Source organism: Paenibacillus endoradicis, from assembly GCF_024721975.1.
In genome coordinates this window covers 865072-980414 of record NZ_JANQBB010000002.1, presented here as the reverse complement: position 1 = coordinate 980414, position 115343 = coordinate 865072, and the positions used below count along the sequence as shown (strand labels likewise).

106 protein-coding genes, 4 tRNA genes, 1 pseudogene and 2 riboswitches (2 of these 113 only partly in view) are annotated in these 115343 nt (G+C 37.3%); of the genes and pseudogenes, 97 read left to right on the top strand and 14 right to left on the bottom strand.

The window, feature by feature from the left end:
• From NV377_RS10330 to NV377_RS10240, 20 genes and pseudogenes are all read left to right on the top strand, one after another.
• Positions 1 to 168, top strand: the end of a protein-coding gene (locus NV377_RS10330; RefSeq protein ID WP_258201112.1) for a helix-turn-helix domain-containing protein. 1395 nt of this gene lie to the left of the window's left edge; 168 of the gene's 1563 nt are visible here — the last part of the coding sequence; the start codon falls outside the window, past its left edge; it ends in the stop codon at positions 166 to 168.
• The gene (locus NV377_RS10325) at positions 161 to 1891 is read left to right on the top strand and encodes a sensor histidine kinase (protein WP_258201111.1); all 1731 of its coding nucleotides are present in this window, start codon (positions 161 to 163) and stop codon (positions 1889 to 1891) included. The genes NV377_RS10330 and NV377_RS10325 overlap by 8 nt, the downstream gene beginning before the upstream one ends.
• A gap of 100 nt (positions 1892 to 1991) precedes the next feature.
• A complete protein-coding gene (locus NV377_RS10320; protein WP_258201110.1) occupies positions 1992 to 3701 on the top strand; it encodes an extracellular solute-binding protein in 1710 nt (569 codons plus the stop codon).
• A 166-nt stretch (positions 3702 to 3867) separates the two neighbouring features.
• Positions 3868 to 4062, top strand: a complete 195-nt coding sequence (locus NV377_RS10315; protein ID WP_258201109.1) for a hypothetical protein — start codon at positions 3868 to 3870, stop codon at positions 4060 to 4062.
• Between the two features lie 85 nt (positions 4063 to 4147).
• Positions 4148 to 4282 carry a discoidin/SUN/FTP domain-containing protein gene (locus NV377_RS10310; RefSeq protein WP_258201108.1) on the top strand — a complete coding sequence of 45 codons (135 nt, stop codon included), beginning with the start codon at positions 4148 to 4150 and terminating at the stop codon, positions 4280 to 4282.
• 167 nt (positions 4283 to 4449) lie between these two features.
• Positions 4450 to 4872 (top strand): annotated as a pseudogene (locus NV377_RS25925) (discoidin domain-containing protein).
• Positions 4873 to 5124: 252 nt separating this feature from the next.
• A tRNA-Gly gene (locus NV377_RS10305) sits at positions 5125 to 5199 on the top strand.
• 7 nt (positions 5200 to 5206) lie between these two features.
• A tRNA-Arg gene (locus NV377_RS10300) sits at positions 5207 to 5283 on the top strand.
• 21 nt (positions 5284 to 5304) lie between these two features.
• Positions 5305 to 5381 (top strand) — tRNA-Pro (locus tag NV377_RS10295).
• Between the two features lie 9 nt (positions 5382 to 5390).
• Positions 5391 to 5464 (top strand) — tRNA-Gly (locus NV377_RS10290).
• Positions 5465 to 6034: 570 nt separating this feature from the next.
• Positions 6035 to 8839, top strand: coding sequence for a phosphoenolpyruvate carboxylase (gene ppc / locus NV377_RS10285; RefSeq protein ID WP_258201107.1), 2805 nt, complete (start codon positions 6035 to 6037; stop codon positions 8837 to 8839).
• A gap of 183 nt (positions 8840 to 9022) precedes the next feature.
• Positions 9023 to 10069 carry a S1C family serine protease gene (locus NV377_RS10280; protein WP_258201106.1) on the top strand — a complete coding sequence of 349 codons (1047 nt, stop codon included), beginning with the start codon at positions 9023 to 9025 and terminating at the stop codon, positions 10067 to 10069.
• Positions 10070 to 10195: 126 nt separating this feature from the next.
• Positions 10196 to 10762, top strand: a complete 567-nt coding sequence (gene sigW / locus NV377_RS10275) for an RNA polymerase sigma factor SigW (RefSeq protein ID WP_258201105.1) — start codon at positions 10196 to 10198, stop codon at positions 10760 to 10762.
• Between the two features lie 117 nt (positions 10763 to 10879).
• On the top strand, positions 10880 to 11530 hold the full coding sequence (locus tag NV377_RS10270; protein WP_258201104.1) for a zf-HC2 domain-containing protein: 651 nt from the start codon (positions 10880 to 10882) through the stop codon (positions 11528 to 11530).
• A gap of 125 nt (positions 11531 to 11655) precedes the next feature.
• Positions 11656 to 12498, top strand: a complete 843-nt coding sequence (cdaA, locus tag NV377_RS10265) for a diadenylate cyclase CdaA (RefSeq protein ID WP_258201103.1) — start codon at positions 11656 to 11658, stop codon at positions 12496 to 12498.
• Positions 12491 to 13903 carry a CdaR family protein gene (locus NV377_RS10260; protein WP_258201102.1) on the top strand — a complete coding sequence of 471 codons (1413 nt, stop codon included), beginning with the start codon at positions 12491 to 12493 and terminating at the stop codon, positions 13901 to 13903. Before cdaA ends, NV377_RS10260 begins: the two co-directional genes overlap by 8 nt.
• Positions 13904 to 13992: 89 nt before the next feature.
• The gene (gene glmM / locus NV377_RS10255; protein WP_258201101.1) at positions 13993 to 15333 is read left to right on the top strand and encodes a phosphoglucosamine mutase; all 1341 of its coding nucleotides are present in this window, start codon (positions 13993 to 13995) and stop codon (positions 15331 to 15333) included.
• A gap of 855 nt (positions 15334 to 16188) precedes the next feature.
• Entirely contained in the window at positions 16189 to 18024 is a 1836-nt protein-coding gene (gene glmS, locus NV377_RS10250) for a glutamine--fructose-6-phosphate transaminase (isomerizing) (RefSeq protein WP_258201100.1), read from the top strand.
• Between the two features lie 1110 nt (positions 18025 to 19134).
• Positions 19135 to 25467, top strand: a complete 6333-nt coding sequence (locus NV377_RS10245; protein WP_258201099.1) for an S-layer homology domain-containing protein — start codon at positions 19135 to 19137, stop codon at positions 25465 to 25467.
• A 199-nt stretch (positions 25468 to 25666) separates the two neighbouring features.
• Positions 25667 to 26026, top strand: coding sequence for an MmcQ/YjbR family DNA-binding protein (locus NV377_RS10240; protein WP_258201098.1), 360 nt, complete (start codon positions 25667 to 25669; stop codon positions 26024 to 26026).
• Here NV377_RS10240 and NV377_RS10235 read toward each other — a convergent pair.
• The gene (locus NV377_RS10235) at positions 26023 to 26190 is read right to left on the bottom strand and encodes an alpha/beta fold hydrolase (protein WP_258201097.1); all 168 of its coding nucleotides are present in this window, start codon (positions 26188 to 26190) and stop codon (positions 26023 to 26025) included. The genes NV377_RS10240 and NV377_RS10235 overlap by 4 nt on opposite strands.
• An 81-nt stretch (positions 26191 to 26271) precedes the next feature.
• Here NV377_RS10235 and NV377_RS10230 point away from each other — a divergent pair, with 81 nt between their 5' ends.
• Positions 26272 to 26487 (top strand): hypothetical protein, encoded by a 216-nt coding sequence (locus NV377_RS10230; protein ID WP_373425814.1) that lies wholly within the window; start codon positions 26272 to 26274, stop codon positions 26485 to 26487.
• 149 nt (positions 26488 to 26636) lie between these two features.
• On the opposite strand, the gene NV377_RS10225 is transcribed toward NV377_RS10230, so the two are convergent.
• Positions 26637 to 29213 carry a cellulose binding domain-containing protein gene (locus NV377_RS10225; RefSeq protein WP_258201168.1) on the bottom strand — a complete coding sequence of 859 codons (2577 nt, stop codon included), beginning with the start codon at positions 29211 to 29213 and terminating at the stop codon, positions 26637 to 26639.
• 497 nt (positions 29214 to 29710) lie between these two features.
• Here NV377_RS10225 and NV377_RS10220 point away from each other — a divergent pair, with 497 nt between their 5' ends.
• The 12 genes from NV377_RS10220 to NV377_RS10165 all read left to right on the top strand — a co-directional run bounded on the left by NV377_RS10220 (position 29711) and on the right by NV377_RS10165 (position 40650).
• The gene (locus NV377_RS10220; protein WP_258201096.1) at positions 29711 to 31279 is read left to right on the top strand and encodes a hypothetical protein; all 1569 of its coding nucleotides are present in this window, start codon (positions 29711 to 29713) and stop codon (positions 31277 to 31279) included.
• Between the two features lie 36 nt (positions 31280 to 31315).
• On the top strand, positions 31316 to 31684 hold the full coding sequence (locus NV377_RS10215) for an iron chaperone (RefSeq protein ID WP_258201095.1): 369 nt from the start codon (positions 31316 to 31318) through the stop codon (positions 31682 to 31684).
• A gap of 403 nt (positions 31685 to 32087) precedes the next feature.
• Entirely contained in the window at positions 32088 to 32909 is an 822-nt protein-coding gene (locus tag NV377_RS10210) for an alpha/beta fold hydrolase (protein WP_258201094.1), read from the top strand.
• Positions 32910 to 33030: 121 nt separating this feature from the next.
• On the top strand, positions 33031 to 33465 hold the full coding sequence (locus tag NV377_RS10205; protein ID WP_258201093.1) for a YciI family protein: 435 nt from the start codon (positions 33031 to 33033) through the stop codon (positions 33463 to 33465).
• Positions 33462 to 34727, top strand: coding sequence for an RNA polymerase sigma factor (locus NV377_RS10200; RefSeq protein ID WP_258201092.1), 1266 nt, complete (start codon positions 33462 to 33464; stop codon positions 34725 to 34727). Before NV377_RS10205 ends, NV377_RS10200 begins: the two co-directional genes overlap by 4 nt.
• Positions 34728 to 34840: 113 nt before the next feature.
• Positions 34841 to 35275 (top strand): YciI family protein, encoded by a 435-nt coding sequence (locus NV377_RS10195; protein WP_258201091.1) that lies wholly within the window; start codon positions 34841 to 34843, stop codon positions 35273 to 35275.
• 43 nt (positions 35276 to 35318) lie between these two features.
• Complete coding sequence (locus tag NV377_RS10190) at positions 35319 to 35660, top strand: DUF1801 domain-containing protein (RefSeq protein WP_258201090.1); 342 nt, start codon at positions 35319 to 35321, stop codon at positions 35658 to 35660.
• 372 nt (positions 35661 to 36032) lie between these two features.
• Positions 36033 to 37226, top strand: coding sequence for a YhgE/Pip domain-containing protein (locus NV377_RS10185; protein WP_258201089.1), 1194 nt, complete (start codon positions 36033 to 36035; stop codon positions 37224 to 37226).
• Positions 37227 to 37287: 61 nt separating this feature from the next.
• Positions 37288 to 37845 (top strand): PadR family transcriptional regulator, encoded by a 558-nt coding sequence (locus NV377_RS10180; protein WP_258201088.1) that lies wholly within the window; start codon positions 37288 to 37290, stop codon positions 37843 to 37845.
• A 201-nt stretch (positions 37846 to 38046) separates the two neighbouring features.
• Complete coding sequence (locus NV377_RS10175; protein ID WP_258201087.1) at positions 38047 to 38976, top strand: ABC transporter ATP-binding protein; 930 nt, start codon at positions 38047 to 38049, stop codon at positions 38974 to 38976.
• Positions 38976 to 39872 (top strand): ABC transporter ATP-binding protein, encoded by an 897-nt coding sequence (locus tag NV377_RS10170; protein WP_258201086.1) that lies wholly within the window; start codon positions 38976 to 38978, stop codon positions 39870 to 39872. Before NV377_RS10175 ends, NV377_RS10170 begins: the two co-directional genes overlap by 1 nt.
• Positions 39865 to 40650 carry an ABC transporter permease subunit gene (locus tag NV377_RS10165; protein WP_258201085.1) on the top strand — a complete coding sequence of 262 codons (786 nt, stop codon included), beginning with the start codon at positions 39865 to 39867 and terminating at the stop codon, positions 40648 to 40650. Before NV377_RS10170 ends, NV377_RS10165 begins: the two co-directional genes overlap by 8 nt.
• Positions 40651 to 40745: 95 nt before the next feature.
• Here NV377_RS10165 and NV377_RS10160 read toward each other — a convergent pair whose 3' ends face one another.
• Positions 40746 to 41504, bottom strand: coding sequence for an SDR family oxidoreductase (locus NV377_RS10160; protein WP_258201084.1), 759 nt, complete (start codon positions 41502 to 41504; stop codon positions 40746 to 40748).
• A gap of 217 nt (positions 41505 to 41721) precedes the next feature.
• On the opposite strand from NV377_RS10160, the gene NV377_RS10155 reads away from it, so the two are divergent.
• Together NV377_RS10155 and NV377_RS10150 are read left to right on the top strand one after the other, a co-directional pair.
• Positions 41722 to 42279: a TetR/AcrR family transcriptional regulator gene (locus NV377_RS10155; RefSeq protein ID WP_258201083.1), complete on the top strand. Its 558-nt coding sequence runs from the start codon at positions 41722 to 41724 to the stop codon at positions 42277 to 42279.
• Positions 42280 to 42522: 243 nt separating this feature from the next.
• The gene (locus tag NV377_RS10150) at positions 42523 to 43209 is read left to right on the top strand and encodes a YjjG family noncanonical pyrimidine nucleotidase (protein ID WP_258201082.1); all 687 of its coding nucleotides are present in this window, start codon (positions 42523 to 42525) and stop codon (positions 43207 to 43209) included.
• 196 nt (positions 43210 to 43405) lie between these two features.
• Here NV377_RS10150 and NV377_RS10145 read toward each other — a convergent pair whose 3' ends face one another.
• Together NV377_RS10145 and NV377_RS10140 are read right to left on the bottom strand one after the other, a co-directional pair.
• Entirely contained in the window at positions 43406 to 44305 is a 900-nt protein-coding gene (locus NV377_RS10145; RefSeq protein WP_258201081.1) for an AraC family transcriptional regulator, read from the bottom strand.
• Positions 44306 to 44372: 67 nt separating this feature from the next.
• Entirely contained in the window at positions 44373 to 44729 is a 357-nt protein-coding gene (locus tag NV377_RS10140; RefSeq protein WP_258201080.1) for a winged helix-turn-helix transcriptional regulator, read from the bottom strand.
• A 301-nt stretch (positions 44730 to 45030) separates the two neighbouring features.
• Here NV377_RS10140 and NV377_RS10135 point away from each other — a divergent pair, with 301 nt between their 5' ends.
• From NV377_RS10135 to NV377_RS10030, 22 genes are all read left to right on the top strand, one after another.
• Positions 45031 to 45384, top strand: coding sequence for a DoxX family protein (locus NV377_RS10135; protein ID WP_258201079.1), 354 nt, complete (start codon positions 45031 to 45033; stop codon positions 45382 to 45384).
• A 434-nt stretch (positions 45385 to 45818) separates the two neighbouring features.
• A complete protein-coding gene (locus tag NV377_RS10130; RefSeq protein WP_258201078.1) occupies positions 45819 to 47351 on the top strand; it encodes an eCIS core domain-containing protein in 1533 nt (510 codons plus the stop codon).
• A gap of 269 nt (positions 47352 to 47620) precedes the next feature.
• The gene (locus tag NV377_RS10125; RefSeq protein WP_258201077.1) at positions 47621 to 48226 is read left to right on the top strand and encodes a TetR/AcrR family transcriptional regulator; all 606 of its coding nucleotides are present in this window, start codon (positions 47621 to 47623) and stop codon (positions 48224 to 48226) included.
• A gap of 145 nt (positions 48227 to 48371) precedes the next feature.
• A complete protein-coding gene (locus tag NV377_RS10120) occupies positions 48372 to 49391 on the top strand; it encodes a zinc-dependent alcohol dehydrogenase (RefSeq protein ID WP_258201076.1) in 1020 nt (339 codons plus the stop codon).
• A 272-nt stretch (positions 49392 to 49663) separates the two neighbouring features.
• Positions 49664 to 51412 (top strand): sensor histidine kinase, encoded by a 1749-nt coding sequence (locus NV377_RS10115; protein ID WP_258201075.1) that lies wholly within the window; start codon positions 49664 to 49666, stop codon positions 51410 to 51412.
• 2 nt (positions 51413 to 51414) lie between these two features.
• A complete protein-coding gene (locus NV377_RS10110; protein WP_258201074.1) occupies positions 51415 to 52968 on the top strand; it encodes a response regulator transcription factor in 1554 nt (517 codons plus the stop codon).
• A gap of 210 nt (positions 52969 to 53178) precedes the next feature.
• A complete protein-coding gene (locus NV377_RS10105; protein WP_258201167.1) occupies positions 53179 to 54075 on the top strand; it encodes an ABC transporter permease in 897 nt (298 codons plus the stop codon).
• 10 nt (positions 54076 to 54085) lie between these two features.
• Positions 54086 to 54973: a carbohydrate ABC transporter permease gene (locus NV377_RS10100; protein WP_258201073.1), complete on the top strand. Its 888-nt coding sequence runs from the start codon at positions 54086 to 54088 to the stop codon at positions 54971 to 54973.
• Between the two features lie 58 nt (positions 54974 to 55031).
• The gene (locus NV377_RS10095; protein ID WP_258201072.1) at positions 55032 to 56588 is read left to right on the top strand and encodes an ABC transporter substrate-binding protein; all 1557 of its coding nucleotides are present in this window, start codon (positions 55032 to 55034) and stop codon (positions 56586 to 56588) included.
• Between the two features lie 24 nt (positions 56589 to 56612).
• A complete protein-coding gene (locus NV377_RS10090; protein WP_258201071.1) occupies positions 56613 to 57476 on the top strand; it encodes a sugar phosphate isomerase/epimerase family protein in 864 nt (287 codons plus the stop codon).
• 50 nt (positions 57477 to 57526) lie between these two features.
• Positions 57527 to 58702 carry a Gfo/Idh/MocA family protein gene (locus NV377_RS10085; RefSeq protein WP_258201070.1) on the top strand — a complete coding sequence of 392 codons (1176 nt, stop codon included), beginning with the start codon at positions 57527 to 57529 and terminating at the stop codon, positions 58700 to 58702.
• A gap of 227 nt (positions 58703 to 58929) precedes the next feature.
• Entirely contained in the window at positions 58930 to 59598 is a 669-nt protein-coding gene (locus NV377_RS10080) for a response regulator transcription factor (protein WP_258201069.1), read from the top strand.
• On the top strand, positions 59595 to 60959 hold the full coding sequence (locus tag NV377_RS10075; RefSeq protein ID WP_258201068.1) for a HAMP domain-containing sensor histidine kinase: 1365 nt from the start codon (positions 59595 to 59597) through the stop codon (positions 60957 to 60959). Before NV377_RS10080 ends, NV377_RS10075 begins: the two co-directional genes overlap by 4 nt.
• A gap of 145 nt (positions 60960 to 61104) precedes the next feature.
• Positions 61105 to 61533 carry an SRPBCC family protein gene (locus NV377_RS10070; RefSeq protein WP_258201067.1) on the top strand — a complete coding sequence of 143 codons (429 nt, stop codon included), beginning with the start codon at positions 61105 to 61107 and terminating at the stop codon, positions 61531 to 61533.
• A 208-nt stretch (positions 61534 to 61741) separates the two neighbouring features.
• Positions 61742 to 62653, top strand: coding sequence for an ABC transporter ATP-binding protein (locus NV377_RS10065; protein ID WP_258201066.1), 912 nt, complete (start codon positions 61742 to 61744; stop codon positions 62651 to 62653).
• Positions 62650 to 63360 carry an ABC transporter permease gene (locus tag NV377_RS10060; RefSeq protein ID WP_258201065.1) on the top strand — a complete coding sequence of 237 codons (711 nt, stop codon included), beginning with the start codon at positions 62650 to 62652 and terminating at the stop codon, positions 63358 to 63360. The genes NV377_RS10065 and NV377_RS10060 overlap by 4 nt, the downstream gene beginning before the upstream one ends.
• The gene (locus tag NV377_RS10055; protein ID WP_258201064.1) at positions 63361 to 64092 is read left to right on the top strand and encodes an ABC transporter permease; all 732 of its coding nucleotides are present in this window, start codon (positions 63361 to 63363) and stop codon (positions 64090 to 64092) included. It begins immediately after the preceding gene.
• Positions 64093 to 64922: 830 nt separating this feature from the next.
• On the top strand, positions 64923 to 65675 hold the full coding sequence (locus tag NV377_RS10050; protein ID WP_258201063.1) for a GNAT family N-acetyltransferase: 753 nt from the start codon (positions 64923 to 64925) through the stop codon (positions 65673 to 65675).
• A gap of 124 nt (positions 65676 to 65799) precedes the next feature.
• Complete coding sequence (locus NV377_RS10045) at positions 65800 to 66417, top strand: acetate uptake transporter (protein ID WP_258201062.1); 618 nt, start codon at positions 65800 to 65802, stop codon at positions 66415 to 66417.
• Between the two features lie 269 nt (positions 66418 to 66686).
• Positions 66687 to 67421 carry a glucose 1-dehydrogenase gene (locus tag NV377_RS10040; RefSeq protein ID WP_258201166.1) on the top strand — a complete coding sequence of 245 codons (735 nt, stop codon included), beginning with the start codon at positions 66687 to 66689 and terminating at the stop codon, positions 67419 to 67421.
• 422 nt (positions 67422 to 67843) lie between these two features.
• Positions 67844 to 68911 (top strand): ribosome small subunit-dependent GTPase A, encoded by a 1068-nt coding sequence (gene rsgA / locus NV377_RS10035; RefSeq protein ID WP_258201061.1) that lies wholly within the window; start codon positions 67844 to 67846, stop codon positions 68909 to 68911.
• 29 nt (positions 68912 to 68940) lie between these two features.
• Positions 68941 to 69102: a hypothetical protein gene (locus NV377_RS10030; protein ID WP_258201060.1), complete on the top strand. Its 162-nt coding sequence runs from the start codon at positions 68941 to 68943 to the stop codon at positions 69100 to 69102.
• Between the two features lie 86 nt (positions 69103 to 69188).
• On the opposite strand, the gene NV377_RS10025 is transcribed toward NV377_RS10030, so the two are convergent.
• The 3 genes from NV377_RS10025 to NV377_RS10015 are packed head-to-tail and all read right to left on the bottom strand — an operon-like array spanning position 69189 to position 72663.
• On the bottom strand, positions 69189 to 70223 hold the full coding sequence (locus NV377_RS10025) for a sensor histidine kinase (protein WP_258201059.1): 1035 nt from the start codon (positions 70221 to 70223) through the stop codon (positions 69189 to 69191).
• Positions 70220 to 70894 (bottom strand): response regulator transcription factor, encoded by a 675-nt coding sequence (locus NV377_RS10020; protein ID WP_258201058.1) that lies wholly within the window; start codon positions 70892 to 70894, stop codon positions 70220 to 70222. Before NV377_RS10020 ends, NV377_RS10025 begins: the two co-directional genes overlap by 4 nt.
• A 23-nt stretch (positions 70895 to 70917) precedes the next feature.
• Positions 70918 to 72663 carry an ABC transporter ATP-binding protein gene (locus NV377_RS10015; RefSeq protein ID WP_258201057.1) on the bottom strand — a complete coding sequence of 582 codons (1746 nt, stop codon included), beginning with the start codon at positions 72661 to 72663 and terminating at the stop codon, positions 70918 to 70920.
• A gap of 244 nt (positions 72664 to 72907) precedes the next feature.
• Positions 72908 to 73006: riboswitch (guanidine-I (ykkC/yxkD leader) on the top strand.
• Positions 73007 to 73074: 68 nt separating this feature from the next.
• Between NV377_RS10015 and NV377_RS10010 the strand changes: the two genes are divergently transcribed.
• The 7 genes from NV377_RS10010 to NV377_RS09980 all read left to right on the top strand — a co-directional run bounded on the left by NV377_RS10010 (position 73075) and on the right by NV377_RS09980 (position 77096).
• Positions 73075 to 73416 carry a DMT family transporter gene (locus NV377_RS10010; protein WP_258201056.1) on the top strand — a complete coding sequence of 114 codons (342 nt, stop codon included), beginning with the start codon at positions 73075 to 73077 and terminating at the stop codon, positions 73414 to 73416.
• Positions 73416 to 73730, top strand: coding sequence for a DMT family transporter (locus tag NV377_RS10005; RefSeq protein ID WP_258201055.1), 315 nt, complete (start codon positions 73416 to 73418; stop codon positions 73728 to 73730). Before NV377_RS10010 ends, NV377_RS10005 begins: the two co-directional genes overlap by 1 nt.
• 86 nt (positions 73731 to 73816) lie before the next feature.
• Positions 73817 to 74944: a DNA alkylation repair protein gene (locus NV377_RS10000; RefSeq protein WP_258201054.1), complete on the top strand. Its 1128-nt coding sequence runs from the start codon at positions 73817 to 73819 to the stop codon at positions 74942 to 74944.
• A gap of 93 nt (positions 74945 to 75037) precedes the next feature.
• Entirely contained in the window at positions 75038 to 75214 is a 177-nt protein-coding gene (locus tag NV377_RS09995) for a hypothetical protein (RefSeq protein ID WP_258201053.1), read from the top strand.
• 28 nt (positions 75215 to 75242) lie between these two features.
• Positions 75243 to 75398: a small acid-soluble spore protein P gene (locus tag NV377_RS09990; protein ID WP_258201052.1), complete on the top strand. Its 156-nt coding sequence runs from the start codon at positions 75243 to 75245 to the stop codon at positions 75396 to 75398.
• A gap of 131 nt (positions 75399 to 75529) precedes the next feature.
• Positions 75530 to 76099 (top strand): TetR/AcrR family transcriptional regulator, encoded by a 570-nt coding sequence (locus NV377_RS09985; RefSeq protein WP_258201051.1) that lies wholly within the window; start codon positions 75530 to 75532, stop codon positions 76097 to 76099.
• Between the two features lie 64 nt (positions 76100 to 76163).
• Positions 76164 to 77096: an SDR family NAD(P)-dependent oxidoreductase gene (locus NV377_RS09980; protein WP_258201050.1), complete on the top strand. Its 933-nt coding sequence runs from the start codon at positions 76164 to 76166 to the stop codon at positions 77094 to 77096.
• Between the two features lie 10 nt (positions 77097 to 77106).
• On the opposite strand, the gene NV377_RS09975 is transcribed toward NV377_RS09980, so the two are convergent.
• Positions 77107 to 77535 (bottom strand): hypothetical protein, encoded by a 429-nt coding sequence (locus NV377_RS09975; RefSeq protein ID WP_258201049.1) that lies wholly within the window; start codon positions 77533 to 77535, stop codon positions 77107 to 77109.
• 82 nt (positions 77536 to 77617) lie between these two features.
• Between NV377_RS09975 and NV377_RS09970 the strand changes: the two genes are divergently transcribed.
• The 9 genes from NV377_RS09970 to NV377_RS09930 all read left to right on the top strand — a co-directional run bounded on the left by NV377_RS09970 (position 77618) and on the right by NV377_RS09930 (position 85784).
• A complete protein-coding gene (locus NV377_RS09970) occupies positions 77618 to 78052 on the top strand; it encodes a GNAT family N-acetyltransferase (RefSeq protein WP_258201048.1) in 435 nt (144 codons plus the stop codon).
• A 58-nt stretch (positions 78053 to 78110) separates the two neighbouring features.
• Positions 78111 to 78815, top strand: coding sequence for an AAA family ATPase (locus NV377_RS09965; protein WP_258201047.1), 705 nt, complete (start codon positions 78111 to 78113; stop codon positions 78813 to 78815).
• 111 nt (positions 78816 to 78926) lie between these two features.
• Positions 78927 to 79778, top strand: coding sequence for an SDR family NAD(P)-dependent oxidoreductase (locus tag NV377_RS09960; RefSeq protein WP_258201046.1), 852 nt, complete (start codon positions 78927 to 78929; stop codon positions 79776 to 79778).
• Positions 79775 to 81307, top strand: coding sequence for an AMP-binding protein (locus NV377_RS09955; RefSeq protein WP_258201045.1), 1533 nt, complete (start codon positions 79775 to 79777; stop codon positions 81305 to 81307). The genes NV377_RS09960 and NV377_RS09955 overlap by 4 nt, the downstream gene beginning before the upstream one ends.
• 262 nt (positions 81308 to 81569) lie before the next feature.
• Complete coding sequence (locus NV377_RS09950) at positions 81570 to 82499, top strand: CPBP family intramembrane glutamic endopeptidase (RefSeq protein ID WP_258201044.1); 930 nt, start codon at positions 81570 to 81572, stop codon at positions 82497 to 82499.
• A gap of 198 nt (positions 82500 to 82697) precedes the next feature.
• A complete protein-coding gene (locus NV377_RS09945) occupies positions 82698 to 83804 on the top strand; it encodes a helix-turn-helix domain-containing protein (RefSeq protein ID WP_258201043.1) in 1107 nt (368 codons plus the stop codon).
• 111 nt (positions 83805 to 83915) lie between these two features.
• A complete protein-coding gene (locus NV377_RS09940; RefSeq protein WP_258201042.1) occupies positions 83916 to 84116 on the top strand; it encodes a PLDc N-terminal domain-containing protein in 201 nt (66 codons plus the stop codon).
• Positions 84113 to 85015, top strand: coding sequence for an ABC transporter ATP-binding protein (locus tag NV377_RS09935; protein ID WP_258201041.1), 903 nt, complete (start codon positions 84113 to 84115; stop codon positions 85013 to 85015). The genes NV377_RS09940 and NV377_RS09935 overlap by 4 nt, the downstream gene beginning before the upstream one ends.
• Positions 85002 to 85784, top strand: a complete 783-nt coding sequence (locus tag NV377_RS09930) for an ABC transporter permease (RefSeq protein WP_258201040.1) — start codon at positions 85002 to 85004, stop codon at positions 85782 to 85784. The genes NV377_RS09935 and NV377_RS09930 overlap by 14 nt, the downstream gene beginning before the upstream one ends.
• Before the next feature lie 155 nt (positions 85785 to 85939).
• Here the strand turns inward: NV377_RS09930 and NV377_RS09925 are convergent, their stop codons facing one another.
• The gene (locus NV377_RS09925) at positions 85940 to 86497 is read right to left on the bottom strand and encodes a GbsR/MarR family transcriptional regulator (RefSeq protein ID WP_258201039.1); all 558 of its coding nucleotides are present in this window, start codon (positions 86495 to 86497) and stop codon (positions 85940 to 85942) included.
• Between the two features lie 261 nt (positions 86498 to 86758).
• On the opposite strand from NV377_RS09925, the gene NV377_RS09920 reads away from it, so the two are divergent.
• The 11 genes from NV377_RS09920 to NV377_RS09870 all read left to right on the top strand — a co-directional run bounded on the left by NV377_RS09920 (position 86759) and on the right by NV377_RS09870 (position 97505).
• Positions 86759 to 87958 carry a quaternary amine ABC transporter ATP-binding protein gene (locus NV377_RS09920; RefSeq protein ID WP_258201038.1) on the top strand — a complete coding sequence of 400 codons (1200 nt, stop codon included), beginning with the start codon at positions 86759 to 86761 and terminating at the stop codon, positions 87956 to 87958.
• A complete protein-coding gene (locus tag NV377_RS09915; RefSeq protein ID WP_258201037.1) occupies positions 87955 to 88788 on the top strand; it encodes an ABC transporter permease in 834 nt (277 codons plus the stop codon). Before NV377_RS09920 ends, NV377_RS09915 begins: the two co-directional genes overlap by 4 nt.
• Before the next feature lie 29 nt (positions 88789 to 88817).
• Positions 88818 to 89696: a glycine betaine ABC transporter substrate-binding protein gene (locus NV377_RS09910; protein ID WP_258201036.1), complete on the top strand. Its 879-nt coding sequence runs from the start codon at positions 88818 to 88820 to the stop codon at positions 89694 to 89696.
• A 153-nt stretch (positions 89697 to 89849) separates the two neighbouring features.
• Positions 89850 to 90383, top strand: a complete 534-nt coding sequence (locus NV377_RS09905; protein WP_258201035.1) for a sigma-70 family RNA polymerase sigma factor — start codon at positions 89850 to 89852, stop codon at positions 90381 to 90383.
• Positions 90367 to 91371: an anti-sigma factor gene (locus tag NV377_RS09900; RefSeq protein ID WP_258201034.1), complete on the top strand. Its 1005-nt coding sequence runs from the start codon at positions 90367 to 90369 to the stop codon at positions 91369 to 91371. The genes NV377_RS09905 and NV377_RS09900 overlap by 17 nt, the downstream gene beginning before the upstream one ends.
• Before the next feature lie 92 nt (positions 91372 to 91463).
• A complete protein-coding gene (locus NV377_RS09895) occupies positions 91464 to 92462 on the top strand; it encodes a M15 family metallopeptidase (protein WP_258201033.1) in 999 nt (332 codons plus the stop codon).
• Between the two features lie 61 nt (positions 92463 to 92523).
• The gene (locus NV377_RS09890) at positions 92524 to 92862 is read left to right on the top strand and encodes a hypothetical protein (protein ID WP_258201032.1); all 339 of its coding nucleotides are present in this window, start codon (positions 92524 to 92526) and stop codon (positions 92860 to 92862) included.
• A 403-nt stretch (positions 92863 to 93265) separates the two neighbouring features.
• Positions 93266 to 93739 carry a hypothetical protein gene (locus NV377_RS09885; RefSeq protein ID WP_258201031.1) on the top strand — a complete coding sequence of 158 codons (474 nt, stop codon included), beginning with the start codon at positions 93266 to 93268 and terminating at the stop codon, positions 93737 to 93739.
• An 87-nt stretch (positions 93740 to 93826) separates the two neighbouring features.
• Positions 93827 to 94024, top strand: a riboswitch (cobalamin riboswitch).
• 141 nt (positions 94025 to 94165) lie between these two features.
• Positions 94166 to 95059 (top strand): energy-coupling factor transporter transmembrane component T, encoded by an 894-nt coding sequence (locus tag NV377_RS09880; RefSeq protein WP_258201030.1) that lies wholly within the window; start codon positions 94166 to 94168, stop codon positions 95057 to 95059.
• Positions 95032 to 96747 carry an ABC transporter ATP-binding protein gene (locus NV377_RS09875; protein WP_258201029.1) on the top strand — a complete coding sequence of 572 codons (1716 nt, stop codon included), beginning with the start codon at positions 95032 to 95034 and terminating at the stop codon, positions 96745 to 96747. The genes NV377_RS09880 and NV377_RS09875 overlap by 28 nt, the downstream gene beginning before the upstream one ends.
• Positions 96729 to 97505, top strand: coding sequence for an ECF transporter S component (locus NV377_RS09870; protein WP_258201028.1), 777 nt, complete (start codon positions 96729 to 96731; stop codon positions 97503 to 97505). Before NV377_RS09875 ends, NV377_RS09870 begins: the two co-directional genes overlap by 19 nt.
• Positions 97506 to 97535: 30 nt before the next feature.
• On the opposite strand, the gene NV377_RS09865 is transcribed toward NV377_RS09870, so the two are convergent.
• Positions 97536 to 97889 carry a winged helix-turn-helix transcriptional regulator gene (locus NV377_RS09865; protein ID WP_258201027.1) on the bottom strand — a complete coding sequence of 118 codons (354 nt, stop codon included), beginning with the start codon at positions 97887 to 97889 and terminating at the stop codon, positions 97536 to 97538.
• Positions 97890 to 98082: 193 nt separating this feature from the next.
• Here NV377_RS09865 and NV377_RS09860 point away from each other — a divergent pair, with 193 nt between their 5' ends.
• From NV377_RS09860 to NV377_RS09830, 7 genes are all read left to right on the top strand, one after another.
• Complete coding sequence (locus tag NV377_RS09860; RefSeq protein ID WP_258201026.1) at positions 98083 to 99138, top strand: LLM class flavin-dependent oxidoreductase; 1056 nt, start codon at positions 98083 to 98085, stop codon at positions 99136 to 99138.
• A gap of 33 nt (positions 99139 to 99171) precedes the next feature.
• Complete coding sequence (locus NV377_RS09855; protein ID WP_258201025.1) at positions 99172 to 99738, top strand: NADPH-dependent FMN reductase; 567 nt, start codon at positions 99172 to 99174, stop codon at positions 99736 to 99738.
• A gap of 144 nt (positions 99739 to 99882) precedes the next feature.
• Positions 99883 to 100239, top strand: a complete 357-nt coding sequence (locus NV377_RS09850; protein WP_258201024.1) for an MmcQ/YjbR family DNA-binding protein — start codon at positions 99883 to 99885, stop codon at positions 100237 to 100239.
• A gap of 179 nt (positions 100240 to 100418) precedes the next feature.
• Positions 100419 to 100952: an LLM class flavin-dependent oxidoreductase gene (locus NV377_RS09845; protein WP_258201023.1), complete on the top strand. Its 534-nt coding sequence runs from the start codon at positions 100419 to 100421 to the stop codon at positions 100950 to 100952.
• A gap of 102 nt (positions 100953 to 101054) precedes the next feature.
• Positions 101055 to 101759, top strand: coding sequence for a YwaF family protein (locus NV377_RS09840; RefSeq protein WP_258201022.1), 705 nt, complete (start codon positions 101055 to 101057; stop codon positions 101757 to 101759).
• Between the two features lie 398 nt (positions 101760 to 102157).
• Positions 102158 to 103486: a hemolysin family protein gene (locus NV377_RS09835; RefSeq protein ID WP_258201021.1), complete on the top strand. Its 1329-nt coding sequence runs from the start codon at positions 102158 to 102160 to the stop codon at positions 103484 to 103486.
• A 567-nt stretch (positions 103487 to 104053) separates the two neighbouring features.
• The gene (locus NV377_RS09830; protein ID WP_258201020.1) at positions 104054 to 104542 is read left to right on the top strand and encodes a hypothetical protein; all 489 of its coding nucleotides are present in this window, start codon (positions 104054 to 104056) and stop codon (positions 104540 to 104542) included.
• 495 nt (positions 104543 to 105037) lie between these two features.
• Here the strand turns inward: NV377_RS09830 and NV377_RS09825 are convergent, their stop codons facing one another.
• The 3 genes from NV377_RS09825 to NV377_RS09815 form a co-directional block, all read right to left on the bottom strand.
• The gene (locus NV377_RS09825; protein WP_258201019.1) at positions 105038 to 106099 is read right to left on the bottom strand and encodes an LLM class flavin-dependent oxidoreductase; all 1062 of its coding nucleotides are present in this window, start codon (positions 106097 to 106099) and stop codon (positions 105038 to 105040) included.
• A gap of 80 nt (positions 106100 to 106179) precedes the next feature.
• Complete coding sequence (locus NV377_RS09820; RefSeq protein WP_258201018.1) at positions 106180 to 107124, bottom strand: ring-cleaving dioxygenase; 945 nt, start codon at positions 107122 to 107124, stop codon at positions 106180 to 106182.
• 119 nt (positions 107125 to 107243) lie between these two features.
• Positions 107244 to 107687, bottom strand: coding sequence for a MarR family winged helix-turn-helix transcriptional regulator (locus NV377_RS09815; protein WP_258201017.1), 444 nt, complete (start codon positions 107685 to 107687; stop codon positions 107244 to 107246).
• A gap of 378 nt (positions 107688 to 108065) precedes the next feature.
• Between NV377_RS09815 and NV377_RS09810 the strand changes: the two genes are divergently transcribed.
• The 6 genes from NV377_RS09810 to NV377_RS09785 all read left to right on the top strand — a co-directional run.
• Complete coding sequence (locus tag NV377_RS09810; protein WP_258201016.1) at positions 108066 to 108626, top strand: hypothetical protein; 561 nt, start codon at positions 108066 to 108068, stop codon at positions 108624 to 108626.
• A 22-nt stretch (positions 108627 to 108648) separates the two neighbouring features.
• Positions 108649 to 110130, top strand: a complete 1482-nt coding sequence (locus tag NV377_RS09805; RefSeq protein WP_258201015.1) for a methyl-accepting chemotaxis protein — start codon at positions 108649 to 108651, stop codon at positions 110128 to 110130.
• 328 nt (positions 110131 to 110458) lie between these two features.
• Positions 110459 to 111508, top strand: coding sequence for a 2,3-butanediol dehydrogenase (locus tag NV377_RS09800; protein WP_258201014.1), 1050 nt, complete (start codon positions 110459 to 110461; stop codon positions 111506 to 111508).
• Positions 111509 to 111869: 361 nt separating this feature from the next.
• Entirely contained in the window at positions 111870 to 114206 is a 2337-nt protein-coding gene (locus NV377_RS09795) for an ABC transporter permease (RefSeq protein WP_258201013.1), read from the top strand.
• Positions 114207 to 114256: 50 nt separating this feature from the next.
• Positions 114257 to 115036: an ABC transporter ATP-binding protein gene (locus NV377_RS09790; RefSeq protein WP_258201012.1), complete on the top strand. Its 780-nt coding sequence runs from the start codon at positions 114257 to 114259 to the stop codon at positions 115034 to 115036.
• Positions 115037 to 115113: 77 nt separating this feature from the next.
• Positions 115114 to 115343: the start of a TetR/AcrR family transcriptional regulator gene (locus NV377_RS09785; protein ID WP_258201011.1), read on the top strand. 415 nt of this gene lie beyond the right edge of the window; 230 of the gene's 645 nt are visible here — the first part of the coding sequence; it begins with the start codon at positions 115114 to 115116; its stop codon lies off the right edge, out of view.

The window sequence follows — 115343 nt, the reverse complement described above, 5'->3', positions numbered from 1 at the left end:
GTACTTATGCGACGCATGGAAGTAGCGAAAGAGCTGCTTCGCAATCATAAGTTGAAAGTATATGAAGTTGCCGATCAGATTGGTTACAAAAGTCTAACTCATTTTAGTAGAACATTTCGTGAGGCAATCGGAATGACGCCAGGCGAATTTAGAAAGAAGAGTGGTTAATATATATAGCTCTAGAAAACTATACATACCACTTCGGACGAAGCTACTTACTTCATATATTTTGCTGGTTCTATTTCCTATTATCGTGATTGGTAGCTATACATATTATAAGACGGCCCATTCCGCTGAACAGGAGATGCGCAATAGTTTAGCGGTTACGCTTACACAATATGGCACACAAGTAGAGTATAGAGTGAATGATATTATTCGAAGCTCCGACGCCATTTTCGACGATCAAGTGCTCTCGCGAAATTTAGCGGGGTATTATCTTGGTGGGGAACGGCATCGGATTATGACGGAATATATTTTACCAAAAATGGAATCAGCTATTTTACTTCCTAATACACAAGTTATGATCAGTCTATATATAGATAAACCAACCATAGGAGAGTTTTATTATGAGGAGCGGGAAGAGTATTTACGAGATGGCAGTAGACTATACGGCATAATGTATACGGATCGGATTAAGGACGAGGAATGGTATAAGAAGCTTGATTTGACATACGATGAGCAATTATGGGAACAGGTAGGTAAAGACAAGCAGTATGATAATATATCTTTATTGCGTAATGTAATAGATTATGAAATTCTTCAAAAGATAGGATTATTAAAGATAACTGTGAAAATGCGTGATATATTTGAAGACTTTGATCTTAGTAATTTGGGAGAAGGAACGAAACTCGTAGTTGTTGATCATAACCAACAATACTTATATTCAAGTAATATGACCAAAGAGGAGTATGATCCTAGCTTACTACAATCTTCCAAGCAATATTTACAGATGACAGAAGTAGTAGATAGCATGCCTATTCAAGTTATTGCACTTGTACCAAAAAAGTCTTTAAAGGAAGGCTCCTTACAGGTACGAAACATTACGATTCTAATCTGTTTTATTTCATTAATCATTGCTGTTTTCATTAGTTTTGTCATTTCTAAATTTTTCACACTGCGTTTTTCAAAACTAGTATATTCATTGCAAGCATTTACGGAAGGTGATTTCAACAAGCGGATATATTACAGCGGACATGATGAGTTCCGTCAAATATCAGAAGCATTTAACGAGATGGCATCTACCATTCAGACGCAAATAGATGAAATTTATATTAGTAAACTAGAAACAAAAGAAGCGGAATTGCAAATTTTGCATGCTCAAATTAATCCACACTTCCTATACAATACCTTTTCTTCGATTAGTCGAATGGCAAAATTAGGCGAAGTAGACAAATTGAACGATATGATTCTGAAATTAGCTAAGTTTTATCGGTTAACGCTCAATAAAGGTGAAATGATCATCCCTATCTCTAAGGAAATAGAAATTATTAAAGCATATTTAGACATTCAAAATTTAAAATATGGAGATCGTATAGTAGTTACTTATGAGATTGATGATTCTTTATTACAGCAGGAAACTGTGAAATTTATATTGCAGCCATTTGTTGAAAATGTATTAGAGCATGCATGGTATGACGATCAGATTCATATTCGATTAGTGATTAGTCATAAAGAAGATAGAATCATTTTAGCTATTGAAGATAATGGCCTAGGTATGACTGAACATACGATTAAAGGAATTATTGGAACGAGTGAGTCTGCTATTGGTTATGGAATAAGGAATGTGGATCAACGGATTAAACTCCATTATGGGACAGAGTATGGCGTACATATTGAAAGTATAGTGGGGGAAGGAACTGTGATCAAATTGATGATTCCATATGCTCATTGATTTAGTACACTTTTCGTTGATTGCTATGATTTTTTTGAAAATCAAATCCATCTATACTTTGTTTAGTAACAGATAACTGTATAGAGAGGGGTAAAATGATATGAAAAACAAAAGAGTAACGAAAGTAACAATGCTAGTCCTTCTTACATTTACTTTATTACTTGGAGCATGTAGCAATAATAGCGGTAACAAAAATACAACTCCAACTCCAACACCTCAGAACACACAAACTGCAACTAATACAGGTGAAGGTGATCAGACAGAAACACCTACTGATCCTAGATCCAAAGTTATTCCAGTAACATTCACTCAATTCGTTAACTATGATTGGTTTACAGCTCCAACTTGGGAGGAGCGTCCACATGGCGCTTGGATTACAGAAAACCTTAAAGTAACTGTTGTTCCAGAGCAATCAAATGGAGCAGCAGCACAAAAGCTTAACGGAATGATTGTATCTGATACTTTACCAGATGCTATCGTACTTGATAAAGGTAAAGATGTAGAACGACTAGTAAGCGCAGGCAAATTAGTTGCACTTGATCCATACTTAGAAAAATACCCAGAGTTTGTAGAAACGGTTGGGGAAGAAACATTAAATATGCTACGTAGTGAAGATGGTAAACTATACCAAATTCCTAACTGGTACATTAGTGGTGATAATGGTAACGGTAATGCGGCATATCTTGTTAACAAAAAGATTTATAAAGAGTTAGGTTCTCCTAATCTTGAAACTTGGACTGAGCTAGAAGCTTACTTGAAACTTGTAAAAGAAAAATATCCTGATATCGTGCCTCTTGATGCGGGTGAAGTTCGTGATGGAGCAGAATTACAATTGCTAGGAATGCTTTACAGTGGTGCAGCAGACGGTAATTCACCAACATTTATTTCCCCTGGTGCTGGTAGTGTATTCGGTGTTCCACAAGGTAATAAACTCGTTTCAATTTATGAAGATAAAGGGTTTGCGGATGCAGTATTGTACTTAAATCGCTTATTCCGTCAAAATCTAGTTACGCAAGATTTATTCACTCAAACTCGTGACCAAATTAATGAGAAATTAAGAGCTGGTAAAATTGCTGTATTTGCAGCTTATGATTCTGTAGTTGAAGGTATTGGTCGTGAAGCAAACAATACACTTAAAGCACTTGATCCAGAAGCAGGTTATGAAGTAATTTGGCCTGTTCACAATGATGGCGTAGATAAAAATAAGGTTTATCCATCTGGATATAACACTTTAGGTTGGAATGTTAACGTAATTACTACAAATGCAAAAGATCCGGAAGCAATCTTCTCATTTATGAACTGGGCTACTAGTGAAGAAGGACAACGTATCATCTTCTTCGGACCAGAAGGTCTATACTACGATAAAGTCGAAGATGGCGTACCAATTCCAAATGATGCTTACATTAATCGTGATCTTAAGAAATATGATGAGCTGAAAATCGGTGAGTTCAACTGGTATGGTAATACAAGTTATATTGATGGAGTTAAAGGTCAACGTGAAAAATTATTACCTGAAGAAGCACAGGATTGGACAACAATTGCACAAACAACTGTATCTTTCCTAACATCTCGTAATATTACTGAATTCTCTAACCTAGATCCGCTTCCTGATTCTGATGAAGGTATTATTCTTCAACGTTTGAAAGATTACTATAAGCAAGCAATTCCAAAAATGATCTATGCGAAATCTGATGATGAAGTTGCTGCATTGCTGAAACAAGCAGCAGAAGAAACAAAAGGACTTGGTTATCAGACAGTACTAGATTGGAAAACAGTTAAATGGCAAGAAAATCTTAACATGATGAAATAAGATTGATTAAATAATCCCCTCTTGATTGCAGTTAGGAACTAGATATGGCGTAAGCTAATCTTCCTGATCGTTAAGAGGGGATTTTATTAAGGAGAGATGAGCAAGCTCAACGCTAGCTCGGGATATTAATATTGCGGTTGAAATTGATGGAGGGTATCCACAGTATATGCTTCGAACGGTAGCCTTTAACGATACGCTAACGCAGTATACGATTGATTTCACGATGGAAGCGATGAGTAGAAATAATGGCAAACTCAACTTTATACTAGGTAGAATAGCAGCAGCGGTTGGTGCACATCAGCTTGTATTCGATGATATTATGCTAGCTGAGACGAGAGAAAATGTACCAAGCATTGACTAATGCTGTGCAAAACATTGCACTAACGGGATTATAATCAGCTGAATTGGGAAGGAGCATATGGTAAAGGATATTTATTGAAACTTCATTGGATGGATCGAACTGGACACCTATTTTCAGTACATCAGATGGCGATGGCGGAGTGGATGAGATCTACTTTACACCTAATGAAGCAAGATATGTTCGACTTACAGGGCTGGAGCGTAGTACACCGTACGGATAATCATTGTATGAGTTTACGATCTATCCGTATGATGCAACGTATATGCAGGACGATTTAGCGGCTCCTGAACTACAAACTGATTCGACAGATGGCATTCGTGAAGCAACCGATCACGATTAGCTTTGCTGATGATGAACGCTATCGGAATAGTATATTGTCAGTGACGAATTTCAGATGCTAGTGATCCACAATCGATCACTACAGATCTTGGAAAAAGCTTCGAGATTGGTCGAATAATACTTTATTGGGAAGGGGTATGTGGCAGGTCTTACACCATTGAGGGATCTATAAATGGCAATGTGTGGACTTCATTGTTCTCTACAGCGCAAGGAGATGGCTGAGAAGATGAAATATTATTTGGAGCAACACAAGCGAGATATGTACGCCTTGGAGCAGCTAGAGCATCGAAGTATACTGTAGAATTATCAATAGATGGAGTAGAATGGTATCAAGTAGCTCAGATCAATAGCTATAACGGATTACAGGATACGATTAACTTTACTAGCACGACAACAAAGTATATTCGTATTACTGGCACTGAGCGTGCGTTCCCTTATGGATATTCGATCTTCGAAGTGCAAGCTTATTGATAGTAGGGAGTAAAGACTGAAGCATTGATAGACTTAATACAGAGCCGTTCCTCTGTAGATTTGCAATCTGCTGAGGAATATTTGATTATCATCGAATATGCCCATAAATATGCAGAACTGAAAGGGATTATATGAAGAAAAACTTTTTTTTATATTTTCGTAATAAACACTTGCATTTCAAATTCAAAGGTGATATATTATTACTTGTCGCCGCGATAACACATCGCGAAACACAACAAGTAATTAAGTCGTGCGGAAGTGGCTCAGCGGTAGAGCATCGCCTTGCCAAGGCGAGGGTCGCGGGTTCGATTCCCGTCTTCCGCTCCAACACATTGCGCCCTTAGCTCAGCTGGATAGAGCGTTTGACTACGAATCAAAAGGCCAGGAGTTCGAATCTCTTAGGGCGCGCCATTTTAATTACTTTCATCATTACGGGATGTAGCTCAGCTTGGTAGAGCACCTGGTTTGGGACCAGGGGGTCGCATGTTCAAATCGTGTCATCCCGACCAGTTTAATAAGCGGGCGTAGTTCAATGGTAGAACTTTAGCCTTCCAAGCTAATAGCGTGGGTTCGATTCCCATCGCCCGCTCCATACCATAACAGACAGACTTTGAGAAATCAAAGTCTTTTTTTGTGTTTTTCTACATGTGTTTATGAAATTCTATTGAAAATTGTGTAAAACAAAATTGACGGTAAATTTTGTATAATCATTTATAATTATTAACTACTGTTCATTAAATGCTATAGTTAAAAGTAAGATATAAAAATGAAATATAGGCATAGTTGAGATGAACATCGTTTTGTTGGATTTCTACTACAACATCAAGTAACATAAGTGAATTTGTTTTGCAATACTACAACTATTGCCGAAAATAGAAGAGTAATTTGTGAATTGAACACAATAAGAGAATGATAAATTTCTTTGTACTTATTGACATGTTCCAGTGTTCGGTATTTAAGCGTTTTCTATATCGAATATAGGTTAAAACAAGCTTTTTTTTAGATTAATTATGTCATAAAGGCTTCAATGTAGTTGCATTTTGATGTATAATAAAAATAATGTTTTTGTAATTAACTGAGAGTAATCTTACGAATATAATGTATAGATAATTTATTAAGCATGGTTTGTGAGTTTGCTGTACAGATCTGTAGGAGGAAGAGTATGTCGGATCAAACTGTAACATCAACAGCGACTAATCGGACGCAATCTAATAATTTGCTTAGACGTGATGTCCGTTATTTAGGCAATATACTCGGTGAAGTACTTGTTCATCAAGGCGGACGTGAGCTATTAGAGCTTGTGGAGCAAATTCGAGAACAAAGTAAATCACTTCGTGCTCATTTTGACCCTGAGTTGTTTGGACAAGTGAAGGCGACTATTTCGTCCTTAAGTTCAGAGAAGCGTCATCAGGTAATTCGTGCTTTCGCAATTTATTTCCAATTAGTCAACATCGCTGAGCAAAACCACCGTATTCGTAGAAAGCGTGACTATGAGTTTCTAGCAGGTGAAGAAGTTCAAAATGGATCTATTGAAAGTGCAATTAAAGTACTTAAGGATCGCAATGCTTCTACAGCTGATGTTGAAGAAATGTTAGCGGGTATTTCCTTAGAACTTGTCATGACTGCACATCCAACAGAAGCAACTCGTCGTGCTGTACTTGATATTCATAAGCGTATTGCTGATGATGTCATGGAGCTTGACAACCCTACTTTAACTTATCGTGAACGTGAAAAACTTACTGAGAAACTATTGAATGAAGTGCTAATTCTATGGCAAACAGATGAGCTTCGCGATCGTAAACCAACTGTACTTGATGAAGTTAAAAACGGATTATTCTATTTCGATGAAACACTATTTGACGTACTTCCTAGCGTATATGAAGAGCTAGAAAGATGTCTTGTTAAATATTATCCAGAACAAAAATGGCATGTACCTAGTTACTTGCGTTTTGGTTCATGGATTGGTGGAGACCGCGATGGTAATCCATCTGTAACATCTGATGTAACTTTGCAAGCACTGAATCTTCATCGTTCACTTGCTGTTCGCAAATACGAAGAGCAAATTCGTGGCATGATGGAAATGTTGAGCTTTAGCACAAATCTTGTTCAAGTAACAGATGAGCTTCTTGCATCTATTGCAAAAGATCAAGAGCAAGTTGAACTTACACGTGTTGATCCATGGAGAAATCCAACAGAACCTTACCGTGTGAAAATTGGTTATATGTTAGAGAAACTAGGAAATACAGTTGATCCTGATGAAGCTGAACCTAATTCCTACTATGTAACACCTGATGAGTTGATGGCCGATCTACTAATTATTGATCGTAGTTTGCGTAGTCATTATGCGGATTACTTCGCTGATACTTACCTTGCGAAATTACGTCGTCAAGTTGAGTTGTTCGGCTTCCATCTAATGACGCTTGATATTCGTCAACATAGTCAAGAACATGAAAATGCAATGACTGAAGTGTTGGCTAAATTAGGTATTGTGGCAGACTATAGTTCATTATCCGAAGAAGAGAAAATAACATTACTTGTGAAGTTGTTAGAGGATCAACGTCCATTAACATCTCAACACCAGGAATATTCTGCTTCGACTCGTGAATGTTTGAATGTTTATGAAGTTGTCGCTAAAGCTCAGAAGGAATTCGGTAAAAAATGTATTAATAGTTACTTGATTAGTATGGCTGAGGCAGCTAGTGATATGCTAGAAGTTATGGTATTTGCCAAAGAAGTTGGTCTGTACCGCGTGGAAGATGATGGCACAACGGTATGTTCGATTCAAGCTGTTCCATTGTTTGAGACGATTGACGATCTTCATGCAGCACCTGGCATCATGAAGCAATTATTTGAAATCCCATTGTACCGTAAAGCTGTTGAAGCTTGTGGTAACATGCACGAAATTATGCTTGGTTACTCTGATAGTAACAAAGATGGTGGTGCGGTTACTGCAAACTGGGAGCTTCGTGTAGCTCTTAACAACATTACTGCTACTGGTAATGAATATGATGTTAAGTTGAAATTCTTCCATGGACGTGGCGGTGCGCTTGGACGTGGTGGTATGCCACTTAACCGTAGTATTCTTGCTCAGCCACCACACACAGTGGGTGCTGGCATTAAGATTACTGAACAAGGTGAAGTGCTATCTTCACGTTACTCCTTACAAGGTATTGCATACCGTAGCTTAGAACAAGCGACTTGGGCGCTTATTACAGCTGCTCGTCTTGCAAAATACCCAGAGCAAGCTCCACAAGTGGAAAAAGAGTGGGAAGAAATTGCTGCTTCGATTTCTGAAACGGCATTGAATAAGTATCAGGACCTTATCTTTAGAGACCCTGACTTCTTGACATTCTTCAAAGAATCAACTCCGCTTAATGAGGTTGGTGAACTGAACATCGGTTCTCGTCCATCTAAGCGTAAAAATAGTGATCGTTTTGAAGATTTGCGTGCGATTCCTTGGGTATTCTCTTGGACGCAAAGTCGTTATCTGCTTCCTGCGTGGTATGCAGCAGGTACTGCTATCGCTGAGTATCTTGGCGATGACGAGAATAAACTAGATACATTGAAAACAATGTACGAGAAATTCCCGTTCTTCCGCAGTCTAATCGACAATTTGCAAATGGCACTTGCGAAAGCAGATATGTCTATCGCTAAGCTATACGCTAGTATGATTACTGATGACACCATTCGTGATCGTATCTTCACTCAAGTTGAGCAGGAGTACAAATTGACTTCTGATCTAATCTTGAAAATTACGAATCAAACAGAAATTTTAGATAATGTTCCAGTTATTCAAGAATCTATTCGTTTGCGTAATCCGTATGTTGATCCACTTAGCTACTTACAAGTGCAATTACTTGCTGAGCTTCGTGCAATCCGTGCTGAAGACGGAGACGATCAAGAGTTACTTCGTGAAGTATTACTTACGATTAACGGAATTGCAGCTGGTCTTCGTAATACTGGTTAATAGTATATCTTATATAAATGCAAGGGGATGTCCTAAAAGTCATTGCAAAAATGACAAAGGGATGATCCCCTTTTTTTATGCTCCTTTATAGTTAAGTTAAGATTACTTTAAGGTGAATCCCTCACAATAAAAGTATCCAATCAAGAGAAATAATAGATTACGGATATAGGAGGAGCATTCATTATGGATAACAATCAATTTGAAGCTTATTATAAAGAGGTTGATCAATTACCACAGATCGTAGAGAAAAAGAAAAAGAATAGTAAAGGCGTTAAGGTTTATGTATCTGCGTTCCTTGCAGGTGCATTAATGATCGGAGGTTTAACCTACACTGCTGATCGTATGAATCTATTCACTGGTGGCAATGTCAATAATGTTGCTTATTACACGAATACAGGTGGTACAAGCTTCGGTGATGCTGGATTAGTTACGGCATCTCAGTCAGTGGCAAGCAATAGCACATCAGATGTATACGCAGCGACTTCACCTTCGGTAGTGAAGATAGAGAATTATACAGAACCAGAGGTGTCTAGTATGTTCGACGATCCGCGCATGTGGCAATATTTCGGTGGGATGTCAGGTGATCAGAATTCACAAGGCAGAGAAGGTCAGAGCTCGCCGAATGAAAGAGGAGATAATTCCGGGTCAGAGTCTCAACCAGAAGATGAGACCTATGATGAAGCTAGCTTACAATTAAGTGGTTCTGGGACAGGATTTATCGTGGACGCTTCAGGATACATAGTGACCAATGAGCATGTTGTATCTGGTGCCAAGCTAGTCAAAGTAACGATTGATGGTTACGACGAGCCACTGAATGCGAAAGTTGTCGGTAGTAGTACTGATCTTGATATCGCAGTTTTGAAAATCGAGACACCCGATGGAGCTGCTCTTCCGGCATTGCCATTAGCAAATTCTGATGAGCTAGCCATTGGACAATGGGTTCTAGCTATCGGCAATCCGCTTGGTCTAGACTCCACATTGACGATGGGGATCATTAGTGCCAAAGAAAGACCGATTACGATTCAGAATGAAGCAGGAGAATCTCAAGTATATGAGCATATGCTGCAGACCGATGCTTCTATTAACCCAGGCAACTCTGGTGGACCATTATTGAATGAAGCGGGACAAGTGATTGGGATGAATACAGCAGTCAATTCTGAGGCACAAGGAATAGGTTTTGCGATCCCATCTAACATCATTGCAGAGTACGTAAATGGGCTTGGAATATAGTATTAACAGCCTTTCTTAATAAATAATTACGATTCGAGCAGAGAATGCTCGAATCTTTTCATGTTTTAGGATAAAATAGTAAGGAAAAGAGCAGACGTACCAAGAGACGTTTGGAGGAAAAGTGGAGTGAATCTATTAGAGAGTCAGCTCGTTAAGCTGGCATTAAAGGGCGATCAGGCTGCTTTTGCTGAGCTTGTAGAGCTGTATCAAGAGAAGTTATATCATATGGCATATCGTATGTTGAACAATCGCCAAGAGGCCGAGGATGTCGTTCAGGATACTTTTCTTCGTGTATACAATAACCTTGAACGTTATGATACTACGATGAAGTTTTCAACTTGGATTTATCGCATTGCAACTAATTTAAGTATTGATCGGTTAAGAAAACGTAAGCCGGTATACTCTTTGGATGCAGAATCTTCTGATTATGAAGGTTTGGATGGTTATTCTATGATTCCTAGCGACAATCGCACGCCAGAATCAGAATTGCTAATTTCCGAAACACAACAAATCATTCATCAAGCGATTGATACGTTGCCGCCCAAATATAAGTCGGTTATGATACTTCGCTATATTCATGAGCTCTCCTTGCAAGAAGTAGGAGATATATTGGACATGCCTGTTACGACAATCAAAACTAGGGTCCATCGAGGCCGTGAGTTTCTCCGTAAAAAGTTGGAGCACAAATTATAACTCATAAGAATAAATAGGTAATATTCTTTTGAAACGTTAATTTTGATGAAACGTATGTCTAATAGAACGTAGTGGAAGACATTATCGAAAGAAACAAAGAAAGTAGGGCTGGCTGCTATGGAATGTAAAGTTGCGATTCAAGCTATTCATCTATACTTAGACGGTGAGCTTGACATAGATCAATTTAGACAATTAGAAGCTCACATGAATAACTGTGAGAGCTGTAAGCAACAATATGAACAGCTTGAGAAAACGGATGCAATGACGCAGTTTGCTATGCATGCACCGGTAATGAATACAGTAAGAAGTGAACGTGATATAACAGATCTGAAATCAGCTATTCTCTCACAACTACCGAAGAAACAACAAACAAGATCCAATGCAAGATTCGTCCGTTGGTTATACCGGTACCCTGGGTTAACTGCTGCTGCAATGTTTATAGTAGTAATGTTTATTAGTGTCTTTGCATCATGGGATCATGATAACAAACTCGTTATTTCGGGCTCGCAAGAAGATTTACAGTACATTGTCATTAACGGAAATACAGTAATTGTACCAGAAGGTAGTCAGTTGACTGGAGATTTGGTGGTCGAAAATGGTATAGTTGAGGTGAAGGGTGCTGTAGATGGAAATGTTACCGTAATCGATGGGAAAATGGTGCTTGCCTCAACCGGTCATATTGCCGGTCAAAGTAAAATCATTGACCAAGCTCTAGATTGGATATGGTACAAAGTAACCTCATCAATTTCTGAGGCAATTCCGCAATAATCTACAAAAAGCTTCCCTTTTCGAGGGAAGCATTTTTATTTACCCGACAAAAAGGATTTTATATTGTCAATATAGAAACCTTACATGAAGTGAAATAGGATGTTGTGGCAGTTGGGGGTTGAAAAATGAGTTATTTTACAGATTCCTCTTGGCAGGACTGGTTGAAGGATATTATTGATGTTGGGATCGTAGCCTTTATCATATATAAAGTGATGATACTTGTTCGTGGTACGAGAGCTGTTCAGTTATTGAAGGGTGTTTTTGTACTTGTTGCTACATGGGCAATTAGTTCATGGTTCAATTTATTTACGCTTAAATGGCTAATGGGTCAAATGTTTAACTGGGGTATCGTAATGGTGCTCATTCTATTCCAACCAGAGTTAAGACGGGCGCTCGAGCAATTAGGACGAGGTAAGTTTTTCTCTCGCGGCTCGTCATTAGATGCTGCTGATCTTAGTGATCAAATCGAAGAGATCATAAGAGCAGTTCGTTCAATGGCAAAGCGAAAAGTGGGGGCACTAATCGTATTTGAACGAAAAACAGGCGTTTCGGAAATGATTGAATCAGGTATTGCGATGGAGTCTAGAATTTCATCAGAATTGCTTATGAATATATTTACACCTAACTCCCCATTGCATGACGGTGCTGTAATTGTACGTGGCAATCAGATTATGGCGGCAGGTTGTTATCTACCGTTATCCGAGAACCCATTTATAAGTAAAGAATTAGGTACACGACATCGTGCGGGAATCGGCGTAAGTGAAGTTAGTGATGCGATTTCATTGATTGTGTCTGAAGAGACTGGTCAAATTTCGTTATCGCTTAATGGGCTTATTGTGCGCGATATTAATGAAGAATCACTTATTTCTAAATTGCACGAGGAATTATCACAACGTGCAGATGGATTGAAGAAGGAGAGTTCCATATTAGCTTTCTTCAAGAAGATAAAGGGGGATCAGCATGGATAAATGGTTAAACCATCCTACTTCCTTGAAAGTTTTATCTTTAATACTCGCAATATTAATCTGGGCGATCGTACATATTGATCCTGAAACCTCTCCGCAGTCTGTAACGTCTAATACAGATACGAAGATTATTGAAGCAGCGACAATTGTGCCGATTGGTCTAGATACAGATAAGTATGTCTTAACAGGTTTGGAACCAACGGTAGTTCGCGTCGTTGTTGAAGGTAGAATTTCTAACTTACGTACAGCGACTAATGATGATTATGTCGTACAACTCGATTTGAATGGCGTTGGGCCCGGTATTCAGGACCTTCCGTTAAAAGTACAAATGCCTGCCGGGATTAAAGAGGTAGAAATTTCTCCGAGTCATGTTACTGTGCAAATCGAAGAACTTGAGACGCAAACACTTGAAGTTCAAGTCCTTACTGAAGGCGAGCCTGCTGCAGGCTATATCGTAGGAGAATCTTCTATTATTGGAGATACTGGCAACGTCGTTGAAGTTACAATGCCGAAGGATGATTATGCACGACTAGGAATGCTTGCTGTTACGGTAGATATTACAGGTGCAAGTGCGAATGTAACGAATAAGAAGGCTAAAGTTGTTGCGTACGATACGCAAGGAGTTCTCATTCCTAACGTTTCCGTTAAGCCTGATACATTAAGTGCAGAGACGATCATTTCCTTACCATCGAAAGAGTTACCGGTGCAATTAAGATATACGGGTAATCTTCCTGAAGGGTATAGTCTTGTCTCTATTAATTCATCAACGACGAGTGTAACAGTCAACGCGACACAGACAATTCTAGATGAGATGAATCTATATGATGGCTTCGTATTAGATTTAGCGAAGGTGAAGGAATCAGGTGAAGTACTAGTTAAGGCTGAGAAGTCGGAAAATGGCTTGACCGTAACGCCAGGGGAGATTCCTGTCATTGTTGAGATTGAAGCGACAGCAACTCGAACGATGAGCGGAATTCCTGTCACGATTACTGGTCTTGTGGATGATACGAAAGCTACGATTTCTGAAAGTAAGAATGGACGCATCGATGTATTACTTGCTGGAGCAGAAACTTTATTACAAAAGATAAAAAATTCTGAAGTTAAGTTGTCGCTTGATGTGACTGGTCTTGCGATAGGCACACATCAGTTAACCGTTGCTGCAGAATTACCAGCGTATATTCATGCTACAGAGTCCGAGAGTTTCACACTTAACGTCACAGTTGTCATTGCTAGTACGAAGGAAGTAGATGCTAGTGGTGAAAATGATGGAGTGGACAATGTAATTCCTGATTTACCAACTAGCGGGCCTGATAATGGTAATGATTCTACCGATCCTGAGCCCAGTACTGATGTTAATGAGGAGCCTACAGAGTCCCCAGCTTCAAGCGGTAATGGACAAGTAGAATAAATAAATGGTTATACGTCGTCTCTTCAAGATGCATGAAACAAACTAAAATAAACTAAATATTAACATTAAACATTTGAGGGAGAACAGTTATGGGGAAATATTTTGGAACAGATGGTGTACGAGGAGTAGCTAATACCGAACTAACACCTGAATTAGCATATAAAATCGGTCGTTGTGGAGGATATGTACTTACTCGTGCAGCACATAAGCCAAAAGTTATTATTGGACGTGATACGCGTATCTCTGGCAATATGCTTGAGGCTGCGCTAACTGCAGGATTACTATCAATTGGTGCAGATGTAATCTCCGTAGGAGTATTGTCTACTCCTGCAGTTGCATACCTTACGCGTGAGTTGGAAGCAGATGCGGGTGTTATGATCTCAGCATCCCATAATCCTGTTCAAGATAATGGAATTAAGTTTTTTGCAGGGGATGGTTTCAAGCTATCTGATGAAACTGAGCTAGAAATCGAAGCGTTAATTGATGCAGAAGTTGATGAATTACCTCGTCCAGTAGGGGGAGATGTTGGTTCAGTAGTAAGTGCACACCATTTAGCGGATAAATACTCAGCTTACTTGAAAACAACGATTACAGGCCATTTTTCTGGCTTGAAATTAGTACTAGATTGTGCGCATGGAGCAGCATATGAATTAGCTCCGCAAATCTTCAAAGAGCTAGGTGCAGAAGTTATTACGGTAGGTGCAGAACCAGATGGTAAAAACATCAACGAAGGTGTAGGTTCTACACATCCTGAATATGTGAGTGAGCAAGTACTTGCTCACGGTGCAGATGTTGGACTATCTTTCGATGGTGACGCAGACCGTCTTATTGCAATTGATGAGAATGGTGAAGAAGTGGATGGCGACTTCATCCTATGTATTATTGGTGATCGTATGAAGCGTGAAGGTAAGTTGAAACATGATACGGTTGTTACAACAGTAATGGCTAACATCGGATTCTTCAAAGGTACTGAGAAGATTGGGTTGAATACTGCTCAAACTGCAGTTGGTGATCGTTATGTTATGGAAGAAATGCGTCGCGGCGGTTACAATCTTGGTGGAGAGCAATCTGGTCATGTTATCTTCTTAGATCACATTACAACAGGTGACGGCATTATGACTGCCCTGCAGCTTGTTGAGACGATGCAATTATCAGGCAAGAAGCTAAGCGAGTTAAAAGGTCTTATGCGTAAATATCCGCAAAAGCTTGTTAACGTGCGTGTTGCTGATAAGAGTCTTTATGAAGGCAACGAAGCTATTCTACAAGCGGTACACGAAGTTGAGACTGAGCTTGGTGATAATGGTCGTGTACTTGTGCGCCCATCCGGTACAGAATCGTTGATTCGTGTTATGGCTGAAGGACCAGAGAAAGAACTAGTCGATGCTTATGTTGATCGTATTGCTGCTGTTGTTAAGAAACAGCTTGGTTAAAAGTTGACGTGTTCATATTAGTTACTTCATAATGAGATTATTACTGAATGATGGATAACAAGGACAGATTGTTACAGTCTGTCCTTATTCTTTGTAAAGAGGCATTTATACAAGAATTATAAATGTTTATCCAATTGGATGTAATAAGTTGTTGCGTACTAGCCTGAAAATGAATATGATAGGTAGTATGACTCAAGAAGAGAGAGAGGGTAGGGGTTACAAAAAAACAAGCGCCAGAGCTTAATGAGGTAAAGGTAAGTTCAAAACAGTCACTTGTGATCATGATGACTATGCTAACGTAGCTTAGTCGGCGGCGAATATACCGCCCCATCGAAAGCCTGTGTGTGCTCACGTACACAAAACGTACGCTGTGCTACTCGTTTTCGCTGTGGGTCATCTTCTTGATGCTGACAAGCAAATGTTTTGAACGTTCATTGTAAGAGGTAGTTCAAAAAATGGACTTACTTTTAACTATTAAGCTGACGAGGTAAAGGTGTTCGAAATTTCGGCGGGGACCTTTCGGTAACTACAGACAACCGTAAGCTAATTTGCAAACCAATTGGGCGACTGATTGAACAAACGAATTGCTGTCTGACTATAATCAAGTGATCGTTTCACAGTTCTTATACTGTTGTCGCTATGGAGAGCGAGCAGGATAAGTATGCGGATCGCTAGCAAATCATATTGCTGATGGAATAATTCCATGGGTTAGCTTGCTATCGCCCTTATGAAACGAAGGAGCCAGTTAGTTATATGGATATTTGCTATGCATTCCGCGCAGATTAACAGTATCGTCATAGTCATAAGTAGATGAGGCACTGCCTGTAAACGATACACAACGCGGAGGTTTATACTATGTGTGGTATTGTTGGATATATTGGTAATGGGGAAACACAACAGATTTTGCTTGAAGGATTGAAAAAGTTAGAATATCGCGGATATGATTCTGCTGGTATAGCAGTATTTACAGAACAAGGACTTGAGGTTACAAAATCTAAAGGTCGTATTGCTAATCTTGAAGAGAAGCTTGAAGGTACACCTCTTCTTGGATCAGTTGGTATTGGTCATACTCGTTGGGCTACTCATGGTAAGCCTTCTGATGTGAACTCTCACCCACATACAGATAATTCTCACCAATTCTCTGTCGTGCATAACGGGATTATCGAGAACTATCTTGATCTTAAAGAAGAATTGATTGCTAAAGGACATGTGTTTGTGTCTGAAACAGATACGGAAGTTGTTTCTCATCTTATCGCTGAAGAATACGATGGTAACCTTGTTGAAGCAGTACAACGTGCTGTGAAGCATATGAGAGGTGCATACGCGCTAGGCGTACTAACTTCTCATGAGCCTGACAAATTGGTAGCAGTACGTTATGCAAGTCCATTAGTTATCGGTATCGGCGAAGGTGAAAACTTTATCGGATCTGATATTCCAGCAATTCTTGAATATACGCGTAATGTATATATTCTTGATGATGGCGATATGGCAGTATTAACTCATGATGGGGTAGAACTATTCAACCTTGAAGGCAAGAGCATTGCTAAAGATATCGTGCATATTGATTGGGACCTAGTGACAGCTGAGAAAGCTGGTTTTGATCATTTTATGTTGAAAGAAATCTATGAACAACCGAAAGCATACCGTGAAACGATGCTTGGTCGCGTATCAGAAGACGGTAAATCAGTTGACCTTAGCAAAGAGCTCGAAATGAACGATGAGTATATTCGTTCAATCTCTAAAGTTCACATCGTTGCATGTGGTACAGCATACCATGCAGGCTTAGTTGGTAAATCAGTCATCGAATCATTGGCTCGCATTCCAGTTGAAACAGATGTAGCTTCTGAGTATCGTTACCGTTCACCAATTATTACACCTGATACACTAGTAATTGTAGTAAGCCAATCTGGTGAAACTGCGGATACACTAGCAGCTATGCGTGAAGCACAGCGTAATGGCGCTCGTGTACTTGCAATTACTAACGTTGTAGGTAGCTCTGTAGCACGTGAAGCGAACGATGTAATAGCAACATGGGCTGGACCTGAGATTGCAGTTGCTTCTACAAAAGCATACTCTTCTCAATTAATTGCATTCTATTTGCTTGGTCTTCATCTTGCACGCGTACTTGGTACGAAAGAAGAAGCAGAGCTTACTCATATTATCGAAGGATTAACAGCACTTCCAGAGCAAGTTGAGAGCATTTTGGAGCAAGCTTCTGTATTGAAGCAAGTGGCTGAATCTATGTCTCATCATACAAGTCTATTCTTCATCGGACGTGGAGTAGATTATGCAGTTGCACAAGAGGGATCATTGAAATTGAAAGAGATCTCTTATATTCACTCTGAAGCTTATGCGGCAGGTGAATTGAAACATGGTACTCTTGCATTGATTGAAGATGACATTCCAGTTATTGCTTTGGTTACTCAAGAAGGTCTATTTGAGAAAACATTGAGCAATATTACAGAAGTAAAAGCACGCGGCGCACATGTGTTTGCAGTAACGAACCAAGGCTTCGAAGCAGAAGTTGCGAAATCAGTAGATGAAGTTTTCGCAATTCCAAAAACATTGCCTGTTCTTACTCCAGCATTAGCTGTAGTGCCGTTGCAATTGATCTCTTACTACGCATCTCTTGCACTAGGTCATGATGTGGATAAACCACGTAACCTTGCGAAGAGCGTTACTGTAGAGTAGGTTAGAGGGGCTTGGGTGACATTTGTCTACATCTAACAAACTCTAACGCTCACCATTAAAACCTTGCACGAAGCTAATAAAGTTTAACGGCAAGCCGAGTGAATTCAGGTATTTCCTCCTGAATTCACTCGGCTTTTTCTTTTCATTCTTAATTATTTCCTCGATCTTTTCCTTAAACAATATCGGCCCAATTCTGTCTACATCCAACAAACTATGATGCCCACCATTAAAACCTTGCTTAAAGCTAATAAAGTTTAACGACAAGCCGAGCTGATTTCAGGTATTTCATCCTGATTTCACTCGGCTTTTTCTTTTCCATTTCAATTCTTTTCCTCAATCAAAATCCTCGTAATCCCTTGCCTCCACTGTCTTTATCTCCATTTAACCTCTCATTATTTCCTGCTTTTTCTGCCCCCTTTCAAACCTAATCTCCATGTTTTCCCCTGCTTTTACTCCTGCTCTTCCGTCACACTTTTACGGTTCAATTCATGTTTTTGACAGGTGGTTTTCTCAGGTGTTTTGCTCGGTTTTCAATCGTACTTATTTAAAAAACGGATTTTTTTTGGAAGGTATCGTGAAGAGGGGAAGCCTTGTGGGAGTAAGGTGGAGCGGGATTATTGGGGGTGGGTGGTGCAGTCAGGGTTTATTAGCTGTTAACAGATGCTATTGGTTAGAAAATATATAATATGGAACAATTAAAAGAACGAAATGGACTGTGAATTGATGAATACACTGTTTAGAACAATGAGAAATTACATAATAGGTAGCTCCTCTTTTAGCAGAATGCTCAACTAATCTTCAATACAAATTCGAATAAAATACCAATAACTAAAAATTAAGTTTTATTATTATGAATTTTTATCAATAATTTTCATTTTTTTATGAAAAGAACGCTAACCTTTAATAATTCTTAATATAAATCGACATTCCAGTTAACTTTTGACCTGTAGACTACATGATGTAGGAGAGAAAAGCTAAATAATTCTTTTAATAGGAGGGAAGTAGGTAACTACAGATTCCATCTAAGAGAAGCATGAAGCCAACAGCTATGAATGATAATTTTAGCTGGAAATGAAGGATTAAAAAAAATGAAAGTGGAGAGGTGCAAAAATGTCTTTTTCGAAAAACGTTAACAAAAAATGGATTAGTTTGATGTTAATTATTGCAATTGTAATCACTACATATCTTCCTGCTGGCTTGCTACCAAAAGCTGCAGCTGCAAAGGATTCAGTAGCGGAATGGATTTTTACATCCAACGATAATCTAAAGGCTACAGAAGGTAGTGATGCAAATAAGGAAATTAGCTTACTTTCAATCAGCAATAATAGAACACTTTCCTATACAGCTTCAAACAAAACATTGTATACAAATGGTTGGGATAAATCAGATGGTTACTGGCAAGTTAAAATTGATACTACAGATTTTACAGATCTAGATTTAACATATAAAGCTTTTGGGACAAGTACTTCCCCAAAAGAATTTCAAATTCAATATAGCTTAACAGGTGATGACGACGATTTTCATCCTATAGCTAATGTAGAGCTTACAGCTGCTATCGCACCTTACGGACCTTTTGCTTTACCAGAAGAGGTTGAAAATCAGAGCTCTGTTTATATTCGTTGGTTAAATACTTCTAATACTTCCATTAATGGACCACCAGCAACTGTGCAAACTGGAGGAAACAGCAGAATTGCAGATATTCAAATTCAAGGGATTTCACAAGCTGCTCCTGCAGTAGCAAAGGTTGAAGCTAGTCCTGCTTCCAATGCTTGGCCTGCTGGCACAGAAATTAATTTGATCTCAGCAACTACTGGAGCTTCAATTTATTATGCTTTTGATAGTGAAGCAAATCCAGTTTCACTTTACTCAGAACCAATAGTATTAACAAATGATGTTTCAATTTATAGTTACGCAAGCTTTGATGGATTGGCTAATAGTGTAGGCTCAATATTTGATTACACTTTATTAGAGAAAACAGATATCTCAGAAGCACGTTTAGTCCCTAAAAATCAAAATGTATGGACAGAAGGTATTATTTCTCATATCGATGGTGCAAAAACATACATTCAAGATGAAACAGGCGGTATCGTTTTATATGGAATGAATATTCCAGATGCTAGTCTTGGTGACAAGGTTAGTGTACAGGGAGTTATGGAAATTTACAGTGGTTTACAAGAATTGAAACCACAAAATGGACTAACTTCTGAGGTTTCAGAGAAAAATGCAGGGGTACCTGAAGCAAAATTAGTTACAGCAAGCGATTTAACACCTGCAAATGGTAAGCAGCATGAAGCACAGCTCGTTTATATAGAAAATGTAACGATTGGTCGTAAATCAGGAACAGTATTTAAAGCAACGCAAGAAGGTATAGCAGCGGAATTCGATATTTATTCCAGCTTAGCTAGTCTACAAGAAGGTAAAACATTCGAAAAGATAATTGGTGTTATTGAGGAATATAACGGTAATTTTCAACTCATCCCGTTAAGCAGCAGTTCATTAATCGAGAATAAGTTTTCTGTTCAGGCAAGTCCTGATGCAGGAACGATAGCTATCGGTAATGGAGTTACACTTTCAACTCCAGATAATGAAGCGGTTATTTACTATACAACAGATGGTTCTACACCAACTGTAAATAGCTTTAAATATACTGCGCCAATCGTAGTGAATGAAGATACAACGATTAAAGCTATTGTAGTTAAAGACAATGTGTTTAGTATCGCATATGTATTTGAATATAAGGCAGTCAAAGCTAATCCGAGAATTCGTGATATTCAAGGTGCAGCTCATATATCTCCATATGTAAATCAAACCGTTAAGGATGTAGAAGGTGTAGTTACACAGCTGTCATATCAATTTGCTACAGGTGCTTATCGTGGTTTTTATATTCAAGATATAGAACCAGATAATGATGATAAAACATCAGAAGCTGTTTATGTGTATTCAACAAATGAAGTAATTAAGCCTAAGGTTGGAGACCTAGTATCTATTTCAGGTAAAGTAGAAGAGTATAATGAAGGTCTAGCTACGAACTTAACAACAACGCAATTAACAAATATAAAAATTGATGTATTATCTTCTGATAATGATCTTCCTGAGCCAATTTTACTTGGTAAGGGCGGAAGAGCAATTCCAACGTCCACTATTGATAGTGATGGAATGACTACGTTTAATCCAGATAAAGATGCGATTGATTTTTATGAATCGATTGAAGGTATGCGTGTAAAGTTATCAAAACCAACGATTATTAGTCCATATTGGACAAGCGGTTTTGGCAATTCTATGCTTCATAATATTCCAACACGAGTAGAAAATGAAGAAGAGGATGTACTGACACCAGCAGGAGGTTTAATTCTGAAAGAGGATTTAAACTACAATCCTCAAAGATTAATTATTGCTTACGGAGACCCTGGAAAAGAAGTCGGAACAGGTGATGTATTTACCGATGATGTTAATGGTATTGTAGGCTACAATAACGGAAATTTCAAAATCATTCCAAGTCAAGGCAGTTTGCCAGAGATTCAAGATAGTACATTTGAAAGACAAACAACTGAACTGGAAATTGATCCTGATAAGTTAACGATTGCAAGCTACAACGTTGAGAATTTTCATCCTGGTACTCCACAAGAGAAAATCAACAAGATTGGTGATTCGATTGTAATTAATTTAAAATCACCTGATATTATCGCATTGCTTGAAATTCAGGATAACAACGGTCCAGTTGATAACGGAGTTGTTGCAGCAGATAAAACTTATGAAACGATTATTAATGCTGTAATTGCTGCAGGAGGACCAGCTTATAAATATACTGATATTTCTCCACAGGATAAGAAGGATGGCGGCGAACCAGGTGGAAATATTCGAGTTGCGTTCTTATACAATCCTGATCGTGTGAAAATAACGGATAGTGTGTCAGGACAAGCAGGAACAGCTACTACAGCAGTTAGTTATAATGCTGAAAATGATAAGCTAAGTGTTAATCCTGGACGTATTGACCCAACTAACACAGCTTTTAATGCTTCTCGAAAACCATTAGTAGCGCAATTTGAATTTAACGGAGAAAAGGTTATTGCCATTGTTAATCATTTTAACTCCAAAGGTGGAGATAATGGACCGTTTGGTAACATCCAGCCTCCTGTACTTTCAAGCGAAGTGCAACGTCATAAGATTGCTAATGTTGTAAACGACTTTGTAAAGGATATTGTAACAAAAAATAGTGATGCAAATGTTGTTGTAATGGGAGATTTAAACGACTTCCAATTTACAGATACATTGAAAATTCTTAAAGGAAATGAAATGATCAACTTGATCGATACGCTTCCGATTAATGATCGCTATTCTTACACCTATGATGGAAACTCTCAAACGTTAGACCATATATTAGTAAGTAATAACCTAGCCTCTGCAAGTAAAGTAGATGTTGTTCATATTAATGCAGACTTCCCTCTTTCTAGAGGACGTGCTTCAGACCATGATCCATTAATGGCTCAAATCGATCTTAAAGGTCAAGAAGTACCAAGTGAAGACGACTTCCAATTACGAGTATTGCATACAAATGATACACATGCACGACTAGATAGTGTAGCGAAGCGTGTAACAGCAATTAATGCGAATAAAAATGACCATAGTATTCTACTTGATGCAGGTGATGTATTCTCAGGTACATTATACTTCACGAAGTATGAAGGACTTGCTGATTTAGAGTTTATGAACATGGTTGGTTATGATGCTATGGTTACAGGTAATCATGAATTCGATAAAGGCCCAGTAGGCTTGGAGCGTTTCATTAAGGAAGCACAATTCCCAATCCTAAGCTCCAACATTGACTACAGTGGAAATGAAGGGCTAAGCAAGCTATTCAAAAATGAAATTGGTGGCTTAAATCATCCCATTGAAAACGCACATATTTATCCATCTATCGTGCTTGATGTAAATGGTGAGCAAGTTGGTGTGTTCGGTTTAACAACAGAAGAAACCGTAGGTATTTCTTCACCTGGTAACACGCTTGTGTTCCAAGATTACATTGCGCGTGCCAAAGCAACCGTAGCTTCCTTACAGGAACAAGGTATTAACAAAATTGTTGCCCTAACGCACCTAGGCTACAGCTTCGACTTAACTTTAGCTGATGAAGTTGAAGGTATTGATATTATCGTAGGTGGACACAGTCATACGCTTCTTCCAAAACCAGTCGTGAAGCATGTGAATGGTGAGCCAACAATTATCGTACAAACGGGTGAGTATGGCGAAAAGCTTGGTGTTATTGATGCAACATTCGATGATAAAGGTGTACTGAAAACATGGAACGGAAATCTACTAAATGTAGCAGACTATGCGGAAGATGCAGCAGCGAAAGAAAAGCTGCAAGGCTACAAAGCAAGTTTAGATGAAATGATGGCTGAAGTTGTTGGACACTCTGTAGTGGAATTAGATTATAATGCTATGATTGATGGCAAAATGCAGCGCGCAGTACGTCGTCAAGAAACAAACCTAGGTAACTTGATTACAGATGGTATGGCTGCAGCGATGAAGGAGAAAATTACATCTCTACTTCCTAGCTCAGAGCTAGCTGAAATTAAAGGATACATCGCTTTGCAAAATGGTGGTGGTATCCGTGAGGGAATTTCATCGGGTGACATTACACTAGGGGAAGTAAGAACAGTATTACCATTTGATAACAGCATCGTAGCGGTGAAGGTAACAGGCAAGGAGTTAATTGCAGCGCTAGAAAATGGTGTATCTGGTGCACCAGCAGAATATGGTGGCTTTGCACATGTGTCTGGAATGAAATATATCTATGATTCAACAAAAGCGAAGCAAACCATTGATACACAAACAGAAAAGATTACTTTTAACGGTAGCCGTATCGTTGAGGTACAGATTAAAAATGAAAAAGGAACGTACTCTAAGCTTGATCCGAATGCATACTATATGCTAGCAACAAACTCCTTTACAGCTAGTGGTGGAGATTTCTACTACGCATTAAGAGATGCAAGACAAGACGGAAGAATCTATGAGCTATTCATGCCAGACTATGAAGTGTTTCTAGCTCATTTAGACAGAGTAGGAACTATAGATATTGGTCTAGAAGGACGTATTACTGATCTTAAAGGTAAACCATTACCAGGGTCAGGTGGTAGCGGTGGAAACTCTGATGGAAATAATCCTACACCTGAAACAAAACCTGGAGAGTCTAATCAAGGTGATGTTGTTACAGTAATAGTGCCGTCTGAAAACATTAGCAAAGAAACGAATGCACAAGGCAAGACAGTAACTACTGTATCTGTACAAGCAGATGCATTAAAAGAAGCGATTAAGCAGGCCGAAGTTGCTGGCGCAGCTACGAAAAAAATTCAAGTGAATATTGCGAATGTGACTGATGGAATGATTACAATTCAGCTTCCAGCAGCAGCTCTAATCGATGCTAACAAGGACACAGTCATTTCTGTAAATGCAGGTAATTACAGCTATGATTTACCAGTAAGTATTTTGGCATTGGAAAAGCTAGCAAAAGATCTTGGAGTTAAAATGGATGAATTAATCATTTCAATCAATATTGAAGTAATGGCGCAAGGTAATGCAGACAAGCTAACTCAGAAAGTAGAAGAGGCTAATGGTAAGCTACTACATGCACCAATTGAATTTACCATTATGGCTCAAGCAAATGGAAAATCTCAAGAAGTTAATGGGTTTGGTAATACATTTGTAGAAAGAAGTATTACAATTGGAAGCTTAGTTAATTCTTCTACTGCAACTGTAGTATCATATGATCCTGTAACAGACCAACTTACATTTGTACCAGCAATATTTGAAACAGTAAATGGAAAAACGTTTGTTACAATTAAGCGTAATAGCAACAGTCAGTACGCAGTTGTATCTTTCACAAAATCATTTGAAGATATGACTAAGCATTGGGCAAAGGCTGATGTAGAGCTATTAGCTTCTAAATTTATTGTTCAAGGAAAGTCTGCAACAAACTTTGCTCCAGATCAAAGTGTCACTAGAGCTGAATTTGCAGCATTACTTGTCCGTTCACTAGGATTGAAGGAAGACAGCTCTGGACTAGCATTTAACGATGTAGATGCTAATGCATGGTATGCAGGTGTTGTAGGAGCAGCAGTAAAAGCAAAATTAATCGAGGGCTTTGAAGATGGTTCATTCCGTCCAGAAGCACAAATTACTCGTGAGCAAGTAGCTGTTATGATAGCTAGAGCTCTTGCAATGACGGGCAAGCTAGAAAAAGCAGGTAAATTAGATGCAACTGCTAAATTTGAGGATGGAGCATCCATCCAAACATGGGCAAAAGATGCGGTTGGAATTAGTGCTTCAGCTGGTATTGTTCAAGGTAACGCAAATCAAATGTTTGCACCTGCAAAAAATGCTACAAGAGCAGAAGCAACAGCAATTTTGAAAAGATTCTTAAGCTTTGTTGAGTTTATCAATCAATAGTACTTATGAATTGACAAAATAATTATGCTCCAAACGCAAGCTTTACTCTTCTTGATTGAATAGTTTACTGCTATATTTGAAGTAAGACTCAGACTGTAGACAAACTCGAATCCAAGTTTGTCTACAGTCTTATTCATTTATAATAATGATATACTAGCTATAAAGAAATTGTTGTTGTCGGAGAAGGAGAGATACTGATTTGAACAATAATATCATTGAATACTGTTTAAAGAAGAACGGAGCGACTAAGAGTTACCCTTTCGGACCCGAACCAATAGTGATTAAAATTGCAGGCAAAATGTTTGCGCTTATTTTTGAGAACAAAGGGGATTATTCTTATATAAATTTAAAATGTGACCCGATGATCGCAGAAAATTTGAGAGAGCAACATGAGAACGTATGTCCAGGATATCATATGAACAAAAAACATTGGAATACAATTACAATGGATGACTCCTTACAAGAGTCGGATATTTTTGCAATGATTGATCACTCTTATGATTTGGTTGTCAATAAACTTCCTAGGAAACTTCGAGAATCTATACTGGGAATGAACTAACGTGATAAAACGCTTTGTGATAAGAAATCAATAACTGCTTGATTGAATTCATGCGGAACCTCGATAAATGGGAGGTGACCGCAGCCTTTCATCATTATTTTGGATGATAATCCTATACTTTTATGTAAAGTTTCTGCAGTTTCTATACTTATTAGCTTCTTCATCACATCACCCTCTTCATCTTTCCATATTTATATTTTACAGTCAATTTATGCTACCTTAATCAAATGTCTATAACTGGTGAAATGAAGTCAGAGAGATTGGTTCAAGCCGAAGAAATGCTAGAAAATATGCAAAGTGAAGAAATCGAATTTGGTAAATGGTTTGTACAGCAATTAAAGAATTTGAAGCATATTTTATTATTTTTCCCAAGTATTAATAGTGTAATTACAGGTGATGCCCCTGTTCATGAGAATGATGAATTGGTCATTGCTAATCGACACTTTTGTATCACTTTATAAAACAAAAACACCTTCAAGTTGTAATCATATTAAAATATGATTACAACTTGAAGGTGTTTTGATTTGTCTCACATTTAGGTGTCAGTCCCTAGTGTACGTTTCACGTTATAGGTCACTCTCTCCCGATCCACCCCTTTTTCATTATCTTCTTACGGTTCAATCCCCCATACAAGCTGACCGTTCATGTACCCAGTCACTTGTTCGTTGTTTGCGAATTGAGTGCTAGATGCCTTAAAAGAGTAATCGTTAGACTGGCTGTAATTGGACCAGTTGGTTTTGGAGAAACGTGCTTGAACTTCTGCGCTTTGACCAGGATTAAGCGATCCAGCCGAACTTGTGAAGCCGATTTCCAGATAATAATCGGCTCCAGTAACCGAAGTCGCCAGTTTTACGAAATTGCTAGTAACGTTCGCCCCTCCGATACTAGACCAGTCGCACCAGAAATTCTGTGCGTTTTCTCCGTCAATCGTATAGTAATAACGGAGTTTTACATCACTAAGTTGAATTGCTGATGTGCCATTGTTAATTATTTTGAATTTAGGGGAAATTCCGTTGGTGGAAGCACTAGTGTTGCCGTTAAAGGCTTGGATCGTCAAGTTTCCTGTTGTCGGTATAGGAACAGTGCTATCCACTACATTTACTGTAAGAACAGCGTTATTTCCTCCGCTGAAATGAAAGGTTATCGCATTCTGACCTAACGGCAGCGTGGATAGATAGGACTTGCTTAGAACGACAGATGTGCTTGATGCCGTATAATCCTGTCCCAATTGAAGCGTATAATTTCCTTTTGTTATATTTGATAGTTGCTTTCCGTTTAAGGTCAATGATACAGAAATATTATGTTGCAAATTCGTCGCTTTATCAAATGTTACACTTACGGGCGAAATTGTAGCGCCCGGTGTTGAATCGACAACTTTGACTTTTAATACAGGATCTTGTCCTTGATTAAAATCAAAGATAATCGAATGCTCGCCAACCGGTAGTCCTGCAAGATATTCTTTTTTCAGTACTAGCGTATTTCCATTTAAAGTATAATCCTGAGTCGCGGTCAATGCATTAGCGCCTACTCGAAGTGCAGATAATGTATTGCCGTTAAAATTCACAGTAATCGTTTTGTCAGTTTGATTGGATGCATATTTATCAAATTCAACGTTGGTAGGTGTGATGGACGAGTTTGGAATTGGATTGTTAACTTTTAAATTAGGTAGCTCATCTAATGTGATTACATAATTACTTTGATAAAGCGTGGTGAGGGTGGCTGGATAATTGAAGGAAGAACTTAACAAATGCTCGCCGTACCAAGGGCAGAAGTAGAGCCATCCAGATTTTTCATCTATCAGATTCTGAACGCTTGGGATGGTGTCGTTCTCGGTCATGGCTACCATTTTTGTGCCATCTGTTAGATCAACTAGTTGATAGAAAATTGAAGTAATGGCATCCTCATTAGGTACGCCGGACAAACCGTCATAGCGGTTGTAGACCGTATTGTATTTATCATATCCGACAATATCTACTTGATCATCACCAGGATACCATGCTGGAGAAGTGCTGTACACGTAACTGTTGTAGGTCCATATCAAGTTATGCAAGTCGTAAGTCTCAGTAAGTTCGGTATAGAGCAGATCCCACAGCTGCTTGTACACTTCCGCACCTGCCGAAGCCCACCAGAACCATGCGCCTTCACCATTCAACCCGCCGTTGCCTTCGGCTTCATGATATGGACGGAAAAGAACTGGCACATTGTTATCTTGCAAAATGAGCAGTTGTTCTGCCAAATCCTCAATAGTCATCATCAAATATTGATATTCTTTAGTACCGGGTACTACTGCATTGGCTGTATTAAAATTGGTTTCGGTCGGCTTGTAGGTGGCTTGTTTCCAATCGACAAACTCTCCAAGCTGATATGTGGTGAAATTTCGAGGGACATTAATATGCCAGGCAGCAGTTGCGATTCCGTCACGGTCATTCACCCAATCGATCATTCGATCGGTTGTGCCGTCTTCCCAACCGTACAACGGATTATAGTTCATAAAGTCAAAGCCACGGATTGCAGGATACTTTCCGGTTAAGTTGTAAATCCACTCAAACTCCAATTCAGTATCGCCGTCATTTCCGCCTCCGTAAATCTCCTGCTGACCGGAAATAATATTGTTGCCATAAACTTCGGTCAAATAATTCATCAAAAGTTGAGTTTCCGGAGTAGCTTGAGGATCGGTGAGAGTAGGCTGCACATCCAATGGATCAAGATCTGCGTAATCAACAGTGAAGGTGTCAAAATAAGCGAATCCCCAACCTGCCTTCAGTTGAACCGTGTTGCTTCCTTGGTTTAGCTTATAAAAGCCAAAATCAAAATCCTTCCATTCGGTCGTGTAAGGCAGCATAAACGTACTCTTGGTAACGCCGTTAATTGATAAATGTTGTTGCCTGCCGTCAGCACTCAACTCTTGCATATAGCGGGTGGAGATCGAATACATGCCGGTTTCTGGGACGGTTACTGTGAAGGATATTGTGCCGGAATTCTGCATCCAGACAAATCCACTACCGGAGAATCCGGGCTTAGGTTGTCCGTAAATGGAAGTAACTACTTGAAGATCGGAGGTAAGCTGTGCGTTTTCGCTTTCAATTGTGAAAAGTGCGGAGTCTGCATGAACGGGGGCTGTCATCAATCCAAGCAGCAGAGTAAATGCTAGTAAAATAGTGCTTGTCTTTTTGAACAATTTTTTCATTTCCATCTTTCCTTCCCATGTACAAAAATGATAAATAATTTATCGATCTATCACATCATGGTAGCGCTTTCACATAAAAGATATCATATATACCAATTTTTGTAAATAGTTCAATTTTAACAAGGTCTGAACTTCGTTTCCCCACAATCCCTACGTCCTTTTACTCTCTTATTTCACTTACCATAACTAATTAGCAAGAATGGTCGGGCTTTATTCATTTATAATAATGATATACTAGCCATAAGGAAATTGTTGTTATCGGAGAAGGCGAGATACTGATTTTGAATAATAATATCATTGAATACTGTATAAAGAAAAAAGGAGCGACTAAGGATTATCCTTTTGGACCCAATCCGTTGGTAATCAGAATTATATGATTACAATGGATGGCTCCTTACCAGATTCGGATAGATCCGACGAGATAAATAACATTGATAGAATTATATAATATTGATAATATATCCATATATTATCTAAGTTATCGGGAGTTGAGTGATATGAAGAACGGAATAAGATTATTTTTATTAATTATTACTGTGTTCAGTATATTGCTTAGTGAGAAACAATTCACATCTGCAGAGAGCAAGCGAGTTATAGTTACAGATGTAAGTGTTGATTATGAATTTGATAAGACTACAGGAAATGCTATTCCGTATATGTACGTTAGTTATGCCGACGTTGCTAATGGAAATACGATGTGGAAAGAAAAGTATTTATTTCCTGAGTTAGCGGTTAAAAAACCGAGTAAGGGAAAGTTAGATATGGGTAATATCACCAATGCTAATGAAATATTCATCATGGGTGACAAGATTTATTGGGACAGTTTACTTAATGTTCAATCTGACTCAATAAAATATATGAACCATTTATATGAGTTTGATAGTGTCAATAAAACAATGAAAATACTGAAAGAAGCGAGTGGAACAACGCGTCAAGATAGAATACGTGTGTTCGAAAATTTTAGCGGATATATACTTTATCCAGACGCAAATACCTTTTTAGATAATGAAATTGAGGTTTATTCTTTGTTCTCCAATAAGCTAGTACGAAAAGTTAAACGTGTTGATTATTATGGTCATAGTGCCTTAGAGCAATGGGGGTACACTCAAGCTCAAGATCTCAAAAAACTCATCGTATTGGTAGTAGAAAAGACTAAAGTTGAGCCTACTTCAAACTGGGAGGGGTCCTTTTATAAAAATTATTACTATATCGAGAAGCACTATGAGCTGACGCTTGATGGTAGCCTGAAATTGATGACGAAGAAATCTGAAACGGGTACTGTAAAATGGGAGAAAAAGATTGGAAATATTACTTACGCCCATTATTATGATTCAAAGCAAAAGCAGTGGTTTGTTGGATATAAGGAAAGCGGTAAAAGTTCGTATAAGGCTTATACACGTACTAAGACAGTTTCTGATTCGTACCTTTCTCCGAATAGTAAATATTTACTTATTTCAGAGTATAAATTAGACGAAAAGACAGGTAAGCGAGGAAACGATTACTTGACCATTATTGTAGATGTATCAACGGGTAAAGTAAGAAAAGAGCTTTCTCCTTACAATAGAACGTATAAAGGGAAGTTTCCAGAACATACTTATTTATGGGATTATGGTGACGAAATTGTTAAAGTATACTTTTATAAACCTGCTCGTAACGGGTATCTAAATCTTTCATCAGGTATTTTTACAAGTGAGTATAATCTTGCACCAGACCCGTTATTATTAGGAAATTATGATGGAGTATTATCCCCGGAAAAGAGTCCTCGTATGTGGTTTAACGACAAGGTTGATATTCAACTTCCCGGGGGAGCGACTTTCTTATCAGAAAATTATGTGTGGTACGTTGGGCTTAGAGATTTCGCAACAGCAATAGATGCTACGATTTCTAAACAAGATACTAGATGGGCAATTAGCTTAGGTAACAAGAAATATACGATTAAATCAGAATCAATCATCACATATAAAAATAAAACCTATGTGCCTTTTGGTGAATTAAGGAACGGACTCGATTTGAAAATTCAAATTAATGCAGAAGAAGAAGTTAAAATTCTAGGACATAGAGAATAAATGGATTCAGTAAAAATAGTGTAGGGGGAGAACGGAATGGAAGTTTTTGCAGAGTATTTAGATAAAATTGATAGCCCGCAACATCGGGAACGAATGGAAGAAATTTTCACTTGGGTAACAAATGCATTTCCAGATTTAAAACCGAAGATTGCATGGAATCAGCCTATGTTTACCGATCACGACACATTTATTATTGGCTTTAGTATATCTAAAAATCATATGTCCATTGCACCTGAAATTCCAGGAATTAATCAATTCTCAGACGAAATTGTACAGGCAGGTTATGATCATACTAAAAATTTGTTCCGTATCAAGTGGGGAAGTCCAGTTGATTACACATTACTTGAGAAGATGATCGAGTTTAATATTGCGGATAAGGCAGATTGTACAACGTTTTGGCGCTAAAAATACACCTTAGAAAACTCATGCTAAATTATACGAGAAACTTTTGCGGCCGGATAGCGGATGACTCTACCGGCTCTTTTTTTGTTTAATCCTTTCTATATTTCATTACTGTCCATCTTTTCGTGTCAAAAGTAAAATGATACAATAGGTAAAAAATGTATTATACACTTGGAAGTCATCACTTCTTAGATATATGAACATCGAGAGCTACCCCTGTAATTATATTAGTAATTACAGGGGTGTTTTTGTTTTCTAGCGCTGCTAAATTAGGGGGCAATATTGTTTATCTGTTGACTTAAAAATTTTTTTGAGTAGATGTCGATTTGGTTGTTTGTCATTCGTTGTCTTAATATAGGTTGATAAAATCTATATCATTTGTAAAAACGGTGAAGGAGGCTTTCATATGTTCAAAGTAACTTCAAAAGATGGTACTCAGATTGCTTATGACAAAGTTGGTCAAGGACCAGTACTAATACTTGTAGCGGGAGCGTTTAGTTATCGTAAATTCCCAGGTCAGGTGCAGCTAGCTAGTCTGTTGTCTGAACAGTTTACGGTCTACAATTACGACCGCCGTGGTCGTGGTGATAGTGGAGACGCGTTGGTATATGCCATAGAACGTGAGATTGAAGATTTGCAGGCAATTATTGCTGAAGCTGGTGGCTCGGCATATGTATGGGGATTGTCTTCAGGTGCAGTTCTTGCTCTTCAAGCTGCGGCAAGCGGGTTAAATATCACGAAATTAGCACTGCATGAGCCACCGTTCGTAGTCGATGTTGCGGATCATAAGACACCCGCTAATTTTAGGGAGCAAGTTACTGATCTTATTACTATTGATCGTCGTGCTGATGCTATTAAGTACTTCATGACCAAAGGAATGGGCGCACCCTCATTCATTGTAAGCTTGATGCGGATGATGCCAACGGTATGGTCTAGACTTATGGCAGTTGCTCACACGCTTCCTTATGATGCAGCTTTGTTGGATGGATATATGGACGGAAAGTCTCTTCCTACTGACATGTGGAGCACAGTCACGATGCCAACGCTTATTCTCGAAGGCACAGAGAGCCCAGCTTCGCTACGTCATGGTGCCAAAGCTTTAGCGGATGTCCTCCCTAATGTGAGATTACTGAGTAAAAAGGGTCTAGGACATACGAAAAAACTTAATGCTAAGATGATATCAATGGAGCTTTCTGCCTTCTTTACAGGGAAGTTAAACAAAGATTAAGAAAATAAATTTATTAGTTGTCGATTCAGTTGAAGTTCGTTCGTTGTATATATAGAAGCGGATTTCCTAAATTGTTTCTACAACATTACGAAGCTTCACTAAATAAGAGGAGGTTATATTTATGAGATTTATGATGATTGTTAAAGCGACAACGGATTCAGAGGCAGGGGTTTTACCTAGTCAAGAGCTTATCGATGCGATGCAGAAGTATCACGAAGAATTATTAAAGGCTGGTGTATTACTTGGCGGTGATGGACTACAACCGAGTTCCAAAGGAATTCGGATTTCCTATCCAGAGCCTGGAGGAAAGGCGAAAGTCATAGATGGTCCATTTACTGAAACGAAAGAAATGATCGCGGGTTATACGCTAATTGAAGTGACATCTAGAGAAGAAGCAATTGAATGGGCTATGCGCATGCCTGATCCTCACGGTTTTGGACAGGGAGAGATTGAACTTAGACAAGTGTTTGAGGCAGAAGATTTAACGGATAATGAAGAACTATTGGAGAAAGAAGCAGCACTTCTCAAGCGGTTACAGGAGCAGAACAAGGCATGACAATCTCCCGTACACATCGAACCATAGATGCAATATGGCGAATTGAATCAGGAAAGCTGATTGCAGGATTGACGAGAATGGTTCGGGATGTGGGCCTAGCAGAAGATTTGGCACAGGATGCTTTAGTCATTGCGCTAGAAAGATGGCCGGAGAATGGCATTCCAGACAATCCGGGTGCTTGGCTGATGACGACTGCGAAGCGACGCGCAATTGATCTTTTACGCAGAACTAAGGTTCGAGATCAGAAGTATGTAGAGATTGCGCATAGTATGCAATTATATACAGAGGATGACGTTAATCAAGCTTTGGATGGGGAGATCGGTGACGATCTCCTTCGTTTGATCTTTATGACCTGCCATCCGGTATTGTCCAAGGATGCGAGAGTTGCCTTAACATTGCGCCTGTTATGCGGACTTACCACAGATGAAATCGCTCGGTCTTTCCTTACCTCCGAATCTACAATTGCCCAGCGGATTGTTCGAGCGAAGAGAACGCTGAGTGCAGAGAAGGTTCCTTTCGAAATTCCAGCGGGGAAGGAACTTAAAGAACGACTAGCCACAGTGCTTGAGGTAGTTTACCTTATGTTTAATGAAGGCTACTCGGCAACTTCTGGAGAACACTGGATTCGACCATTACTATGTCAGGAAGCACTTAGACTGGGACGTGTGTTAGCTGAGATCGCACCACAAGAACCTGAAGTTCATGGGTTGGTTGCTTTAATGGAGTTTCAGTCTTCACGATTAAAAACCCGTGTTAACTCTCAAGGTGAGCCCATTCTTCTTATGGATCAGAACAGGGTACAGTGGGATCAGCTGCTTATTCGACGTGGTTTGGCGGCACTTGAGCGTAGCCAAAAGCTTGGTCGTCCGCTAGGTCCATACTCATTACAGGCGGCAATTTCTGCATGTCATGCCCAGGCAACTGACCCAGAAGAAACCAATTGGATTCGAATTGCAGCTTTATATGAAGGGTTGGCTCGAGCAAATCCATCCCCGATCGTGGAATTAAATCGAGCGATCGCCATCTCGATGGCGTTTGGTCCATCCTTCGGGCTACAAATTGTTGATGAGTTAATGTCTGAACCTTCCCTCAAACAATACCATTTGCTACCGAGCGTTCGTGGTGATCTACTCATGAAGCTAGGACGACTAGATGAAGCAGCAATTGAATTTGAAAGGGCAGCCTCACTGACTAGAAATGCTCGTGAGCAGGAACTTTTAAGTAAACGAGCCGAAGAATGCAGGTCTAACGAGAAGCAATAATTATTTTAGAGCACTTGTCGATTATGGAGCTTTCCATTCGTCATCAGAGTAGGGAAGCATATTAGCTGTATGGTGCTGAGTCAATTTACCTTCCCTTAAGGAGGGAAACAAAAATGCGGTTTATGTTAATGGTTAAAGCAACAGAATACTCGGAAGCGGGTATAAAGCCTAGTCTGGAATACAAGACGGAGTTGAATGAGTATAATCAATCTCTAGCGAGAGCGGGTGTACTTGTAGTTGCAGAAGAGCTACAGCCTAGCGTAATTGGGATGCGAATTGTATATCCATTGCACGGAGTTGAACCTACTGTGCAGGTTGGTCCTTTCTCAAATGATCAAGAAACAATTGCAGGTTACACGCTAATCGATGTTGTTTCAGAAATTGAGGCATCGGATTGGGCTATGAGAATGCCAGTTCCAAAAGGATATGGAATATTTGAAATCGAGATGCGGAAGTTCGAAGATTATCCTGAATTGAAGCGGGTTGCGAGAACATTGGGTATGGAAGCAGATTTGCAGGATCACCTTAACTTTTATAGAAAGCAATAAAAGTAAATTTAATGTTATGTTAATGAAGAGGGGGAACTAACGAATGAACCAGGAAGTAACGGATTTTATAGAAGCTTTAGAACCGTGGCAGGGTGCGTTGTCTGCTAATCTTCGTGATGTTGTCATTGAAGCGATACCAGATGTACAAGAACGTATGCAATATAAGAAGCCTCACTTTTTGAAAAACGGAAAATATGCAGCTGTTATTTCGACATCTAAGGATGAGGTCAGCTTTACGATTTTCAATGCAACAGAACTGAATCTTCCAGAAGATATGTTTAATGGTCCAGTGGAAAGGAAGACATTTAAGCTGCGCAAAGGAGACACGTTTGATGGTTCGCAGTTAGTGTCTTGGGTTAGAACAGCATCTGGCTCACTTGCATGATTATGTTCTTATTGAAATATCTTAAAGTTTAAGTAAATTAGAGATAAGCTCTCCCAGTTAATATTGGTGAGGAGCTTATTTTTTTATGCTATCGCTATCGGATGATGTGTTAACAGTAACTTGTTAATATGATTAAACAGCAGAGACCACCAAACGGTGGTCTCTGCTGTTTTTTCAACAATCCTAATATGACAACCCAATTGTTTCCTTTTGAACTTAGACAAAAATTCTTTACAAAAAGGTTACACTAATGATTTTTTATTTGATATTAAAAATTAAATAATATAAAATAATGTAATCCAATCAAACTAGTTTAATTGAAGTAGTTTGATTAAACTTTAAGTATACTGAAAAAGAGAAGGGGAACAATACATGAAATTTACACAGTTCTTAAAAACAAAAGGTGCTATTGGATCAATCTTTATGGGGATATTCTATGCGATCGCAATGTTAGGTATTTTCTTACCAGGTTACACTGCGATACCAGGCAATGTCGATAAATTACCAATTGCGATTATTAATGATGATAAAGGTGAATACGGTAAAATGATTGCCCAACAGTTACAAGAAAATTTACCGTTTCAAGAAATAAGTACGGATGTATCGAATAAAGAAGCGTTAAAACAATTAGAGAAAAATGATTTAGCTTTAGTGGTACACATTCCTGAAACATTTTCTGCAGATATGCAAAATGGTGAAATATCATCAAGCATTGACTTCACAGTGAATGAAGCAGGCGCAACAGTTGTTTCATCAACAATGACATCCGTTGTTACTGAAATCAACAATCAATTAAGCTCACAGTTCTCGAAGCAAACAGCTCAAGGCGTCTTAATGAACCTTAACGTGCCAGAAGCTCAAGCTGCTGAAATGGCAGAGATGATCGAATCTTCGTATGTCGGTAACTTAGTGAGCATTAATGAAATTCCTGATGGTATGCATAATAATATGCTACCAATGTTTTTAACAATGGCGGGTTATGTAGGAGCAATGATTGCAGCACTGCAATTAGTAGCGGCATTTAAGGAGAGTCGTGGTAAAGCAAGCAGAAAACGGTTATTCCTTTACGTACAATTAACAGCATTAATAATCGCTGTGTTATCCTCATTAGCAGCGATGGGTATCGCATATCTTGTAAATCAACCAAGCGGTGATCTTTTCCTTAGTATGTTTGGTCAACAAATCTTAAACTATATAGTTGCGTTTAACTTCACTGCGATGTTTGTTTTCTTAATCGGTGAAGGTGGAATGATACTAAATATTCCAGTGTTATTAATGCAAACACTTGCGAATGGTGCAACAATCTCACGTGATATGATGTACGCACCATACGAGTGGATGAGTTATATTTCACCAATGTACTATTCAGTACAAGCTTACTTTGCGAACTTATATGGTAGTAATAGTGCATCACCATATCTTTGGGGGATGGTAGCTGTCGGATTAGGTGCAATGCTAATTAATGCTCTCGTAGTAGCATTTTTACACAAATCAGTGCCAGTGGTGAATGCAGAAACAAAGAATGAAACAGAGAAAGCGAAGAATACTACTGAAGTAATAGCTTAGTTTTGCTACAATGAAGGTAATACTTACCGTGAGGTAATAATTTACCGAAGGAGCGTAAACCATGGCAATTCAAATTTTTATATTAAGCAAGCTGATGAAGGGTAACAATTATCCTTATAAAATAAAAAAACAGCTTTCAGAGACCATTCCAGTATCTCAACTTGGTGGATTAACAGAAAGCAAACTATATTATAATTTTGAATCGTTAGTTAAACAGGGGCTAATCGAGCCAGTCGAAATTATTAAAGAAGAACATCGACCAGACAAACAGGTATTTGCGATTACGACAAAAGGTCGTGAAGCAATACCAGAAAAAATATATAAGTTGTTTGAGAAGGCAGATTTAATTAGTGAAATGGTCGTTGGATTAGTTAACATCAATTATGTGGATCGGGACAAAGTGGTAGAAATACTTGAACGTAAATTGCAACATCTCAAAGAGCGCTGGGAGAGTATTGCTAAATTAGATATACTAACACCGGTAGATGAAGAAAAAGCAATGTATTTAGACTTTGTTGGAGAATATGCAGCAAGTAGATCAGATCATACAATTCATTGGCTAGAAAAGCTAATAATACTGCTTAAACAAAATTCGAATAATTACGTTCCGGATAAGTGAATAATATTCCAGAAGAAGGAGCTGTCTAATAAAGGTCGAACATGACTTCTATTAGATAGCTCCTTTTAATGTTATAACAGTCTTATACCAAGTCGTGTTTATAAGATATACGTAAGTGTTCTATCTTCAGAAATAGAACGTATGCTTTCTTTAGATTACACAAAGTACAAAATGAGTGAAATAGGAGAGGCGGCTTGTGATATGGCGGTTATAGAAATCGATCATTTGACGAAAGATTATGGCCATAATCGAGGTGTTTTTGATGTCACATTCCAAGTAGAAAAAGGCGAGGTTTATGGATTTTTAGGACCAAATGGAGCCGGCAAAACTACAGCGATTCGTCATATTATGGGCTTTTCCAAACCTCAAAAAGGAAATACAACGGTAAATGGACTTAATAGTTGGCAAAATGCGAGTGACATTCTAAGAGGCTTGGGATACTTGCCTGGGGAAATTGCTTTACCAGAATATTTATCAGGCACACAGTTTATTGACATGATGGCTAAGCTTAGAGGAATTAAGGATATGAGCTATACTCATCAGCTTGTGAAACAATTTGAACTTGAACCCACTGGAAATTTAAAGCGTATGTCACTGGGGATGAAACGGAAGTTGGCCATTGTGACAGCCTTCATGCATGATCCAGATGTTATAGTATTGGATGAGCCAACAAGTGGACTTGATCCGATCATGCAGCACCAGTTTATCGAATTTATAAAGGTTGAAAAAACACGGGGTAAGACCATTTTACTTTCTAGTCACATTTTCAAGGAAATCGATGCGACGTGTGATAGAATTTCAATAATCAAAGAGGGACGATTAATGTCCACTTTTATTGCTGAGGATCTACGGAATTTAAGCGTGAAAACGTATAAGATAGAGCTAAAACATGAAGAACAGTTTAATCGTTTTCAGCTGGAACTTAATCATAATACATGTATTAACGTACAGAAAGTAGACATACATAAAAAACAAGTAGTTATTCAAGTGGACAACCGAGCAATGAATGAGCTCATTACATTGCTCGCAAATTATGATATTAATTTTTTTACAGAGATTAAATTCACTCTAGAAGATTATTTTATGAAGTTTTACGATCGTCATGTTTCTGGAGCTGGAGGTATATCTTAATGAGCTATATCGATGTTACTCATCTAACGAAAGATTATGGCGCTGGAAGAGGAATTTATGATGTGAATCTGGCTATAAATAAAGGCGAAGTATTCGGTTTTGTCGGTACTAACGGAGCCGGTAAAACAACAATCGTTCGTCACTTAATGGGTTTTCTAAAACCGCAGCAGGGTGTATTGAGGATCGATGATATGGATTGCTGGTTTCAGGCAAATGAAATCAAACAACTCGTAGGTTATCTTCCTGGGGAGATCGCTTTTCCTGATGCACCAACTGGGCTATCTTTTTTGAAGCAACAAGCAGAGCTATTGGGATTGAAAGATTTTTCATATGCAAACAAACTCATTGAGAAACTACAGCTGGACCCTACTGCTAACTTAAAGCGCATGTCTAAAGGAATGAAACAAAAAACAGCAATTGTTGCTGCACTCATGTCTAATCCTGCAATATTAATTTTAGATGAACCAACAACGGGCTTGGACCCTCTAATGCGTATGGAATTCATTGAAATTCTAAAGGATGAAAAGAAAAAGGGTAAAACAATTTTCATGTCGAGCCATATGTTTGAAGAAGTCGAAGAAATATGTGATAAAGTGGCGATGATAAAAGATGGTAAAATTATTTCACTAACTTCACAAGTAAAATATAGCGAAAATAAAATATATCAAATCGCCTTCAATGTAAAAGAGGATTTTGATCGTTTTTGTGGAGAGCCATTCGAATGTATAGCTCAAGAACTTTCGAATCAAGAAGTGACCATTAAATTGCATGACAACCAAATCAATCTATTGTTTGGTATGTTAACTACATATGATGTGAAATATATAACGGAAACCAAATACACGCTAGAAAAATATTTTACTAATATATATGAGGGAGCTACCTATCATGTTTAGTAAAACAATATTTAAACAAACTGTAAAATCGAATATTAAATTATGGCTTATTTTTACTAGTATTATCTGTGTTCTCAACGTTGTTTTAATCTCAATTTTTGACGACAGCACGATTAATAGTATGTCTGAGATGGTGAAAGGTACTCCACTTGAAAGCTTCTTAGAAAAAACAACGTTTCTTGGAATGCTTGCACAGACATTTTACTCTTTGCATGGTGTCATTTTACCGATTATTTTTATCGTGATGACAGCGAATAGTTTAATTGCAGCTCAAGTAGATAGAGGTTCTATGGCATATTTACTCTCGACGCCTATTAAACGCAGCACGATTGTTATGACACAAGCATGTTATCTTATATTAGCCGTTTTAATAATGTGCTTATTAGCAACGAGTGTTGGGATAACAGCTATTCATATTTTCCAAGCCGACTTAGTTTTTAATATGAATGATTATTTAATGTTAAATTTAGGGTTATTTCTATTAATGTTCACTATTAGTAGTATTTCATTTTTCTTCTCATGTCTATTCAACTTATCAAAAAACTCACTTGCACTAGGCTCTGGAATTCCGTTAGTGTTCTTTCTATTTCAACTAATGAGCACGGTTGATAGTAGTCTAGAGAATTTGAAATATATTACGATAAATGCTTTATTTGATACCAACGCCATCTTGGAAGGAAAGGGATATGCCCTACAATTTTTCATACTACCTATCGTGGGAATTGTACTTTATACAGTGAGTATTAAGGTGTTTAAGGAAAAAGATTTACCATTATAAGCTCACCGTTAGAAATGAAAGGGACACTTGAAGACAAATTGTCTTTAAGTGTCCCTTTCATCTTTAAGAACGAGTGTAATTTTGAAAATCCACTATTAGTATGCAGTCCAACCTGCATCAGCAGCAATAACTTGACCATTTACGAAGCTTGACTCATCAGAGCCAAGGAAAAGTGCTAGTTGTGCAATTTCATCTGGTTGACCAACGCGAGGCATTGTACCATTACCAGTCATTTGGCGACCAGCACCAAATTGAGATACACCAGTCATAGAAGATTGAATATTTGTCATTACGCCACCTGGAGCAATACCGTTACAACGGATGCCAGAATTAGCATACATATAAGCTGTATTTTTTGTTAAACCAGTAACGGCATGTTTAGATGCAGTATACGCTGCACCTGCACGAGCACCACGCAAACCACCTGCAGAAATGTTGTTTACGATAACGCCATGACCTTGCTCTAAGAAAATATTCGTAGCGATACGCATTGCACGCATAACCCCAGTCGTATTTACAGCAAATACGCGATCCCATTTCTCATCACTAATTTCACCAACAGGCTCCATACCGTCCATAATTCCAGCGTTGTTTACAAGAATATCTAGTTTACCAAATGCTTCTTGTGTTTCTGCAAACATACGCTCTAAGTCTGCTAATTCAGCAACATTCGATTGGTTAGCTATTGCAGAACCGCCATTAGCATTAATTGCTTCAGCTACTGCTTTTGCACCTTCAAAATTATAGTCAGAGACAACAACTTTAGCTCCTTCTTTTGCATAAAGCTCTGCGATAGCTTTACCCATACCTGATGCTGCACCTGTTACGATAGCTACTTTGTCTTGTAATCTCATAATATAATCCTCCTAAATTTTTTGTAGTTTCCGTGGATAACCTCGTAGAACCAAAAAGTTAATTCGAAAGCATAAACTAAAATGTAGTGTATGTTATTGTACATCTGTATAATAAAATTATAGTACATTATAGTAAGCGTATTCAATACACAAAACTTCCTCAAATTGTATGATATCCAACAAAATGATCTAAAATGTTCGATAAAGGAGTGAGTATATGAATAAAAATGATTTACGTATTGTAAAAACAAAAATTAATATACATCAAGCATTGCTTAACTTACTAAAAAACAAATCGTTATCTCAAATAAAAGTAACTGAGCTTTGTAAGGAGGCAAGCATTAATCGAGGTACTTTTTATTTTCATTATGAAGAAATAGGAGATGTCTTTAAGGAACTATTTGAGAAAATCATGTTAGATTTGAAAGACTCTTATAATGAACCTTATCGACATATCACTGTTCTAGATATAGAAAAGCTAGATCCCAAAACAGTAGGTATTTTTCATCATGTGAAAAAACATGAGCAATTTTACAGAATCGTATTATCTCGTGAAGTATCCACTACGTACTATTACATGCTATTTGATGAAATTCGATCAAATTTTATGTCAGATAAAAATACGCAAGTTCGTGGAGACATTAATGGGTATTTTTATTCCTATACTGCCAATGCTTTTATCGGACTTATTATCGAGTGGTATCGTCGTGATTTCAAGGAATCAGTTGATGAAATGAATGTGCAGTTACTTAATATTGTTAATTTAAAAATATAGAATCATTCTTAACTGTAGGCATAATGATTACGGATACTGTGAGCAGGTACAAGAACATGTATGAGGATAAACAAAGAAAGAATAACTGGGAGTTTACTTATCGTTCGTAATTAGTTTTGGAATTTGTATATGATTTGAACTGTCTTCCTATTGTATTACATAAATAGGAAGGCAGTTTTTGTTGAATTAAACGGGAACATTATGTAAGTTAAAATTAACAATCAGTAAGTAATGGAGGAAGCTATGAAATACGATATTATTATGTTTGATGCTGACGATACACTGTTCGATTTTAGTATATCGCAGAAAAATGCACTACATAACACGTTTACCCAGTTCGACCTACCTACGGGATTGGTTGACTATGAAGCTGACTATAAAGAGATTAGTAGCGTATTATGGAGAGAACTAGAACAAGGATTTATTACGACATTAGAACTCGGAGTAGAGAGATTTAGAAGGTTGTTCCTGCAGCATGAACTTGCCTTTGATGCACAAAGGTTCAGCGATGATTATCTTATAAATTTGGGTAAAGAATCTCATCTTATAGAGGGGGCTGAACAACTATGTACCCAGCTAGCCGGTTGTCGTCTAGTCATAATAACGAATGGATTTACAGCTGTGCAGCAATCAAGAATTGCTAATTCTCCGCTCTGCAATACATTTGAGTATATTATTACTTCTGAGGAAGCGGGATATCAGAAGCCTAATGAAAGAATTTTCGATTATGTATTTTCTAAGCTACAGATTACAAATAAATCTAGCGTATTAATCGTCGGTGATTCTTTAACCTCCGATATTCAAGGGGGATTCAACTATGGAATTGATACGTGTTGGTACAATCCGAATGGCAAGGAAAACAATCTAGCAATTAAGCCGACACATGAAATTCGTGAGCTTATGGAACTTGTGGAGATTGTTGAAGGTTGAGCGGGTAGTGAATAGAGAGGGAGCATTAGGTATCGCTAGATTGGTATGATATCCAGAATTAAAATTTACAATTGACCATAAAGCAGCATATGATTTAAACTAACCGTTCAAATACGAAAAGTATCTATTGAAGACTCTTGTTTGTCGAGTCTCCAATAGATGCTTTTTTTTCGGTTAATATAATTAATTCTATTGATCAATCGATCTTTCTTACGGCGAACCATAGTTCAACGTAGTTAAGCTCATCTTTGCCACCATAGATTTCGAATTCCATGCCATTAACTTGTTCATATCCTGCCGTTGGTAGCCATTCTGAGTAAAATCTTCGATACAACGTCTCGATGGCGGTGTCAAAAGTATCCCAAGTGAATGGATCAGAAGGGAATATTGCCCAAGTATGAGCAGGGATATTAACTGTAGTATATCCTTCTGTGTTACTAAACGGATGATTGAAGGCACAAAGCATATACGGGAAAGTATCATCTTCAGTTTTTCTGTAACTACAGACGGCATGCACCTTATATAAATCTTGACTTACAAATGCAGGTAAGTCACCTGAATTGGCATATAGTCTCTCAACTTCACCATTTGCATGACTTTGCTGCCAAAACTGCGCTGGCGTGTCTATTGCTTCATTACCTCCATTTGTTTGAAACACTCTTTCTATGCCAAATACTTGAAAAGACTCCTTTGTCTCGATACGATAATTCATCGCTTCTGCTCCTTTAATCGTAATAAGGAAGGAGAGTCGAGGATAAGCTTTGAGCGCAATTCCATCTTGGCGGGCCTTTGAAGGAGTGATTCCATGGACTAATTGAAATGCTCGCGCGAAAGAAACTGGCGATTCATAGCCATACTTCATAGCTATATCGATTACTTTGCTATCGTCGCTATTTTGGAATTCAAGTGCGGCTAGTGTAAGACGTCTACGCCGAATATATTCCGCAAGCGTCACATTGGTAATGAAAGAGAACATTCTTTGGAACTCATGCGACGAACAGCAAGCTTTATGAGCTACTTCCGCAAGTTCAATCTCTCCACATAAATTCATCTCGATATAATCCATCGCCCGATTCATTCTCGTAAGCCAATCCATCTGATCCCCTCCTCTTAATGAGAGTATAAAGAAGTTAAAGCATCGTCTCGCAACTAATTGTGCACAACTAAGTTGTTATCGATTCTACCGTTCTATTGTCGCCATATAATTTGTTTAAATGGTCCACATGATTGACTCCCCATTCATGGATTGCCTGTAAAGCAGTGCTCATACTGTTTCCGTATTCCGTAATTGAATATTCAACCTTTGGCGGGATTTGGCGATATACTTCGCGATGAATGATGTCGTGATATTCTAACTCCCTTAATTGTTGGGTAAGCATCTTTTTCGAAATGTCAGGAATTGCTCTTTGCAATTCACTGAATCTCATCGTGCCATTTGAAAAAAGTTGATATAAAATAACAGGCTTCCACTTACCAACAAGTATTTCTAAGGCGGTTTCAACTTTACAAGTATCCGACATTATATATCCTCCTACAATTTTTCTAAGTATACTAGTTAAGCTTCCTCGTAGAAAATACGTCGGAAGCATAAATCTAGGAAATGAATGGTTCTCCAAAAAGTAGGTTACTTTTTGGAGACTAGGTTAATTTAAAGTGCCTACTTACAATAAATAAACTTTAAGATTATTATAATACCGTAAGGAAGATTAATACAAGAGAACACCTAGTATATAGATCCAATGCATTTATTTAGAAATTATATAAGAAATATGTTCTATTAACGTGAAACAATAATAACATCAAAAAAAGGAGGAATTATGTATGAATATCGCATTATGGATTGTACAAGGACTTTTAGCATTAATGTTTATTGGGGCGGGTTCGACGAAAGCTTTTCAGTATGAAAAAGCAAAAACTTCTTTGCCTTGGGTAAAAGATTATTCAAGAGGTTATGTCGCATTTATAGGGATTTCAGAAGTGCTAGGTGGAATAGGTTTGATCGTACCTTATGCTACAGGAATAGCGCCTGTATTAACCTCGATTGCAGCAATTGCACTAGCAGTTGTTATGGTTTTTGCAGCAGTGTTCCATGCAAAGCGAAAAGAATATTCAGGATTGGTTATGAATATTATATTACTTGCATTAGCCGTGTTTGTAGCGATTGGTCGCTTTTAATTAGACGATTCAAATTGCTTTAGTGTTTATACAACACCTAATTTGATTGGTTGAAAGTCTGGTGAGAAGTGGGAGTTATTCCTACGGCTTACCAGGCTTTTTGTTGTGATGTGATCGTAATGCATAATGTGATTTCGATAAAATCTATTTTAATGTAGAAATAGATAAAAATTACAGGTGATTAGGCTGTTTATGTAGAATAAAATACTAGAAAATATTAACATACTGGTAACACTTAGAATGAAGGATCTGTTCGAAAGGTGTTACATCGTGCGTTTCAGGTGAAGGAAGAAATGTCTACTTTGATTAGTGACTTGACCTATTTCCAGGTGGGGAAGCACTGTAATTATGTTTGTTTACTCATTGATTTTTAGATTGAGCTTGAGTAAGCGGATAGACAAAGCAATCCAATATTCAGGAGGTGCAATTAACCTATGCATGAAGAGGTAAAGGGAACTAAACAAAATGTTAGTCATTCTACTTTCTCTCAAATTACACCAGCAACCATGAAAAATTATACAAACTCGATGGCATCGATGCAGCAAAATACACGGAAAGAACAAACGTTTCCCCCTACAGCTGCCACTACGCTGCAACGCATGGTCGGCAATCGCCAGCTTGGTAAAATAATTCAAGCCATGCATAATCAATCAGTAAAACACCCCTCTTCTATTCCTTCTGAACAGAATGGCTCCTCTCAACACGATAGAAATTTCCAACATGCTCAATCACCTCAACATTATGATGCAACTTCCAACGGTATTATTGTTCAACGGGCAAGCGTTCCTAATAATACTGAATTGCCAGAACAATTGAAGACGGGAATCGAGGCGCTGTCAGGCATGGCAATGGATGATGTAAAAGTACATTATAATTCCGCCCAGCCCAAGCAACTTGATGCCCTTGCCTATGCACAGGGCAACGATATTCATCTTGGGCCAGGACAAGAGCAGCATCTGCCGCATGAAGCTTGGCATGTTGTCCAGCAGCGACAAGGAAGAGTTAAGCCGACACTCCAGTTAAAGGGAATTGATGTTAATGATAATGAACAGCTGGAGAAAGAAGCTACCGTATACGGTAATCGTGCATTGCGTTTAAGTATAGGGGACGCTGTTGCAGCTCAACCTGCTACAGGCTCTATGCCATTAGCGGTGGCTCAGCTTATGCTAATTAAAGTTAAAACGAAAAAAGGACAGACAGGACGTCTAATTTCCTCAGTAGAATTTGAAGGGAGAGTGCCTACAACCGCTAAAGGAGGGCAGGGTGATCATACTGTTGCTGATTTTTTGCCAAAGCTGATGCTGGAGCAAATGTTGTGTGGGTTGACTCACCAGGAGGCTGGAGGAATAATTGGGACTGTATTTAATCTTGTTGATGAGAAAACGCAAACCTCATTTAAGAATGATGACTCAAAAATGGTTAAGCTTGACTTTACAGAAGTGAATGAACAGCTCCAAAAATACCGGGAAATGAGTGAGGATACTTCGATGGAGGGTGAGGATCTAAATTCAACGCTTGAAAATTTGTTGGACGCTTATTTAAGATTGTGGAACAAGCGGACGGGTGCAGCATACAGTCGCGAGGATGGCAAGACAGATGGCGGAGGAGGCGGTATGAAAGAGAAAGAAGCGAAGAAACAGATTATGATGCTAGGAGAACGTGCTCGGGATATTGGTGGAGACGAGGAAATCGCTATGGATACCGTACCTAGTTTACTGGATTCTATCGATTTCTTAGTATCACCAGGTACAATAAAGGAAGCAAGCGATCATATTAGTATGGCATTGGAATTAATGCTGCATTCATATCCTGAGTTAGAGTATAACGGGAGTGATGTTATGTATAAGCTTGTCGGTGCCTATTCAGAAAAAATGAATCTGAAAGAAGCGGAAGCACAGGAGTTATTTACTTACTGCTACAAGTCATATTACGGAGAAAGTGACGACTTTGACATGAATGAGCGATAAGCTACTAATGTCAAGATCAGACATATAAGCATCATCAAATGCAATTTAAGAGTCTAAATTGAAGTTTTTTCTTTAGTGCTCCTGTAGCTGTATAATAACTTATTTTTGATTATTGTAATGAAAATTGAATATTACGTTGCACTCACAAGTTGAAAGCTTTGAATCTAAGCGGAATAAAGAAAGGAGTGAAACTCTTAAATTAGGGATCTCATGTAAATCAACATTCTGTAGTATAATTTACAGTATGTAAATGATGTACAAGGGGTGACATGATGTCTAATGAAGTGAAAGTAGATTTACGTGTGCAAAGAACAAAAAAGCTAATTCGCAATGCATTTGTAGAGTTGCTTGAAGAAAAAGAATTGAACAAAATCACGATCAATGCGATTACAACTAAAGCAGAAATTAATCGAGTGACCTTTTACTTGCATTACAAGGATATTAATGACTTGATTGATAGTATGTTGAATGAGCTAATTGCTGAACTTGAAAAAGTATTATTGGATAAATTAGATAGAGCATACAAGACTGGCGATGAGTTATCGTCCTTAATCTTACTATTAGAACATATCGCAGAAAACTCTCGTATCTATAAAGTGTTACTTGTTACTAAAAACATTCCTTACTTTACACCGAGATTAATGGATATACTCTCTGCGTTAATTATCAATAATACAGAGAAGAAATCAATTAAAGATCCAGAAGATTTTTTGAAGATGAATATCCCGTCAGATATAGCTGCTTGGTATGGCACATCTGCAATGATTGGTACCATATCGATGTGGGTAGGTAATGACATGCCATATACACCTAAATTTTTAGCAGAGAAAATAATCGAGTTGAATCCTTTCAAACCTGAAAAAAATAATAAGTAGTAAAAGTGTTTATTATAAAAAAGTTATACAACACATTTTTCGTATATGTAGTTTTATTTACAGTATGTGGATTATTGTAGATTGCCGACCTCATTAAAAACTATTAACATTAAAGAGTACTCATAATGTTAAAGGGGTGTTGAAAATGATGAAAGTTGGTATTTATCATGGTCAAAATAATGTTGGTGTAGAAGAGCGCCCTATTCCAAAAGTAGGTCCTAATGATGCACTAGTTCGAATTTTAACTGGTGGTATATGTGGAACAGATATTAATATTGTTAAAGCAGGATCTGAAATGGGGATTCGCTTTGGTTCAGAATTCGGTCACGAAATGTTCGGTGAAATCGTTGAGATAGGTTCTGATGCAGACAAACAATTAAAAGTAGGTATGCGTGTAGGTGTGAATCCAATTACTGCAAAACGCGCAGGTCGTCGTTATTCCCTAGAAGTAGGAGCATTTTCACAATATGTGCTAATTGAAGATGCTGCGTTAGACTATAATTTATATGAATTTGCTGACTCTGTAACAGCAGAAGAAGCGGCTTTAATGGAGCCAATGAGCGTAGGTTTCCATGGTGCGTTCAGTGTAAGCCCTCAGCTTGGCGAGAAAATTGTTGTGCTTGGAGCTGGACCGATAGGCTTATCTGCTGCAGCAGGTTTAATTGGCGAAGGAATTAAAGATGTTTGTGTTGTGGATGTTGATGACTGGCGGTTAGCGAAAGCTAAAGAATTAGGTGCGTTAACAGTTAATACGATGAATGAATCTTTAGCAGAAGGCTTAGCGAAGCATTTTGGTGAAGTAAATGTTTATGGTGTTAATGTTCCGGCCGTTGATGCTTTCGTAGATGCAGCAGGAGCTTCTGTATTAATTGAGCAGGTAATGAAGATTGCAAAGCCGAATGTACGTATTGCGATTATCGCTGTTTATAAACATGAAGTACCAGTAAGTCTTAGTCAAGTAATGAGTAAAGAAATTAAAATTATTGGTGCAAGTGGTTATACACACGAAGATATCGTCAAAGTCATTAATCACATTAACAATAAGAAAACGAATATATCTACAATCGTAACTCATACCTTCAAATTAGATGATATCCAAGCAGCATTTGATCATGCGATCGCTGCAAAAGAAACGATTAAAGTTATTGTTGATTTAACTAAATAATGAATAACATTGTAATTGTTATGATAGAGCAAGAGTTCATGTTGAGATAGTTTTCAGCATGGGCTCTTTTTTTTCTCGAATTTAAGCTTCTAACTTTACTATGAACAATTATATAGATGAAATAAATGCACTTATTTTAATTAATATTTTTGAAATAGTGCTTTTTTTATGTTTTTAAAAATAGAATTAAGTGATAGCTTGTATTAACCCTATGTAGAAAAATAAGTGGAGGTATTAGTGAGAGAAGACATATTTAAATAAAGGAGGCTTAGATGAAAACGAAATTATTCAATAGCTCATTTTTCAAGTCGATTCAAACGAAAATTATCGTTGGATTAATTGTAATCGTACTGCCTTTATTAATATATCTTATTTATAATAACTTGAACTCAATTTCAATCGTGCGCAATCAAGTAACTCAGTCAAATATTAATTTGCTTCATCTTTATATGGGGTTAATTGACAAAGATTTAGAAAGTATTGATAATTATTTATTTCAAGTTTCCTCTTTTAATATGGGCTTAAATTATTTAAGTCGTCCATCTACAGAAGATATTGATTTATATACTCTTGCTAAATATCAATTATTTAGAGAAATGTACGATAATAATAGCTCCTACCATTCACTTGAATCATTTTTATTCTACTCTATTCCCAATCAAGATCTAGTAATAGCACCAAACGATACTTTATCTAATAGCGAAAAAATTTCACAATTTCAATCAGATCTGAAACATATATTCACGAGTTCGGAGAGGATAAGTAACTATCCCTTTGATAGTTGGGTGACCGTAAAGTTAAGCGGCGAAGCTTATCTTATACATATTATTAAAAGCGGTAATGTCTATATCGGTGCAATAGTGAATATTAAAACGCAGATGAAATCTTTAGACTTACTAGATCTTGGTGCAAAAGGTCAAGCTTTGCTTGTCGATTCACAAAAAGCTCCATTACAAAATGAATCACAGATTATAGAAAATCATATTAATTTAGATTATGTTCCCAATACATATCAACTAACGGGGAAAAAGAATGAGTATTTAGTTATAGGTGAACAATCTGAAAAAGGTGATTTCAGTATTATTACCATTTTACATGATGACGATATTTTAGAAAATTTACCCCACAATCAGAAAATAATTATGATGATAAACAGTGGGTTAGTAATCATCGTTATTATTGCTTTTTTCTTTCTCAGAAAAGTAATAGTGGCTCCCATCAAACGAATTATATTAGCAATGAGAAAGATCCATAATGGACATATGTCTACAAGAATTGTAGATTTACCAACCTCCTATGAGTTTCAAATTTTGAATGAGAATTTTAATAGAATGATCTCAGAGATTGAAAACTTGAAAATTAATATTTACGAGGAACAAATTATTAGTAAACAAGCAGAGTTAAAGTATTATCAACTGCAAGTTAATCCTCATTTTTATTTAAACTCATTAAATATTATTTATTACTTAGCTGAAGATGAAAATTACCCTCTTATTCAGGACCTATCTATGTCATTAATTGAATATTTCCGGTTTATGTTCCGAAGTTATTCTGATTTTGTTCTTCTGCAAGATGAAATACAACATATTCACAATTATATGAGAATCCAGCAATTCAGATTTGTTGGTAACTTGCACTATCGTGTTGTTGTTCCTGAACATTTGACTCATTGCTATGTTCCCCCGTTAATCATTCAAACCTTTGTAGAAAATTCAATCAAATACGCGATTAATATGGACGAGCCTATTGAAATTATTATTCTAGTTGAGGATATTGCTACGTCATCTAATGGACAAATGAAGCTGCAAATTCGTGATACTGGCAAAGGATTTTCAGATGAAATATTAAGCCAATTACAGAATAAGATCAAACCCAATGTTACTTCTGGTGGGCATATTGGAATATGGAATGTGATGAGTAGATTATCTCTGTTATATCACGGTAAGGCCAATATTAGCTTTTGTAATGATCATGGCGCTGTTATTGAAATTGAATTGCCAATTGAGCGCGAGAAAGAGTGATAATGATGTACTCCTTACTAATTGTAGATGATGAGATTTTTATTGCGAACAAAATTAAAGCGAGTGTCGATTGGATCAATATAGGCATTGATAAAGTTTTTGTTGCTCATAATATTCGACAAGCTAAGGAACTGTTTGAGCAGCAGATTATTGATATTATGATTTGCGACATTGAGATGCCTCAAGGCAATGGAATTGAACTATTGAGTTGGGTAAAGGAATGTAAATATAAGACCGAGACGATATTTTTAACTTGTCATGTTGATTTTGAATATACGAAAAAGGCAATTCAACTAGGCAGTTTAGATTATTTACTAAAGCCGGTTCAATCTTCCGAGCTAGAGGAGACGGTTTGCAAGGCAATTCATAAGCTTAATATAGATCGGCCTATATCGATTGAAAGATTTTGGCTAGATATTCTTAATCAAGCAGTACCTTCTAAGTTAGACTCGTTAATGGATATCGTTGTTAGTGAAAGTATTCCTTACACAAAAGATATGAAGTTTTTACCTATCTTAATTAGCATTCAATATTGGAAGAAGACACTGACTAGACGCGAAGAATATATGATGGAATATGCATTAAGTAAAACAGCAGAGGAAATTATTGTTTTCAAAGCCGGTGGACAAGTCATTCGATTTCAGAAAGGGAAATTACTATTAATTATTCCTTATGATGTTTCCGTTACTGCAGTTCGTGACGATTTGTATAAGTTGTTAGAAAGTTATATCGAATCGTGTAATCAATTTTTTTATTGCGAACTTTCCTGTTATGTGGGGATGCCTGTTTATATGAATAATATGATGAACATGGCTGAAAACTTAATAGTTGCGCAGCAAAACAACGTATCCCGTAGCAACCAGGTTATCTATTATGAAGAGCCGACGAAAGTAGAGCATTCAATTCCCTTACCTTCCATGCATGTATGGTCTGAAATGTTGAAGCAAGGAAAAGAAGCACAATTAATTGCAGAAGTTTTAACGGTTTTAGATTCATGGAGACAGTTAGATGGAGTAGATGCGAGTACGATACAGCGATTCTATCAAAGCTTTCTACATATGTTAGTGTACACTCTTCGCCAAAATGGATTTAGCGGAAGTGATAGATATTATTATTTATTATCTCCAGAGCGTTCCATCATAGCGACGAGATCAATTATGGAATTGCAAATGTGGATCAAAGACTTACTAGAGGTAGTTTTTAATGTCATGCAGCAGGAACAAACGAGTGAATCCATTGTAGTTAAAATACAGCGATACATTTCGCACCATATTGATGAAGCATTATCGAGACAGTATATTGCAGACTATATAGGACTGAGTCCCGATTATGTTGTGAAATTATTTAAGAAGGAGACAGGAATATCAATTTCCGACTACATCGTACAGGAAAGAATGCGAATAGCTAAGGAATTATTAGCAAAGTCAGATTTGCCAATCAGTAGTATAGCTCTTACTATTGGGTATTCTAACTTTGCTTACTTTTCCACCACATTTAAAAAGGAAGAAATGATGACCCCACAAGAGTATCGAAGGGATCATTCAGTCAAGAGTTAGAACATTACCAAACGTCCTAATATATTCGGACGTTTTTTTGTGAAATGACGGAAATTCAAAAGTGGGAGAATGGAATATTGGTAGAGGACTATTTTGGTTTTTTATATTATTAAATCAAGAAAGGACGTGATGAGCTTGGGAAAACAAGCAGCCATTTCTGCCGCAGATAATAATATTCAATTACCCATTAAACGATCTAAGTTGAAGCAGATGAAAAAGTATCGTGCATTAATGATTATGGCTATCCCTGGTATTGTGTATTTATTAATCAATAATTATTTACCTTTATTCGGAACGATCATAGCCTTTAAGGATGTTAACTTTGCGAAAGGTATATTAGGTAGCGATTGGGTTGGCTTCAAAAACTTTGAGTATCTATTCAAAACAAGTGATGCCTTTATTATTACGAGAAATACGTTGCTTTACAACATAGTTTTTATCGTGATAGGCACAACATTCTCGATAGCGTTAGCTATTATGCTGAATGAAATTAGAAGTCGATTTTTATCAAGATTTTATCAAAGTGTAATTTTATTACCATATTTAATTTCTATGGTTATTGTTGGATATCTCGTACTTGCATTATTGGATGGAAGCAGTGGTTTCATTAATAAAACGATATTACCAATGTTAGGTTTAGAGCAAATTGCCTGGTACTCAGAAACAAAGTTTTGGCCGTATATCCTAACCATTGTTCATACTTGGAAGGGCGTAGGATACATTTGTGTCATTTACTTAGCAGCTATTATCGGGATTGATCAAGAATATTATGAAGCGGCTACTATTGATGGAGCGAGTCGCTGGAGACAGATTTGGTCGATTACCATTCCGTTAATTGTTCCTATTATTACGATCATGACTCTATTAGCAATTGGAAGAATTTTCTATTCAGACTTTGGGTTGTTCTATCAGGTTCCACTTAATTCAGGCATATTAATGCCAGTGACACAAACGATTGATACGTATGTATACCGTGCACTAATTAATCTAGGCGATATTGGAATGTCGTCAGCAGCAGGCATGTATCAAGCAATCGTTGGTTTTGTATTGGTTGTTGTATCAAATGCTATCGTGAAAAAATTTAACAAAGAGAACGCATTATTTTAGAAAGGAGCAGATGCAGATGATTTCTAGCAGAGGGTATCAATTAGGGCTCAATGTGTTCATGGCACTGTTAGCACTAGCGACTGTGTTTCCTTTCATACTGTTAGTATCAGGTTCTTTAACCTCAGACACTGAGCTTTTGCAAACAGGTTATGCCATCATTCCAAAGGAAATAAATTTTACAGCATACGAGTTTTTGTGGAATGATGCGGCTGATATTGGTCGCGCTTATGGGATTACGATTCTAGTTACCTTAATCGGGACAGCAGTTGGACTTACCATTATTGCATTGCTAGCCTATCCATTATCTCGTCAAGAAATGCCTTTTCGTAATTTTCTTGCCTTCTTCGTATTCTTTACGATGCTTTTTAATGGTGGTCTCGTTCCTACTTACCTCGTCTATACTAATTTATTTGATGTGAAAAACTCGTTATGGGCATTAATTGTACCTGGTCTACTTGTAAATGCGTTTTATGTCATCATTATGCGAACATTTTTTGCCACGTCTATACCAGGAGCAATTATTGAATCCGCCTACATGGACGGAGCAAAGGAATTCAGAATATTTATTAGTATCGTGCTTCCATTATCGACGCCAGTATTAGCAACAGTTGGATTATTTCAAACGATTCATTATTGGAACGATTGGTTTAACGGATTAATTTATATTACAGATAGTCGCTTCTACAGTTTGCAAAATATGCTGAATAGAATTTTACTGGATGTTCAGTTTTTACAAACAAGTCAAGATAATGTAGCCTCATCTATTACATCAGATATACCACTAAAATCAATGCGTATGGCAATGGCAGCAATAGGTGTTATTCCAATCATCATCGCATATCCGTTCTTTCAAAAATATTTCATCAAAGGGATAACGATAGGTGCGGTTAAGGGGTAGGCTAAATCTGGCATTGACCCGTTTAGTATACAGAATGAATATGCATTGGGGGGATATTATGAAAACGCTATCTATTCAATTGAAGTTAGTAATGGTAATGATATTGGTGCTTAGCTTTATCGTCGCAGGTTGTGGATCCAATAATTCAGCTCCACCCAGCACAATAAATAACTCGAATAATTTACCTGACAGTAATGCTAATGGTAAGGAAGCAACTGGTGAACTTGAGCCGTATGAGCTAGTTGTCGTAATGCCAGCTAATAGTGAATCTAAAGATTTTGCAGAAATTGAAGCTGCTATTAATGTCATTACAAAGGAAAAAATTAATGCCAGTGTGAAATTCATCCCAATTTCATTTGGCGCATGGACACAGCAAACGACGTTAATGTTATCAGGCAATGAAAAGATAGATGTTATTGTAAGTGGTCTTGGAACTTATAGTCAGCAGGTAGCAAAAGGTCAGCTATTACCAATTAGCGATTATATTGATCAATACACTCCTGGTGCAAAAAAAGCTTTAGATGATCTTGATCCACTGTTCCTTCAGGCAGCAAGCATTAGCGGAGATATATATGGTATTCCAAGTATTCATGATCTAGCTGCAGATGTAGGTTTTACAATTCGTAAAGATCTTGTAGAAAAATATAATATTGATCTAAATTCTATAAAAACATTAGATGATTTAGATGCGATATTCCAAGTTATTAAAGATAATGAGCCAGAAATGATACCAACGACTAAGTATGGAAATTCTATTATTGATACGTATTCGATTGGTTATTTAGATGCTCTTGGAGATGGTCTTGGCGTGTTGCCTAATTTTGATAACGGGATGAAGGTTGTTAACTGGTATGAAACAGAAGACTATAAGCAATTATTAAATACCGTTAGACGATGGTATCTAGCAGGTTATATTAGCAAAGATATTGTAACAAGTACTGAAACTGCACAGAGTCTAGCTAAGGCTGGAAAGGCTGCTTCATGGCTTTCTCATATGAAACCAGGCATTGAACAGCAGGAATCAAGAAACTCTGGTGTTGAAATGGTTTCTGTACACATGAAGCCAGCTGTGTCAACAACTGGTAAAATTCAAACCTGGCTATGGAGTGTACCGACAAAAGCGAAAAACGTAGAAAGATCGATGATGTTGATTGAGCTATTATTTACAGATCCAGAGATCGTTAATTTATATAACTGGGGGATTGAAGGTAAGCATTATGTGAAAACCGATGTGGAAAATATGATCTATTATCCAGCAGGTGTAGATGCTAAATCAACAGGATATAGCCCCGGGCTCGGCTTTATGTTTGGTAACCAGTTCCTATCCTATGTATGGAAGGGCGATAGTATAGATATTTGGAAAGAAATGGAGCGTTTTAACAAGGAGGCTATTAAATCTAAAGCTTTAGGTTTTACGTTTGATGCTGAATTAGTGAAAACAGAAATTGCAGCAGTAATGAATGTACAGAATCAATATAAAAACGCACTGGAAACAGGTTCTATTGATCCAGAGAAAAACTTGCCGGAATTTATTAAGCAGCTAAAAACAGCCGGTATAGACAAAATTATTGAAGAGAAGCAACAACAACTGGATGAATGGGCAAATCAGCAATAAATATATGATGAGGAGGGAATTGGAATGGCTATTGCAAAATTCGGAGTACAAATGATGATGCTTAAAGGAAAAATTGAAGAGCTTGGTGTTTATGAAACGATGCGTCATATTGCTGAGCTTGGATATTATAGTGTGGAGGTTTCACAGCTTCCTATGACAGAAGAAAATGTGGTACAGCTACGAAGAGCTAGTCAAGATTTCAACATTGAAATCGCTGCACTTTCAGCAGCACTTGAGCCAATGATGGCTAATATGCCAGGTGAATCTTTAGCAACTCATTTCGATAAAATAGTTAAGGATTGCAAGACGTTAGATTGTAATCATCTGCGGATAGGGATGCTTCCTTTCACGCTAATGGGAAGTAAGGAGAAGACGCTTGAATTTATTGCTAGAGCAGAGGAGTGTGCTACGAAGCTAGCTGAGCATAATATTAAGCTCTATTATCATAATCACCATAATGAATTTGTGAAGTTCGACGGAGTTTATTTACTAGATATGATTAGAGAAGGTACGACACATTTAGGCTTTGAACTAGATGTACACTGGATTCAACGCGGAGGAGCTAACCCAGTTGAAGTCATTAAGCGGTTTAAGGATCGGATTGCCCTATTACACCTCAAAGATTATCGGATTGGTATGATTGACTTAAAAATATTAGAGGGCGGATTGGATTTTGTCAAGATTCAAAGCGCCTTTGCTAATATTGTTCAATTTGCTGAGCTCGGTGAAGGGAATTTAGATATAAAAGCCATTATTGAAGCTGGAGTTGAAAGTGGCGCACAATATTTACTTGTCGAACAGGATGATTTGTATGGTAAGGATGCATTCGACTGCTTACAGATTTCTGCAAATCATCTGAAGAAATTAGGTTATTCTGATTGGTTCTAATCACTGGTATCATTGCAATTCCTATCAAACGAATTGAGGAGTGAATGATAATGACAAAGGTAAGATTAGGAATTATTGGGCTTGGTGCAGAGGGCAGTATGTATGCCAAACACATTGCATCAGGTCAAGTTACGAACATGGAAATTGGTGCTTTTTCTGATCCAGCTCCAGGAAAAAGAGAATTTGCAACGGAAAATTACCCGGGAATCCCGTTTTATGAGAATTATATCGAAATGCTTGATAGTGGAGATGTAGATGCTATTGTTACTTGTGTTCCGCATTATTTTCATACAGAAATGGGGATTGAAGCGTTAAATCGTGACATACATGCTTTGCTTGAAAAGCCAGCTGGTGTTTATACAAAGCAAGTACGAGAGCTCAATGAATTAGCTGCGACAAAGCCAGAACTGACTTATGGTATTTTCTTCAACCAGCGTATGAATCCACTTTATAAAAAGCTGAAAGAGATTGTAGCTGATATCGGAGAAATTCGAAGAACAAATTGGATCATTACGACATGGTGGAGACCGCAAGGATATTATGATCAAAGTGCTTGGAGAGCAACTTGGGCTGGTGAAGGTGGTGGAGTACTTGTCAATCAAGCTCCACATCAGTTAGATTTGCTGCAATGGATTTGTGGTATGCCTAAGAAGATCTATTCAAATGTGAAGTATGGTTATCAAAGAAATATAGCGGTTGATGATGATGCTACCGTTATTCTAGATTACGGTAATGGTGCGACAGGAGTATTTGTTACATGTACACATGATATTATTGGAACAGATCGATTCGAAATTTTAGGTGATAAAGGCAAAATAGTTGTAGACGGTAGTAAAAAAATTACGATTAAACGTCTGCATCAATCAGAGCCAGAATTAAATTCTACAATGAATATGATGGATATCGCAAAGCTGTTTATGGGTGGAAACATGGGTGATCTATATAGTGAAGAAATCATTGAATTTGATTTTGGAGCGAACTGGGGAGCGCAGCATATCTCAATTCTCGAAAACTTTGCTGCCAATATATTAGATGGTACTCCACTTATTGCACCAGGCAGTGATGGTATTCATGGTGTCGCTTTAGCTAATGCCATTCACTTATCTAGTTGGTTAGGGAAAGAAGTAGAGTTTCCATTAGATGAGGAATTATTTTTATTAGAGCTGAATAAACGGATTGAAGAAGAAAAGGCTAGTGCAGAGCAAGAGACATTAAATTCAGCTTAATGTCTAACTATTTTATATAAATTAGAAAAGACTATATGAAATGAACCTCGCAAGTGTCCGCTCCTCATGGAGTGACATAATGCGAGGTTTATTTAATTTGTAATCGTGTTTTCTATTAAATTCCGGATGTTGAATACGATTGGTATTACTTCGATTAAACTCTTATTGACCAGTAGAATGCTATGGTATGATGATTCTAATTAGAACTAATACAAAGGGGGAGCCTAATGACTCATATATTATATATAGAAGATGAACGAGAGATTGGTAGCTTAGTATCGCAGCAATTAGTCGATCGCGGCTATGAAGTAACATGGCTTCAATCGGGTGAAGGTGCAGAAGGTCATGTAGATCTAGTGGATCTCGTTATTCTTGATGTTATGTTACCTGGCTTGGATGGTTTTTCAATCGGAAAACGATTGAAGAGGGCTAGCGAATCATTGCCTATTCTAATGCTGTCAGCTAGAACGGCAATGGAGGATAAGATTGAAGGACTCAGCTTTGCTGATGACTATATAACGAAGCCATTTCATCTGGATGAATTAATCGCGCGAATTGAAGTATTACTTCGTCGTTTTCAGAAGCAAGAGCAGACGCTAATTATTCAACATTTGCAAATCAACACTAAGGATATAAGCATTACGAATACACTGACTAACGAGGAAATTCAATTGACAGGTAAGCAATTTTTCTTGTTCCAATGCTTCATTCGTCATCTCAATCAAATTTTATCGAAAAACCAATTGTATGAACAAGTATGGGGCGAAACCTATATTGAAGGTGATAAAACGTTAATGGTACATATTCGTTACTTAAGAGAAAAAATTGAAGTAGATCCATCAAATCCAATAATTATTGAAACGATTCGTGGTATTGGATACCGGGTGAAGCAATGAGAAAAATATTTGGCTCGTTACAAGCGAAATATATGCTACTTATTATTACTGCGCTGGCAATTGTTCAATTTGCATACTTACTGAGTGCAATGCTTATGACAGGAATCCAGAATCAGATGAATATTACTGACTCTACTAAAGCTGATTATGTTGAGATAGAGCATAGCTGGCATAACGATATTACTGGTCTGACGGAGACTGATAGCGAAGCGATGCACAGGTTATTTGAAAAGTGGTCTATCGCTTATCCAGAAAGTTCAATGTTTTGGGTAGATGAGAAGGGGAACTTAGCTAGTAGCTGGCAAGTTTCTTGGGATGTGCCTACCTATTGGACAAGTTCGTATACTGTGTCCTTTATGAAAGAGCGCTATGGTAGTGATCCGTTTACTGTTGTTGCACTAGTAGGTGATACTGATACACGTGGTTTTGCTGTAATTGAAATTGCTCGCTCGGCATTCGATCCTCCACTAGTAAAAATATATGATCGTTATGGACAATGGCTCATTATTGGTGTCGTCTTAATCATTATCCTTTTTATTATTATTTCCTATATGTTTTTCAGAAGTATTCGTAAACGACTATTACATTTACAAAAGGCGATGAATAACCGTAATGGCGATGGACTTCCCGTACCGATTGCGATTAGTAGATCAGATGAGATTGGTCAACTGGAGAATGCCTTTAATCATATGGTTACTGAGCTTAATGAAAGTAAACTTCGCGAGCAGGAAGAAGAACGAATTCGTCAGGAGCTTATCGCTAATTTATCACATGATTTAAGAACACCATTAACTAAAATTCAGTCCAATGCGTATTCGTTAACGAAGTTAAACTTACCTGATGAAAGTGAGAAAGCGGTACATTCCCTACAAAAGTCTGTTGAGCAGATTGATACGTTAATCGAGAACTTAATGTCCTATACACTCTTGATGAGCCATAAATACCGGTTGGAGATGAAAGATGTGCAAATGATTCGCTTTTTACGGGAGCATTTAGCAACTTGGTATGCGACCTTCGAGAAAGCTGATTTCGAGATTGATGTTTCACTTGACGGAATGCAGGAATTTATCTGGAAAGCTGATCCTATATGGTTAGGTAGAATTATGGATAATCTATTTCAAAATGTACTACGACATGCAAGTAGTGGACGATATATTGGGCTAAAGGTTGAATCGGAACATGACTATGATGCAATTATTATTGTCGATCATGGTGGTGGTATGGATAATCCATCTAACGAAAGTGGAGCAGGGATTGGTCTATCGATTGTAGATATGATGGTTAACGGCATGAATTTGTCATGGGATATGCGATCCGATGAACATGGCCTAACAGTAGAAATTCGTAAAACACATCGTTAGTTAACGATACTATTATTTTGGCTCTGTGATACGTAATTTGAAAAATGAGTGATCGAAAAAAATTACAACAACCGTATCATGGTACAATATTCATATACAAATAATTACATAAATTAAATCCTTATAAAGAAGGGGAATGAGCAATATGGCAAATATCGAGCACTTACAGACCGTGAATGTTCCAGCTTCAACGGTATATGAAGCATTAACCACTACAAAAGGACTTTCAGAAATATGGACAAATGAACTAATAGTCAATGATCAGATCGGTAGTATAAATGAGTTCCGATTCGGCGGAAAAGGCTTAACAAAGATGCGAGTTGATGAGCTTGTTACCGATAAAAAGATTTTGTGGCAGTGTGTTGATTCAGATCCAGAATGGATAGGTACGACAATTTCTTTTGATATAGATGAAAAAAACGGGAAGACTTCAATTATATTTCGTCAGATGAATTGGGAGGAAGTGACCGCATTTTATCGCGTATGTAATTATAACTGGGCTATGTTTTTGTACAGTCTTAAACAGTATTGCGAAGAAGGCGAGGGTCTTCCGTATCATAAACGGAAGTTTTAGAACCATTGAAAACATGGATAGGTGGTCTACAAGAAACATACATCGGAAGCTTATGCTAGATTTCCCAAGTTCGCTTCATAACCGATGTCGATTAATCTACGTTAGCTTACTCATCGTTATTAAAGCCCGCATTTTTAAACAAAATTTAACCTTTGCAGGCACCTCCTTTTAACCTTGACTCTCTATACTCAATTATGAGGTGAGAGATATGGAATATATTATAGAGACGAAGCAATTATCGAAATCATTTGGCAAAGAACGAGCAGTAAGTGGCATGAACATGACGATTAGACAAGGTGAAATCTATGGTTTTCTTGGTCCAAACGGAGCGGGAAAGACAACTACGATACGGATGCTACTAGGGTTAATGAAAGCATCATCAGGTAGTATTCAAATTTTCGGCAAAGACATTATGAAAAATAAGCTAGAAATATTGCGTAACATTGGTTCTCTAGTAGAGAATCCGTCGTACTATCCACATTTGACCGCGCATGAAAATTTGGAAGTCATTCGTAAAGTGATCAATGTACCAAAGGCACGTATTGATGAAGTGTTAGAAATAGTAAGGTTATCAGATGTTAAGGGCAAAAAAGTTAAAGGTTTCTCACTAGGGATGAAACAAAGATTAGGAATAGCGGCTGCTTTATTACATCAGCCAAAGCTTTTAATTTTGGATGAACCTACGAATGGACTTGATCCCGCTGGTATTATCGAAATTCGTGAACTTATTAAAAGTTTGCCAGTTCGTTATGGGATGACAGTACTTATCTCAAGTCATCTATTATCTGAAATTGATCAAATGGCAACTTCCGTAGGTGTTGTGTCTAAAGGTGAACTTGTATTCCAAGATTCTATAGGGCAAATGCGTCAAATAGCCAAAGCGAAAATCATTATTCAATGTAGTAATGTTGTACACGCTAGCCAACTTTTGAAAGGAATAGAAATTCCGCTAGAAGTTGTCGAGGACAGTATTCATTTGCTAGAGCCAACGGATGAATGTGTAGCTAATGTAGTTAGTACGTTAGTTCATGAGGGGCACCAAGTCTATCGTGTGGAGGAAGTTAAACGCTCACTAGAAGAAATCTTCTTGCAGATGACTGAAAAGGGGCAGAGACGATGATAACCCAATTGTTACGTGCCGAATGGCTGAAAATTAAGCGTAAAGGCTTATGGTTTCTCGCGATCTTAGGGCCCATTGGTGTTGTTGCCTTGCAGATGGTCAACTACGGTGTGCGAAAGGACTATTTATTAACGCAAAGTGACGATGATTGGGGTTATTATCTTTCTAATGTAGCGGGATTCACTCCTTTAGCTTTAGTATTAGGTCTTGTTATTCTTACTTCGCTTATGGCGAGTATCGAAAATGAAACAAACGCATGGAAGCAGTGGATTGCATTGCCTATTTCAAAAATAAGCGTCTATGTTTCCAAATTTGTTATTGTAGCTATTCTTTTATTTGTTTCATCTTGCGTACTCGCTGTTCTAACACTACTGTATGGCAGGACATTAGGGCTAGGTGAGAATATCCCATGGTTACAACTATTATTGAATAGTTTCTACCCTTATCTAGCTTCTCTAGCTTTAGTTGGATTTCATCTTTGGATTGCTACCATTATTCCGAATCAAGGAGTTACGATATCGATTGGCATCATGGGTGTGATCATCTGTATGATGTCTTATTATTTGCCTGATTGGGTTATATGGAAGTGGCCAACGTTAATGAATGAGTGGAATAATCCATTGATTAATGTAGTTATTGGTGTAGGCGTAGCGATCATTCTATTAGTTATCGGTATGTGGGATTTCAATAGAAGGGATGTGGCCTAAGTGGTTAATTTGCTACAAGCAGAATGGTATAAGTTAAGAAAGACGAATATTATTCCGTTCATATTAATTGGACCAGCACTTGTGTTAGCTATTGCATGGAATGTCGAGTTAGATATGGAAGGTACCGAGAATTTTCAATATATTTATACTTCTATGATGGTGAACTTAGTATATGCTATAATGTTTCTTCCTCTAATGACGGGGGTGTTAGCTGCGATCATATGCCGCTATGAACATCAGGCAGGAGGGTGGAAACAATTATTTGCCTTACCAACGACGAGAGGGAAAGTTTATGTTTCCAAGTTCGTAATCATTATCGGCATTACCCTTATTATGCAATTACTTTATGCACTAGTATTGCTTTCTGTAGGGTTAATGAAAGATTATGGTGAACCTTTCCCGATGGTGCTTATTGTAAAAAGTATATTTGGTGGCTGGGTAGCAACTTTACCTCTCATTGCACTGCAATTATGGTTATCAACGTTATTCAAGTCTTTTGCTGCACCTTTTGCAGTTAATGTCATTTTCACTATCCCGACCATTCTCGTTATGAATTCAGCGGACTTTGCTCGTTATTATCCTTGGGCACAGCCCTTTGCCATGATGTACATCGCAGAGGATCATCAGGATGTATTTTTCATACCATGGGAGCAGCTATTAACTGTAGTTGGTGGGAGTTTTGTGCTGTTCTTTGCCTTGGGTTATATATATTTACAAAGAAAAGAAGTTTAAGCGGTAGCCCAAAACATCCACTCGTGATCACGATGATTATGCTAACGTAGATTGTTCGACATTGAATATGCCTCCCCATCGAAAGCCTGCGTGTGCTCACGTACACAAAACGTACGCTGTGCTACTCGTTTTCGCTGTGGGTCATCTTCTTAATGCTGACAAGCGAATGTTTTGAACCTTCATTATTAAGAGGTAGCCCAAAACATCCACTCGTGATCACGATGATTATGCTAACGTAGATTATTCGACATTGAATATGCCTCCCCATCGAAAGCCTGCGTGTGCTCACGTACACAAAACGTACGCTGTGCTACTCTTTTCCGCTGTGGGTCATCTTCTTAATGCTGACAAGCGAATGTTTTGAACCTTCATTATTAAGAGGTAGCCCAAAACATCCACTCGTGATCACGATGATTATGCTAACGTAGATTGTTCGACATTGAATATGCCTCCCCATCGAAAGCCTGCGTGTGCTCACGTACACAAAACGTACGCTGTGCTACTCGTTTCCGCTGTGGGTCATCTTCTTGATGCTGACAAGCGAATGTTTTGAACCTTCATTATTAAGAGGTAGTTCAAAAAGCAGCAAACAGACAAGCTATCATCTTAGCAATGAGATGATAGCTTGTCTGTTTTTGCAATATATTATGATATGATTCCATAGAGTTACCAAATCCGTCAATTTCCGGGGAAATAATATGATTTAGTATTTGTACTGGCAGGAGCCTTTTTGTTTGTGCATAATGATAGGAGAGAAATAGTCTGCCAAAAAGTAGAGTAGAAGGATTTCCTCCGTATGAAAATAATATCTAAAGGAATGAGAGAAAGTCATGAACAACATAACATTTGAACATATTCATATATTGGGACACATTATTAATGATAATGAAATGTACCGACAATACCATTACCCTGAAATGCTGAATCGTTATGATAGTAATTTTATTCAATGGAAGAAGATGCCTACGCTAACACAATTTAAAGAAATTGAACTAGCAATACATACTTTCCATAAAGCGAATAATCAGCAACATATGAAATTTATTTTCCCAGCTAATATAAAAATTTTAGATGAGATTACTACGTATTTATCCGCAGAAAGCTATCAAATTGGATATTTAGAATTGTACGCTATTCAGCCAAGTACATTCACAGTTGCAAAAATTGTAACCATCGATGTTCAGCAAGTTACAGACTCTAATCTAGAAGATTTTTTGAAGTTGCAATATGATGAGGATTTGAAATATGGTGAGAGCTTCGCAAAGGATAAACAGCAACTACTACTTCGACAATTCAATGACAGAAGTAAGCAGCAAGTCATAGCATATTTTGAAGGTATCCCCGCTGGATCAGCTGAAATTATTGTACAAGCTGAAACGGTCGAGATTGATAATATATTTGTTGTCAAAGCGTTACAGCGTAAAGGAATTGGTGGTCAAATTCAGCGATTTGTGATGGATAATTATGAACATAAAACTGTTCTTTTACTTGCAGATGGTGAGGATACAGCGAGAGAAATGTATCAAAAGCAAAACTATGTATATCAGGGTTACCGGTTCGAAGTGTTGAAAGTTGAAAACTAATGGTTTTATTTTTTGTTTTAGATTACAAGGAAACAATGATTATGATATGATATCGAGGGCTGTTCAGTACGAGCTGTAAAGGATTCTGCTCCACACATCATGTTTACTAAAACCGGAGGCAACTATGACAACACATTCGAATCAATCGGTAAAAATTATTACAGCAGATCCAAGCGGAATTGGTCTATTTGGTTTGGCTATTGTAACGCTTGTCGCATCTTCAAACAAACTTGGTCTTACATCAGGACTTAGCTTCGTTATTCCATGGGCTATTTTTCTAGGTGCATTCGCTCAGCTCTTTGCAGCTATTCAAGATGCGAAACATAATAATACATTTGGGATGACGGCTTTTGCAGCGTATGGCTTCTTTTGGTTGGGGGTGGCTAGTAGTTGGTTAATAAAACTAGGTGCTTTCGGTCCAATATTAATGGCTGACGCAGACAGTAAACAGCTAGGATTTGCGTTTCTTGGTTATTTGATTTTTACTTTATTTATGACTATCGGTGCTATGGAAACACATAAAGTACTCTTTATTATTTTTGTTTTAATTGATTTTCTTTTCATAGGATTGACACTAGATGCATTTGGAGTAGCACCGCATATATTTCATACTGTTGCAGCTTACGCTGAACTGGGAATTGCTATCGTGTCTCTATATGGATGTGGTGCATCTGTTCTAAATATTCATTTTGGTCGTACTTTCCTTCCTCTTGGTTCACCATTTGGAATTTTTAAGAAATAAGAAGTTGGCTAAGTTTACTTAGCAATGTAACAGGAATCTCTTATGCCTCCACTGGTAGTGGACATAAGAGATTCTTTTTTATAACATTAGGTATTCCTCCAGAGAGTAAAGAAGGACATGCTATTGCAGAAGAATTAACAAAGATAGAGATGCTCCAATTAGATAGCAGATAAGCGATGATCTCCTTTGGATGCAATTTTTAATCCGGGATACAATAATGTATAATCAAGTAATTATCACATTTCAGCTTTAATAAGGAGTAGTGGATGATGGGTAGACTAACAGGTAAAGTTGCGATTATTACAGGTGGCGCACGCGGTATGGGTGAATCACATGTAAGAAAATTTATTGCTGAAGGTGCAAAAGTAGTAATTACAGATCTAAACGAAGAAAGTGGAAGCGCGCTTGCTAATGAATTAGGAGAAAATGCTAAATTCGTGAAACAAGATGTAACTAGTGCTGCTGATTGGGAGAAAGTCATTACTGAGACTGAAAATGCTTTTGGTCCTGTAAACATTCTAGTCAACAATGCTGGAATAAGCATGAATATTTCTATTGCTGAGATTACAGAAGCACAATATCGTAAAATTGTAGATATTAATCAAGTTTCTGTATTTCTAGGAATGAAAGCTGTTCTTCCTTCCATGCAAAAAACGGAAAACGGCTCAATTGTAAACATATCTTCAATGAATGGCTTAGTTGCGGGAGCAATTGGTTATACAGATACTAAGTTTGCGGTTCGTGGTATGACGAAAGCAGCTGCAATGGAATTTGCTAACTATGGCATTCGTGTAAACTCTGTTCATCCAGGTGTTATTGAAACTCCAATGGTTACACAAGGTGATGCTGCAGAAGTGATTAAGGAATTTGCAAAACATATTCCTTTGAAACGTGTTGCCAAATCAGAAGAGGTTTCAAGTCTTGTATTATTCCTAGCTTCAGATGAATCTAGCTATTCAACTGGTTCTGAATTTGTTATTGATGGTGGCTTGACTGCAAGATAGTATTTGAATATCGAGCAGCAAGTAATCATGAGATTATATACTTAGATCACATATTCAGCCGAGTAATTTCAGGTTATCATCTGAAGATTGCTCGGCTTTTCTTATAATAACAAACGGTATGCCATTTAAATATTCAGCGATAAAAAACTTGTATAAAAAGAGGGATTTTTTGTTATATATAGAAGTGTATTGTAGTTAAATGTTTTGGGTTCTCATATATAGAATATCGCTAGCAATCCAATCATTTGACTGTAATACTAACTTTGACAAAAGGTCATACTTTTTGGTCTAACTTTTCATTCATGAGAAGTAATATCGAACGGTAAATAATAAATTAGAGGAGGAGATTGTTATGAAAATGCAGAGTGTGGTTACTTTAAATAAATGTGAGGAAATAGGTATAATTCGAGGAGGATTACGTAATGCAGTTAGAAGATTTGGGGTGGAATCCCTACTTTGAAAAATATCGAGTGGAAAAGAACTATTCGAGAAATATGATTGGGCGTATAGTTGCTGAATATAAGCATCTGTATAAGGTCTATACAGAGGATGGGGAATATGTAGCAGAAGTAACTGGCAAGTTACGTCATCAGGCGACTAATCGTTCAATGTTTCCTGCAGTTGGAGATTGGGTTGCTGTGCAACATTTACTAGGTGAGTCCAAGAAAATTATTCAGGAAGTTTTTCCAAGGCAAAGTAAGTTTTCACGAAAAGTAGCAGGTGCAGTTACTGAAGAGCAAATTGTTGCTGCTAATGTAGATACGATGTTTCTCGTAAACGCGCTCAACCATGATTTTAATGTAAGAAGGATTGAACGTGCCCTTATTCTTGCTTGGGAAGGAGGGGCTCAGCCAGTTGTCCTGTTAAGCAAGGGTGACCTTTGCGATGATATTGCCTCTAAAATTAGTGAGGTAGAGTCTGTAGCTTTAGGTGTTCCTATTCATGTGATTACAGCGATCGAAGAGGATGGTTGTGAGGCAATTCGTCAATATATTCAGCCTGGTAAAACGATAGCGTTAGTTGGTTCATCTGGAGTCGGAAAGTCTACTTTGATCAATCGCATATTAGGTGAAGACTTGCAACGAGTCAATGAAGTACGAGAAGGCGATGACCGAGGCAAGCACACGACAACCCATCGACAACTGCTACTTATTCCTGAAGGTGGGCTTATTATCGATACACCAGGAATGAGAGAGCTACAGTTATGGGATGCCGATGAGGGTATTACGAGTACGTTTGAAGATATCGATGACCTAATAGTGCAATGTCGATTTAGCGATTGTAGCCATAATAATGAGCCTGGTTGTGCTATAAGAGCGGCGCTAGCTAATGGTGAATTAGAACAGAGTCGCTATAATAACTACTTGAAAATGAATCGAGAACTAGCGTATATCAATAGCAAAGCATCTGCTAACTTAAGGAATGAACAGAAGACAAAAGGTAAGCAGATTAGTATGTATTTGAAAACTAAGAACAAGGAAATTTACTGAACGGAATTTGAAATCGTAAGGAGAAAAATATGAACCGTAAAAAGTATATTCTTACTTCCTTTATTGGATTATTATTTTTATTGATCTCCTATCTATTCGGCGTAATACCAATCGCCATTATGACGTTTCCATTGATATGGTTTTTTATTTACCGTATGTTAGATAAAGTTAAACGATCTGATAAGCAGTAAAGAAAGTTATTCTTTCAAAGAAGTAATTAATTCTATTAAGAAAATGTTAAGAAGCAGCGTATGAATGATGTTCATACGCTGCTTTTTTATGAAATAGGCAATGTAATTGTAGAAGTCGTACCTTTTCCAAGCTGACTTTCAACGGTAATCGTTCCACCATGCATTTCAACGATTTTTTTCACAATAGAAAGACCTAAGCCGTTACCACCTTTAGAGCGTTCTCTTGCCTGATCGGCCTTATAGAAGCGTTCGAAAATGTGAAGTTGATCTTGTTCGGAAATACCAATACCAGTATCAGTAATGAGGATCACAGCATACTCATCAACGTGGCGTAAACTAATTGTAATTTTTCCATGTGATGGCGTAAATTTGATACTGTTATGAATAATGTTAGTCCATACTTGGCTCATTAGATCTTCATCAGCAATGATTGATAATTTATCCAAAGAGATGTTTAACTCCAAGTTTTTCTGAGTCCAATTTGGTTCACATGCCAATATAATTGATCTAATTTGATGATTGAGGGAATAGCTCTTCTTGTCAAAGGGATGCTGGTCAGATTCAAGTGATGTCAGTTTCATTAGATTATCACTGAGCTTTGATAGTCGACGACTTTCCGTTTCAATAATGTTGAGATAATGATTACTTTCTTCGCCTGAAAGGTTATTATGCTGCAATGCCTGGGCAAACCCTACAATGGAAGTCAGTGGTGACTGAATTTCATGAGAGATATTCGAAATGAACTCCTGACGTAAATCCTCCATTTGCTGTAATTGCTTCGTCATATGATTGAAATGGTCAACGAGTTGTGTTAATTCACTTCGTTGGTTGACCGAAAAATCTAAAGATACATTGAAATCACCACTCGCTACTTTACGTAAGGCGACATTAATTTCTTGATAGATGTAACGATGCTTATTACGTGTAAATAGATGGATAATACCACTGAGAATGAACATTACGAATACTCCTGCGATTGTCGTTGCTACAAAACGTACATAGTCTGACATTTCGATCTGAATTAGCTGAATCATTAGGTAAGATACCGAAAAGCTAGTAATAATAAGGGCAAAGAAGAAAATCTGAATGAGAATATGTTTAATTACATGTAATATTTTCATCCGATCAACTCCAAGCGGTAACCTAATCCCCATATCGTTGTAATCCGAAAGTGGAATTCATCCTCAGGAAACCTGTTTCGCACTCGCTTAATATGAACGTCAACGGTTCGTTCATCGCCTTCATAATCATAGCCCCATATATCTTCAATCAAGTCTTCTCGGGAAAATGTTTTACTAGGATAACTGCCGAGCTTGAACAATAATTCGAACTCTTTTAAAGGGATGGTATACTCCTGACCTCTGAATGAGATCTCATACGTTTTACGATTCATTTGCAACTCACCAATATGAAGCGTTTGTGAAATGTTAAGATTGTAACGTTTCAATAACGCTTTGACGCGCATCACTAATTCGATAGGTTCAAAAGGTTTGACGAGATAGTCATCTGCACCAAGATTGAAACCTTTCACTTTTTGTGAAGTCTCACCTTTGGCTGTCACCATCAAAATAGGAATATCACTAAAATCGCGAATCTCCTGACATAGCTGCCAACCATCCATATGAGGCATCATAATATCGATGATGGCTAGATCTACTTTATGTTTTTCGAGTACAATCATCGCTTCTACACCATCTGCAGCTTCATAAAGGTCAAACCCTTCTTTTTTCAGAAAGAACTTTAATAGTTCACGGATATGAGCATCATCATCTACAATTAAAAGTTTTGGCATCCTTCTTCATTCCTTTTGGTGAATTAGGCTATTTCAAGTTTGTGTAATTGTTGATTAGCAAATTCTCGGTACAATTCATGTGATTGATATAGCTCTTCATGTGTACCACTACCTGTAATTATACCCTTCTCAAGGAAAATAATTTGATCAGAATCAACAACAGTAGATAGTCGATGAGCGATGACAATCGTTGTCCGACCTTTCATTAAATCATTAAGTGCTTGTTGTACGACTTGTTCTGACTGACTATCTAGACTTGAAGTTGCTTCATCAAGCATTAAGATTTTTGGGTTTCTTAAAAATGCACGAGCAATGGCAATACGTTGTCGTTGACCACCAGAAAGTTTCATACCTCTTTCGCCAACCTCAGTATGATAACCTTTCGGAAGATCAGCAATAAATTGATCGGCATATGCCATTTTTGCAACTTTATTAATTTCCTCATCGGTTACTTCTCGTTCGATACCATACGTAATATTATCTCTAATCGTTCCTGCAACGATAGGGCTTTCTTGTGAAACATAACCGATTTGAGTTCTCCATGATAAGAGGGAGAAATCTTGAATTGACGTTCCACCAATCGAAATTACACCTTCATCAGGACTGTAGAAACGTTCGAAAAGGGAAAACAGTGTCGTTTTACCGCTACCGCTTGGTCCAACTATTGCAGTAACTTTACCAGCTTCTACGTTGAAAGAAATATCTTTCAATATTTGACCATCACTATTGTAGCTGTAATTAACATGATCTACTTTGATCGATTGATTCATATTTGTAACTTGCTGCGTTGCATCTGGTTCTGGATCTGATTCTAAAATAGTAATGATACGCTCTGTCGCACCTGTAGCTTTCTGGAATTGGGTAAAGAATGAAGCCATTTGTCCCATAGGCATAATAATTTGGAACAGGTACATGATAAAGGCAACTAGAGCACCAGCTGTTAAAGCACCTGATGAAACACGCATCCCACCATAACCTAATAATAGTACAAGTAGTGTCATCATAACTAAACTAATAACTGGTCCGATTAAAGATTGGACTTTTGCTTCTTTTAGACCAAATTGAAATAGATTCATAATGCCGCGTTTACCATTGTTGTATTCAATTTTTTCGGCGTTTGAAGATTTCACAAGACGAATTTCAGACAATACTTGCGTAAGCACCGAAGTAAATTTTGCTGTCTCGTCCTGTGCTCCTTTAGAAATCTTATACATCATTCTACCTAGTGGCACTAAGATTAAGGCTGCTATAGGAAGGGCGATGAACATCATTAAAGTCATCTGCCAATCGAGTATGAATAACACAATAATTGCACCTACGATTGAAATAATTCCCGATACAAAGTTTGCTAAATGTTGAGAAATCAATTCCTTTACGACAGATGTATCATTTGTCATTCGGCTAACCGTCTCACCTGAAGCATGCTCATCGAAATAGCTAATAGGTAATATCAATAACTTTTTCCATAGTCGATCACGAATGCCTGCAACGACTGATTGACCGATTCGATTCAATAAATAGATGGAGAAGCCACTTGCTAATGCTTGTAAGAGAATCGCTGCAGCTAAGAGTGTAATACTGCTAGCATTTAATGAACTAATGGAAAAGTCATTAATAAGGTCTTTCGTAAATAGTGGTACTAATAATCCAACACCTGCAGTAGATAAGCTTAATACTAATGCAATGGCTATTAATAATTTAGATGGCTTCGTTTGTCCGACTAACCGTAAAAACTGTTGCCACCCTTTTTGTTTTTTCTGTTGTGTCATGTAAATACTCCCTCTCTTTTTCGATTACAACATGAAGTATATAAATAAGTTGTGAACTGAATATGAACTGCACTATTCATTAGTTCGAGTATAATACCTAACCTTACGTCAAGCTCAAGTGTAAATGCAAAGTTTTTTATTGTTAGGAATTCCATACGATAGTTCTAATGCCAATGTGTACATCTTATCATCCCTCTCTTGATATAGTGGTTGAAATGTGTATAATATATCGTAATTGCATATTTAAAATGTTTTCTAGGGTTCCGTAGCAGTATATGTTGGTCTGGTCCGAGAGAAAACTCACAGCTATGCTGTGTCACGGAAGGATAAAAGCCTGGGAGAAACTGTTTATACAGTTGTCTCTCGGGCTTTTTTTGTTTTGTGGGCAATATAAAATTGGAGGTGTTGGTAATGAATTCGAATTGGATTAAAGTTTTTGTTGCTGCTTTTTTTGAGGTGTTTTGGGTGATCGGTCTGAAACATGCGCATGATGTTTGGACTTGGACAGGAACGATTATTTCTATTGTTGTTAGTTTCTATGTACTTATAATGGCGGGACGAAAGCTACCCGTAGGAACGGTATATGCTGTTTTTGTTGGCTTAGGTACAGCAGGAACTGCAATTTCTGAAGTTATTATTTTTGGAGAACCATTTAAATTGAGTAAAATGCTCTTCATATTATTGTTATTAGTTGGTGTTATTGGCTTGAAAACAGTCACTAAAGATAATGTGCAGAAGGGGGCTGAAAACTAATGGCATGGGTAACTTTAATTTTAGCAGGGTTATGTGAAATGTTTGGTGTTGCTATGATCAATAAGTTAAATAAGGATAAAAATTGGCAATCATTCGTTCTTTTAATTGTCGGGTTTGGCTCAAGTTTTCTGTTTCTTGCTTATGCAATGGAATATCTACCTATGGGGACAGCGTATGCCATTTGGACAGGTATCGGAGCTTCTGGAGGAGCGATTCTCGGTATGGTGTTATATGGTGAATCTAAAGATTATAGAAGAATTATTTTTATCGCAATGATTTTAAGTGCCGCGGTTGGGTTAAAGCTTGTCTCGTAATCGTCAATGATATACACTTTTTTATGTTATTAGTTTTACACTTATAGTGAAAGTTCAAACATATAAACGTAATGGAGGTGTTGGCTTTGGCAGAACCACTTAAAAATATGTATAACGAACCCTTTTTACGACAGTTTGGTGGAATTATTCAAGCAGCGTATTCCCGATTTTCAATTGATGATTTTGTAGAAAATGTGTTGGTTGAAGAATGGGAAGGGCTCGCACTTAAACAAAGAATCCGAAAAATTTCTCTATCACTTGGAACATGCTTACCAGGAAAATATGCTGAAGCCATTAATATTTTATTGGTTGTTAATGAATCATGTAGTGGCTTTCCCTATCTTATCCTGCCAGATTTCGTTGAAGTATATGGACAAGAAGTTGAGGACTGGGAGCTATCAGTGCTGGCATTAGAGAAGTTTACTTCTCACTCTTCAGCGGAATTTGCGGTTAGACCATTTATCATTCGTGATCCAGAAAAAATGATGAAGCAGATGCTGCAATGGTCCAACAGTTTGGATGAGCATGTTAGACGACTGGCAAGTGAGGGATGTAGACCAAGACTTCCATGGGGACAAGCGCTTGTCATGTTCAAAAAAGATCCCACGCCCGTTCTTGAAATACTTGAACAGTTAAAGAGTGATCCTTCTCTCTATGTACGTAAGAGTGTCGCTAATAATTTGAATGATATCGCTAAAGACCATCCACAGTTAGTTATTGGGATTGCTCGTCGTTGGTTTGGACAGAATCGAGATACTGACTGGATTGTGAGACATGCTTGCAGAACTTTAATTCGTAAAGCTGATCCTGAAGTGCTTGCTTTATTCGGTTATGCCGAATCGTCTGATGATTGTGCGATTATTGAAAATGCTGAGCTTGCGATAGACCAAGCTACGTTATCAATTGGGGGAGAATGTGTACTAGAATATAAGCTGCTTGTAAGAGAAGGTGATCCTGTTCGCATCAGAATTGAGTATGGGATTGATTTTGTGAAATCAAGTGGTAAAGTATCGCGCAAAAAGTTTTTATTATCAGACAAAACGGTAGTAGGAGGCACACAACTTCAGGCGAATAGAACTCATCGCTGGTCTGACCTAACCACACGTCGACATTATCCGGGTAAACACCGCATTGTTTTATTGGTAAATGGATTAGAGGTTGCGGCAACTGAAATTCTACTTGAAATGCATACGATTCCTCTGACAACGGCATAATACCTAAGGTGATAGACATTATTCAATCATTAGTTAAACATTAAATTCGACACATTCATGAATGTGTACAAAGTTTAAGGGGTTGACCAAACTATGACCAAAGCCAAGCCAGGAATAGATAAGAACTTGCAAAATGTTGTAAAAGAACTAGAAAAACCAGATTTAGATGCACATGGTAACCAACAATTGAATCAACAGCATATGGACAATTTAAATGGTGACTCTTTGCACTATAACAAAAAGGCATACGAAACGGAGCAAAACGAATAGACAGCATTAGCTATATGAAAGGAGGATCATGATGAATAAAGAAAAACTTGAGCCAGATACGAGTAATCCTCATTATGCTGATACTCATGCCAAACCTTCAAAGCCTGGTAATGAGCCACTTTCAGGATCTAAGAAAGTGAAAAATCAGAATCACTCTAACTCAAATCACGCAGAAGGTTCATAATAAAGAAAATCCGCATGCTAAGCATGCGGATTTTCTTTATTATGAACGGTGAATGAAAGCTACCTATTGTAATTGGAAAGAAATGCAGTATAATATAATTAACCAGTGGTCAATAAAGGGGCATATACATAGTGGCAGCACGAAAAAAAGTAGTAGAAGAACTAACGAAGGATATCATAATAGCAGAAGCTAATCGACAATTTTTAACGAAAGATTATCGTCAAGTGTCAATGCGAGCAATTGCGAAAGAGCTTGATTGCAGTCATGGAGCAATATATTATCATTTTTCTAACAAGGCAGAATTATTTTACGCTGTAATTGAACAGTATTTTGCTGAAGTAAATTCGTTATTGAAAAGTGCCCTCCATTCAGAAGGTGACTCACAATCTAGAACGATGGCGGTGTTTACTGGATTTATTGAATTCGGCTTGAATCATCAGAGCCAGTATCAATTTATGTTTATGATGCGTAACAATGAAGTAGATCCACTTGCTCAGAAAGCTGCCAATGAAAGCTATGAGCAATTTGCTCAGACATTGCAGAAAATCCATCAGCAAAAGCTTTCAATTGCTAACATATATTCTATATTTATTTCTCTGCATGGATTTGTTTCATTCTTTCATGGCGCAGTTGAAAATTATAATGAAGCCAAGGAAACAGCAATCATGCATGCTAAATTTTTATTAGACGCTCTAGAGTAGGTTCTAGAGTTTTTATTTTCACAATTATTGACCAGTGGTTAATTAAATGGGGTGAGGTGTTTTTATGAAAAAGGTATTAGTAGCAGGAGCAACAGGTGGTATCGGTTATGCATTAGTACAACAATTAACAAAGCAAAATATTGAGGTCGTAGCTTTTGCACGTGGTGCTGATAAATTAAGAACAATGTTTGGTCATAACAAGTCTGTTACATGTGTTTCTGGGGATGTATTGAATGTACAGAATTTACTTGATGCATGTGAAGATATTGATACGATCATTCATGCTGTGAGCTTCCCATATCAAAAGTGGAATGAAACGCATATCCCATGTTTAGTGAATATGTTAGAAGCTGCAAAAAGAAGCCAGAGCAAGTTTATTTTAGTTGATAATATCTATGCATATGGCAAACAACCTCAAGCAGTAGATGAGGTTGTTATGAAATTCCCACATACGAAGAAAGGTAAACTACGATTGAAAATGGAGTCGTTGGTCAAAGAAAGTGGCATTCCGTATTTGATTGCACATGTGCCGGACGTATTTGGACCAAATGCAAAAAATACGATTTTACATGGAACTCTGCAAGCTGCGGTTCAGAACAAAGCTGCTTATTTTGTAGGAAGAATGGATGTAACACGCGAGTTTGCATATACAAACGATGTTGCAGAAATTATATACGCACTCGCGCTTAATCCTGCTTCATTCAATCAACATTGGAATATTCCAGGATGTTTGAAAATATCAGGACAAGAGCTATCATTATTATTACAACAATTATTAGGATATCGTCCTAAGATTCGAGTTGCGACATCTAAGCATGTTGCTTTTCTAGCACTATTCTCTTCGTTTATGCGCGAACAAAAAGAAATGATGTATCTAACTGAAACACCTGTCATACTGAATGCAACAAAACTAGAAAAAGCATTGGGAACTATTCCTTTTACGGATCGTACACAGAGTTTAAGGGAGACGATAGAATGGATAAAGAAGAGCACATAATTATGTTACACTATAGAGGAAGTTCAAATAGCGGACTTTGATAACGATGATTTGCTTCGTAGTGTATTCGACATCGAATATGTCCCCCATCGAAAGCCTGCGTGTGCTCACGTACACAAAACGTACGCTGTGCTACTCGTTTCCGCTGTGGGTCATCTTCTTGGATCTGAAAGCCCGCTTTTTGAACCTTCATTGGAAGAGGAAGTTCAAATAGCGGACTTTGATAACGATGATTTGCTTCGTAGTGTATTCGACATCGAATATGTCCCCCATCGAAAGCCTGCGTGTGCTCACGTACACAAAACGTACGCTGTGCTACTCGTTTCCGCTGTGGGTCATCTTCTTGGATCTGAAAGCCCGATTTTTGAACCTTCATTGGAAGAGGAAGTTCAAAAATCGGACTTTGATAACGATGATTTCTTCGTATTGTATTCGACATCGAATATGAAGCTAACCACTAAAAATATTACTTTGAGAGCTAACAACAGCGTAGCTTCAAACATGAAATAGAGGGATTGAAGATGAACTGGATTAAGGTTGAAACAGAACAACAATTGAATGAAGCGATTGCTATTAGATTTAAAGTATTTGTTGATGAACAAGGTGTAGATGCCCAGATCGAGCAAGATCACTATGATGAACTCTCTGCACAATGTACGCATGTTCTTGTGATGCATGATGGAATGCCAGTGGGTACTGGAAGGATTAGTGGCAAAGACGGTATAGGTAAAATCCAACGTGTGTGTGCGCTTCAACAAGTAAGAGGCTTAGGTGCAGGTTCATGTATTATGGAAGCTTTAGAAACGATTGCACGCGAAAAGCAATTCAGTAGCGTGAAATTAGGTGCACAAGTACATGCACAATCTTTTTATGAGAAGTTAGGTTACTCCGTTATATCAGACGTATTTTATGAAGAAAATATCCCTCATGTAACGATGCAAAAAGAACTTAAGTAGTCGATTTCATAGGATTAAACTATTAATGTAACTTTAGAAGTAACAAAGAGGTGATCATATGTTTTTGCGTAGCCTTGAGATTATTAATAAAACCCATATTGACAACTATCCATTTACTATTCCTGCTATTAAAAATATGGTGTCACTTGAATTTGAAAAAAACGTGACCTTCTTAGTTGGAGAAAATGGGTCAGGGAAGTCAACGATACTGGAAGCCATGGCCTATCAGTGTGGTTTCAATACAGCTGGTGGAAGCAAAAATAATTATTATGATGTAGACGCTTCGCAATCTGTTTTAGGTGATCATATTAGGCTATCATGGATGCCCAAAGTTACAAATGGATTTTTTATGAGAGCAGAAACGTTTTATCATTTTGCCTCACATCTTGATAAGATACCAGAAAGCTTACGACATTATGGTGGTCGCTCATTACATGAACAATCACATGGAGAAGCATTTCTGTCTCTATTCAGCCATCGGTTTGGCAAACAGGCAATTTATATACTTGATGAACCCGAGGCGGCTCTTTCACCAGCAAGGCAATTAGCATTACTACGAATTATTAAAGAGATGGAGAATGAAGGGCAGTTCATTATTGCTACTCACTCTCCGATATTACTTGGCTATCCCAATGCACAAATATTGAATTTTGATGTACAGCCGGTACAGAACATTCGATATGAGGATACGTTGCATTACATTATAACTAGACGTTTTCTTGAAAATAGAGAGAAAGTATTAGGCGAAGTATTTGATGACTAAACACAAACTATTATAATAGTTTGTGTTTTGCTATGATAAGGATATTAAATGCTGTCGACGACGCTATTGAGTAAGTTAATGAGCGCCGACATTAGTTGGAGAGGAGTCTTCATGCATAGCTATAGTTTTCTTGAACATCTCATGTTTCCACGAACAAGTCTTAATCAGCAGAAGCTTAAGCAAGAATTAAAAGGCAAAACGGTGCTTATCACTGGGGCGAGTTCTGGAATTGGCGAGCAACTTGCATATATGTTAGCTGATATAAAGGTTCACCTCATACTGGTAGCTAGACGCGAAGAAAAGCTCCTATCTATGAAAAGAAAAATCGAGATGAAAGAGGCAACGGTCAGAGTAGTTTCAGCAGATCTAAGAAATAAGGAAGATACGGAGAGAGTACTAGCATTTCTGAATCTATTACCAGTTGGACTTGATATCTTTATTAGTAATGCTGGACATTCGATTAGGCGACCGATTCTTCAATCATTGGATAGATATCACGACTTTACTCGTACGATGGCGATAAATTATTTTGCACCGGTTGAATTAATTTTATCTCTTCAGCCACTTTTAGAAAGTAATCAAGGACATATTATTAATATTTCTACGGTAAATACATTATTGTACCCATTTCCCCATTGGGCGGCATATCAATCATCGAAAGCTGCTTTTGATGTCTGGTTACGGTCTGCTGCTCCTGAACTCAACAACAGTGGTATTTCCACCACTTCGATTTATCTTCCCTTAGTTAGAACACCTATGATTGTACCAACCGTTTCTTATGAGAAATCAGCAGCAATGTCTCCACAACATGCGGCGGAAATCATTTGCAAATGCATATATATGAAGAAAAAAACATACAAACCGTGGTGGCTAATCTTTGGACAGCTAGCCTCTATCTTATTCAGTCGATGGTGGGAATACTCCATTCCGATTATGATTAAGAAAAAAGGAGATAAGAAATGAGAATATATAAACTATTCTATATATTTTATAAAATTAAGCTCTTTTCTCCTGTTGCAATCTTTCGATTATTTTTCAGTATTAATAAATATGGAGTTAATCTAATGGCACTGCTCGCTTTCTCTGCTAAAACTTATGGTGAGAAAATAGCTATTGCCGATGAGCAGCAGACATTAACGTATCATCAACTATTCACACAATCAGGCAGCCTTTCGCTAGCTATGAGAGAGCATTTCCAACTTGAAAGAGGCAAGAGAGTCGGGATTTTGTGTAGGAATCATACTTCATTAGTTAAAACGATTTATGCAGTTTCATATTCGGGTGCCGATCTCTTTCTACTTAATACAGAATTAAGTAAGGATCAACTATATAATCTACTTGAGCAAAAAGATTTTGACCTTCTCATCTATGATCAAGAACTTAGCTTATTAGTTGAACAATCTACATATAAGAAAGCCAAACTATTAAGTTATGATGATACTTTTCCAGCGATTAATAACTTATTGTCTACTCAGGAATTTGAGTACCAGAAAAATATACGGACGAATTCAGGGAAGCTTGTGTTGTTAACTGGTGGTACGACGGGAAATGCCAAAGAAGCGATGCATAAGCCATCCCTTTTTAATTATTTAGATCCTTTCGCAGCGTTACTTTCAAGGTTGGAACTTATTAAGTACGATAATATCTATATTGCTACACCTATTTTTCATGGTTACGGAATAGCTATTTTGCTACTATTTGGAGCTATCGGTAAGAAAGTTATTATCCAACGTAAATTCCATGCAGAGAAAGCGTGTGAGTTGATTAACGAACACCACGTACAAGTGATAACGGTTGTTCCACTAATGTTATATAAAATGTTAATGACGAATGCGAAGGCACTTACGTCACTTACCTGTATAGCCTCTGGCAGTGCAGAGCTTAATCCAAAACTAGTCAAAGCAACGATTAGTCAATTAGGAAATGTATTATACAATTTGTATGGTACCTCGGAAGCAGGTTTAACAGTTATCGCCAAGCCAGAGGATCTAATTTATTCCCCTCATACAATAGGTAGAAAAATAGAAGGGGTTAACTTGGAAGTTTTAGATGAGCATAAAAGGAAAGTAACAGTGGGCAAAGTAGGTCAATTATGCATTCGCAGTAAATTTCTAAGCAGAAGCAATTCATCTTGGATCGAGACGGGAGATCTAGGTTATCGCGATGAGAGAGGATATTACTACTTATGTGGGAGAATAGACAGTATGATCGTTTCAGCAGGAGAGAACGTCTACCCAGTTGAAGTAGAGCAGGTATTACTTACGCATTCTGAAGTCGAGGCTGTCGCAGTGGTCGGTGTAAGTGACGAGCAATTTGGACAACGGTTAAAGGCATATGTTCAATTGGTTCCAGGTGCAGTAATGACACCAGAGGAGTTACAAAGTTGGCTGCGTGCTAGATTAGCGCGATTTCAGATGCCGAAAGAAATTGTCTTTATAGATGAAATGCCTTATACAGCTATAGGCAAACTAGACAAAAAGCAATTGAATTGATAGTTAAGATACAGTACGTAACAATGAAGAAATAGAGCCTATTCACGGTCATATCATAACGCCGTGGTAGGCTTTTATTGTTTTGCCGTAACATGAAAATTAAGATATGACGATTCATAAAAATCAAGTAGCATAAATTCTAATCTGTTATATATTGAATATATGTTATATAATAACTATAACAGAATCAGAATGAGGTGTTGCAGTGTTCTCATTTTTTTATCGTAAATATAAGCTATGAATATGGTTAATATTGTTTATCATGTTTGAATCGGGGGCGGTTTCCAAGTCGTATTATGCAGACGCATGGCAAGTGTGGTTAAATGCGCTTCTCGGCATGATATGTCTAATTATTTTTTTGAATATTGCGCTACGTGGCAAGCTGAAAATTGTAGAAATAGCAGATCCACTGCATGAGGAAATCATTCCTTCCAAACGTCAGGGGCGGCTAGTTGTACTATTTACTTTACTTGGCGCCGTGGCTGCTACAGCATTATTGCCATATATGATGTCTGTTATTAAGGATGGTTGGATCGAACTACCACTACCTTTAGCAGGAAAAGCTGCAATTACTGTTATACAAGCTGCACTTATGACTTTAGTGGCGAGTACCTTTGGACTAATGCTAGCTTCTAAAGTGGGATTAGATGCACCATTGCTGCGTTATTGGCTCTATGGCGGTAACAAAGTTAACGTATCCTTTGGATGGCTTGGTATTGGAGCACTTGGTAGTTTATTAGGTACTATGGTGATCGTCTTGATGGAGAAGGAGCTTTTCCAGCCACGTCTTCCCCAGGTATTCTCTGAACCATCTGTGGCTTTATGGAAAGGAGCTTTAACCTTTCTCTATGGAGGTGTAGTAGAAGAAATACTGCTCCGTTTGTTTGTGATGTCGCTAATTGTATGGGTATTCACTCGGGTTGGGGGCAAGCGTTCGCCTATACCTTCGATATATTATGTGTTGGCAATCGTATTGGCGGCTATTCTGTTTGGATTGGCACATCTTCCTGCAACAATGAGCCTGTTCGGAGAACTTACTCCCTTGCTTGTTATTAGGGCGATTCTCAGTAACGGCTTGCTGGGGGTATGGTTCGGTTATCTATATTGGAAGAAGGGTTTGGAATACGCAATAGTAGCACATATGTTTGCGGATATTTTCCTACATGTAGTATTGGCTGCTTGGCTCACTTGAATATATGGAAAATGAGATCCTCACCCGCCATTAGATATTAAAGAATTACAATTACGTAATCTTACAATAGAGCTTCCTAAGTATCTAGTCCTCCAAAATGAAGTAAACCATTGGTTGATTTATTCTACCTAGGTACACGAATACTCGTTAGTATTACTTCAATTTATGGTTTAATATGTAAATATAAGGAGGGCGACAATGCAAAACTTTCAATTCTCCATCATCTTCGTACAAAGAAGAAAAGAAATGGGTGTTACGCAACAACAGGTAGCACAATATGTCGGAGTATCTAAGGCTGCAGTTTCAAAATGGGAGCAAGGATTAAGTTATCCGGACATTACTCTGCTACCGAAGTTAGCGACGTATTTCAACATTTCCATTGATGCCTTATTAGGCTACGAGCCCCAAATGACAAAGGAACATATCCAGAAGGTATATGCACAATTGGCTAAGAAATTTAGCGAACAACCTTTTGAGCAAGTTCAGTTAGAAATAGAAGAGTTACTTTCAGAATACTACGCATGTTTTCCATTAATATTACAAATGGCTCAACTATATTTGAATTATTACCAGTCATCAGAAAATCCTCAGACGATATTAGATAGAGTACTACTGTTATGTGATCGTGTTAAAGCATTAAGTAACGACTATAAACTTGCTCATGAATCAGAAATGATAAAAGCTTATGTAATGCTACTTACCGGAAAACCTGAGGAAGTTCTTCTTACTTTAGGAGATGAGGTTGGTATTTATTATGGCAAGGAGCAGCTTATTGCTACAGCGTTAGGTATGACTGGTCAAGTAGCAAAAGCAAAAGAAATTATGCAAGTAAGTATGTATCAATATATGCTTGGTACAATTTCGAGCGCAACGGAAGGCTTATTGATGGAAACAGATAACCGTAAGCACTTTGATGAAACAGTTCATCGTATTGAAGCAATGCTCGAGCTATTTCAAGTAAATAAATTAAATATTAATGCTGGCTTAGTTTTTTATTTGAAGGCGGCAATGGGTTACGTTATGCAGCAAAGAAAAGAAAAGGCAATAGAGATGATCAGAAAGTACTATCGAATGTGTTGTGAAATTGTCTTCCCAATTACACTCCGTGGGGATGAGTATTATTACATGCTTGACGACTGGATTGCGCGAGATATCAATCTTGGTTCACAAGCACCGCGTGATGAGATGTCTATCAAGAAAGATTTGCTTGGCAGTATAAGTAATTCACCGCTATTCGATAGTTTGAAAGAAGATGAAGAATTTACAGCAATAATCGTAAATCTGAAACATCATCTGAAACTTTAGTATGAGATCAGCATATCAGGAAAACTATGAAAAGTTGTCGATGCTTTCGCAGCTACTTTTCATTACAAGTAGTATATCAAGAAGATATGAAAAGTTTGAGGAGGAGTTATTATGCAAGAAATTATCGATATTCCTTGGGCTCTAATTGCCCCGGTGCTTGGAATTCAACTTATATTAATGATCATTGCACTTATTGATTTGTTGAAAATTCATGCTACGAACGGTCCGAAATGGTTATGGTTAGTTCTTATTCTTGTTAGTGGTTTGCTAGGATCAATTGTTTACTTTATCGTGGGGAGAAAACAAGCATGAGTTTACTTCAAGTTGAAAATCTCACCAAAAACTATGGAAGCAACACTGTAGTGAATAATGTTAGCTTCACGATAGAGCCGTTCACTTCAACGGCACTTATTGGTCCAAATGGAGCGGGAAAAACAACAACAATGTCGATGATTACAGGACTATTGCATCAGAGCAGTGGAAAAGTAATTATTGAAGGATGTAAAGATATCCGTGAAGCTATCGGATTTCTACCACAATATCCACAGTTTTATCCTTGGCTAACAGCACTAGAATATGTGGAAATGGTGGCAAATCTAAGTGGTGTAGCTGCCAAAGAAATTAGATCTCGCAGTATGAAGACGCTTGAATATGTTGGGCTTGGTAAAGTCGTTCATAAAAAGACATCAACATTTTCAGGAGGGATGAAGCAGAGATTAGGGATTGCACAAGCAATTGTACACGAACCGAAGCTCCTCTTGTTGGATGAACCTGTATCGGCATTAGATCCGATTGGTAGACAGGAAGTTATGGATTTATTGAAGGAGATTCAGCAAGAAACTACGATTCTATACTCTACACATATATTGCATGATGCTGAGAAAATGACGGATCAAGTGCTATTTTTGAAGGAAGGTAAACTGGTTGAGCAGGGCTCCTTAACGGACATTCAACAAAAATATGCAGAGTCTAAATATTTGATACAGTTTGCAAGTGAGCAGTCAGCTACATCGTTCTGCAAGAGTGCGAATAGAGACATAGAGCAGCAAGGTGTGTATGTATATGTCGATGTCAGTGAACAATTCCCTTCTATAACAGCTGTCATGCAACAATTACTTACTACTCAAGCTGATATTGTAAAGGTCGAGCGTGTTATAGCTAGCTTAGATCAAATCTTTATGAAGGTGGCTGGTGTAAGTGAGGCAATTTAATACGTTGTTGAAAAAAGAATTTTTAGATTGCTTACGTAGCTTCAAGTTAATATGGATTCCTATAGTATTTCTGTCACTAGGTGTAAGCGACCCATTAACGAATTATTATATGAGTGATATATTAGCTGCTGTTGGAAATATGCCTGAAGGTTTTGAGATGATGTTCCCAAAGCTTAAACCAGCAGACTTATTAGCTGCTTCAACCGGACAGTTTCAGCTTATTGGATTAATTGTGCTTGTTGCTGTCTTTGTAGGTTCGATTAGTAGAGAACGACAAAATGGTACCGCTACATTACTATACGTGCGTCCTATTTCGGCAACTTCAATTTATATGAGTAAATGGGTTATGGCTTCCATTGTAGGCATGTTAAGCGCATTACTAGGTTATGCAGGCAGCATGTACTATACTTCTATTTTATATGGTACGGTTGATCTAACTGACTTTATTGCTATGCTGTTAACTTACTTTGTCTGGATTATATTTGTTATGGCATTAACAGTAGCGTTAAGTGCAGCATTTCAAACGAGTATTGCATTAGCAGTAGCGATTTTTACTTTGCCAATCGGTCTCGTTATCGATTCAATGATCGGTGGTTTTTGGCATTGGACGCCTTGGAAACTAGCTTCTTATGGCGTTAGTTTTGTTGCTGGAACGGTAGATATGAGCAATTACTGGAAAACGTTAATGATTACAATCGTTTTGACAGTTATCTTTGTAGTAGTAGGTATTCTCGCAACGAAACAAAATAGACAGTTAACTAAAGTGTAAGTAGGATCTTAAGAAATGATTTTACAACTTCATCTAAAATGCATTAGACAAAACAAAGAAACTGACGTTGGTATCTCAACGTCAGTTTCTTTGTTTGGTAAGGAAATCAATTATTTGCGTTGCAAATGAAGCATAGATCACAATACGATTACCTTTTATTCAGATTTAGGAATGAAATTAAAAATCTCTCCTGTTTCAAATGATTCAATTAAGCGTAGTAGCCAATTGTAATAGTTTAATGCATCAACTATTTTTTCTTCATCGAGCGCAATAAGCGCACATAAATCCTCATCATCTGCTTCTTGCTGCTTTATATTTTTTATTTCAATTAAAGTTTTTTTAAGTACTGAAGAATTCATTTCAACCGCTTTACGCCATTTGATGGAAAAGAAGTCAGTGAAATTCTGATGCCAATCAGGTACCACCTCATAAAGGTCTTTCCGCGAACCTTTTCCCCATACTTTATTAATCATCTTTAAATCAGTAAGTGTACGCATCCCAGTACTAATTGATGTCTTGCTCATGCCCATAGCCTGGCTCATTTCATCCAATGTTACAGGAGAACGGTTGAAATACATATTCCCATATAAATGACCAATAGAAAGTGTAATACCATACAAATCCATATTTTTCCCTATAGATTCTATGACACGCTGTCTGATCTTATTGATATGGACTTGTTGTTCGTCTGACAGCTGTTCTAAATCTTTCATAATAAATTGCCCTCCTGCGGACCAAAATAACATATAAGAAACGAATATCTTCTTATCAATTAGTTTTAGCATTATGTCAATGAGAAGTAAAGAACCATTTTATAACCAAATTGTAAGGAATACAGAGCATACGGCAATAAAAGTTTGTAAAGTTAAAACTGTTCGTACGCTATTAGCTTATACAAGCTTTGACCAAGTATACGCACAACCAATACAATTATGAAAGAAAAGGCGATCGATAAGATCATCAAGGGGGATACAATGTCAATAATTAAGGTGAACAAATTAACTAAAATTTTCGGTACTGATACGAAACGGGCCGTTAAATTATTGAATGAGGGTTGGAGTAAAGACCGGATTTTTCGAGAAACGAAGTTAACTGTCGGGGTTAACCAAGCGAGCTTTGAGATAGAGCAAGGACAGATATTTGTCATTATGGGTTTGTCTGGTAGCGGAAAATCTACGTTAGTTCGACTTCTGAATAGACTAATTGAGCCAACATCAGGCGAGGTTCTTTATAATGGAAAAGATATTTTGAAGATGAATGCAGAGCAATTGCGTCAATTCAGACGTAAAAGTATGGGAATGGTATTTCAGAAATTCGCACTTTTTCCACATCGCACCATTATTCAAAATGTAGAGTATGGCTTAGAAATTCAAGGGATTGCGAAAGCTGAGCGCCATGAAATGGCGATGAAAACATTAGAACTTGTAGGATTGAAGAGTTGGGCAAACAGTTATCCGCACTCCTTATCTGGAGGTATGCAGCAACGTGTAGGGTTAGCTCGCGGCCTGGCTAACGATCCTGAAATATTACTTATGGATGAAGCTTTTAGTGCGCTTGACCCGCTTATTCGTAAAGATATGCAAGATGAATTGTTAGAGCTTCAATTGAAAATGAAAAAAACGATCATATTTATTACACATGATCTTGATGAAGCTTTGCGAATTGGGGATCAGATTGCACTAATGAAAGATGGGCAAATCGTACAAATTGGATCACCCGATGAAATTCTTATGAATCCAGCTAACGAATATGTAGAGCGATTTGTTGAAGATGTTGATTTATCCAAAGTGCTTACAGCAGCACATATTATGCGTAAGCCAGAGACATTGAGTATCGACCGTGGACCTCGTGTAGCACTTCAAACAATGAGAGATCGGGGAGTTTCTAACCTTTACATTGTTGATAAAGGGATGAAGTTAATCGGTGTTATTTCTGCAGAGGATTCCATTCAAGCATTAAGAGAAGGTCACTCACTTGAGTCTATTGTTCAACATGACATTCCTAAGGTTAGTCCAGATACGTTATTGAACGATTTGTTTGAACTTATGGGTGGAACGAGGTTACCTGTAGCTGTCGTAACAGATGATGGCAGGCTGAAAGGGATATTAATAAAGGGAGCTGTTCTAGCTGCACTTGCAGGTAGTATGATTCCAGAGGCTGGTGAACAACAATGAACATTCCAAAAATCCCAGTAGGCGATTGGATAGAAACATTAGAATCTTGGTTACAACTGCATTTCGGTTTTTTCTTTGACTTTGTCAAAACCGTCATTGGTGGAGTTGTTAGTTTTCTTGAAGTAATCTTACGGGAACCACCCGCGATTATTATTATTGTCATAATTACTGCACTGGTGTGGTGGCTTGCTAAATGGAGGCTCGGCGTTTTTTCGCTAATCGGATTACTATTTATAGTCAATCTAGGTTATTGGGATCCTGCGATGCAAACTTTAGCACTTGTACTTACCGCGGCATTGATTTCAATCTTGCTTGGTGTACCGATTGGTATCTTAAGTGCAAATTATAAGACAGTACGAAAAATAATTACGCCATTACTTGATTTCATGCAGACGATGCCAGCATTTGTTTATCTACTGCCTGCGATTACATTCTTCTCAGTAGGCGTTGTTCCAGGTGTTATTTCATCTATTATTTTCGCGATTCCACCGACTATTCGCTTAACCATACTGGGTATTAAACAAGTGCCAGAAGAACTCGTTGAAGCGGCAGATGCATTCGGTTCTACCTCCGTTCAAAAATTGTTCAAGCTGCAATTGCCTATGGCACTTCCCACTATTATGGCAGGGATTAATCAGACAATCATGTTGTCACTTTCAATGGTCGTTATTGCATCGATGATTGGAGCGCAAGGTATTGGAACAGTCGTATTTGCTGCAGTTACGCAAACGAAGACAGGGGTAGGATTTGAAGGTGGACTCGTTATCGTTATTCTAGCTATTTTGTTAGATCGCGTGACGCAAAATCTAATTAAGAAAAAAACTAATTAATTAAAATCTGAATACAGAAGGAGAACATAATGAAAAAGAATTTAAAATGGATAGTTACAGCAACAATGATTTTAGCTTTACTTGTAGGTTGTAGTAATAATGGGGCTCAAACTGGAGATAATAAGAAAATTAAATTGGCTTATGTTGCTTGGGATTCTGAAATCGCAAGTACGTACGTTATGAAGGAAGTATTGGAACAGAAACTTGGCTATAAAGTAGAAATGCTTCAGTTAGACGCAGGACCGATGTTTGCAGCAGTTTCTGAAGGTAGTGCGGATGCGACGCTTTCAGCATGGCAGCCAATTACACATGCCGATTACATGGAGCGTTATGGAGACAAACTTGTTGATCTTGGATCGAATTTAGAAGGGGCAACGCTTGGATTAGCAGTTCCTACTTATATGGAGAATGTAACTAGCATTGAAGATCTAACGAACAATGAAATAGGCGAATTAGTCGATCATCAAATTATTGGGATTGAACCTGGTGCTGGTCTTATGATGGCTTCTGAAAAGGCACTTGATGAATATGGTTTGCGCAAAGATTGGACGCTGCTTGCAAGCTCTTCAGCTGCAATGGCTAAAGAGTTACAAAATGCCTATGCTGCAGAAAAACCAATTGTCGTAACCAGCTGGACACCTCACTGGATGTTTGCAAAAATGGATTTAAAATTCCTTGAAGATCCAAAAGGAGTATTCGGTGCTCAAGAAGATATTCATACACTTACTCGTCAAAACTTAGAAACTGATAAGCCAGAAGCTTATCAACTGCTTAACAATTTCCACTGGACACCAGAAGAAATGGCAGAGGTTATGGTAGCAGTTATTGATGGTGCAACGCCAGAAGAAGCAGCAAAACAATGGGTAGAAGCCAATGAAGCACGTGTTAATGAATGGCTTGCTAAGTAATTAGCTATATCTAATCACATATAGTTTTAAAATAATTAGCCCCATGAAACTTAATTGTTTCATGGGGCTAATTATTTTTAGTTATTTTTTGGAATGACTGTAACATTATTAGAAGTTAATCGTGTTAAGCTATAGTGAAGAAAAGGGGGCACTATGAACAAACGATATGCTTTGGATGAATTGTATAGGCGTTATGTCAAATCCCTCTATTTTTATTTGTATAAATTATGTGGTTCAGCGAGTTTGGCAGAGGATTTAACACAGGAAACATTCGTTAGGGCAACGATACATATTCATACATACAGGGATGAAGAAGCAAGAGCATGGCTATTTAAAGTGGCGCGGAATGTATATCTTGATGAATGGCGCAAACAACAACGATTTAAAAAAATTCCTATTCTTTCTTCATTTATAAAGAAAGAAAATTCAATCAGCCCGTATGGATTACCAGAAGAGAGTTTATTAGAGAAGGAATTAGCCCAGCAGATTGAAGATTTATTGCAATACTTACCTGAAAATTATCGTTCCATCATATATCTCAGAGAATATGAGCAATTTAGTTATGCAGAAATTATGGATGCTCTGCAGATGACAGAAGATCAAGTTAAAATAACATTACATAGAGCGAGAAAGAGATTAGGTCAATTAGCGGTGCAGAAAGGGTGGGATTATGACAGAGTGGAATAATAAACTTGAGAAAAAGATATTATTTAATTCTAGGTTAACATTAACACTGAAAATAGTAAGAGTGCTAATGATTGTATTTTTCATTTATTGCGTGTGGATGATCGTAATTAGTATTATAGTATATCAATTTAATTTCTCGAAGGAGAATCAATTTTACTCTCAGCTTGCAGTTGAATGGCAAGTGCCGAATGTAAAAGGCTCAGAAATAATAACTGATGAAAAATTATCGATGTTTGGTACCCAAACGTTTACATATGCTTTATTGAAACGTGTTGGTCATGAAGATATTGTCATTGGGGAAGCTACTGTAACAAAGCGCCTTTTTAGTTTATTTTCTAATATCAAGTATGCTATACCGAATCAAAGAGGATTGAGTGAATGGAATTTTTATTTGCCGGAAGATCCACGTAATAATGGGAAGTTAACGGCTAATAAGGATCCGGAGGTGTGGGAGAGATTAGAGATGTTACCAGAGGGGACTGTTGGAGAACTAACATTCTCTAGTACGAGTTTTATGGAGCCAGATCAGCTAATTCGTCTGTTAGAGGAATATGATGTAGATATATTATGGATGCCATTATATACAGGAGAGTTCGTAGAATATAAACCTAGAGGCTATAGTTCTGGCGGAAGAGATTTAAGCTTGAGTAATATTATTGGATTAACTGGTTTTAGGACAGTAAGTGATGATTTTAGAACGAGCTCTAGGACATATGTTTTATCAACTGAATCATTAGCCTCTAGTGAGCAAGCGATGTTAGCCAATATGGAGAAGTTACTTACTAAGCCCAAGATCTATTATGAACAACTACTTGGATTTGATCACCTGCCTGAAAGATATAAATACCTTAAAGACAATGGATTTACAGTATATGGCGCAGTAGTGACTGGACCAGTGAAAGAGTTGTTGAAGCTACAGGGTGCAACTTTTATCCAAGGTGAAAAGCTTGGAGAAGTTGAACTGTGGAATTGGAATTTATCAAAATAATGGATAATGATACGATAAGATAGTAACAAGAATTTATTGATGAAGAAGAAACTACAATACTTACTATAATACAGCACTACAGAAAAGGAACTATGATGAAAAGAGCCAGTACAATCTACTATGCAAATATATTAGTTGTTATAAGTTTGAGTATTATTGTTGTTTCTTGCTCAACAAATACTGAGCAAGAAGATTTATTAACATCAACAGAGCCAACGGCGATAGTTACAGAAGACGGTAATAATAAAGAGACTAACGAAAATATACTTCCGCAACTGGACGAACAATCTACTGAGGACGTATCAACTGGTCTAGAAGAGGTAGAACAGGACGATCAGCTGGATTATAAGCATGATCCAGAATTAAAGGAAACAACCGATAATGAAAGCTCTAATAAAGAAAACTCTGAAGGTGAAAAAGTAGAGGAAGACAGTGCAACCGGAGAAGAAATTTCCAGTGAAGTCATTGTTAAGCAAGGAAACTTACCGAAAGGTTTTGTCTACTTAGATGAAGTGATACCTACTGCTCAATTTGAGATGCGCTATTATAGTGATTACAATTTTGTAGGCGCACAGATCGATGGTTACTTAGCGCCGTTAGCGATTGGCACAAGGGTGATGGCTGATGCTCTATTGAAAGTCAGTAATGAACTTGAGGAGATGGGATATCAACTTCTCATCTACGATACGTATCGCCCAGCGAAAGCAGTACAGCAATTTCTAGCATGGTCCAAAGATACAGATGATATTGATATGAAGGAAGACTTTTACCCTAATATCGACAAGGCAACGTTGTTCAAATCAGGCTACTTATCTAGTAAGTCAGGTCATTCAAGAGGCAGTACGGTAGATTTAACGCTAATACATAAGGATACTAAACAGGAAGTAGATATGGGTAGTCCTTATGATCTGCTTGATGAAATTTCACATTTCTCGACTAAGCTAATTACTGATGAACAGGCTAGCAATCGCCAATTGTTGCAAGACGTTATGGTGAAGTATGGATTCAAGCCATATAGTAAAGAATGGTGGCATTATGTATTGAAGAATGAACCTTATCCAAGCACATATTATGATTTTGATATTCAGTAAAAAGATTGATTTCGATATTCAGTAAGTTCAGTAGGTTATAATGTCAATGGAGTTGATTGATATGGAGCAACGATTGCAAGTGTGGACGATTACTATCGTACTCGGTATTATTATATGTGTACTATTGGCTTTATGGAGTCCGTGGCTAACCCCATCCATTTCGCAAAAGTTGGTCGTCAACAAGATTGAGAAGTTAACTGCTAATGTATTGGATGGATGTGGGATAGGATGTACCGATTGTGGCACGAAGGAAGTGAACAAAGTTCCTTTCGGAAGTGAAGTAATCGTGGAATATAATTGTGGAGGTCCTCGTCCAATTGATGAAAATAACCCTAACCGAACAACGGTCGCATATGTGTCATTCATGGGTTATGTAGATGCTAAAGTATTTGTACATTAGCTATGTATAGATTAGCTAGATTTAGCTTTTAAGATAGGGGCAAAGAAATGGATAAGAAACAGAAAATATTTTATGAACGTGGTACGGAGGAGTTAAGGATCAAAAGTATTCGTGCAAATCGTCTTGTTCAACATTGTTTCAGCTAATACAATCGTCGCGGGTAATCCAGCTAAAATACTAAAAAGCATATAATGACAATATAGATGAATAGGTCCAGATGGAAGTGTATCAATAAAATGAAAAATGGGCTGATGTCATTAACGACTAAAACTATGGAGATTTGTTGACAATAAGCGCTAAATTGGGACTGTGAGGACAATAGTGTTACAATAGCTATAATGTCTTATTGTCGCATTACAACAACAAGGTAAATACATAGCTGATTAAGGAAGGTACCATTACAATGAAATTAAGTAAGAATAAACTTATCTTAACATTAGTATTAGTATTCACATTTATAGTGTTTGGGATTTTTATGCTTATCTTCTTTATGAACAGACCTACGCTTGTATTAAGTGATATGGTTAGTTACGCTCCAACTACTATTGAGTTCAGCACAGTAGAAGGAACGAATAACAGGGAATCGATAACAGATAACTTTGAAATTGAACAATTTCTTAATATGTTAAAAGCTCAAACATGGGATTCCAAGTCTGATATTAATTATAATAAAGAATCGGAAGCTAACTTCATGTGTGTACCAACGTATTATGTACAGATCAATAAGTATCAAGTCGAGTTGTTATGTAAAGATGATGTTGAAGGTTACGGTAAGATAGATTATAACGGTAAAGAGTATCTGTACACGATTCCTATAGAAGTTTATACGGAGATCGAAAATTTTCTGGAAAGTCATAAGGAAGTCGCATCAGGATAGCTATTATCCTATGCGTCTTTTTTTTGTTGAATAATTAATCTCTTATAGTAAGTGAAATACATTATAATGATATGAGATGAGTATACAATTACATAGCTAGCTTCAGGTGCCAATGGATGATAGACAAGTTGAACTATCGATTGGTTAAAAGGGAAGTGGGTGTAATTCCCACGCGGTCCCGCCGCTGTAAAAGAGTAGTCTATACGATATACCACTGGGGAACTGGGAAGGTTGTATAGATGTTAATACTTAAGCCAGAATACCTGCCTGATTGCTTTCACCGAATTTTCTACGAAGGATAGGAGGGTGTTTATTCTTGAATGCGATTATTTGCATTCTGCATAAATAAATCTCTTAACGTTTCCGTTAAGAGATTTTTTATTGTGTATATAGTTCATTTCATCAATAGGAGAGGATATGCAGGTCATGAAATATAGTACTTTCTCAACCTATCATCCCATTATTAACTTCACCTACTTTGTAGCGGTATTGTTATTCAGTATGATCTTCATGCATCCCGTATTTCAAGCGATTTCACTTGTATGTGCGTTTGTATATTCCATCTTACTGAATGGTAAAAGGGCCGTCCTATTTAATTGTGCATATATGTTACCCCTTATGGTAGTGATGGCGATACTTAATCCAACATTTAACCATCAAGGTGTAACAATCTTATTCTATCTTAACAATGGAAATCCTATCACTTTGGAGTCAATTCTATATGGAATCGCTATGGCATGTATGTTCATAACCGTAATAATCTGGTTCTCTTGTTACAACGCAGTGATGAGCTCGGATAAATTCATCTATTTATTTGGAAAAATTATTCCGGCATGGTCACTGATTTTATCGATGTCTTTAAGGTTTGTTCCACGTTATCGTGATCAGATTAAAATAATTTCTAATGCTCAAAAATGTATAGGTAGAGATATTTCGCAAGGTAATTTGCTGCAAAGGGCAAGAAATGGATTAACAATACTATCAATTATGACGACATGGGCATTAGAAAATGCGATTGAAACGGCTGATTCTATGAAGTCGCGCGGATATGGCTTACCCAATCGAACTAGCTTTTCGATATATCGTTTTGATCGAAGAGATCAGAAAGTATTTATCTCCATGCTCTTGCTTATCGTAATAGTGATATTCGGAGCAGCGACAGGAGAGAATAGTATTCGTTATTTCCCATCGATCAAATGGAGTGAGATGACATCAAGTAGCGTGATGATATATATATCGTATTCATTGCTATGTTTCATTCCTGTCATATTACATATTGCGGAGGAATGGAAATGGAATTATATCGAATCAAGGAACTGAATTTTTCATTCCCTGAAGGTAGCAAGAATACACTTTCGGATATCAGCATGAACATCCAAGAAGGCGAATTTATCGTGCTATGTGGACAATCTGGGTGTGGTAAGAGTACTTTTCTTAGACAACTGAAACCAGTACTAACCCCGCATGGTAAACGTACTGGAGAAATTTTATATCGAGGCAATGCAATAACAGAAAGTGATCATCGCAATGTTACAGCAGAGATTGGATTTGTACAGCAAAATGTTGAGAATGGTATTGTGACAGATAAAGTATGGCATGAGCTGGCATTTGGCTTAGAAAGCTTAGGTTATGATCAGTCTACGATCCGCTTACGCGTAGCGGAAATGGCTAGTTTCTTCGGTATTCAGCATTGGTTTCATAAAGGAGTATCTGAATTATCAGGCGGGCAAAAGCAATTATTAAATCTAGCGTCTATTATGGCAATGCATCCATCAGTTCTTATTCTAGATGAACCTACGTCACAACTTGATCCAATAGCAGCAACAGAGTTCTTAACGACATTAAAGAAAATCAATCAAGAGCTCGGAACAGCTATCGTCATTTCTGAGCATCGATTAGAGGAAGTACTCCCTTTAGCAGATCGCATCATTGTTATGGATCAAGGGCAAATCATCGTTGATGATACTCCGCGCCAAGGAGGACAGCGATTAGCTGTAATGAACCATCCGATGTTCTCCTCAATGCCAACTCCGATGCAAATACAAACAGTGATTGATGCTGGGACAGAACTGTCTATGACTGTAAAGGAAGGTCGTCAGTGGCTAGATCGTTATGTATCTAGTCAAAGTTTTAGTGAGCGTAAGAATGAGCAAAAGCTTAAGTCTAGCGATGAGCATAAACGCAAAACTTTTTTCAATAAGGCGAGCACTGATCAGCAGAACCCTGTTATTCAGTTCCAAGAAGTATGGTTTAAATACGATAAGCATAGTCCAGATGTTATTAAGGACCTATCTTTTTCAGTTAAGCAAGGTGAGTTTTTCTGTATTGTAGGAGGTAATGGTGCCGGAAAAACATCTACATTATCGCTTATAAGTGGTATTCATACGCCATACCGTGGGAAAATAATGCTCAGTGGTAAAGATATTCGCAAATGGAGTGAACGAGACAAGTTTAACAATTACTTGGGTGTATTACCACAAAATCCACAGACGTTGTTCGTGAAGAAAACGGTTAAAGACGATTTATATGAAATACTACAGCAATCATCTCTTACAAAAGATCAGCAAGAACAGAAAATTAATGAGATTATTCAATTTGCCCAGTTAGAACATTTATTATCTATGCATCCGTACGATCTAAGCGGAGGAGAACAGCAACGAGCTGCACTAGCGAAAGTTCTTTTATTAGAACCGAAGATTTTATTACTGGATGAACCAACGAAAGGACTGGATCGGTTCTTTAAAACGAAACTAGCCCAATTTCTCAAAAAACTTAACGATCAAGGGGTAACCATCGTGCTCGTTTCTCATGATATTGAATTTTGTGCAGAGTATGGTGAAACCTGTGCTATGTTCTTCGAGGGCAGTATGATTACGACGAACAAGGCGAAGGCGTTCTTTGCTGGAAATAGTTTTTATACGACATCGGCTAATCGCATGACGCGGCATGTGTGGGATGATGCGGTAACGATAGAGGATGTGATTACACGATGTCAAAGCTTAACATAGCCGACGAAAGTAAGCTTAACCAATCCAATCAGAGTAGAGTAACTTTGACAGATCAAAGTAAGCTTAGTCGTAGAACTTTGATTTCAGCTGCACTAATACTTATCATTATTCCAGCGACAATTATGCTCGGAGTGTACGTGCTAGGTGATCGAAAATATTACTTTATTAGCTTGCTCATTATATTATATACGATGTTACCTTTTGCTTTGCGTTTTGAGAAGCGAAAGCCACAAGCAAGAGAATTAATTGTTATCGCTGTACTTGTAGCAATTGCTGTAGCGGGAAGATCAGCTTTCTTTATGGTTCCCCAATTCAAGCCCGTCGTCGCAATTGTCATAATAGCAGCAGTTTGCTTAGGAGCTGAAGTAGGCTTTCTTGTTGGTGCAACGGCTGGATTTGTCTCAAACATTTTCTTCGGACAAGGACCATGGACACCTTGGCAAATGTTCTGCTTTGGCATTATCGGATTTATTGCCGGATTATTATTCCAAAAGGGCATGTTACAGAAAAACAGGCTGTCACTTTGCATATACGGAGGATTAGCCACCTTCATTATATATGGCGGCATCATTAACTTTGGATCATTACTTATGGGAACTTCACAGTTCTCATGGTCTGCATTAGCAGCTCTTTATATATCTGGATTTTGGTTCGATCTTGTTCATGCCGCCGCGACAGTTATTTTTCTATATCTGTTATCAAGACCAATGATTGAAAAGTTGGAGCGCATAAAAGTGAAGTATGGATTAGTGGAGTAAATATTTATATAGCACAAAAAGTAGCACTGATTACTCAGTAGCTACTTTTTGTGCTGTTTGCTTTGCTTTGAATAGAAGATGAGCAGAACCCCATTGATGAATCGTATCGAGTATCGGATCAAGCGAAAGTCCATACTCTGTTATTGAATACTCAACCTTAGGCGGTACTTGTGCATACACTTTTCGATGCACAATATATTCTTCTTCTAGATCACGAAGCTGTTGTGTCAACATTTTCTGTGTAATACCTGGAAGATGACGACGCAATTCATTAAAACGCATAGTTTTATGTTCGAGTAGTAATAATAAAATTTTAGGCTTCCATTTTCCTACAATGATTTCTAACGCATCGTCTACCTTACAAGCTTCGATTGGTTTTTCCATATGATCCACTCCTATTATTCTGGTTATCGCTTTTATTATCTTTATGAATAACTTACTTTGAGCATAAAGTAGCATCTAAATCATAAGTTTTACAGTATCTTTTAGTATACTATACTACTTCAAAGTGCGTACTATCTAAATAATTATACATGATGCATAATTGATCTAACAACAGGATGAAAGGAAGAGGAAAATGGAAAAATATCGTATTGATCGAAGCAAAGGAATTGAATTTGGTTTATATACATTAGGTGATCATATTCCGAATCCAGAAACGATGGAGCGTATCTCAGCTAAGCAACGTCTTGATGAAATAATTGAACTTGCAAAGCTTGCTGAAGAGTTTGGCTTAGATGTATTTAGTGTAGGAGAAAGTCATCAAAAATATTTCGCGACACAAGCGCATAGCGTTGTACTAGCTGCAATTGCACAAGCGACTAAAAATATAAAATTAACAAGTTCTTCAACGATTATAAGTACATCCGATCCAGTACGCGTATACGAAGATTTCTCAACGATTGATCTTATTTCTAATGGACGTGTAGAAATCGTTGCTGGACGAGCTTCACGTGTTGGTTTATTTGAACTACTTGGATATGATTTGAAAGATTATGAAGGATTATTCGAAGAAAAGTTTGAACTATTAAAAATTATTAATGAGAATAAGATTGTGAATTGGGAAGGTGAGTATCGCGCACCGTTAAGAAATGCGGAAGTATTACCGCGTCCACTTCATAATACGTTGCCTCTATGGAGAGCGGTAGGTGGAGCGCCAGGAAGTGCTATTCGTGCAGGTAAGCAAGGTGTACCAATGATGCTGGCGACATTAGGCGGACCGTCATCCAACTTCAAAATAGCTGTTGATGCTTATCGGAAATCCTTAAGTGAATCTGGATATGATCCAGCACAATTCCCTGTTGCAACGACAGGACTTTTCTTCACAGATAAAGATTCACAAGTTGCGATGCGCCAAGCATATCCTGGTGTCAATCTTGGTTTGCAATTAGTAAATGGACATGGTTTCTCTAAACAACATTTTGCTCAAGCACAAGATGTTCGAGATGCATTAATGGTTGGTAGCCCGCAACAAATTATTGAAAAAATCTTATATCAGTATGAACTGTTTGGACATCAGCGTTATATGGCACAAATGGACTTTGGTGGCGTTCCATTCCCATTACTAGTGAAAAATCTTGAGCTAATTGCATCAGAAATTTTACCTGCTATTAGAAAATACACAAAACAATAATTGAATAAATACAAAACAATAGGAGGTGTTACGATGAGAATAGTCGGATTGTCTGGTTCTATCGTTGGGTCGAAAACAAAAACAGCAATGCTTGTTTTTGAAAAAACACTTCGCGCTAAATATCCAGATGCGGAGTGGACGCTAATTGATTTGGCAGACTACAATGTTCAATTTAGTGATGGACGCAATTATTTGGAGTATGAGGGAGATACAGCGTTCGTTACGAAAACATTGATGGATGCAGATACTATTGTTATTGGTACGCCCATTTTCCAAGCGTCACTTCCAGCTACATTGAAAAATATTTTTGATCTACTACCGATTAATGCTTTCCGCGATAAAGTAGTAAGCTTTTTCGTCACAGCAGGATCATCTAAACACTATTTAGTAGCTGAGCAACAACTTAAGCCTATATTAGCTTATATGAAGGCTCAAATTGTACAGACGTATGTTTTCATAGAAGATCAAGACTATGTGAAGAAAGAAATAGTTAATGATGATGTGTTCTTGCGAATGGAACGATTAGTTGAAGATACAGCAAATCTGACAGCTACGTACAATATCATTAGAAAGCAACAAGAAGATCAATATGACTTCTAACAATTAGGGCAGTACAAGACATGAAAACAACCACTATTTATGCTAAAATTAGCATAAATAGTGGTTGTTTTGTTAAGGTGATTAATTGTCTTTTTGATCACGAGTACATAAACTTTGAATAGTTTAATTGAGAGGAGCAGTCGCGTGAACAAGGAACAGCTTCAACGGATGTGCCAAGCACATCCCGGTGTTACACATGACTATCAAGAGGAGTGGCAAGCTGATCGATTTTTTATCGGTGGTAAGATGTTTGCAATGATCGGCACAGATGCGAAAGATACTTCTATTATTACGATGAAATGTGATCCCGAACGTGCAGAAACGTTAAGGGAAACGGTAGAGGGAATAGTCCCTGGCTATTACATGAATAAGGCACATTGGAATTCTGTGTATTTTGATGCGAATGTATCAACTGAGATGATGGAGAACTTGATCAAGCATGCGTATGAGCTTGTATTCGACAAGCTAACTAAAAAGCTAAAACAAGAGATTGCTGGTTAGAGACTGACTGAATGACTCAATGATGCAATAACTGAAAAGGCTAGAAGATACGATTCGTATAAGCGAAAAGTATCTTCTAGCCTTTTTGTTATTACGCTATGAATTGGGCAGAAGCTGTTTAATACCTACATTGAGAATAGGCATCATTCTATCCATATAGACAGAAAGATCTTCCGATTGTGTTGCCATGTAGTTCATTGCTACGCCATAAAGTCCCAAACTTAGAAAGTGCTGCTAGAGCTGGGCGTCTCGGAGTTAATATGATATTAGGTTTACTGGCAGGGCAACCCGAGTCAGTTAAGTATTTGACGGATATATATTGGAATGCTGCTAGAGAAGCAGGACATGATCTATCTAAGCTTCAAGTATCTGTAACTGGTCATGCTTATGTTGCGAGTGACGGGGAACAAGCAATTCGCGAGTTTACCCCACATTATAATCAATACTTCGGTTATTTCTTGAAAGAGCGTGGTCAGCGATTCCATACAACAGCTGAAGAAATCATGTCACAAAGGGCAGCTAATCAAATTTTAGCAGTAGGAAGTCCAGAGAAAATAGCTGAGAAGATTTTGTACCAGCATGAATGTTTTGGCCATTCACGTTTTATGGGACAGTTAGATATGGGTAATCAACCAATGGTCCGAGTAGAGAAAGCGATTGATTTACTTGCTAATAAAGTTGCTCCAATCGTTCGTAAAGCACTTCACTCATAAAAACATGTAACATGCTAATCTCGCGAAATGATACTAATTAACCCTGAAATAATATACAATAATTTCAAGTGTGTGATGACATATTATGAGTATGCGAGGTGAATGATGGATAGAGGTTTTGAAGTATTCGATTCTGTACATCTTAATTGGCTAATTGTTATCGTTATGATTAGCATAGTAATCACTTTCATCTATTATCGATGCTCACAATGGCATAGAGCATGGATTCGTAAAGGGTTTGGTTATACATTGTTCATTGCAGAAATTTGCAAAGTCATTGTTGTCCTAGCCACTGGGCGGAATCTGTTATATTATCTGCCGATTCATTTATGCGGTTTTGCGATCTTTCTTATTTTGTTCCATGCTTATCGTAATAATACGACCATTGCTGAAATACTGTTTAGCCTGACGATACCCGGTGCATTCATTGCACTCCTATTTCCAGGTTGGGCAAACGATCCTGTGATGAGCTTTCTTCACATACATTCTTTTGTCTTTCACGCTTTAATTTTAACTTATCCGATCATGTTACTAGCTACTGGTGAAATTACACCTAACATTCGTAGACTATGGAAAGTTGTATTGTTTCTCATCGTAACTATCCCACCTGTATATTTCTTCAACAAGATTAACGACACAAATTATATGTTTTTGAACTGGCCGATATCGAACTCTCCACTAATGAGTATTCAGCAATTATTTGGTGAGAGTAGATATATAGTAGGTCTTGTACTCGTATTGTTCGTTGTGTGGTTTATTCAATATAGTCTATGGAATCTATGGTCTATAGCGAGAAAAGCAAAGTAATGATTGCGTGTATAGCGCCAAGTAGACTTTAGTTTACTTGGTTTTTTGATTTGGGTATTAGCTTTATTGCATAATTTTTTTATGTTTTTGGAACGGATAAGTAGATTTATACGTATTAAATTATTACATCTACAATGATGTTGAAAGTTCAAATACAGTTGAGGAGGATGGGTAATGGGAAGGATACGCTTTATGACAACAAGCTAGCAAATATAAATGGGATATGTAACATACCGCATAAATTCGATATGAGCATTGACTATTTGCTAGGAATACTTGCAATACCCATTACGCTTATTCCTTAAGTAACATATGTCATCTGCAATATGATCGAATGAAGCAAGTTGGATCATCATATTGTAGGAGGTGGAGTCTTACTATTATAGTAAGACGAAGAATTGACGATAATTAACATTACTATATTCATTGTGCTTATTGTATTTACTGCATTTTTTGTGGCAACTGAATTTGCCATAGTTAAGGTTAGACATTCAAGGATTGATCAATTAGTTGCTGAAGGTAAGAAAGGTGCGACTTCTGCTAAGCATGTCATTACGCACTTGGACGAATATTTATCTGCCTGTCAATTAGGTATTACAGTCACAGCGCTAGGTATTGGTATGGTCGGAGAATCGACCTTTGAATTTATATTACACCCTGCATTTGAAGCGTTAGGGCTTTCAACGAACTTAATTCATGTATTTACGATTGGATCTGCATTTATGATGGCTACATTTTTACACGTAGTTGTTGGTGAGCTTGCTCCTAAGACAGTAGCTATTCAGAAGGCAGAGGCAGTAACATTGTTATTTGCTAGACCAATTATGATTTTCTATAAAATATTGTTCCCATTTATCTGGTTCTTGAACGGTTCTGCGCGTGTCCTTGTCGGTATTTTTGGATTGAAACCAGCAAGCGAACATGAGGTTTCTCATACACAAGAAGAAATTCGTCTGTTAATTGCTGAGAGTAATAAATCAGGTGAGATTAACAATAGTGAGATGAACTTCGTTAATAATGTGTTTGAGTTTGATGATACGTTAGCTCGTCAAATTATGATTCCACGAACAGAAATCGTTGGATTCAATGTTAATACCAAACATGAAGAGGTTCTGAAGCGAGTTTCTCAAGAAAAATATACACGTTATCCTGTTTATGAGGGTGATCGTGATAATATTATCGGTTACTTCAATATTAAAGATCTGCTTATTCAACGATTGAATAATCCAGCTATAGTTTACGACGTAGCACATTTTGTTAATCCAGTTATTAATGTCATTGAGGCTACACCTATTAAAGAAGTTCTGCAAAAAATGCAGAAGGAACGTATTCAAATGGCAATATTAGTGGATGAGTATGGCGGTACTTCAGGGTTGATTACAATCGAAGATATTATTGAAGAATTGGTTGGAGAAATAAGAGATGAATTTGATGGAGACGAAATTTCTCATATCCGTAAAATAAATGACGATCACTATATAATAGATGCAAAAGTACAGCTCCATGAAGTTGCGGAACTACTGAATATAACATTGGAAAATGAAAACGTAGATACACTAGGTGGCTGGATTTATACCCAAAATGTTGATCTTGAGAAGGATATGATCATTGCACATGGAGGTTATGAATTCACGATTAAACAGAAGAGAGGTCTTGTTCTTCAGTTTATTGAGGTGAAGAAGCAATCGGTCTCAGAAGTAATTGACGCATTAGTTGAACAGAGATAATAAATAATACGATATTGCTTCTATAATGATGATGTTTATCGTCATTAATAATTGCGATAATGCACTTTATAAGTTAGGGAAATAGTATGAAGCGATCATTAAGGATTGAGTTCTGTCTTATACAGAATTCAACCCTTTTTGTGTTATATTGCTATGTTGTTGAACGCTATTAGGAATTGTAATGTAGGGCGTATTAATGTTGAAAGACTATTGCTATCCCAGGATAGAGTGAACTATAATTAATAGAAATAATAACCATATTTGGAATCTGTAATAGATTTATTAATGATAGATTTTCATAAGTGGAACATCGAAAATAATCGAAGAGAAATAGTATAAATGATTTATCATAGTAGCAATATTTTGAACTTAGGAAAAGGTTAGATAGAGGTGGGTAACTATGAAAAAATGGGTTAATTCAAGTATTACTTTTTTGATAGGTTCAGTCATCCTCATATTCATTTTAGTAAATCTATTGGGTGTATTATTCTTCGGTTTATTATGGTTGGATAATATTTTATAAATGAATGCTGTTCCATTATTGTTGGTGTAGAACGGAGAGTTTAGATGAAGTTAAGTCGCTATGTAGTAGGAACACTGCTATGTTTCATTCTGACATCTTGTAGTACACAAACAGCAACTAATAACGCATTTGTTGCTAGCATATATAATGTTAATCTGGATAACTCATTACAAACATTGAAAGAGATTGTTGATCAATCAGATTATATCGTAATTGGAGAAATAATGGCTTCATTGATGACTGATCGAAATATTGAAGAAGTTGCAATTAAAGTTCTTGATCAATATAAAGGGCTTGAAGATAAAGTAGGTCAAGTCATTAACATTCAATCAGCAGAAGTGCTTTCACATGAAGGAACAACGTATCTTCTATTTGTTAGTGAGAATATACTAAACGATAGTGAAGAAATCCGATATGAATCATTGAGTCATCCTAATCCGATTTTTAATAACAGATTTATTGAAGGTCCTTTTAATAATATGTCATTTAAAGAAATTAGAAGAGACGTTATTTGCTGCGTAGAGCGCGTATAGCAACATAGTTGTTAGGTGAAATTAAAGTTGCCATGCAAAATAGTATATACAGATTAGTGCATGCAAGATAGTACATAGAAAGGAATAAGCCGCTGCAAAGAGTTAGGTTATGGTCTTATTCTGATAATCAGTCATCCTACGTATTATCCACGATTCGGATTTCAACCAGCTAGACAATTTGGTTTAGAATTGAAACAATTCGAAGTGTCTGATGAAGTGTTTATGGTATATGAAGTTATGGAAGGAAAACTACAATCGATAAAAGGTGAATTGAAATGCCCAGCAGAATTTTTGGGTTAAATCAAGAAGATATTAAAGATTAGCTATTGAGTTGTTATCATTGAAGATTACTTCTAAACTAGACCTACACATTGTTAGGTCTAGTTTTTGTTTTGACTAATTCATTAAGTTAAAAATATGAAATCAAATTGCTCTAAAGGGGAGCACAAATGATGAGTTCGAATGTAATAGTGGGACTTCTTAGTCCACATCATCTCAAGTTTGTGCAGTATATTTTTTCACAGCAGGAATAATATCACGACCAATAAGTTCAATGTTTTTCATTACTTTATCAAATGGTACGCCTCCGAAATCAATTTGTGCCATAAACCGTTGCTGACCGAATAATTCATATTGGTAAAGTACCTTTTCGATAATTTGTTGCGGACTACCTACCATCAGTGCATCACGATAGTCGATCGCTTGATCAAATTGCTTTTTTGGATATCCACTTCTTCTTATGGAAGTAAAGCCTGCATTAATATAAGGATAATATTCATTCATCGCATCTTGTGACTGTTCTGCTGTATAGAAAAGGCTAGTCGTTGCAATAGGTAATTGACTTGCATCATAACCATTGTTCGTAGCTGCTTCACGATAAGCTTCAACGGAAGCTCTAAAGTTAACGGCAGGACCTCCAAGTGTAGTAAGCATCATAGGTACACCGGCTTCTCCTGCTTTTATCGCACTAGCGGGAGGACCACCAACTGCTCTCCATATCGGAAGATAACCTTTTACAGGCTGAGGTAAAATCTCTGCACGATGTAAAGGTGAACGGAATTGACCTTCCCAGCTAACAGGCCCAGTTGCTTCATTTAATTTCACAAGCAAATCTAATTTCTCTTCAAATAGTTCCTCATAGTCGTTCAAATCATATCCGAACAAATCATAGGCACCTACGCGTGAACCACGACCGGCAACAATCTCTGCTCGACCACGAGAGATTAGATCTAATGTAGCAAAGTCTTCATATATACGAACAGGATCAGCGACACTTAATATAGTAGCTGAGCTTGAAATTTTGATTTTGCTCGTAACTTGTGCAATAGCACCAAGTACAACGGTATGAGCTTGCGTCGTAAAGTAAGTTTGATGGCTTTCACCTACAGCAAAAACATCAAGGCCAGCATCTTCAGCAAGTTTACTTGCATCTATAATTTCATGAAGACGTTTCTCAGCACTTATAGGTTGATTGATCATGGAATGCGTCATATGATCTCCTAATGTGTAAAGCCCAAACTCCATGCCGTTCTTCGGTTCAATACGATATTTTTCCATAATAATCTCCTCCTAAAACTTTTTATTAGATACATGGTAAACTTCATTGTGAATAAAAAGTAGCACCGAAAGCATACACATTAAGAATGTAGTGGTGATAATGAAGCTTCTATTTCAGCGCGTCGTCCTTCAAGAAACGGTGGTAGATCTAGATGTTTGCCTAGCTCTGAAATGTCTGAGTCCACCATAAAGCCAGGACCATCTGTAGCAAGCTCAATCATAATGTTGTTGCGATCTCGGAAGTAAACACTTGTAAAGTAGTAGCGCTCAACGACACCAGTTGTAGAATAGCCTAGACCTCTTATAATCTCATTCCACTTAGCAAGTTCTTGTTGATCAGCAACGCGAATCGCAAGATGATGAACACTACCTTTACCAGGACGTTCACGAGTTCCTTCCTCTTGTGTTAATACAATTTCTCCCCATTGTTCTCCTTGAATAGCTTGCAGTATCACACTAGACTCTGAGCTTGTTTTAACTGTATATCCAAACGTATCTCGGAGTAATTCAGTTGTTGCATTCAAGTTGCGAACAGAGATGCCAATAGGTCCCATTCCAAGAATATGATGCTCCTCTAGTACAGGAGAGTCACCCCAATATCGCCAATGCCCGGGAATATCTAATCCTTCATTACTCAATAGTACAAGGCGTAGTCCATCAGGATCTTGGAAGTGTAGCGCATCATATCCATGATAGGTCGTAATTGGGTCATGGATTACTGCCATATCACTTAAGCGTTGCTCCCAATACAAAAGGCTATTATATGAAGGCACTAGCAATCCGATCAAGTTAATTGCATTAGTTCCAGGCTGTGTATGTCCAGCCATTGGCATCTCGAAGAAAGTAAGCTCTGTACCAGGGCTTCCTATTTCATCACCATAAAACAAATGATACATATCCGGTGAGTCTTGATTAACCGTTTTCTTTACTAATCGAAGACCTAATACTCCAGTGTAGAACTGCATGTTTTGTGCAGCGTTTTTAGTAAGCATAGATGTATGATGATGACCTAATATTTGTGTCATAATGTTCGCTCCCTTAATTTTCATTAATGTATTTAATTAATTGGTTATCGATAAAATGTATTGGAAATATAGTCGTAATGAATCAATTGATTAGTCAAGTGATGAGTATGAAGCAATTACTATAAAGGTGGTAATTGCTTATTTTCACTATTTTTATGAATCTTCGTTAGAAGGGTATACAATGTTTTCGTTTCTTCTTCTGTTAATGCTTCATTGAAAAAGGAAGTTTGAAAGGCAAGTTGTGCAGGCATTGCTATATCTAGAATATCCTTACCTTTATTACTTAATACAATAGTTTTTGTCTTCCAATCTTGCTTACGAGTAATGTATCCATCTTGCTCCAAGCGAGCTAACATTCTAGACATTCCACCTTGCGTCACAATGACCTTTTCAGCAAGCTCGGATTGGGTTAATGGTTGGAAGGTACTTATTTGCATAAGGACATCGAATTGAGCTGTTGTTATCTGAAATCTTTTGAGAAAATCATTCGATAATTGGTTACTCTGATTACCAAAGCGCATTAACCTTAACCAAGTTAACGACCCAAGAGTATGCTGATCCATATGATCACTCCTAAAACTTTTCATATCTTCTTGAAAAACTTCTTTGTAAGTAAAAAGTTACATCGGAAGCGTTGGTGTTTATGTTCTTATCATCACTTTACTACGCAAGTGAAAGAAAAGCAAGATAAATATCTTTAATTTAAGATATTTATTGAATGTAGTATTTTTTTTATCTACGATGAAGGCTGAGCACTGCTTCGACTTTCAGTAGAGTATTTCATCACATATTATAATTTAATTATCAAGTAAATTGCTATTTCTTAACAAAACTAAAGTATGAAATAGTACGATAGTTACTTTTTTTGTGATAAAAAATACAACATAATGTAATATATACTGGTTAAATTATGAAATAAAGAGGGAGTGGATGAAACTAGTATGTATAAAAAAGTAGAGAATGAGCTTGAACTTGCGATGTTTAATGGCATTTGGACTACGGTGTGGAGAGAAAAAGGATATGAGTTAGAATTTAGTGAAGACATTCTTGAACAAAATTTAATTTTCACGGAAAAAGGTGAATTTGTCGGAACTGCAGAATTAAAACCATACATACACGATGAACAGCACAAAATTAATGTAATCGCCCCTTTTCATAAACATCCTTTGATATATGGATCGAAAGGTAGGGTGGGTGAAATAGACAAAATTGCGCTCTTAAAAACATATAGAGTTAGTGGAGAATATATATCTCCAATTCTCTCCTCAATTGTACATAGCTCAGCAAAATTTCAACTGAGATATTTGGTTTCATTAATGGAACCTATTTTTATGAGAGCGTTGAAAGTTACCTATAAGGTTCCACTACAGCAACTAGGAGGGAAAATGTTCTATAAAGGTGATTATGTTATTCCTGTCATCTTTGATATAGGTTATATGATTGATCATCCAGAGGAATTTACATGGAATATCAATTCTAAAATGATGCAACCGAGTTATTAAATTTTGAAGAGGCGGATGGAAAATGAATCACAGGTTATCTGAACTAGACAAAAGGAATCGATTATTAGTTAGTATAATGTGGGCGGTACTTGCACTCGGAGTCGTCACTGATATTAGTATCGGACTAGGGTGGGAAATGATTTTACTACTTATTGTCATTGGTTCTATTATGAATACTATTGCAACAGTTATGACCTTTATTAAATCAATTAGTGCTTATGTGAAGTATGTTTTACCTTTTGGACTTAGCTCGATCGTTACTGTATTGATCGTATCTGATCCGGAGCCTGTTATTAGTACTTATTTTCTTATATACGTTAATTTAGGCATAATGACGCTGTACTCTGACTTTCGTCCACTTATACTAACAGGAATATTAGGTGGAGTAGTTACAACGTATATCTACTTAGACCCCATGTTACAACAAAGATTATTTCCCAACGAGTCATTACTATTCCTTTTTTTGTATTTATTTTTTGCTACATTGACACTTTGTGCATCGGCACAATTTACACAACGATTGCAACGTGAAGTCTTCAAGAATGAAGCTGAAGCAGTTCATGCAAGAAAATTAGCAGAGCAGCTTATTGAAAAATTGAAAACTTCAATTTTGATGCTAAATGTATTCAGTTCCTCACAGAAGGAACAAGTTCAGAAAGCTAGTACTATTTCCAAGGAAGTCACGACGACTTTTGGCGAAATGACTGTATCCGTTGAGCAACAAACGAATCATATTATTTCAATTAATGATTCCACGCAACAAATTGATCTTGATATAAAGGAAATGACAGAGAGTTCTGCATTAATGAAGGAGTATTCACAAACTAACGCTAATTTAAATGATAGTAATACGATAAAAATGCAACAAGTAAGTGATGAGATGATGCAACTTCGTCAATCAACGGAGCGAACATTACAAGAAATGAAAGAATTAAGAGCGAAGAATGAGCATGTTAGCGAAATTGTTGATACGATTAATGATATTGCGAAACAAATACATTTGTTAGCACTGAACGCTGCGATTGAAGCAGCTCGAGCTGGAGAACATGGCAAAGGTTTTGCTGTCGTATCAGGTGAAGTAGGCAAGTTAGCAGATCATACAAGACAATCGGTTGATGAAATAAGTGAGCTTTTGTCTAATATTCATCATAGTATTGATGCTGTATATCAATCTGTAGAGCAAGGAAATGATTCTGTTGTTAGAAGTGATCAATCGCTTCAAAGTGCGAATAAAGTCTTAGAACTTGTTCAAACGAATACAAAACTTGCTACAGAGCAAACAAATAAGGTAACAGAATCAACAAAGCGTTTGGGTGATCAATCCTCATTACTTGCACATAGTATGAATAGTATATCAGCTATGACACAGCAAAATATGGCTGCTGTAGAAGAAGTTAATGAAAATATGGAATTGCAGTATGATAACATGGAAAATATGGTCGAGCAATATGAACAATTGGACCAATTACTTCATGAGCTTAAGGAATTAGTAGAACATAAATAATATGAACAAGGACCATCACACACTAAATGTAATGAGTATGTGGTGGTCCTTGCGTAGTTGTGAAACATGTTATCAACTAATATTCGTTTACTATTCAAATCACGAACAGCATTAGAGTAGGCGTATATTCGAATTACTTACTGCACAATATACTGAAAGTGTTTATTTTCATAATTCACATATAAATAGTTAGAATATTTCCAATATTAAGTTAATATCCATTAAATTCAATACCTAGAATTTGTTAATATTGAATTCTATAATCCAGAGGACTACAATAGTGGTGTAAACTTTCGTAATGCACAATACATCATAGGAGATGATCTACATGAAAGCATTGAGATGGCATAACGTTAAAGATATCCGTTTGGAAAATATTGATGAACCTGTAGCCAAAAAAGGCGAAGTGAAATTAAAAATACAATGGTGTGGGATTTGCGGTAGCGATTTACATGAATATACTGCGGGTCCTATTTTTATACCTGCTGATGCCCCTCACCCTTTAACTGGAGATGCTGCGCCAATCGTAATGGGACATGAATTCTCTGGACAAGTTGTTGAGGTTGGTGAAGGTGTTACAAACATTGAGATCGGTGACCGAGTCACTGTTGAGCCAGTTTATTCTTGTGGCAAATGTGAAGCATGTAAGCAAGGTAAATATAATCTATGTTCTTTAATGGGCTTCTATGGACTAGCGGGTGGCGGAGGAGGCTTCTCTGAATATGCATCTGTTCCAGCTCATATGATTCACAAATTACCTGACAATGTATCATTCGAGCAAGGTGCTCTTGTAGAACCGTCAGCTGTTGCACTACATGCTGTGAAACAAAGTAAAGTCAAAGTTGGCGATAAAGTAGCAGTATTCGGTACAGGGCCGATTGGTTTATTAGTTATTGAAGCATTAAAAGCTGCAGGTGCAGCTGAAATATATGCGGTTGAATTATCTCCTCAACGTCGTGAAAAAGCGAACGAACTTGGTGCGATTGCACTTGATCCAAGTGAAAGTGATATCGTTGAAAAATTGCATCAGCTCACAAACGGTGGAGTTGATGTATCCTTTGAAGTAACAGGTGTACCTCCAGTACTAGTTCAAGCGATCAACGCTACCAAATTCAATGGTGAAACAATGATCGTAAGTATTTTCGAGAAAGAAGCATCCATTCATCCACAAAATATTGTGATGAAAGAACGTACAGTTACAGGTATTATCGGCTATCGTAATGTATTCCCTGCTGTTATTAGCTTGATGGCACAAGGATATTTCCCAGCGGATAAATTAGTAACGAAACGTATTTCACTTGATGAGGTTGTAGATGAAGGTTTTGAAGGTTTATTGAAAGAAAGAAATCACATAAAAATTCTCGTTAAAGCTGAATAATTCTAGTGCAAGTTTTGGACAACCTCAGCTAGTGAGAAATCGAATAGTAAAGATGTAAGTTTATTGTAAGATATGAAGTTTAATGTAGGAAACCTTTTTGCCGAGTATTTATTGGATAGTGGCTTGCCACAGTAATCCGATAAATACTCGGCTTTTTAATGTTTATAAGCACTTAACAAATTCATTATTTGACATTAAAAACCATATCTTATATGATTCTTCTCATACATAGATGCTATCAAAGATATACTTCATGAACTCAAACAACATAGCCTCATGTGATATATGAATACAGTTAAAGGAGGGTAGACTTTCGCTCTTTTGATAATAGAATAGCTGTACGGAGAGGAGATTCGAAAGCATGATATTGAACATGCTAAGAAAGGATTTGGCTCACAATAAAGGAATTACAATCGCACTTATTGCATTTGTCGTATTAGCATGTTTACTCATAGCAACAGGTACAAGAATGATTATGGATTTGACTGGATCATTACAACAATTATTTGTTCAATCCAAAACACCTCACGTCGTTCAGATGCATGATGGGCAATGGAATGAAGAACAGTTAACGCAGTGGTCAAAAAATAATGAGATGGTCAAGCAGTATCAATTTGTACCGATGCTCAATATTGATGGCTCAAATGTTACGATGGCTGGGCAGAACGAGGGTAGTAGTATTATGGATATGTACTTCGTTCGGCAAAATACACAATTTGATTTCTTACTTAACCTAAAAGGTGAGCAAGTAGTAGTAGACGAGGGTGAAATTGCTGTTCCTATTTATTATATGGAGCAACGTCAATTGCAAATTGGTGATCAGCTTCATTTCACTGGGGAACGATTTGACCGCACTTATACGATTGTTGATTATGTGCGTGATTCACAGATGAATGCCTCAATCGTCCATTCTAAGCGATTTGTTATTCATGATTCTGATTTTCAATTATTACAACAACATATTGGTCAAGTGGAATATTTGTTTGAATTCCGTCTGCATGATTACAGCCAATTATCTACATTTATTCAATCCTATGCAGATGCAGACTTGCCTAATCAAGGACCCATGATTGACTATGCTTTATTCAAAATGTTAAACGCTATAACAGATGGTCTTATCGCAGCTGTGGTCATAATAGTAAGTGTTATACTAATCGGGATTGCTTTATTATGTATTCGATTCACATTACTTGCTACGCTCGAAGAAGATTATCGCTCAATAGGTGTAATGAAGGCGATTGGAATTAGCCATTCTGTAATTAGCTCAATGTATATGGTGAAATATATATTCATTTCTATTGTTGCAGCGATTATAGGCTATGGATTATCACTCTATATTTACAGTATATTTTCGGGAAATATGTGGTTATATCTTGGTGAGGTACCAGCTACCATCTCAACATATGTTGTTACGATAGGCGCTGTAATGCTAGTTATCGGTCTAGTTGTACTGTTCTGTATGAATGTATTACGAAAATTCAAACGTATTGCTGTAGTAGAGGCGCTACGTTCAGGGAGTATGAAAGATACAGTAGTAAGAAAAAATCGAATGCCATTAAGTCAGAGTTCATCATTGCCACTTTCTATTTTTCTTGGGCTGAAGGATATTATTCAAAGACCTAAAATCTTTCGATTGTTATTCACATTGTTTGTTATTACAACCTTTATTGCGATCGTGCCACTTAATTTTTTGACTACGATTCAATCTCCTAGTTTTATCTCGTATATGGGAATAGGTCAAAGTGACATTCGAATTGATCTACGATCAACTTCAAATATTGAGCAAAGATATGAACAACTATTAACCTATGCACAAAAGGATAAAGATGTCGTCAAACTTGCTGGAATGCAAAGTAGTCAATACAAAATGAAAAATGAAGAAGAAGGTACGTATGAAAATATTACGGTCGAGCGTGGGGAATTTACCGTGTTTCCACTGGATTATTTAGAAGGCCGTGCTCCTATGTATGAAGGTGAGATTGCACTCTCTTATACAAATAGCAAAGAGCTTGGCAAAGGATTAGATGATCTGCTTATTCTTCGATTAGATCAGCGTGATGTAGCAATTACAGTTGTTGGTATATATCAAGACATAACGAACGGTGGTAGAACAGCTAAAGCTAATTTAGATCATCCAGGAGAAGCAACACTTTGGTATGTTATTAATCTTGATGTTGCTGATGATGCTAATCTTACTAATAAAATTAAGCAATATGAGGAGCAGTTTTCTCCAGCTAAAGTTACAGATCTACAAGGCTACTTGAATCAGACATTAGGCAATACGACTAAGCAATTGCAACTTGTAACTTGGCTAGCGATAGCTGTTGCAATAATTATTATCGTATTGATTACAACGCTATTCATGAAGCTGATCATAGCAAAAGATAAGCATAACATTAATATCATGAGAAACATTGGAATATCGGAGCGAACAATTGGTGGGAAATATATCGTTATTTCACTAGTCGTGATCTTTATTTCTATACTATTAGGCTTACTTTTTGCACATTTATTAGGTCAACCTTTCGTAAGTATTCTCATGTCCTTTTTCGGAGCATCTAAAATTACATTTATCGTAAATCCATTATGGGCTTATCTATATTGTCCGTTACTTCTAATTGCAACTGCAGTTATTACAACATTAGGTAATATCATGTTTATGGATAAAAGACGAGCATCAAGGATGACGGTGGAATAGCGCTAACTATATGTAATGAATTAGCGAGGATAAATTAGAGGAGGAGAGAAATGGAGACATTAGATCGGTCGATATTAGAAGTTACAAAAGTAAGTAAAGTCATTCCATATGATACGAATGAAGATCGTATAATCTTAAAGGAAATTAATTTTCAACTTAAGCAAGGGGAATTTGTGGCAGTAATGGGCCCTTCAGGATCAGGAAAGTCTTCTCTTTTATATGCAGTAAGTGGTATGGATACAGTGAGCTCTGGTACTGTTCATTTTAAAGATGAAGCAATCACAAGTTTTTCTGATAAAAAATTGGCTAGTCTTAGATTGAATCATATGGGATTTGTATTTCAACATATGCACTTACTCAATCAATTGAATGTATTTGATAATATATTGCTAGCAGGTTATGCAGCTCGGAAATCAGCGAGGACAGTCGTCATTGATCGAGCAAAATTATTAATGAATCAAATTGGTATTTCTGAGCTTTCACAACGTAATATTACGGAAGTATCGGGAGGGCAATTGCAAAGAGTGGCAATTTGTCGAGCATTAATTAATGAACCGGATATATTATTCGGTGATGAACCGACAGGTGCATTGAATTCTAAGGCGACCGAAGAAGTTATGAATATTTTTGCGAATATTCATGAACAAGGAACAAGTTTACTTCTTGTTACTCATGATGTGAAAGTTGCTATTCATGCGGAGAGAGTATTATATATGTTGGACGGGGAAATTGTTGCTCAGTATGAACTTGGTAAATATGATCGTCAACAGGAGAGTTTAAAATTACGTGAGAAGCATTTGAAGAAATGGCTAGAGCAGTTAGACTATTAACGATATAGACATAAATTGGATTTAATGTTACCATCATTATAGACTGACGGTCGGTCTATAATGATGGAGGTTATGTTATGAGAATAACGAAAAAACCTGAAGAGCGTAAACATGAAATATTGGATGCTGCGGCCATGTTATTTACAACAAAGGGCTATGTCAAGACTACCATTAACGATATATTACTCGAAGTGGGTATTGCAAAGGGTACGTTCTATTATCATTTTCAATCCAAAGAAGAAGTAATGGATGCGATTGTGATGAAATTTATTAATCAAGGCGTCGCTGCTGCTCAACATATTGCTAA

What these genes read in the sequence shown, in the direction of transcription:
- NV377_RS10320 (WP_258201110.1), top strand. Translation starts at nt 1,992, where the DNA reads ATGAAAAACAAAAGAGTAACGAAAGTAACAATGCTAGTCCTTCTTACA.
- NV377_RS10315 (WP_258201109.1), top strand. Translation starts at nt 3,868, where the DNA reads ATGCTTCGAACGGTAGCCTTTAACGATACGCTAACGCAGTATACGATT.
- ppc (WP_258201107.1), top strand. Translation starts at nt 6,035, where the DNA reads ATGTCGGATCAAACTGTAACATCAACAGCGACTAATCGGACGCAATCT.
- NV377_RS10280 (WP_258201106.1), top strand. Translation starts at nt 9,023, where the DNA reads ATGGATAACAATCAATTTGAAGCTTATTATAAAGAGGTTGATCAATTA.
- NV377_RS10270 (WP_258201104.1), top strand. Translation starts at nt 10,880, where the DNA reads ATGGAATGTAAAGTTGCGATTCAAGCTATTCATCTATACTTAGACGGT.
- cdaA (WP_258201103.1), top strand. Translation starts at nt 11,656, where the DNA reads ATGAGTTATTTTACAGATTCCTCTTGGCAGGACTGGTTGAAGGATATT.
- NV377_RS10260 (WP_258201102.1), top strand. Translation starts at nt 12,491, where the DNA reads ATGGATAAATGGTTAAACCATCCTACTTCCTTGAAAGTTTTATCTTTA.
- glmM (WP_258201101.1), top strand. Translation starts at nt 13,993, where the DNA reads ATGGGGAAATATTTTGGAACAGATGGTGTACGAGGAGTAGCTAATACC.
- glmS (WP_258201100.1), top strand. Translation starts at nt 16,189, where the DNA reads ATGTGTGGTATTGTTGGATATATTGGTAATGGGGAAACACAACAGATT.
- NV377_RS10245 (WP_258201099.1), top strand. Translation starts at nt 19,135, where the DNA reads ATGTCTTTTTCGAAAAACGTTAACAAAAAATGGATTAGTTTGATGTTA.
- NV377_RS10235 (WP_258201097.1), bottom strand. Translation starts at nt 26,190, where the DNA reads ATGAAGAAGCTAATAAGTATAGAAACTGCAGAAACTTTACATAAAAGT.
- NV377_RS10230 (WP_373425814.1), top strand. Translation starts at nt 26,272, where the DNA reads ATGAAGTCAGAGAGATTGGTTCAAGCCGAAGAAATGCTAGAAAATATG.
- NV377_RS10225 (WP_258201168.1), bottom strand. Translation starts at nt 29,213, where the DNA reads ATGAAAAAATTGTTCAAAAAGACAAGCACTATTTTACTAGCATTTACT.
- NV377_RS10220 (WP_258201096.1), top strand. Translation starts at nt 29,711, where the DNA reads ATGAAGAACGGAATAAGATTATTTTTATTAATTATTACTGTGTTCAGT.
- NV377_RS10215 (WP_258201095.1), top strand. Translation starts at nt 31,316, where the DNA reads ATGGAAGTTTTTGCAGAGTATTTAGATAAAATTGATAGCCCGCAACAT.
- NV377_RS10210 (WP_258201094.1), top strand. Translation starts at nt 32,088, where the DNA reads ATGTTCAAAGTAACTTCAAAAGATGGTACTCAGATTGCTTATGACAAA.
- NV377_RS10205 (WP_258201093.1), top strand. Translation starts at nt 33,031, where the DNA reads ATGAGATTTATGATGATTGTTAAAGCGACAACGGATTCAGAGGCAGGG.
- NV377_RS10200 (WP_258201092.1), top strand. Translation starts at nt 33,462, where the DNA reads ATGACAATCTCCCGTACACATCGAACCATAGATGCAATATGGCGAATT.
- NV377_RS10195 (WP_258201091.1), top strand. Translation starts at nt 34,841, where the DNA reads ATGCGGTTTATGTTAATGGTTAAAGCAACAGAATACTCGGAAGCGGGT.
- NV377_RS10190 (WP_258201090.1), top strand. Translation starts at nt 35,319, where the DNA reads ATGAACCAGGAAGTAACGGATTTTATAGAAGCTTTAGAACCGTGGCAG.
- NV377_RS10185 (WP_258201089.1), top strand. Translation starts at nt 36,033, where the DNA reads ATGAAATTTACACAGTTCTTAAAAACAAAAGGTGCTATTGGATCAATC.
- NV377_RS10180 (WP_258201088.1), top strand. Translation starts at nt 37,288, where the DNA reads ATGGCAATTCAAATTTTTATATTAAGCAAGCTGATGAAGGGTAACAAT.
- NV377_RS10175 (WP_258201087.1), top strand. Translation starts at nt 38,047, where the DNA reads ATGGCGGTTATAGAAATCGATCATTTGACGAAAGATTATGGCCATAAT.
- NV377_RS10170 (WP_258201086.1), top strand. Translation starts at nt 38,976, where the DNA reads ATGAGCTATATCGATGTTACTCATCTAACGAAAGATTATGGCGCTGGA.
- NV377_RS10165 (WP_258201085.1), top strand. Translation starts at nt 39,865, where the DNA reads ATGTTTAGTAAAACAATATTTAAACAAACTGTAAAATCGAATATTAAA.
- NV377_RS10160 (WP_258201084.1), bottom strand. Translation starts at nt 41,504, where the DNA reads ATGAGATTACAAGACAAAGTAGCTATCGTAACAGGTGCAGCATCAGGT.
- NV377_RS10155 (WP_258201083.1), top strand. Translation starts at nt 41,722, where the DNA reads ATGAATAAAAATGATTTACGTATTGTAAAAACAAAAATTAATATACAT.
- NV377_RS10150 (WP_258201082.1), top strand. Translation starts at nt 42,523, where the DNA reads ATGAAATACGATATTATTATGTTTGATGCTGACGATACACTGTTCGAT.
- NV377_RS10145 (WP_258201081.1), bottom strand. Translation starts at nt 44,305, where the DNA reads ATGGATTGGCTTACGAGAATGAATCGGGCGATGGATTATATCGAGATG.
- NV377_RS10140 (WP_258201080.1), bottom strand. Translation starts at nt 44,729, where the DNA reads ATGTCGGATACTTGTAAAGTTGAAACCGCCTTAGAAATACTTGTTGGT.
- NV377_RS10135 (WP_258201079.1), top strand. Translation starts at nt 45,031, where the DNA reads ATGAATATCGCATTATGGATTGTACAAGGACTTTTAGCATTAATGTTT.
- NV377_RS10130 (WP_258201078.1), top strand. Translation starts at nt 45,819, where the DNA reads ATGCATGAAGAGGTAAAGGGAACTAAACAAAATGTTAGTCATTCTACT.
- NV377_RS10125 (WP_258201077.1), top strand. Translation starts at nt 47,621, where the DNA reads ATGATGTCTAATGAAGTGAAAGTAGATTTACGTGTGCAAAGAACAAAA.
- NV377_RS10120 (WP_258201076.1), top strand. Translation starts at nt 48,372, where the DNA reads ATGATGAAAGTTGGTATTTATCATGGTCAAAATAATGTTGGTGTAGAA.
- NV377_RS10115 (WP_258201075.1), top strand. Translation starts at nt 49,664, where the DNA reads ATGAAAACGAAATTATTCAATAGCTCATTTTTCAAGTCGATTCAAACG.
- NV377_RS10110 (WP_258201074.1), top strand. Translation starts at nt 51,415, where the DNA reads ATGATGTACTCCTTACTAATTGTAGATGATGAGATTTTTATTGCGAAC.
- NV377_RS10105 (WP_258201167.1), top strand. Translation starts at nt 53,179, where the DNA reads ATGAAAAAGTATCGTGCATTAATGATTATGGCTATCCCTGGTATTGTG.
- NV377_RS10100 (WP_258201073.1), top strand. Translation starts at nt 54,086, where the DNA reads ATGCAGATGATTTCTAGCAGAGGGTATCAATTAGGGCTCAATGTGTTC.
- NV377_RS10095 (WP_258201072.1), top strand. Translation starts at nt 55,032, where the DNA reads ATGAAAACGCTATCTATTCAATTGAAGTTAGTAATGGTAATGATATTG.
- NV377_RS10090 (WP_258201071.1), top strand. Translation starts at nt 56,613, where the DNA reads ATGGCTATTGCAAAATTCGGAGTACAAATGATGATGCTTAAAGGAAAA.
- NV377_RS10085 (WP_258201070.1), top strand. Translation starts at nt 57,527, where the DNA reads ATGACAAAGGTAAGATTAGGAATTATTGGGCTTGGTGCAGAGGGCAGT.
- NV377_RS10080 (WP_258201069.1), top strand. Translation starts at nt 58,930, where the DNA reads ATGACTCATATATTATATATAGAAGATGAACGAGAGATTGGTAGCTTA.
- NV377_RS10075 (WP_258201068.1), top strand. Translation starts at nt 59,595, where the DNA reads ATGAGAAAAATATTTGGCTCGTTACAAGCGAAATATATGCTACTTATT.
- NV377_RS10070 (WP_258201067.1), top strand. Translation starts at nt 61,105, where the DNA reads ATGGCAAATATCGAGCACTTACAGACCGTGAATGTTCCAGCTTCAACG.
- NV377_RS10065 (WP_258201066.1), top strand. Translation starts at nt 61,742, where the DNA reads ATGGAATATATTATAGAGACGAAGCAATTATCGAAATCATTTGGCAAA.
- NV377_RS10060 (WP_258201065.1), top strand. Translation starts at nt 62,650, where the DNA reads ATGATAACCCAATTGTTACGTGCCGAATGGCTGAAAATTAAGCGTAAA.
- NV377_RS10050 (WP_258201063.1), top strand. Translation starts at nt 64,923, where the DNA reads ATGAACAACATAACATTTGAACATATTCATATATTGGGACACATTATT.
- NV377_RS10045 (WP_258201062.1), top strand. Translation starts at nt 65,800, where the DNA reads ATGACAACACATTCGAATCAATCGGTAAAAATTATTACAGCAGATCCA.
- NV377_RS10040 (WP_258201166.1), top strand. Translation starts at nt 66,687, where the DNA reads ATGGGTAGACTAACAGGTAAAGTTGCGATTATTACAGGTGGCGCACGC.
- rsgA (WP_258201061.1), top strand. Translation starts at nt 67,844, where the DNA reads ATGCAGTTAGAAGATTTGGGGTGGAATCCCTACTTTGAAAAATATCGA.
- NV377_RS10030 (WP_258201060.1), top strand. Translation starts at nt 68,941, where the DNA reads ATGAACCGTAAAAAGTATATTCTTACTTCCTTTATTGGATTATTATTT.
- NV377_RS10025 (WP_258201059.1), bottom strand. Translation starts at nt 70,223, where the DNA reads ATGAAAATATTACATGTAATTAAACATATTCTCATTCAGATTTTCTTC.
- NV377_RS10020 (WP_258201058.1), bottom strand. Translation starts at nt 70,894, where the DNA reads ATGCCAAAACTTTTAATTGTAGATGATGATGCTCATATCCGTGAACTA.
- NV377_RS10015 (WP_258201057.1), bottom strand. Translation starts at nt 72,663, where the DNA reads ATGACACAACAGAAAAAACAAAAAGGGTGGCAACAGTTTTTACGGTTA.
- NV377_RS10010 (WP_258201056.1), top strand. Translation starts at nt 73,075, where the DNA reads ATGAATTCGAATTGGATTAAAGTTTTTGTTGCTGCTTTTTTTGAGGTG.
- NV377_RS10005 (WP_258201055.1), top strand. Translation starts at nt 73,416, where the DNA reads ATGGCATGGGTAACTTTAATTTTAGCAGGGTTATGTGAAATGTTTGGT.
- NV377_RS09995 (WP_258201053.1), top strand. Translation starts at nt 75,038, where the DNA reads ATGACCAAAGCCAAGCCAGGAATAGATAAGAACTTGCAAAATGTTGTA.
- NV377_RS09990 (WP_258201052.1), top strand. Translation starts at nt 75,243, where the DNA reads ATGATGAATAAAGAAAAACTTGAGCCAGATACGAGTAATCCTCATTAT.
- NV377_RS09980 (WP_258201050.1), top strand. Translation starts at nt 76,164, where the DNA reads ATGAAAAAGGTATTAGTAGCAGGAGCAACAGGTGGTATCGGTTATGCA.
- NV377_RS09975 (WP_258201049.1), bottom strand. Translation starts at nt 77,535, where the DNA reads ATGTCGAATACAATACGAAGAAATCATCGTTATCAAAGTCCGATTTTT.
- NV377_RS09970 (WP_258201048.1), top strand. Translation starts at nt 77,618, where the DNA reads ATGAACTGGATTAAGGTTGAAACAGAACAACAATTGAATGAAGCGATT.
- NV377_RS09965 (WP_258201047.1), top strand. Translation starts at nt 78,111, where the DNA reads ATGTTTTTGCGTAGCCTTGAGATTATTAATAAAACCCATATTGACAAC.
- NV377_RS09960 (WP_258201046.1), top strand. Translation starts at nt 78,927, where the DNA reads ATGCATAGCTATAGTTTTCTTGAACATCTCATGTTTCCACGAACAAGT.
- NV377_RS09955 (WP_258201045.1), top strand. Translation starts at nt 79,775, where the DNA reads ATGAGAATATATAAACTATTCTATATATTTTATAAAATTAAGCTCTTT.
- NV377_RS09950 (WP_258201044.1), top strand. Translation starts at nt 81,570, where the DNA reads ATGTTTGAATCGGGGGCGGTTTCCAAGTCGTATTATGCAGACGCATGG.
- NV377_RS09945 (WP_258201043.1), top strand. Translation starts at nt 82,698, where the DNA reads ATGCAAAACTTTCAATTCTCCATCATCTTCGTACAAAGAAGAAAAGAA.
- NV377_RS09940 (WP_258201042.1), top strand. Translation starts at nt 83,916, where the DNA reads ATGCAAGAAATTATCGATATTCCTTGGGCTCTAATTGCCCCGGTGCTT.
- NV377_RS09935 (WP_258201041.1), top strand. Translation starts at nt 84,113, where the DNA reads ATGAGTTTACTTCAAGTTGAAAATCTCACCAAAAACTATGGAAGCAAC.
- NV377_RS09925 (WP_258201039.1), bottom strand. Translation starts at nt 86,497, where the DNA reads ATGAAAGATTTAGAACAGCTGTCAGACGAACAACAAGTCCATATCAAT.
- NV377_RS09920 (WP_258201038.1), top strand. Translation starts at nt 86,759, where the DNA reads ATGTCAATAATTAAGGTGAACAAATTAACTAAAATTTTCGGTACTGAT.
- NV377_RS09915 (WP_258201037.1), top strand. Translation starts at nt 87,955, where the DNA reads ATGAACATTCCAAAAATCCCAGTAGGCGATTGGATAGAAACATTAGAA.
- NV377_RS09910 (WP_258201036.1), top strand. Translation starts at nt 88,818, where the DNA reads ATGAAAAAGAATTTAAAATGGATAGTTACAGCAACAATGATTTTAGCT.
- NV377_RS09905 (WP_258201035.1), top strand. Translation starts at nt 89,850, where the DNA reads ATGAACAAACGATATGCTTTGGATGAATTGTATAGGCGTTATGTCAAA.
- NV377_RS09900 (WP_258201034.1), top strand. Translation starts at nt 90,367, where the DNA reads ATGACAGAGTGGAATAATAAACTTGAGAAAAAGATATTATTTAATTCT.
- NV377_RS09895 (WP_258201033.1), top strand. Translation starts at nt 91,464, where the DNA reads ATGATGAAAAGAGCCAGTACAATCTACTATGCAAATATATTAGTTGTT.
- NV377_RS09890 (WP_258201032.1), top strand. Translation starts at nt 92,524, where the DNA reads ATGGAGCAACGATTGCAAGTGTGGACGATTACTATCGTACTCGGTATT.
- NV377_RS09885 (WP_258201031.1), top strand. Translation starts at nt 93,266, where the DNA reads ATGAAATTAAGTAAGAATAAACTTATCTTAACATTAGTATTAGTATTC.
- NV377_RS09880 (WP_258201030.1), top strand. Translation starts at nt 94,166, where the DNA reads ATGAAATATAGTACTTTCTCAACCTATCATCCCATTATTAACTTCACC.
- NV377_RS09875 (WP_258201029.1), top strand. Translation starts at nt 95,032, where the DNA reads ATGGAATTATATCGAATCAAGGAACTGAATTTTTCATTCCCTGAAGGT.
- NV377_RS09870 (WP_258201028.1), top strand. Translation starts at nt 96,729, where the DNA reads ATGTCAAAGCTTAACATAGCCGACGAAAGTAAGCTTAACCAATCCAAT.
- NV377_RS09865 (WP_258201027.1), bottom strand. Translation starts at nt 97,889, where the DNA reads ATGGAAAAACCAATCGAAGCTTGTAAGGTAGACGATGCGTTAGAAATC.
- NV377_RS09860 (WP_258201026.1), top strand. Translation starts at nt 98,083, where the DNA reads ATGGAAAAATATCGTATTGATCGAAGCAAAGGAATTGAATTTGGTTTA.
- NV377_RS09855 (WP_258201025.1), top strand. Translation starts at nt 99,172, where the DNA reads ATGAGAATAGTCGGATTGTCTGGTTCTATCGTTGGGTCGAAAACAAAA.
- NV377_RS09840 (WP_258201022.1), top strand. Translation starts at nt 101,055, where the DNA reads ATGATGGATAGAGGTTTTGAAGTATTCGATTCTGTACATCTTAATTGG.
- NV377_RS09830 (WP_258201020.1), top strand. Translation starts at nt 104,054, where the DNA reads ATGAAGTTAAGTCGCTATGTAGTAGGAACACTGCTATGTTTCATTCTG.
- NV377_RS09825 (WP_258201019.1), bottom strand. Translation starts at nt 106,099, where the DNA reads ATGGAAAAATATCGTATTGAACCGAAGAACGGCATGGAGTTTGGGCTT.
- NV377_RS09820 (WP_258201018.1), bottom strand. Translation starts at nt 107,124, where the DNA reads ATGACACAAATATTAGGTCATCATCATACATCTATGCTTACTAAAAAC.
- NV377_RS09815 (WP_258201017.1), bottom strand. Translation starts at nt 107,687, where the DNA reads ATGGATCAGCATACTCTTGGGTCGTTAACTTGGTTAAGGTTAATGCGC.
- NV377_RS09810 (WP_258201016.1), top strand. Translation starts at nt 108,066, where the DNA reads ATGTATAAAAAAGTAGAGAATGAGCTTGAACTTGCGATGTTTAATGGC.
- NV377_RS09805 (WP_258201015.1), top strand. Translation starts at nt 108,649, where the DNA reads ATGAATCACAGGTTATCTGAACTAGACAAAAGGAATCGATTATTAGTT.
- NV377_RS09800 (WP_258201014.1), top strand. Translation starts at nt 110,459, where the DNA reads ATGAAAGCATTGAGATGGCATAACGTTAAAGATATCCGTTTGGAAAAT.
- NV377_RS09795 (WP_258201013.1), top strand. Translation starts at nt 111,870, where the DNA reads ATGATATTGAACATGCTAAGAAAGGATTTGGCTCACAATAAAGGAATT.
- NV377_RS09790 (WP_258201012.1), top strand. Translation starts at nt 114,257, where the DNA reads ATGGAGACATTAGATCGGTCGATATTAGAAGTTACAAAAGTAAGTAAA.